Raw genomic sequence first — 113104 nt, 5'->3', positions numbered from 1 at the left:
GGGCTGGATGCTATTGTTCGTGGCCGCCTATTGCAGCTTGCTTGTGTTTCATCATCTTGGCGCCCAATCCTATTGCCCCATTTGCATCCAAGGATACGCCAATTATTTCGACTATCTCGGCGCACTGGCGGGCGGGCTGGCGCTCCAGGGCGTCCTCGAGCGCTTTTCCTTTACGCGGCGTGTGCGCGGGCTCGCTGCGGCAACGGTCCTCGTCGCCATTGTCACGGCGGCGGTGCAATCCTGGAGCTTGACGGGCGTCAACCGGTTGCCGTCGATCCGGCAGTGGGACGATCCGTTGCCGCGGGAGGTGAGGGACGTCAGCGCCGTGTTCGGGCAATCGCTGCCTCCACGTGCCTCGGTCGGTTTGGTCAGTCTCGATCCGCGGATTCCATTGGCGCTCGAGGAGGCCAATATCAGGGTTCCGCCGGTCAGCCTCAGCCTCACGTCGTTCTACAGGCAGCTCAAACCGGACCTGACACCCGAACAGCAGGCGCAGACCATCCGCGAGCTCGAAGATCTGTCGGCCTGGACCGACTCGACCGCCAGGCGCTGGATGACGAACGACTTTGACTGGCTGGTCGTGCAGCGGGCTCCCGAAAGATTTCCGCCTTGGCTTGTCTGGGCGCCTGGCGCGCCGCTGGTGAAGACCGGGCTTGCGGTCTGCTTTGAGCCGGCCGCAAAGCGCAGCTTCGATACGTTCACGCCGCCGCTTGCCTTCGAGATCTACAAGCGTGTTCGTCGTGGCAGTGAGTGCCTCGGCCAGTGATTTGCTTTAGCGGCGTGTGGCCGCACCGACGTCGCTGACGACCTGGCGATAGCGGGCTAGCGCAACATCCTCGCGGTATTTCTCGGCGATACCGGCGGCGCGAGCGCCTTTGTCCGTCGTGGCCTGCCGGTCACTCGCGGCCTCGCGAATTGCACGCGCGAGCTCGGCTGGATTTTCCGGCGGAACGACCCAACCGATCGCCTCTTCGCCGAGCACGAGTGCACCTTCCGAATTTCCTTCCGAGGTGACGACCACCGGCCGGCCCACTGCGAGGATGTTGTAGAGGCGGCTTGGGATCGAGACACCGGCGATATGCCGGCGATACGGAATGACCCAGAGATCGGCGGCCGACAGAAATTCGATTAGCTCGTCTTCGGGCACTGGCTGCAGGATCGTGACGTTATCGAGCCGGTCCCGGGCGTAGAGCTCGTTGAGTACATTCCAGCCGACGCCCCATCCGGACAGGATGAAATGGATGCCGGTTTCCTCGCGCAGCAAGCGCGCCGCTTCGTAGACCGTGACGGGGTCGTGCGTGAAGCCGAGATTGCCGGACAAACCGACGATGAATCGGGATGGGTCCGGCGCGCGGAAGCGGCTGGCAGGATCGATCTTGCGGTAGCCAATCGCGATCAGCGCCCAGTTCGGAATGAAGCGAAGCTGCTCCGCGACGACACCGCGATATTTCTCGATCAGCGGCGGCACGTCGCGTCCAATCACGATGATCGCATCGAGGCGCCGAAACAGCAACGTGTTGGCAAGACGGATGAGCCGGACTGCGAGCGAGTTGGAGCGCACCATGCCGGCCGCCTCGAGCGCTTCCGGATAGAGATCGTAGATCAGGAGCATGCTCTTTGCGCCGCGCAGCCTGGCAGCGAGGAGCACGGTGTAGGGCAGGGTGAACGGCGTCGTGACGCAGAACACGATATCTTCAGACCTTGCCCGCCGCAAGACCGAGAAGAACATCTGGGCCGCAAGCACGCAGATGGCGGCCGCCCGCTGGACGATTGCCGATTTGCGCGGATTCCAGCTCTTGAGTTCGACGATTTCCGGCTTGCCGGGTCCACCGGCCACGCGCGAACCTGGTGTTGCCGTGATCACGACAACCTGCCGATCCTTTGCAAGGTTCTCGGCGATCCTGCCGACATAGATCGCCGTCGTGGTCGGGTCGGGCGGATAGAACTGGGCCGCGATGATTAGTCTTGCCGGAGTATCCATGTGCGAGCGTGATCCTCGCCGGTCAAGCGTGAGGCTGTGAAAGCCCTTTGGCCCGGCTCTCCACGAGGTATGCCGCATAGGCGCGGCGCATGCCGTCTTCCAGCGAAGTCTTCGCGCGCCAGCCGAGCTTTGCGAGGCGGCTGACGTCGAGCAGCTTGCGGGGGTGCCGTCGGGGCGCGAGCTGTCGAAGGAGATCTGGCCGCTGTAACCGACGATTTCGGCCACGACACGCGCGAATTCTGCGATGGTGATGTCCTCGCCGGTGCCGATGTTGATCAGTTCCGCGCCGGAATACGTCTTCATCAGGTGCACGCAGGCGTCCGCCATGTCGTCGACATAGAGGAATTCGCGCCGCGGCGTGCCGGTGCCCCAGACCACGACGCTCCCGGCACCCGAAACCTTCGCCTCGTGGAAACGGCGGATCAGGGCCGCGACCACATGGCTGAGTTCAGGATGATAATTGTCGCCGGGGCCGTAGAGGTTGGTCGGCATCACACTGATGAAGTCACTGCCATACTGACTGCGATAGGCCTCCGCCATCTTGATGCCGGCGATCTTGGCGATCGCGTAAGGCTCGTTGGTCGGCTCCAGCGGACCAGTCAGCACCGAGTCCTCGCGCAGCGGCTGCGCCGCCAGCTTCGGATAGATGCAGGACGAGCCCAAAAACATCAGCTTCTCGGCGCCGCTCTGATGCGCGGCCTGGATCACGTTGGCCGCGATCGCGATGTTCTCGTAGATGAACTCGGCGCGCAGCGTGTTGTTGGCGACAATACCGCCGACCTTGGCGGCGGCGAGAAACACGACCTGCGGCCGCACTCTCGCAAACCAGTCGAACACGGCGGCCTGGTTGCAGAGATCGACCTCGCGGCGGTCCACCGTCACGAGCCTGACGTCCTCCTGCGCCAGCCGGCGCACCAGCGCGCTACCGACCATGCCGCGATGGCCGGCGACGTAGACGCTTCGGCCTTTCAGCTCAAACGGTGCGCTTGCCACTGGCCGCGTCCCGTTTTGCGTCCGCCAGATCGCTCGCCATCATCTCCTGGACGAGCTCGGCAAACGTCCGCTTCGGCTTCCAGCCGAGCACCTCGCGCGCCTTGCTGGCATCGCCGACGAGAAGATCGACCTCGGTGGGGCGGAAATAGGTCGGGTCGATCTTCACGACCGTCTTGCCGCTCTTCGTGTCGATGCCGGTCTCGTCGACGCCCTTGCCGCGCCATTCGATGCGGCGGCCGACCTGCGCGAACGACAGCTCGACCATCTCACGCACCGAGCGCGTCTCGCCGGTGGCGAGCACGAAATCGTCGGGCTTGTCGGCCTGCAGGATCATGTGCATGCCCTCGACATAATCCTTGGCATGGCCCCAGTCGCGCTTGGCTTCGAGATTGCCGAGATAGAGCGTGTTTTCCAGGCCGACCTCGATGCGGGCGACGCTGCGGGTGATCTTGCGGGTGACGAAGGTCTCGCCGCGGATCGGGCTCTCGTGGTTGAACAGGATGCCGTTGGCCGCGAACATGCCGTAGGCTTCGCGGTAGTTCACGGTGATCCAGTAGCCGTAGAGCTTCGCCACGCCATAGGGCGAGCGTGGATAGAACGGCGTGGTCTCCTTCTGCGGGATCTCCTGCACAAGGCCGTAGAGCTCGGAGGTCGAGGCCTGGTAGAACCGCGTCTCCTTCTCCATGCCGAGGATGCGGATCGCCTCCAAGAGCCTCAGCACGCCGATCGCGTCGGCATTGGCGGTGTATTCCGGGCTCTCGAAGCTGACGGCGACGTGGCTCTGGGCCGCGAGATTGTAGATCTCGGTCGGCCTGATCTGCTGCACCAAGCGGATCAGATTGGTCGAATCCGTCATGTCGCCGTAGTGCATCAGGAACGGCACGTCCCCGACATGCGGGTCCTGATAGAGATGATCGACCCGCGCGGTGTTGAACGAGGACGATCGCCGCTTGATGCCGTGCACGACATAGCCGAGCGCCAGCAGGTACTCGGCCAAATACGCGCCGTCCTGCCCGGTCACGCCGGTGATCAAAGCGACGCGCCTTTTGGAGTCTTGAGTATTCATAGCGTGTCCGGGCAACCTGCTTGGGATTGAGTGGGTTGCGTATCCTACTTTTCCCGTAGTGTCTTGTCTTCCAATGAAACTCAATCCTCAGAAAAATATCAACATTATTTCAATGAGTTAGATGGGCTTTGAGACGGAAAAGTGCCATAAGTCGATGCGCCAGACGAATCCGTCTGGTTCCCAAGGCTTGGCCAGAACCAAGGGTTTGGTCGCCTCAGCCGAGCTTCAGCGCCTCGCGCACGAACGTCGCGAGATTGCCTTCACGAAACAGCAGGCCGCGGATGCCTGCGGCGTGTGCCGCCTCCAGGTCGCGCGGTTGATCTCCAATCAGGATGCTCCGCTCGGCTGCGACGGGAAATCGCTTCATCAGGTCCAAGATCATACCGGGGCCGGGCTTGCGCCGGTCGCTGTCACGACGATAGCGCTCGATGACGGCCTCGGGATGATCAGGACAATATTCAAAAGCATCGATATGCGCGCCGATCGCGGCCAGCTCGTCGGCCATCCAGCAATGGAGGATGTGCACGTCGCTCTCCTCGTAGAATCCGCGCGCTACGCCCGACTGGTTGGTGACGACGAAGGCGAAGTAGCCAGCCTCGTTCACGAGCCTGACCGCCTCGCGCGCGCCGTCCATCCATTTGAACTTGCTGGCTTCGAAGAGGTAGCCCGCGTCGTGATTGAGGACGCCGTCGCGGTCGAAGAAGACGGCTGGGCGTGTCGTTGTCGTGGTCATGGGTCGCCGCAACAGGTGTTTACGGCCCTTGTTCGCCGTCCGGACGGCGGCTTGTCAAGGATCAGGACGGATTTGACGAGCGTCGGCGCTAAGTGGGCTCGGTTAGCATCATGGTGACGACCAACCTGCGGCCGTCGCGCACCATGCCGCCGCGGTGGATTCCGAAGGGGTCGAACAGGACAGCGTCGCCCTGGTCGCTGGTTACGCGCCATTCATTGTCGAGAATGGCGTCGGCATATTCGTTGCCGGCGGGCAGGTCGACACCGAACGCGGCCTTGCGCTGGAGGAATTTTGGCAGCGCGTTGAAAAGCCTGCGACTCTGCGGCTTGGTCGAGGACAGGCCGGCATAGTCGTTGGCGCGGCGGATCAGGCCGTCCCAGAACCTGCGGCTGGCACGATGCGTTCCCCGTGTATAGGTAAACGGACCATTGTCAGGCCCGACTTCGCTTACGTAGATGATGAACTTCAACAGATTGTAGGTCGCATCGACGTGGCAATAGTCGCACGGCGAGTCGGCGACGCCGACGTCGCGAAAATGATTTGCCCAGAAGGCGTCGGTCGGGTCGTTGATCTGTGGCACCACATGGGCGATCGCCACGGGACGGTCGAGATAAGCGCATGCGGCGTCAACAACACCAAGCTCGGACGCCAGTTGATTGAAATAGCCGTAGACCTCGGGGAAGATATCCTTATCGAGCCATAGCCGTGTTTCGTCGAAATGGCGCTGGTCGGGTGTCTTCTTGGCAAGTCGTTCCTCCAGCGTCTTGTAGTGCGGGGCGAGTAGTTCGCGGACGCGGCCGAGCTGTTCGGCCGACAGCTGGAAGCCGGCGATGCCGTCCCGGTTCAACGTGTTCAAGACATTCGTTCCGGCAGCGGTCGTTGGCTTCGCAGACCGAACCGTCAGTCGCCGAAGCCTCTGTGTCGCCACCAGTTGCAAATAGGTCGGCGAGCGACGCAGCAGCTCGGCGATCTTGCGCGACTTGTCCTTGGGGCGCGGCAGATGCTCGTAATCTGCCATCAGGCGGGCCGCGATGATCGCAAAGCCGGATGCGAATTTTGCCAGCGCTGCGGCGCGCTCACCAATGCCTGGTTTCGGGAAGGCCGTGCCGTAGGCAGGGTGATGCGGATAATCGATGACGGGCAGATGGTCGTAAGAATACGGGTGAGATTTCATGCCGCCGCCTCTCCGATAAGCGACCTCTTGTTCGGACGCTGGATGCGGCGTGTCATTGACGTCGATCAATGACGACGCGACCGGTTGACAGTCGCGATGGATTGACGGGAAGTCCGCGCTACCGCTCGTCCGCAATCACCTTGCCGTCGTTGGGGAGCGCGCCCGGGCTGACCAGCTCGACGCTGCCGCCGAGCTTGGTCACCGCGCGCAACGTGCCGGCGATCTCTTCACGCAAGGCGTCGCTTGCGGCCGCCGCTTCCGCCCTCAATGTCATCGCGTCACTCTCGCCCTGACGCGTGACGACCAGGCGCAGGCGTCCCAGCGCGGAGTGGCGCCTGCCGATCTCGGCGATCTGCTCGGGGCGGACGAACATTCCCTTCACCTTTGTGGTCTGATCGGCGCGGCCCATCCAGCCCCTGATGCGCATGTTGGTACGGCCGCATTGGCTTGGGCCCGGCAGTGCCGCGGTGAGGTCGCCGAGCGCAAGGCGAATCCAGGGATGATGCGGGTCGAGCGAGGTGACGACGATCTCGCCGACGTCGCCTTCCCCAACGGGATCGCCCGTGCCGGGCTTGACGATCTCCATGATCAGATCCTCGTTGACGACCATGCCGTCGCGCGCCGCGGTCTCGAAGGCGATGAGGCCGAGATCGGCGGTGCCGAAGGCCTGGTAGGCGTCGATGCCGCGCGCCTTGATCTCGGCCTGCAGCGAGGGCGGAAAAGCCGCCCCCGAGACCAGCGCGCGCTTGATCGAGGAGACGTCGCGGCCGGTGCTGGCGGCGGCATCGAGCAGGATCTTCAGGAAGTCGGGCGTGCCGCTATAGCCGACCGGACGGTAGGCCTCGATCAGCTCGAATTGCTGCTCGGTATTGCCGGGGCCGGCCGGGATCACCGCGCAGCCCAGCGCCCGCGCGGACGCGTCGAAGATGAAGCCGCCGGGGGTCAGGTGGTAGCTGAAGGTGTTGAGCACGACGTCGTCGGGACGGAACCCAGCCGCAAACAGCGCCCGCGCGCCGCGCCAGGGATCGGCCTGGCGCCCTTCCGGCTCGAAAATCGGGCCGGGGGAGGTGAACAGCCGGGCGAAAGACCCGGGGGCCGCCGCCACGAAGCCACCGAACGGTGTGGAGGCCTTGTGCAGGGCCGGCAGTTCCGACTTGCGCAGCACCGGCAGGCGCGCCAGCGCCGCCCTGGAGGTCACTGCGGCGGGATCGAGGCCCTTGAGCCGCTCCGCATAAGCCGGCGCGGCCATGGCGCTGCGCAGCACGTCCGGCAGGCGCGAAAACAGCTCGGCTTCACGCGCGGCCCGCTCGCGCGTCTCAAGGGCGTCGTAATGGGCTGTCATGGCTGGTCTTTCCGGGTTGGCATCCGTTGCACGCCGCCACCGGCATCGGTACAGACGGCCAGTGGCGGGGCTTGAAGAGGACGCGATGGCGGACGAAGGCATCATTGCGACGGATGAGGCGGCGGATGTCGTCGCACGCCTGAAACGCCGCATGATCGACGAGGCGCTGCCGCTGTGGTCGACCGCCGGCTGGGATCGTGAAGCGGGCGGCTTCGTCGACCGGTTGCGCCGCGACGGCACGGCCGATGCGGCCGCGCCGCGGCGCGTGTTCGTGCAGGCCCGCCAGATCTGGTGCTACGCCAAGGTGGCGCAGATGGGCTGGTACCCTGAGGGGCGCGGCATCGCGCTGAAGGGGCTGGAGCATCTGCTCAGCAAGGCGAAGGCGCCCGACGGCCGGCCGGGCTATGTGCACTGGTTGTCGCCGGAAGGTACGGTGCTGGATTCGCGGCGCGATGCCTATGACCACGCCTTCATCCTGTTCGCACTCGCGACGGTCTATACGCTCGACAAGGACGCGCAGGTTCGCGCCGAGATCGACGCCCTGCTTGCCTTCCTCGACGGCCATCTGCGCTCGCCGCATGGCGGCGTCCACGAAGGCCTGCCGGTGACGCTGCCGCGGCGGCAGAACCCGCATATGCATCTGTTCGAGGCGATGATCGCGTGCTTCGACGCGACTCACGATCTGTCGTTCCAGAACCGGGCGGGCGAATTCTTCGCGCTGTTCCTCGCCAATCTCTACGACAAGCAGAAACGCATCCTGACGGAGTATTTCGAGGAGGACTGGTCCAAGATCGAGCCGGTCAGTGTCGAGCCCGGCCATCAGGCAGAATGGGTCTGGCTTCTGAAGGGGTTTGAACGCATCACGGGTTGCCCGACCGGGCAACGCCGTGCCGAACTGCTGGCGACCGCGTTGCGCTATCGCGACGAGGCGACCGGCTGCCTCGTCGACGAGGGCGATGCTGCCGGCAACATCCGCCGCAGCACGCGCCGGCTTTGGCCGCAGACCGAGATGGCGAAGGCGTGGATCGCGCAGGCCGAATCCGGCGAGGCGGGCGCGGCGGACGAGGCGCGTGCGGCTTTGGTGCGGCTCGAACGGCATTATCTCAGCCATCCCGTCCGGGGCGGCTGGTACGACCAGTTCGATCGCGACGGTAAATCGCTGGTCGACACCATTCCTGCGTCGTCGTTCTATCATGTGCTCTGTGCAGTCACGGAAGCGGAGCAGGTACTGAGTTGAGTGTCACAGCCAGCGCTTGCGCCGCTTGAAGCTCTTGAGGTTCTTGAAACTTTTGCGCTGGTCACCGGCGCCGCCGAGATAGAATTCCTTGACGTCCTCGTTGTCGCGCAATTCGTCCGCGGTGCCGTCAAGCACGACCTTGCCTTGCTCCATGATGTAGCCGTGGCTCGCCACCGACAGTGCGGCGCGGGCGTTCTGCTCGACTAGCAGGATGGTGACGCCGAGGTCGCGGTTGATCTTCTGGATGATCGAGAACACCTCTTTCACCAGCAGCGGCGACAGGCCCATCGACGGCTCGTCCATCAGGATCATCTTCGGCCGCGCCATCAGCGCGCGGCCGATTGCGAGCATCTGCTGTTCGCCGCCGGAGAGATAGCCGGCAAGGCCGGTACGCTCCTTCAGACGCGGGAAATAGGAGAAGACCATGTCGAGATCGGAATCGACTTCGCGGTCCCGACGGGTGAAGGCGCCGAGCTTGAGGTTCTCCAACGACGTCATGTCGGAGACGATGCGCCGGCCCTCCATCACCTGGAAGATGCCGCGGCGGACGATCTTGTCGGGGTCGATGCCATTGATCCGCTCGCCTTCGAACACGATTTCGCCACGCGTGACCTCGCCATCCTCGGTCTTGAGCAGTCCCGAGATCGCCTTCAGCGTCGTCGATTTGCCGGCGCCGTTGGCCCCGAGCAGCGCCACGATCGCGCCCTTGGGCACATCGAGGCTGAGGCCACGCAGCACCAGGATGACGTCGTCATAGACGACCTCGATGTTGCGCACGGCGAGGAGAGGGGGCGCGGGGACGGCGGTGGGAGCGGCGCGAGCTGTTTCTGCGGTCTGAGTCATGTCTTACAAGTCTCCGCTGTCGTCGCCCGGCTTGACCGGGCGACCCAGTACTCCAGAGGCGCCTGGGATTCACGGAGAAGCCGCGGCGTACTGGATCCCCCGCCTTCGCGGGGGATGACATTTGCGCGTGAGGTGAGTGTTGCGCTCACCAACCCAGCAATTCCGCCTTGCGCGGCAGCTCGACCGTCTTGACCTTCTCCAGCTTGATCGCGCCCTTGGCCATGAGGTCGTTGAGGTCGCCGTCGGTCGCACCTGATATCTTGGTGCGATAGAGGTCGACCTTCAGCGTGCCGCGATGGTCCTTGTCGGTCCAGGTCGAGGGATTGCAGACGCCTTCCATGCCGGCCGGGACCCAATCCTTCTTCTGATAGAATCCCTTGCGGACGTTCTCGCCGGTGGCACCGCCGTTCTTGGCGGCCCAGTCGATCGCCTCCTTCATGTAGAGCGCCGAACAGACCGCCGCGATGTAGTGCACCGGGCGATAGACCTTGCCGGTGGGATCCGACATCTTGGAGATCTCCATCACCGTCTTCATGCCGGGTGCGTTGCCGCCCCAGCTGACCGCCGTGCGCAGCGGAAAGATCACGCCATTGGCTGCATCGCCTGCCGTCTTGGCGGCGTTCTCGTCCATGCCCCAGACATTGCCGAGGAACTGCACCTCGGCGCCGGCGGTCTTGCAGGCCTTCATCACCGAGATGTTGGAGGCCGCGGTGTTGCCGAGATAGGCATAGTTCGCGCCCGAGGATTTCAGGCTCAGGCACTGTGCGCTGTAGTCACCCGGCGCCAGTGCGAACACCAGCGGCGGCAGCACCTCGAAGCCGAGCTCGGTCGCCATGGCTTCGCCGGCAGCCTTCGGCGCGTTCGGATAGGGGTGGTTGGCACCCATGTGCACGAACTTCGGCTTGCCGGGCTTGCCCTTGGTTTTCCAGTCCTCGGCCGCCCAGATCAGCATCGCGCGCAGCGAGTCCGAGTAGCTCGGGCCGTAGAAGAAATTATAGGGAGCGGGCTTGGCCTTGCCGCTGATGCCTTCTGGATCGGTGAGGGCCGCGGCGTAGGAGCCGGAGATATCCGGGATCTTGTCCTGTGCGAGGAAGCCGGTCAGCGCCTCCGTGTCGGCGGTGCCCCAGCCCATGATCGCCGCGACCTTGGAGTCCGGCGCCGACCACTTCTTGTAGAGCGCGATCGCGCGCGGCACCTGATAGCCGTAGTCGTTGGTGTCGACATTGAGCTGCTTGCCGCCGACGCCGCCGTTCTTGTTGACCCAGGCGAAGGTGTCGGCGACGGCCTGCCCATAGGGGTGCCGACGTCGGATGTGCCGCCCGAGCGATCCTCGAGGTGGCCGATCGCGATCTGCGCTTGTGCCCCCGCCGAAAAAGCTGCGATGACGAGCGCGAGCGACGCGGTGCTCAAAAGGGACTTGGTCTTCATCGGTTCGTTCCTCCTTTTATGGTTTTTAAGTGAAGTTGCCGCACTCAGTGTGAGAACGGGTAGAGTTTCCAGTAAGCCTTGATCTGTCGCCAGCGATGCGCGAGCCCGTCGGGCTCGAACATCAGGAAGGCGATGATGATCACACCGATCGCGATTTCGCGCAGGAAGGTGAGGTTGTTGTTGAGCGACAGCGCCTTGTCGATCGCGCCGCCCTTCAGGTAGCCGCTGAGGAATTCCATCGTTTCCGGCAGCAGCACCACGAAGGCGGTGCCCATCAGCGTGCCCATGATCGAGCCGGTGCCACCGATGATGATCATGGCGAGGAACAGGATCGAGCGCTCGATGCCGAAACCTTCCTGCGACACCACCAACTGGTAGTGCGCATACAGAGCGCCGGCGATGCCGGCGAAGAAGGCGGCCAGCCCGAACGACAGCGTGCGATACTTGGTGAGGTTGATGCCCATGATCTCGGCGGAGAGATAGTGGTCGCGGATTGCCACCAGCGCGCGGCCGTCGCGGGTGCGCATCAGATTGGTGACGAGGATGTAGCTCGCGACCACATAGGCCAGCACGACGTAGAAATACTGCCGGTCGCCGCGCAGCGTGTAGCCGAAGATCGAGAACGGATTGGCGCTGGCCGGCACCGAGCCGCCGGTGAACCACTCCGCGCGCGAGAAGAAGTCGAGCAGGATATATTGCGCGGCGAGCGTTGCGATGACGAGATACAGCCCCTTCAGGCGCGCCGCCGGAATTCCGAAGATCAGCCCGACCAGCGCGGTGATGACGCCCGCGAGAGGGATCGCGAAGAACACCGGGATGTGTGCCTCGTTGGAAATGTAGGCCGAGGTGAAGGCGCCCAGCAGGAAGAAGGCGGCATGCCCGATCGAGATCTGGCCGGTGAAACCGACCAGGATGTTGAGCCCCAGCGCCGCGATCGAGAAGATGCCGATCTGAATCATGATGCTGAGCCAGTAGCCGCCGAGGAATTGCGGTACGAGGCACAGCGCCAGCACGCCGGCGATCGCAAAGTTGCGGCTGGTGGTGGTTGGGAAGATCGTGGTGTCGGCCGCATAGGAGGTGCGGAAATCACCAGCAGGGATGAGGGCAGGGCCGGCCATGGATCAGATCCGCTCGATGTCGTGGGTGCCGAACAGGCCGTAAGGCTTGATCATCAGCACGATGATGAGGACGTAGAACGGCGCGACCTCGTAGAGATTGCCCCAGTGCAGATACTCGCTGTCGACATATTGCGCGATGTTTTCCAGCAGCCCGATGATGATGCCGCCGAGCACTGCGCCGCCGACGGAGTCGAGCCCGCCGAGGATCGCCGCCGGAAACACCTTGATGCCGTAGGCGGCCAGGCCCGAGGACACGCCGTTCACCACGGCAACGACCACGCCTGCGACCGCCGACACCGTGGCCGAGATCGCCCAGGCCATCGCGAACACGCTTTTCACGGAAATGCCGAGTGATTGCGCCACCTGCTGGTTGAACGCGGTGGCGCGCATCGCGAGGCCGTACTTCGAGGCCCGGAAGAACCAGGCCATGCCGATCATCATCGCGACTGACACCACGAGGCTCATGACATAGACGGTCTGGATCTGGAGGCCGAACAGGCTGACCGACTGGCTCTCGAACACGCGCGGGAACGGCTGCGGGTTGACGCCGAACATCCATTTCAGCGTCGCCTGCAGTACGGTGGAGAGGCCGATCGTCACCATGATCACGGATATGATGGGCTCGCCGATCATCGGCCGCAGGATCAGTACCTGGATCGCGATGCCGAACACGAACATGAACACCAGCGTCATCGGCATGCCGATCCAGAACGGCACCTGGTATTTGGCAAGCAGCGCCCAGCACACCCAGGCGCCGACCAGCAGCAATTCACCTTGCGCGAAATTGACGACCTGCGTCGCCTTGTAGATCAGCACGAACGACATCGCGACCACGCCATAGAGCGTGCCGACCACGAGGCCGTTGACCAGGAGCTGGATGAGGAAGGCGGTGTTCATGAAGTGATGCTCGCTGAAAAATCAGGCGCGCTCTTCCCCTCTCCCCTTGTGGGAGAGGGTGGCTTCGCGAAGCGAAGACGGGTGAGGGGTTGTCTCGGCAGTAATGGTGCGGAGAGAGGACCCCTCACCCGAGTGAGTGTGTGGTTGATGGCGGAGATGCCCTCTCCCACAAGGGGAGAGGGCGCATCGACTCGCGGCGCTCTCTGCTGAAGCAAAGTCACTCCGCCGCCTCCGCCAAATGCCCGTGCCCACCCATATCAACCACCCGTAGCGTCGTGCGGACGCGCTGCGTGGTGCCGTCCTGGAAGCGGATCATTGTGTCGACGGGGATATCGGCATCGCCGCGATAGATCGCGTCGATGATGCCTTCGTATTTCTCGTTGATGACGCTGCGGCGCACCTTGCGTGTGCGGGTGAGCTCGCCGTCGTCGGCGTCCAGCTCCTTGTACAGCAGCAGGAAACGCGAGATGCGCTGCGCCGGCGGCAGGGTGGCGTTGACGGTCTCGACTTCCTTCCGGAGGACAGCATAGACCTCGGGGCGCGAGGCGAGGTCGCTGTAGGTGGTGAAGGAGAGGCGGTTCTTCTCCGCCCATTTCGAGATGATGGAGTAGCGGATGCAGATCATGGCGGCGAGCGCGTCGCGGCCGGCCCCGAGCACCACGGCTTCCGCGATATAGGGCGAGAATTTCAGCTTGTTTTCGATGAACTGCGGCGAGAATCGCTCGCCGCGCGAGGTTTCGGCGAGATCCTTGATGCGGTCGATGACGACGAGCTGGCGGTCGGCGTTGAAATAGCCGGCATCGCCCGACAGCATCCAGCCGTCCTTGATGTCGGCCACGCTGGCCTCGGGGTTCTTGTAATAGCCGAGGAACATGTTGGGGTGCCGCACCACGATCTCGCCGACGCCGTGGACGTCGGCATTGTCGATGCGGATCTCGACACTGTCGGCCATCGGCACGCCGGTCGTATCAGGATCGACCTTGCCCTCGGGATGCAGCGTGTAAGCGCCCAGCAACTCGGTCTGGCCGTAGAGCGTGCGCAGTGGCACGCCCATGGCCTGGAAGAACTTGAACGTCTCGGGCCCGAGCGCCGCACCGCCGGTCGCGGCCGAGCGCAGGCGGGTGAAGCCGAGGCGGTCGCGCAGCGCGCGGAACAGGATGGCGTCGGCAAAGCCCGAGCGCTTGCCCTCTGCGAGTGCGGCGAGGCCCGACTTCATGCCGATGTCGAACAGCCGCTGCTTGAAGGGCGTTGCGTCCATCACTCTGGCGCGGACGTCGGCGGCTATCGATTCCCAGACACGCGGGGCGAACAGCACGAACGTCGGCGCGATCTCGCGCAAATCGTTCATCATCGTCTCGGGCTCTTCGACGAAGTTGATCTTCATCCGGCAGAGCAGGCCTTTGCCGAGTACATAGACCTGCTCCATGATCCACGGCAGCGGCAGCACCGAGACATATTCGTCCTCCGGTCCCTTCGGATCGAAGGCGAGATAGGTCGCGCAATGGCCGAGCACGCGGCCGGCGGCGAGCATTGCGAGTTTTGGATGCGAGGTGGTGCCCGACGTCGTGCAGAGGATCGCGACGTCCTCGCCCTTGGTGGCATCCACGAGCTTGTCGTAGAGTTCAGGTTCGCGCGCGGCCCGCGCACGCCCGAGCTCGGCGAATGTCTCCGCCGACATCAGACGCGGATCGTCGTATTTCCGCATCCCGCGCGGGTCGGAATAAATGATGTGTTTGAGCCTTGGCACGCGCTCGGCCAGCGCCAGCAGCTTGTCGACCTGCTCCTCGTCCTCGGCAAAGACGAGCTGCGCTTCGCCATAGGTGAGGAGATAGGCGGCCTCCTCGTCGAGCACGTCGCGGTAGAGCCCGAGGCTGAGGCCGCCGATCGCATGGGTGGCGATTTCCGCAGCGACCCAGTCCGGCCGGTTGTCGCCGATGATGCCGATGACATCCCCGCGCCCCAGGCCCAGTTCGACGAGGCCCAGCGCAAAGTCGCGCACGCGTGTCTGATAGTCGTTCCAGGTGAACGGGCGCCACAGCCCGAGATCCTTCTCGCGCAATGCGATCTCGTTGCCGTGCTCTTTCGCATTGAGTCGGAGCATCTTCGGATAGGTGTCGGCCTGCGCGACGCGGCCCGCATAATCCATCATGCCGCGCTCTCCTGCGCCGGCGGAGCATCGTCGGGATCGACCAGCACCTCGTCCTCTTCGCCGAGATAGGCGCGCCTGACGTGGGGATCGGCGAGCACCGCGGCCGGATCGCCCTCGGCGATCTTGCGGCCGAAATCCAGCACCATGACGCGATGGGAGATGTCCATCACCACGCCCATGTCGTGCTCGATCATCACCACCGTCATCCCGAACTCCTCGTTGAGGTCGACGATGTAGCGCGCCATGTCCTCCTTCTCCTCGAAGTTCATGCCGGCCATCGGCTCGTCGAGGAGGATGAGGCGCGGTTCCAGCGCCATGGCGCGGGCCAGCTCCACGCGCTTGCGCAGGCCATAGGAGAGGGTGCCCGCGGGAGCCTTTCGCACGGACTGGAGATCGAGGAAGTCGATGATCTCCTCGACCTTGCGGCGATGTTCGAGCTCTTCCTTGCGCGCGCCGGTGAACCAGTACAGCGAGCCCGTGATGAAATTGTTCTTCAGGAGGTGATGGCGGCCGACCATGATGTTGTCGAGCACGCTCATGTGGTGGAACAGCGCCAGGTTCTGGAAGGTGCGGCCGATGCCGAGCGAGGCGCGGGCGTTCGGCGTCAGGCCGGTAATGTCGCGATCCCCGTAGAACAGCTTGCCTTCGGTTGGCTTGTAGCGACCGGAAATACAGTTCACGATCGAGGTCTTGCCGGCCCCGTTCGGACCGATGATCGAGAAAAGCTCGCCGTCCCTAATGGCGAAGCTGACGTCGGTCAGCGCCCGGACGCCGCCGAATCGCAAGGACACGCCGCGCACTTCAAGACTGGTAGCCACCAAACAAATCCCTCCCGGTGATGGCGCGTTCAGGGGCGCTCTTCGTCGGTTCCTCTCGGTGCGATCCTAGTACGGCCATGCCGGTGAGGCCATGCAGCAGATGGTCTCCACGGTAAGCCGTGCCTCTCTCATTCCCGCTTGGGATCAAAAGCCGCATCGCCCGAGGTGGCCCTCAATAGGGGAAAGCGCTATTTTGGAATGTCTCCCGGCTGACAATTCTGCGACAAAGTTTTTCGGGTGGCCCGGCCTTCGTCTTTCGTCGGATGGCTGTTGGATCGATCTGTTGCAATGCAGCAGAAGGCGTGGGGTGACGACAAGGTGCGGCTGGCTTCGGGATCATGATTTCAGAGGATCAACTGAAGCGCGTCGCCGCCTGGTCGCGCGAGCTCACGCCGGCCGAGATCGAGGTCGCTCGCGCAGGCATTACGGAGCGGTCCTATGGCACCGGAGAGACCGTTTTCATGCGCGGCGACACCTTCGATTATTGGGCCGGCATGGTCTTTGGCCTCGCCCGGATGGGCGGGGTCTCGCGCGACGGCAAGGAGACGAGCCTTGCCGGCCTCACGGCAGGGGCCTGGTTCGGCGAGGGCAGCGTTCTCAAGAACGAGCCGCGCCGCTACGACGTGGTCGCGCTGCGGAGCAGCCGCGTCGCGCTGATGGAACGCAGCGCCTTCATGTGGCTGTTCGAGAACAGCGTCGGCTTCAACCGCTTCCTGGTGCGCCAGCTCAACGAGCGGCTCGGCCAGTTCATCGGCATGCTCGAGGTCAACCGCACGCTGGATGCCACCGCGCGCCTGGCCCGCAGCATCGCCTCGCTGTTCAACCCGATCCTCTACCCGGAATCGACCGCGCATCTGGAGATCACCCAGGAAGAGATCGGTGCGCTCTCCGGCATGTCCCGCCAGAATGCCAACCGCGCGCTGAACCTGCTTGAGAAGGAGGGGCTGCTCCGGCTCGAATATGGCGGAGTCACCATCCTCGATGTCGAGAAGCTGCGCGGGTACGGGGATTAGCCAGTAGGATGGGTAAAGCGCCAGCGAAACCCATCAATCCGTTGCCGATGACGAAGCATGACGGGTTTCGCAAGGGCTCAACCCATCCTTACGTGTGCTGAACTACAAACGGAAATCAAACAGAAATGTCCAGTTACAATGGGCGTGCTTACATTGCACGTCGCGCAAGATGCGTCGCGAGGCAATGAGGAGTCCAACAGAATGGTGGAATGTTTTACGCGACGCGGAGTTTTTGCGATTTTTGCCGGCGCAGCAACTCTCGTCATGAGTCAGGCTGGCGCCGAGGCGCAGCCGTTTCCTCCGCCTCCACCCGGACCTCCTCCTCCGCCGGGCATGCGACGGCCGCTACCACCTCCGCCTCCTCCGCCGCGTCGACGATGGCGTCGTCGGTTGCCGCCTCCGCCCCCGTATCCACCGCCGCCTCCATTCCCGCCGCCGCTTCGGTGAGAGGCAAGGCAGGTCGGATCAACTCGCGGCTGCCGTGGATTCCGCTCCGCAAGCGCGGAAGCCATCGCCGAGATCGGCGCGTAGGATGGTAGAGCGCCAGCGAAACCCACCAGTCCGTTCGCCGCTGACGAAGCATGTCGCCGCTGACGAAGCATGATGGGTTTCGCAAGGGCTCAAACCATCCTACGCGTGCGAGGCCAACAATGAAGCCACGCACCTACCGCGCATTGGCAGGCGCATGCACCGGCCACAGATCCGCGCGCCATCGGATCGCGATCGCCAGCATCGCGATGAAGCCCGCGGCGGCATAGAGCGAACCCGTCGCAGAATAGCCGATGATGTCGATCAGGCTACCGGCCGCGAGTAATCCGGGCGGCAGGCCGTAGATCACCATCATGCGCACACCCATGACGCGGCCGCGCAGATGCGGGCTGGCCGTCTTCATCAGGATCACGGCCGCCGAGATCATCGACATGCTCTGGGCGATGCCGGCGAGCACGAGGCAGGCCATCGCAACAGGCATGGTCCTGATCTCGACGAACACCAGCAGCATGGCGTACCAGGCCAGCGTCGCGCCGATCAGGAGCCGGGCAATGCGCAGTCCGCCGACCAGGCTGAGCGTGATGGAGCCGATCAGCGAGCCGACGGCGAAGCTTGCCGAGAGATAGCCAAGGCCGGTCTGGTCGGTGTGAAAGATGTCGCGCGCGATGTAGGGCAATAGTCCGCTGGTGAACGGAAATGCGGTGAGATTGGCCAAGAAGGCGACAGACAGCGCGGCGCCCATGGCCGGGCCATTCCAGGCGTAGACCATCCCTTCCTTGAGTTCTTCAAGCAATCGCGAGACCGCGTGGCTGTTCGCCGGTAGATCGCTCGTCGTGACGGTCTTTTTCGGCCGGGTCAGGCAGACCATGAGAATCGCAGCCAACAGATAGAGGCAGGCGACCGCCGCATAGACCAGTCCAATGCCGAGCACGGCAAACAGCCCGGCTCCCGTCAGCGCTCCGGCAATACGGGCGCTGTCCTGGGTCGTGCGTGACAGGCTGATCGCGCCGACCAGCAGCTCGGCCGGCATGATGCCGGCGAGCAATGCGCTGCGAAGGCCGAGATCGGAGGAGCGGATCAGGCCCATGATCGTCACGATGATCATGACGTTGAGCGGCCCGAGATGGCCCGTCAGCGCAAGCACCATGATGGTCGAGGCGAGCACCGTATAAGTGAGGCGCAGCACGACCAGGAGATCGCGATGACCCATGCGGTCTCCGATCATGCCGAGCACCGGTGCGACGAGTGTCCCGACGTACTGAAGCGACCCCAGCACGGTGAGCAGCAGCACGGAGCCGGTCTGGACCAGGATGTACCAGCCGAGCACCAGCGTCTCGATTTCGAACGCCCAGGAGGTGAGCAGGTCGGACGGCCACTGGAAGCGATAGTTGCGGATGCGGAATGGCGCGAGCGCCGAAGGCCGTGCGGCTGCGCTCACAGCGCGATGACTCGTAACACGGCGATTCCTAGCCCTTGTGGTTTCTTGTGTCCGTCGGCAAATTATCGCCGGTGATGGTCGTGTCAATTGGAGCTGCCGCAGGCCGCCCTTGCGCTCCGCTTCTACCTCGCTGTGGGTCTCGGCTTGCGTTCCGCCAGCGCTGCTGCCATGGCCGAGATCAGCGGCCGCATGAAATAGGCGTCGTCCGCCGGCGAAACGTCGGTGCGCAGGCCATGCGCTGCGAGCTCGCCCGAGACCGCAGGCCCCACCGAGGCGATCAGCGTCCGCTCCAGGCCCGCGCGCAGCTTTGCCTCGCTGCCATGCGCCTTCGCGGCCTCGAGCAGACGGCGGACCTGCCCGAGATTGGTGAGCGCGATGGAATCGATCCGTCCCTGCGCCATCTCGTCGATGGCGGTGATGATGTTGGCATCGGCGGCCTTGGAATCGTAGACATACGGCAGCACGCTATCGACATCGGCGCCCTGTGCGGCCAGCGCGCCGGTCAGCGCGCCGTGGTCCTTGTCCGGATAGAGCTGGAGGCCGATGCGCCGACCCTTCAGGTCGAGCTTGCCCAGCATCGCGATCACGCCCTCGGTGGTCGGCTTCTCCGTGGTCTGCTGCGCCTCGAGGCCGACCTCGCGCAGTGCCTTGCCGGGCTTCGGCCCGCGGGTGAACTTTCGCGACTTGGCGAGGGCCGTCACCAGCGGCTGGTCGAGCCCGCGGGCGACGGCGAGCTTCATGATCCGCCGCAGGCCTTCGCCGGTCATCAGCACGAGGTCGTCCAGCGGTTGGTCGATGGCGCGGCGGATCCATGCCTCGACCGGGGCGGGGTCCGGTGCGTCCTCGATGGTGAACATCGGGCATTGCACTACCTCGGCGCCTTGCTCGGCCAGCAGCCTGGAAAACTGCGCTTCCTCACGCGTTTCCAGGATCAATATGCGGGTGCCGCTCAGGCGGTCGGACATGAAGATGCTCCGGTCAGTCAAGTCGCAATGGACCATTCATCCTGACTCCTCAGTCGGGATTGGCGCAAGGGCGGGGTCGGTGATAGAGCAGGGCGCAAATCGCGGCTTGTTCCGCGCATCGCCGCACAAACCCTGTTCAAGAGCCAGTTCCGAGCAGCCATGCCCGATCATCAATACGTCCTGACCCTGTCCTGTCCGGATCGCCCCGGCATCGTCTCGGCGGTGTCGACGTTCCTGGCCCATAACGGGCAGAACATCCTCGACGCCCAGCAGTTCGACGACACCGAGACCAAGAAATTCTTCATGCGCGTGGTGTTCACCGCGGCCGATCTCGCCGTGGAACTATCCGCGCTCCAGACCGGATTTGCCGCGATCGCCGAGCGCTTCGGCATGGAGTGGCAGATGCGCGACCGCGCCGCGCATCGCAAGGTGATGCTGCTGGTGTCGAAGTCCGACCATTGCCTGGTCGACATCCTCTATCGCTGGCGCACGGGCGAGTTGCCGATGACGCTGGCCGCGATCGTCTCCAACCATCCGCGCGAGGTTTATGAAGGGCTCGATTTCGGCAGCATCCCGTTCCACTATCTGCCTGTCACCAAGGAGACCAAACGCGAGCAGGAGGGGCAGATCCTCGATCTCGTCGCCAGGACCGGGACCGATCTGGTCGTGCTCGCCCGCTACATGCAGATCCTGTCGGACGATCTTTCGGCAAAACTCTCGGGGCGTTGCATCAACATCCATCACTCGTTCCTGCCGGGCTTCAAGGGTGCAAAGCCCTATCACCAGGCTCACGAGCGCGGCGTCAAGCTGATCGGCGCCACCGCGCATTACGTCACGCGCGATCTCGACGAGGGTCCGATCATCGACCAGGACGTCGAGCGCATCAGCCATCGCGATACGCCCGAGGACCTCGTGCGCAAGGGCCGCGACATCGAGCGCCGTGTGCTCGCCCGCGCGATCCGCTATCATCTGGACGACCGCGTCATTCTCAACGGCCGCAAGACGGTGGTGTTCATGGACTAGCGACTGGAGAGTGGCGGCAAGCGAACAAGAGCGGGGCGAGATTCGCCACTCACTGTTCGCAATTCGCCTTCTCAGCGCACCGCGCCGCCGGACGCCGATTCCGTCGCGCCTTTCTGGGCCTGTTCTTCCTTCTCGCGATCCGCCGCAGGCATAAGCCGCTTGCGCTCGCGCTCTTTCATGTAGGCATCGTACTGCGGCGTGCCCGCCCGCGGCGGTGCGTCGGCGGGCAGGCCACCGGCCCATTGCGGGACGTAGTCGCCCATGCCCGCAGAGAGCTTCTCGTTGACGGTGCCGCAGCCGCACAGCCCCGCGGCGAGCACTGCGAGAACGAGAAGGGGGCGGAAAGGCTTGGGCATTGTGTGAGCACGAATTCGGTCGTTGGACGCCAGTCGGTCCGGCGCCGGAAGAGTAGCCTTCAACAAGGTAAAATAGACTTATTCGAGATAGGTAATTAGTTACCTCATTTTTGCGCTCGACCACCACTCTGCCGATGTCCGAATCCTGCAAAAGAAAGGCGAAATCCTCCATCCACCCGGCCGGTCGCGTTTCTGGACTCCGGCCCGGCTCGCGATAAATTGGCTTGGTCGATGACCGGGCTTTTTCGTTGACAGGTCCATTTTATTTGTACAATCGTACAAATTGGGGCGGCCAGGATCGGGACTCGGGTTACTCCGGCGTAACCGCGACACTGCGCCCCGCCGTCGCGATCGGAACGCTCGGCTTGCGCCGAATGGTCGCCAAACGTCCGATTGACAACGAGGGCGCGGAAGACGCCATGTGGCGCGCGACATCACTCGCGCGTGAGCTAAGATAAGGCAAGGATCGGGCACTCGGTCCGGCGCGCAAGAGATCAGGAATTAAGGGGAGGGATCGTCTGATGTTCGAAGGCAAACAGTTTTCCTGGGCTGCGATGGCAGCCATCGCGGGCCTCGCGGCCGTCGCGCCGGCCAAGGCCGCGGATACCGTCAAGGTCGGCCTCATCCTGCCGATGACCGGCGGCCAGGCCTCGACCGGAAAGCAGATCGAGAACGCGATCAAGCTTTACATGCAGCAGAAGGGCGACACCGTCGCCGGCAAGAAGATCGAGATCATCCTCAAGGACGATGCGGCGATTCCCGACAAGACCAAGACCGCCGCGCAGGAGCTGATCGTCAACGACAAGGTCAATTTCATCGCCGGCTTCGGCGTGACGCCGGCTGCGCTTGCCGCCGCGCCGCTGGCAACGCAAGCCAAGATCCCGGAAGTCGTGATGGCGGCCGGCACCTCCATCATCACCGAGCGCTCGCCCTATATCGTGCGCACCAGCTTCACGCTGGCGCAGTCCTCGACCATTATCGGCGACTGGGCGGTCAAGAACGGCATCAAGAAGGTCGCGACCCTGACCTCGGACTACGCGCCGGGCAATGACGCGCTCAACTTCTTCAAGGAGCACTTCACTGCCGGCGGCGGCGAGGTGGTCGAAGAGGTGAAGACGCCGCTCGCCAATCCCGATTTCGCGCCGTTCCTCCAGCGCATGAAGGATGCCAAGCCCGACGCGATCTTCGTGTTCGTGCCGGCCGGCCAGGGCGGCAACTTCATGAAGCAATATGCCGAGCGCGGCCTCGACAAGGCCGGCATCAAGGTGATTGGCCCGGGCGACGTCACCGACGACGACCTGCTCAACAACATGGGTGACGCCGTGCTCGGCACGGTCACTGCGCATCTGTATTCTGCGGCGCATCCCTCGCAGATGAACAAGGATTTCGTCGCGGCCTACAAGAAGGCCTACGGCAACCGTCCGGGCTTCATGGCGGTGAGCGGCTATGATGGCATCCATTTGATCTACGAAGCGTTGAAGAAGACGGGCGGCGACACCGACGGCACCAAGCTGGTCGAAGCCATGAAGGGCCAGAAGTGGGAGAGCCCGCGCGGCCCGATCTCGATCGATCCCGAGACCCGCGACATCGTGCAGAACATCTACATCCGCAAGGTCGAGAAGGTCGACGGCGAGCTCTACAACGTCGAGTTCGCGACCTTCGAGGCCGTCAAGGATCTCGGCAAGACCAAGAAGTGACGCGCGATAGCGCATCTTCCCGGAGCGCGCTTAGCGCGCATCCGGGATCTCGCGAGCCACCCTCTGCGTCATGCCCGGGCTGGTCCCGGGCATCCACGCAAAGCCCAGACAAGAACGTGGATGGCCGGGACGAGCCCGGCCATGACGATAACTGCAAGCTGAGACGATGACCTCGATCCTCACCAACCTGTTCGATGGCGTAGCCTACGGCATGCTGCTGTTCGTACTCGCTTGCGGGCTTGCGGTCACGTTAGGCCTGATGAACTTCGTAAACCTTGCTCATGGCGCCTTCGCCATGGCCGGCGGCTATGTCTGCATGATTCTGGTCAACCGGATGGGCTGGCCGTTCTTCGCTGCGCTGCCGCTCGCCTTCGTATCTTCGGCGGCAATCGGGATCCTGCTCGAGCGCACGCTCTACCGCCACCTCTACGCGCGCAGCCATCTCGACCAGGTTCTGTTCACCATTGGCCTGACGTTCATGTCGGTCGCGGCGGTCGATTACATCCAGGGTTCCTCGCGGGTCTTCATCAATTTGCCGGCCGCGCTCCAGGGCCAGTTCGACGTGTTCGGTGTCGGCATCGGCCGCTACCGGCTGATGATTATCGTGATCTGCGGTCTGCTCACCATCGGTCTTCAGATGGTGCTGGCCAAGACCCGCTTCGGCAGCCGGCTGCGCGCCGCGGTCGACGATCCCCGCGCCGCGAGCGGCCTTGGCATCAACGTGCCGCAGGTGTTCGCCTTCACGTTCGCATTTGGCTGCGGGCTTGCCGGCCTGGGCGGCGCGCTGAGTGCCGAGATCCTCGGCCTCGATCCGTACTTCCCGCTGAAATTCATGATCTACTTCCTGATCGTGGTCACGGTCGGCGGCTCCTCCTCGATCACCGGCCCATTCCTGGCCTCGCTCCTGCTCGGCGTCGGCGACGTCGCCGGCAAATATTACGTGCCGAAGATGGGTCCCTTCGTGATCTACACCATGATGATCGTGATCCTGATCTGGCGCCCGAACGGTCTGTTCGGCCGCACGGCCGCGCGTTGAGTTCGCCGATGAGCGCATCGTCCGACGTCGGTTATCATGCCCAGCGCCAGGCGCGCTGGCACTATGGTGAGGCGGCCTTCTGGGTCGTCGTGCTGGCCTGCGGCTTCCTGTTTCCCACGCGCTATCTGATCATGACCGACATCCTGCGGCTGGCGCTGTTCGCGATGTCGCTTGATCTCATCCTCGGCTATGCCGGCATCGTCTCGCTCGGCCACGCCGCCTTTTTCGGCGTCGGCGCCTATGCCGCGGGGCTGCTCGCGCTTCACGGCATCATCAACGAGCCCGTGCTCGCGCTGATCGCCGCCGGCCTTGCCGCGATGGTGCTCGGCTTCGCCACCAGCTTCCTGGTGATCCGCGGCGTCGACCTGACGCGCCTGATGGTGACGCTCGGTATCGCGCTGCTGCTTGAAGCGCTCGCGGAGCGCTTCTCCAAGATCACCGGCGGCACCGACGGGCTGCAGGGCATCGAGATGCAGCCGATCTTCGGGCAGTTTCCGTTCGACATGTTCGGCAAGACCGGCTTCTTCTATTCGCTGGCCGTGCTGTTCCTGTTGTTCCTGTTCGCGCGCCGCGTCGTGCACTCGCCGTTCGGCCTGTCGCTGCGCGCGATCAAGAACAATCCGCTGCGCGCCGCCGCCATCGGCATTCCCGTCAATCGCCGCCTGATCGCGATCTACACGCTCGCGGCGTTCTATGCCGGCATCGCGGGGGCGCTGTTCACCCAGACCACGGCCATCGCCTCGCTCGATGTGTTCGCCTTCGAGCGCTCGGCCGATCTCATGCTGGTGCTCGTCATCGGCGGCACCGGCTATCTCTATGGCGGGCTGATCGGCGCGGTGATCTTCCGCATGCTCCAGGAATTTTTCTCCACCATCACCCCGCAATACTGGCAGTTCTGGATCGGCCTCGTGCTGGTCGTGATCGTGCTCATCGGCCGCCAGCGCCTGCATCGCTGGGTGCTGTATGTGCCCAACCTGATCATCAGGCAGTTTGCCGGGCGCAAGGCTGACGTCGCGCTGCCGGAGAGCGACGCATGACCATCGCGCTCGAAACCCGGAACCTCGAAAAGCAGTTCGGCGGCCTGCGCGTCACCCGCGATCTTTCCCTGAAGATCGAGCAGGGCGCCCGCCACGCGTTGATCGGCCCGAATGGCGCCGGCAAGACTACGGTCATCAACCAGCTCACCGGCGTGCTCAAGCCGAATTCCGGCCGCATCCTGCTCGAAGGCCAGGACATCACGGATCTGCCCGTGCACAAGCGCGTTCTGCGCGGCCTGTCGCGCACCTTCCAGATCAACCAGCTCTATCCCGACCTCACTCCGCTGGAGACCATCGGCCTGGCCGTCTCCGAGCGCCTCGGCCATGGCGGCGATTGGTGGCGGCGGATGGGCACGCGCAGCGACGTCAATGGCGAGATCGCCGATCTGCTGGCGCGCTTCCATCTGCTTGACGTCATGAACGAAGAGACCGTGACGCTGCCTTACGGCAAGCAACGTCTGCTCGAGATCGCGGTCGCGATCGCGGCCAGGCCGCGTGTGCTGCTGCTCGACGAGCCCGCCGCCGGCGTGCCCGAGAGCGAGCGCCACGACATTCTCGCCGTGGTCGGCAGCCTGCCGCGCGACGTCACCGTGCTGCTGATCGAGCACGACATGGACCTCGTGTTCTCCTTCGCCGACCGCATCTCGGTGCTGGTCTCCGGCGGACTGCTGACCGAGGGCCCGCCCGACCAGCTCGCGCGCGATCCGCAGGTGAAGGCTGTCTATCTCGGCGAGGAGGCGGTCAATGTCTGACCTGCTCGCGATCGATTCATTGCGCGCCGGCTATGGCGAGGCGGTGGTGCTGCCGAATATGTCGCTGCGGCTCGCCGAAGGGCAGGTGCTGGCGCTGCTGGGACGCAACGGCACCGGCAAGACCACGCTGATCAACTCCATCGTCGGCGTGACCCGTCGCTTCTCCGGCACCGTCGCGCTCGCCGGCATCGACGTCACCGGACTCCGAGCAGACCAGCGGGCCCGCGCGGGGATCGGCTGGGTGCCGCAGGAGCGCAATATCTTTCGCTCGCTCACGGTGGAAGAGAACATGACCGCGGTCGCGCAGCCCGGCCCCTGGACGGTCGGGAAGGTTTACGAGATGTTCCCGCGGCTGAAGGAGCGGCGGGGCAATTTTGGCAACCAGCTTTCCGGCGGTGAGCAGCAGATGCTGGCGATCGGCCGGGCGCTGACCCTCAATCCCAAGGTCCTGCTGCTGGACGAGCCGACCGAGGGGCTTGCTCCCATCATCGTCGAGGAGCTTCTGAAGGCGATCGGCACGATCACCCGGGCAGGGGGCATTTGCTCCATCATCGTCGAGCAGAATGCCCAAAAGATTCTGGGGCTCGCCGACCGTGTTGTGATATTGGAGCGCGGAACGATCGTCCACGACGCCCCGAGCGCTGCGCTGAAGGCCGACCCCTCGGTCCTGGAGCGCCACCTCGGCGTCGCAGGGGCAGCGGCCCACTAAAAACTCTCCGGGAGTCCAAGAATGCAGCGAACCAGAGCCCCCTTCCGCGCCGACGAGGTCGGCAGCCTCCTGCGCCCAGCCAAGATCAAGGAAGCCCGCAGCCGTCTGGAGAAGGGAGAGATCTCGGCCGACGATCTCCGCAAGATCGAGGACATGGAGATCGAGAAGGTCGTGCACAAGCAGGCCTCGCTCGGGCTGCAACTCGCGACCGACGGCGAATTCCGCCGCTCCTGGTGGCATTTCGACTTCCTGGCCAAGCTGACCGGCTGCGAACTATTCCATCCGGACTCCGGCATTCAGTTCGCGGGCGTCCAGACCCGGCACGACGCCGTGCGGGTGATCGGCAAGCTCGATTTTCCCGACGACCATCCGATGCTCGACCATTTCCGCTTCCTGAAGAAGTTTGCCGATCAGGCCCACGTGACCGCCAAGATGACGATCCCCTCGCCGGCGGTGCTGCATTTCCGCGGCGGCCGCAAGGCGATCTCCAAGGACGTCTATCCCGATCTCGACGCCTTCTACGAGGATCTCGGAAAGACCTATCGGAAGGCCGTGAAGGCGTTCTACGACGCCGGTTGCCGCTATCTCCAGTTCGACGACACCGTGTGGGCCTATCTCTGCTCGCCGGACGAATTGCAGAAGGCGCGCGAGCGCGGTGACAATCCCGACGGCCTCCAGCAGATCTACGCGCGCGTCATCAACTACGCGCTGGCCGAGAAGCCCGCGGACATGGTGGTGACGACGCATGTCTGCCGCGGCAATTTCCGCTCGACCTGGATTTCTTCGGGCGGCTACGAGCCCGTCGCCGAGACCATGCTCGCCGGCACCAATTACGACGGCTATTTCCTCGAATATGACAGCGACCGCGCTGGCGGCTTCGAGCCGCTGCGGTTCCTGCCCAAGGGCAACAAGATCGTCGTGGTCGGCGTCATCACCTCGAAGTTCGGTGAACTCGAGAAGAAGGACGACATCAAGCGCCGTCTCGAAGAAGCTTCGAAATTCGCGCCACTGGAGCAGCTCGCGCTCTCGCCGCAGTGCGGTTTTGCCTCGACGGAAGAGGGCAACGTCCTCTCGGAGGAAGAGCAGTGGGCCAAGCTCAGCCTCGCGGTGGAGATCGCGAAGGAAGTGTGGGGCAACTGAGTTTGCCGCGTGGCTGCTGTCATTCCCTGCGAAAGCGGGGAATCCAGTACGCCGCAGCTTTTCCGCACTTCACCGCCGTCTCTGGAACACTGGATCGCCCGGTCAAGGCCGGGCGATGACACCGAGTGCAGGGATAGCAGCGCCGCGCTCCTGACCTTTGCCGGCGCCCTCCGCCCTCACTTCGCCGCCAGATAAACCTCGCCCAGCAGCGACGAATTCGACCACGGCACCTGCTTGCTCTTCGTGCTCGAGACGACCTCCGCACGCACCCGCGTGAGCATCTGCTGCACTTCAAGTCCGGGCGTGCCGAGATGGCGTGAGAGGGCGGCGGAGAACGGCGAGTTGGCGCCTTCGCCGTCGAGCGCGACCTGGCCCGGCGCGGTGGCGAAGGCGATCAGCGTGCCCGCACCCAGCGTCGCGCCGGCGCCCAGGCTCTGCGGGGCCGCGAGGCCCGAGGCGCCCTCGATGGCGCGATTGCCGCCGGCGCTTGCTACCTGCTGCGCCATCGGATTGTTGCGGCAGGCATCGAAAATCAAAATGTTGGTGCGGACCTGGTCGTCGAGGCCGGCCATAATCGTGTCCATGTCGATCATCGCGTCTGTCATGCTGCTGCCGGCCTTTAGCTCGACATCGACCGGAATGAGATAGTTGCGGCCATCGACCTGCACGCCGTGACCGGCATAGTAGACGATGGCGATCTGCGCCCGCGCCGCCTCGCGCAGGAAGTCGCGCGTCACCTTCTGCATGGACGTGCGGTCGAGATCGATGCCCTCCGAGACCGTGAAGCCGATATCGCGCAAACTCCTGGCGACGGCGCGCGCGTCGTTGGCCGGATTGGGCAGCGCCTTCACGTGCACATAGGCGCCGTTGCCGATCACCAGCGCCATGCGCTTGAGAAGCATCGCCGGGGCAGGCGGGGCTGCCGGCGACGCGCCGGATTGCTGCGGGGCCTGCGTCGGCGGCATCGTCGAAGGCGGTGCATCGCGCGGAACGGGTGCGAGCGCATCCGTCACCAGCGACAGCCGCACCTTTGCGGTGGCCTGGTTGGCTTTGCTGCCGGCATCGGACGCCACGATCGCCAGCGTCGCCTTGTAGTCGTCGCGCGCATGCGCGTAGTCGCCCTTGGCCTCATAGGCCAGCGCGCGGTGGATGTAGCCGGAAATCAGCACGCTGTTCGGCGGCGTCATGATGTTGACGGGCGGCTTTTCCTTCGCAAGCCGGATCGCCTCGCTGCCGTCGGCGATGGCGCGATCGAGATCGCCGCGTATGCGCCAGATCGCGGTGCGATTGATCAGCGGCTGCGGCAGTGTCGGGTCGAGCCGAATCGCCTGGTTGATGTCGGCCAGAGCCCCGTCGAGCTCGCCGAGCGCCTCCTTCGCGATGCCGCGGTTCTGGAACGAGAACGCCGACTTCGGCTCCAGCTTGATCGTGGCGTCGTAGTCTGCGATCGCTCTGCTGAAGTCGCCCTTGCCGCGCCAGGCGTTGCCGCGGTTGTGGAAGATGGTGCCGCTCGGAGGTCCGAGCTTCAATGCATCGTCGAAATCGGCGATCGCGATCTCGTACTCGCCCTTGTCGTAGTAGGCCGATCCCCTGAGGTTGTAGGCCGCCTGGCTCGGCTGGAGCCGGATCGCTTCGGTGGCGTCAGCGATGACTTTCGAATAGTCGCCCTTCTTGTTCCAGCCGACCGCGCGCCAGAAATGGATCGTCGCGAGTTGCTCGCCTTTGAACACCTTCAGCGCGACGATCTTGCTGCAAGCGTCGATCATCTGGTCCGCCGGTGTGGTGTCGGTGGTGCAGAGCGGCCCGAGCTGGCTGCGCGCCTGCGCAACAGCGGGCGCCGACCACATGGTTGCGGCAAGCAGGCAGAGTGCGAGGAGCAGGCGACGCATTGCAGTGATCCCGTAGGAGGAGACGCGCTTGTTTGTTGTCCGGCGGCACGCCGGGGTTCACGCTCCCGTCATCGGAGCTGGGGTAAAGCACAGGAGGGGTATTCCATCAGTGGGCAGAGTTTGCTAAGTGGCGGGGCCCAACGCTTCTGCCCACCGAAATCCCACTAATGAAAAACGACGAAATCCTCAGCCAAATCACCGCGTTCTGCCGCGGGGCGGACATGGCTGAATCGACGTTTGGCCGGCGCGCGGTGAACGATGGGAAGCTGGTTCATCGGCTGCGCGAGGGAAAGCGCATCACGGTCGATACGCTGGAGCGGATCCAGGCCTACATCGCTGCATCGACCGGCGGCCTGCCGCCGCCGCGGGGGCTTCAGGTGCCGCCGGAAAAGCGCGATCCGCGCAGCAATTTCCGCTTCTTCGAGAACCGGCAGAAATACCTGTTGTTCGTCCACACCTGCAGCGAGAAGCGGGTGGTCGCGGAACGCGTGGCGCTCGAACTCGCCAGTATCCATCCCCGGCCGCCGGCGCTGCGTGTGTTCGACGCCGGCGTCGGCGACGGCTCGGTGCTCGCGCGCGTGCTGCGCTCGATGCATCAGCGCTTTCCTCACATGCCGTTCTACGTCGCCGGCAAGGAACTCAGCCTGGAAGACGTCCGGCTCACGCTGGACAAGGTCCCGGACCGGCTGTTCGAGCATCCGGCCTCGGTGTTCGTTTTCACCAATATGCACTATGCGGAAGCGCCCTGGCTGACGCCGAACTCACCTGCGGCCGCCGCCGCCACCGTGTGGCACGATGTGCCGCTCAGGGGAGCCTCGTCGGGCGACTTCGAGACGCAAATTGCCGAGCTGAAGCCGTTTCTGGAGCAGAACTGGCGCGCGGCCATCAGCCCGCGTACGGGCATGCCGCTGTACGAGCGGCCGGTCGTGCTGGTGCTCTACCGCGAGGACCAGCGGTTCCTGCTGGATTCGACCATTCCACGGCCGGGCCAGGCCGAGGCCAATTTCGACCTCGTCATCGCATCCCAGCCCTATCGCGCGTTGTCCTCGGTCAATTTCAGGGCAAAGCGGATCATTGCACCTCTGGCACGGGCGTTGCGGCCGGGTGGCCGGCTCATCGGAATTCACTCCCATGGCCAGGATCCGGGCATGGAAATGATCCAGGCAATCTGGCCAGGAGAAAATCCTTTCGCGGTGAGCCGCCATGAGCTATTGCGCGCCGTGAAATACGAACTCGGATCGTTGGGACGCGACCTGAATTTTAATGTTTACGCGGACAACCGCTCGATCTTCAGGTATGATATGGAGGCTCTGCCCAACGAGGTCACGGGAACGATCGGAACCTCGACGGCCTTTGCAGCATGGAACGCGGCAGTCTATGTCGCCCAGATTGAGGACGACCGGTTGGCAGATATGACTCAAAACGGCCGCGCTCTGGATGCTGCCAGGGACGTGCTGCGAAAGTACAACGGGCTCTGGTTTCTCGACGAATCCTACGTCATCTCGCGACGGCGTGATTGACGCAATCCAAAGCTAAACATCGCAAACGCCCGCCGGGTTAGCGGCGGAACAAGGGGTTACTGATGCGCGCGTCCTATCTCTTCACCAGCGAGTCCGTGTCCGAGGGGCATCCCGACAAGGTTTGTGACCGGATCTCCGATGAAATCGTCGATCTGTTCTATCGCGAAGGGCCGAAGGCCGGCATCGATCCCTGGGCCATCCGCGCCGCTTGCGAGACGCTCGCGACCACCAACAAGGTGGTGATCGCCGGCGAGACCCGCGGTCCCGCCTCCGTCACCAACGAGCAGATCGAAGGCGTCGTGCGCGCCGCGATCAAGGACATCGGCTACGAGCAGGAAGGCTTCCACTGGAAGACCGCCGACATCGAGATCCTGCTGCATCCCCAGTCGGCCGACATCGCGCAGGGCGTCGATGCGCTTCAGCCGGGCGAGGTCAAGGAAGAGGGCGCGGGCGATCAGGGCATCATGTTCGGCTACGCCACCAACGAGACGCCCGACCTGATGCCGGCGCCGATCTTCTACGCCCACAAGATCCTGCGCCTCATCTCGGAAGCGCGCCACTCCGGCCGCGAGAAGGTGCTGGGTCCGGACTCCAAGAGCCAGGTCACCGTGCAGTACGAGAACGGCAAGCCGGTCGCCGTGCGCGAGATCGTGGTGTCGCACCAGCATCTGGTCGAGGACATCTCGTCCAAGCAGATCCGCGACATCGTCGAGCCCTATGTGCGCGAGGCGCTGCCGAAGGACTGGATCACGCCGAAGACGATCTGGCACATCAACCCGACCGGCAAGTTCTACATCGGCGGACCCGACGGCGACACCGGCCTGACCGGCCGCAAGATCATCGTCGACACCTATGGTGGTGCGGCGCCGCATGGCGGCGGCGCGTTCTCCGGCAAGGATCCGACCAAGGTCGACCGTTCGGCGGCGTACGCTGCGCGCTACGTCGCCAAGAACATCGTCGCCGCCGGTCTTGCCGACCGCTGCACGCTCCAGCTCGCTTACGCCATCGGCGTGGCGCGTCCGCTGTCGATCTACATCGACACCCACGGCACCGGTAAGGTGTCGGAGGACCAGCTCGAGAAGGCGGCGGCGCAGGCGATGGATCTGACGCCCCGCGGCATCCGCAGCCATCTCGACCTCAACCGCCCGATCTACGCGCGCACCTCGGCCTATGGTCATTTCGGCCGCACCCCCGACAACGAGGGCGGCTTCTCCTGGGAGAAGACCGATTTGGTCGAGCCGCTCAAGCGCGCGCTCTAGTTTGTTCGTGTCATTCCGGGGCGCTCGCGCGAGCGAGCGGGCCCGGAAGCCTTATCCATCATGTCGAGATTCCGGGTTCGCCTGTCTGGCGAGCTCCGGAATGACCAATTCAACAACAGGATCTCCGCTATGAGCGCGAAGCCCGGCTTCACCGATTACATCGTCAAGGACATTTCGCTCGCCGATTTCGGCCGCAAGGAGCTCTCGCTCGCCGAGACCGAGATGCCAGGCCTGATGGCCACCCGCGAGGAGTACGGCCCGAAGCAGCCGCTGAAGGGCGCGCGCATCGCCGGCTCGCTCCACATGACGATCCAGACCGGGGTGCTGATCGAGACGCTGGCAGCGCTCGGCGCCGATATCCGCTGGGTCTCCTGCAACATCTATTCGACGCAGGACCACGCTGCAGCTGCGATCGCGGCCGCCGGCATTCCCGTCTTCGCCGTCAAGGGCGAGACGCTGACCGAGTACTGGGACTACACCGCCAAGCTGTTCGACTGGCACGGCGGCGGTCATCCGAACATGATCCTCGACGACGGTGGCGACGCCACCATGTACGTCCATCTCGGTCTGCGCGCCGAGAACGGTGACGCGGCGTTCCTGGACAAGCCCGGCTCGGAAGAAGAGGAAGTCTTCTTCGCGTTGCTCAAGAAGCAGCTCAAGGAAAAGCCGAAGGGGTATTTCGCCGCGATCGCCAAGAGCATCAAGGGCGTTTCCGAAGAGACCACCACGGGCGTGCATCGTCTCTATGACATGCAGAAGGCCGGCACGCTGCTGTGGCCGGCCATCAACGTCAACGACAGCGTCACCAAGTCGAAGTTCGACAACCTCTATGGCTGCCGCGAATCGCTGGTCGACGGCATCCGCCGCGGCACCGACGTGATGATGTCGGGCAAGGTCGCGATGGTCGCCGGCTTCGGCGACGTCGGCAAGGGGTCGGCCGCCTCGCTGCGCCAGGCCGGCTGCCGCGTCATGGTCTCCGAAATCGATCCGATCTGCGCGCTGCAGGCGGCGATGGAAGGCTACGAGGTCGTGACCATGGAAGACGCCGCCCCGCGCGCCGACATCTTCGTCACCGCGACCGGCAACAAGGACATCATCACGATCGAGCACATGCGCGCGATGAAGGATCGCGCCATCGTCTGCAACATCGGCCACTTCGACAACGAGATTCAGATCGCGGGTCTGCGTAACCTGAAGTGGACCAACATCAAGCCGCAGGTCGACGAGATCGAGTTCCCCGACAAGCACCGCATCATCATGCTCTCGGAAGGCCGCCTCGTGAACCTCGGCAACGCGATGGGCCATCCGTCCTTCGTGATGTCGGCCTCCTTCACCAACCAGACGCTGGCGCAGATCGAGTTGTTCGCCAACAACAAGGAAGGCAAGTACAAGAAGGAAGTCTACGTGCTGCCGAAATCGCTGGACGAGAAGGTGGCCCGGCTGCATCTCGCCAAGATCGGCGTCAAGCTCACCGAACTGCGCAAGGACCAGGCCGACTATATCGGCGTGAAGCAGGAAGGCCCGTTCAAGTCGGATCATTATCGGTACTGAGCCATTGGTTCGATCGACGATTGACGCGAAGCCCCGGAGTGATCCGGGGCTTCGTTGTTTCGGCGCATGGAATTCCACTCGCTTTGCAGTTGCTGCACGGCTGGTTGCCAATTGACGGCCAGTCGCGGCGGGCGGACAATCCTCGGTGGCGGAGGAAACCATGCAACGAGAACATTTCGACGTGCTGATCGTCGGCGCGGGCCTGTCCGGCATCGGCGCGGGCTACCACCTTCAGAGCAAGTGCCCGAGCAAGAGCTACGTCATCCTCGAGGGACGCGACTGCATCGGCGGCACCTGGGACCTGTTTCGCTACCCCGGCATCCGCTCCGACAGCGACATGTTCACGCTTGGCTATTCCTTCAAGCCGTGGACCGATCCGAAGGCGATCGCCGACGGGCCGCAGATCCTGAACTACGTGCGCGAGACAGCCACCGAGAACGGCATCGACAAGCACATCCGCTACCGTCATCGCGTCCAGCGCGCGGCGTGGTCGACGCCGGACGCACGCTGGACCGTCGAGGCCGAGCGCACCACGGGCGAAGGCGCAACCGAGCTCATAAGCTTCACCTGCAATTTCCTGTTCATGTGCCCGGGCTATTATAAATACGAGGCGGGCTATGCGCCGGAGTTCAAGGGCGCAGCGGATTTCTCCGGCCGGATCGTGCATCCGCAGAAATGGACCGAAGACATCGACTATGCGGGTAAGCGCGTCGTCGTGATCGGCTCGGGCGCGACCGCGGTGACGCTGGTGCCGGAGCTTGCCAAGACGGCGGCGCAGGTCACCATGCTGCAGCGCTCGCCGACCTACGTGGTGTCGCGTCCGGCGCTGGATCCCGTAGCCAACAAGCTGCGTCGTAGCCTGCCGACGCGGCTTGCCTATCATCTGATCCGCTGGCGCAACGTGATGTGGGGGATGTTCTTCTTCCAGCTCAGCAGGCGCCGGCCGGCGAAAGTCAAGGAGCTGGTCCTCAAGGGCGTGCAGATGGCACTCGGACCCGATTACGACGTCGCGACCCATTTCACGCCGCGCTACAATCCCTGGGACCAGCGGCTGTGCCTCGTGCCCGATGGCGATCTGTTCAAGGCGATCCGCGAGCAGCGCGCTTCGGTCGTCACCAACGAGATCGAGACCTTCACCCGTGACGGCATCCGCCTGAAGGATGGCAGCGAGCTCGCCGCCGACATCATCGTGACCGCGACCGGACTGGTACTCCAGGTCGTCGGCGGACTCGAGGTGAGCGTCGACGGCCGCGCCGTCGATTTCGCCAACACGCTGACCTACAAGGGCATGATGTATGCCGACGTGCCCAACATGGCTTCGGCGTTCGGCTACACCAACGCGTCGTGGACGCTGAAATGCGATCTCACCTGCGAATATGTCTGCCGTCTCATCAACTACATGGATCGGCACAATTTCCGCCAGTGCATGCCGCACAACGACGACCCGGAAATCACCGCGCAGCCGTCGCTCGACTTCACCTCGGGCTATGTGCAGCGCTCGGTTGCCAAGATGCCGAAGCAGGGCTCGAAGCAGCCGTGGCGGCTGTATCAGAACTACGCCCTCGACATCGTCTCCTTGCGCTTCGGCCGGATCGACGACGGCGTGATGCAGTATTCCTGATCACGCCCCCGCGGCTACACCTTGCGGTTGGTGAGAGCGAGGCCGAGGTCGATCGCGAGTGCGATCACTGCGGCCGCCCCTCCGAGTCCGAACAGAGCCAGATAGTCGCCGCCGGTCTGCGCGTAGATCCAGGAGAAACCGTAAGCCGCGGCCGCCTGGAACAGCGCAAAGCTCGTGGTGGCGTGGCTCCAGGTCGTCCGCTGCTGCTCTGCGGAGTGCGGCACGAGCTCATGGATGCGCCCGAGCACCAGCGGCACGATCCCCGGCGTGAAGCCGCCGACCACGATACTCGAGACGATCAGCGAAACCGGTGCAGTGCTGACGGTCGGCAGCAGCACGGCGGCCGCCTCGATCAGGAAGGCCGCGCGCAGTGCCGGTCCAAATCCGGATCTGTCACCGAGATGCCCGGTGACGAGCGGGCCGACGATCGCGCCGAGACCGTACAGCACCCAGTAGCGCGATCCCGCCGCAATGCCCTGGCCAAGGCCACGCGCCACGAAGTCGACGATGAAGACCATGTGCGGCACCAGGGTGACCGCGTTGAGACCGTACTGGACCAGCAGCGCGCGGGCGGCGGGCGAGGCTCGATGCGCCTTTGCCTGATGCGCGGGAGCCGCATCGCCCCTGGCGTCAGCGGGCCAGTTCCACCAGCTCGCCAGCGTAAGCACGGCCGAGAGCACGCCGAGGCCATACCAGCTCTGCTGCAGGCCCTGCTGCAGCAAGAGCGGCACCAGCGTGCCCGACGCTGCGACGCCGAGCCCGACGCCGGCAAAGATCACGCCGCCGACGACGCCGCGCCGCGCAGCCGGGGTGTGCGGCAGAATGACGGAGGCCGCCAGCACCATGATGATCCCGCCGGTGAGACCTGAGAGAAAGCGCCAGGCGAAGAACCAGGCGAACGATACCGGGGCCGAGCTGGCGAAGAAGGAGAGGGTTGCCAGCAGCATCATCGCGCGCAGTGCACTGACCGCGCCGATGCGGGAAGCGATAGCCCGCGCAGCGAGCGCGCCGGCGAGATAGCCGGCAAGGTTCGCCGCACCGAGATAGACGACGTCGGATGCGCTGAACCATTTTGCAGCGATCAGGGCCGGGATCAGCGGAGTATAGGAAAAGCGCGCGAGGCCAAGGCCGACCAGAGATGCTGACAATCCAGCTACGGCATATCGCCAGGTTCTTTGGGACGTTGACTTTGAGCCTGAGTCCGGCTGCGGGTGCCGCCGGGTTTCGACGTGCTGCTTCGTATCTGCGTTGCTCATCTCATCCTCCTGCGCACAATGGCGCGTGGATCATCCGGTCCGGGCGGCACGGCGGCGCCGGAATTCCGGCACGGGCAGGCCGCCCCAGCCCCAATTGTCCAGGTCGACTTCCTCGATCACGACGAAGGTCGAATCGAGCGGCTTGCCGAGGACGTCGAGCAGGAGCTGGCTCGATCCCTCGATCAGCGCGGCCTTTTCCTCCGCGGTGAGCGACGCCGTCCCCGGCGTCGTTCCTTCGCGGGTCACTTGAATGGTGACGATGGGCATCGTGTTTCTCCTCGGCTCAGTGGCCGGCGCTCTGGCCGCCGTCGACATGCAGGATCTCGCCGGTGACGAAGGAAGCACCTTCGAGATAGAGCACGGCATCGACGATGTCGGACATCTCGCCCATGTGGCCGACCGGGTGCAGCGCGCTGAGCTGGGCATGCGTTTCGGCCGGATGCATCGGCGACTTGATGACGCCGGGCGACACCGCATTCACGCGGATGCCGCGCCTGGCATATTCGATCGCGAGCGACTTGGTCGCGGCGCTCAGCCCGCCCTTGCTCAGCGAGGCCAGCACCGAGGGCACGTTTGAATTGGCCTGATCGACCAGGGTGGTGGTGATCTGGACGATGTGGCCAGAACCCTGCTTCTCCATCTCGGCGATGGCGAGCTGCGTAATATTGAAGAAACCTGCGACATTGGTTCCCATCACCACCGCATAGTCTTCCGCCGTGTACTGCGTGAACGGCTTTGCGACGAAGATGCCGGCATTGTTGACCAGCGTGTCGACCCGGCCGAAGCGGGCGACGGCTTGCGAAACGACGCGTTCGGCGGTGGCCCGATCCGAGATGTCGCCGGCAACGGCAAGGATATCATCGTCCCCCGACGGCTTGATGGAGCGCGCTGTTGCCACGACGCGGTAGTTGCGATCACGAAAACCCCGGACCAGGGCGGCGCCGATGCCCTGCGATGCACCGGTAATGATGGCGACCTTCTGTTCGATACCCATGACGGGCTCCTGTTGTTGGCTTTCAGAACCTGAGCCAGCATCCGCTGGCCTGGCGTCTGAGGTAGGCTCCAGCGGCCCGGCTGCGAATACACGTTGTCCGGCAGACACTGTTACGTGGCGCGAACGAATGCCGGATCTGGCTTTGACGGCGGTTGTCGCGGCGGAGACGAACGCCTAGCTTGTCACCGGTATTTGATGGGATGGCGGGCAGGCATGGACCGTCTGGATGCGATGAATGTGTTCGTCCTCGCGGTGGACGAGGGAAGCCTCGCGGCCGCGGGACGCAAGCTTGGCCGTTCACCGGCAGCGGTCAGCCGCGCCATCGCCTTCCTGGAAGAGCGGGTTGGCGCCGAGCTGCTGCACCGGACGACGCGATCGATCAAGCTGAGTGAAGAGGGCCAGCGCTATGTTGCGATCTGCCGCCGCGTACTCGCGGAGCTGGAGGAGGCTGACGACATTGCGGCTGGACCGCGCACGGCGCCGCGCGGCCTGCTCACGATCACCGCCCCTGTGGTGTCCGGCGAGATGGTGCTGCGGCCGATCCTCGATGCGTTTCTCGATGCCTATCCGACCGTGTCGGCAAAGCTTCTGCTGTTCGACCGTGCGGTCAATCTGATCGAGGAGGGCGTCGATGTCGCGCTCCGCATCGGGCCTCTCGCGGATTCAGCGATGGTGGCGATGCGGGTCGGCGAGATCAACCGCGTCGTCGTGGCGGCGCCGCGCTATCTGAAGCAGCACCCGCGCATCACCGAGCCCGGCGATCTTGCCAAGCACCAGATCGTGGCGATGGCGCATCTTCCGAACTCCTGGACCTTTGTGCCGCAGGCCGGCTCGTCGGCAGCCCGGACAGTGCAGTTCAGCCCGCGCCTCGTCGTCAACAGCACTTATGCGGCGGTGGCCTCCGCCGTGGCCGGGCGCGGGGTGGCGCGGATGTTTTCCTACCAGGTGGCAGAGCAGGTCGCGCGCGGCGAGCTCGAGATCGTACTGGCCGGTGATGAGGATCCGGAGATGCCCGCGCATTTGATCTGCCCGCAGGGCAGGCTCTCGGTGCCCAAGGTACGTGCCTTCACCGACTTCGCGGTACCGCGGCTGAAGAAGCAATTTGCGCAGCTCCGGAAGAGCATGGCAGCGCGATGAGCCGGTGCACGCCGGGCAATGCGTTGTTTTGCGTATACGGGCACCGGGCTGAATCAGCCATGCTGCCCGAACGGTTAACGCCGGATTAACCGGTGAGTCCTAGCCTGTCTCGGCCGGGGTTACTCGCAAGGCCGAGGTGAGCCCAATGGAAGCCCAGAAGATCGCGGTCGACGCCGTCGTCGCGTTGACCGATTGCGACCGCGACGCCGTCATCGCGTTCATCCGCCGGCTCTATCTGGCCGGCATCACGGATCCCAAGCGCCTCACCTTCAAGGGTCTGCAGGCGCTGTCGCGGGCCTGATTCGGCTCATTTCGGCCAGTTTCAGCCCAGGTTCCGTACCGCCGCTCTCCCCAGCGTGATTGCAACCCAGCGGTGAATATCTTGCCGGTTCGGACGGACCGGGGTAGATCACGTTCCCGGCTGGGTCAGTTGGGAACTTGGGGAAATGTTGAAACAGCTTTTTGCGCCGCAACTTGTCATTTTGTATGTGCTCGCGGCTTCGACGATCTACGTTCACTTCCGCGGCAAGCAGCGGCTGCGCTTTGCGCGCCAGCTCGGCGATCACTCGACCTATCTCGCCCCCTACAATGTGCTGATGTATGCAGGCTCGGCCGTGCCGAACAGGCCGGTGATCCCGGTCGAGGAATTTCCCGAGCTCAAGCCCCTCAGCGAGAACTGGGAGACCATCCGCGACGAGGCCGTGCGCCTGTTCGACGAAGGTTTCATTCGTGCCGCCGCCAAGAACAACGACTGGGGTTTCTATTCGTTCTTCAAGAGCGGCTGGAAGCGGTTTTACCTGAAATGGTACGACGACTTCCTGCCGTCGGCGAACACGCTTTGCCCGAAGACGGTGGAGCTGCTGAAGTCGATCCCCAGCGTGCACGGTGCGATGTTCGCGATGCTGCCGCCGGGCGGCAAGCTCGGCGCGCACCGCGATCCCTTCGCTGGCTCGCTGCGCTATCACCTCGGTCTCGTCACGCCGAACTCGAACAAGTGCCGCATCCTGGTCGATGGCGTCGAATGCGTCTGGCGCGACGGCGAAGCCTTCATGTTCGACGAGACCTTCATCCACAGCGCGGAGAATGCGACCGACGTCAACCGCATCATCCTGTTCTGCGACGTCGAGCGCCCGATGAAGTACGGCTTCATGACCGCGATCAACCGCTGGGTCAGCCATCACATCGTCAAGGCGTCGGCAACCCAGAACGTCGATGGCGAGCATGTCGGCGTACTCAACAAGGTGTTCGGCAAGCTCTACGAGATCCACCTCGGCAGCCGCAAGGTCAAGGAGTGGAACCGCAACGTCTACTACACGCTGAAGTATTCTCTGACGGCGCTGGTTCTTGGCCTCATCGTGTTTTCGGCGTTGAGATAGTCGGGGCACAATGGTTTCCTTGCCGCTTGCGAATGCCGAGATCGTGCAGTTCTTCCACCGGTGGCTGGAGACCTTCGCGGGCTATGTCCGCGAGGTCGACTACGCCTCGGCGCGGCCCCTGTTCCATCCTGACGTGCTGGCCTTCGGCACGCATAACGATGTCATCCCCGGCCTCGATCAATGGGTCACTTCGCAATGGGACAACGTCTGGCCGAAGACGAGCGACTTTCGTTTCGTGCTCGAGCAGACCTCGATCCTGGCATCCCCCGACGGCATGATGGCGACTGTGATCGCGCCGTGGACGAGCACGGGCTATCATCCGGACGGCAATCCGTTTCCGCGCCCCGGCCGGGCGACGATGGTGTTTTCGAGCGAAGGTGATGGCTGGCTGTGCGTGCATTCGCACATGTCACTCAATCGCGGTGTGCCGCAGGCAAGCCATGCCGATCGACCGGTGAAAGCCTGGTAGATGTGACCGGAATCAAAAAGGCCCCGGGCAGGTCCGGGGCCTTTGATGTCGGGATGTCGTGCAGCCTTATTCCGGCTGACCGATGCTCACCTTCAGCGTGCCGACGCCGTCGACGCCGCATTCGAGCTTGTCGCCGGGCTGGAGCTGCGACACACCTGCGGGCGTGCCGGTCATGATGATGTCGCCGGCGGCGAGCTTCACCTGCTGCGAGAGCTGCCAGATCGTCTCCGGCACGTTCCAGATCATCTGCTCGAGGTCGCCCGTCTGGGCTTCCTTGCCGTTCACCGTGAGCCAGATCCTGCCCTTGGTGGGATGGCCGATCTTCGAGGCCGGTTGCAGCGCGGAGGCGGGTGCGGAGCCGTCGAACGACTTGCCGATCTCCCAGGGACGCTCCTTCTTGCGCGAGGCGATCTGGAGGTCGCGGCGGGTGAGGTCGATGCCGACGGCGTAGCCGTAGACGTGGTCGAGCGCCTTGTCGGCGGGGATGTTGAGCCCGCCGCTCTTCAGCGCCACGATCAGCTCGACCTCGTGATGCAAATCCTTGGTCAGCGGCGGATAGGGAATGGTGGCGCCATCGGGCACCAGCATGTCGGCGTGCTTGGCGAAGAAGAACGGCGGCGCGCGCTCGTCATTGCCCATCTCGCGGATGTGCTCGAGATAGTTGCGGCCGACGCACCAGATGCGGCGCACCGGAAAACGGCCGCTTTCCCCGACGACGGGAAGCGAAGCCTGGGGCGGAAGCGGGATGACGTAGGAGGCGGCGTTCATGAAGCGGTCTCGCTGCTCTTGAGGTTGACGAGGAATTCTATGCGGTTGCGCTGATCGGCGCCAGAGCGCCGGCGTCGTGATGTTGCAGGCGGAAGAACGAGGCGTAGCGGCCGGAGCGGCGCAGCAGGTCGTCATGCCGGCCCTGCTCGACGATCTCGCCGCCCTCGACCACCAGGATGCTGTCTGCGTGCATGATGGTGTGCAGGCGGTGCGCGATCACGATGGTGGTGCGGTTCTGGCAGAGATGCTCGATCGCTTCCTGCACCTGCCGCTCGGACTCCGAATCGAGTGCGGCGGTGGCCTCGTCCAGCAGGATGATCGGCGCGTTCTTGAGCAGTGCGCGCGCCACCGCGATGCGCTGGCGCTGGCCGCCTGACACCTGGGTGCCGTGCTCGCCGACCGGTGTGTCGTAGCCGAGCGGGAAGCCCATGATGAAATCATGCGCGCAGGCCGCCTTGGCGGCGTCGATGATTTCGTCCTCGCTCGCGCCCGGTTTGCCGAAGGCGATGTTGTTGCGGATGGTGTCGCGGAACAGATAGACGTCCTGGCCGACATAGGCGGTCTGCGCCCGCAGCGACTTGCGCGAGACGGCGCCGATCGACTGGCCGTCGATCACGATGTCGCCTTGTGTCACCTCGTAGAAGCGCAGCAGCAGCGCCAGCACGGTCGACTTGCCGCCGCCGGACGGGCCGACCAGCGCGGTGACCTTGCCGGGCTCCGCTACGAAGCTCATGCGGTTGAGGACGGTCTCGCCGGTCCGGTAGGAGAAGCTGACGTCGCGCAACTCAATCCGCGCGTCCGACAGTTTCAGCGCGGGCTTGTCGTCGTCGGAATGCTCGCTGGCCGGGCTGTCGACGACTTCGAGCAGCATGCGTGCGCCGACAAGCTGGCTGTTCAAATCGATGTTGAGCCGCGCCAGCCGCTTGGCCGGCTCGGTCGCCATCAGGAACGCGGTCATGAAGGAGAAGAACGCGCCCGGGGTGGCGTTCAGCGCGACCACGCTGTAGCCGCCGTAGAGCAGGCAGCCGGCAACCGCGAAGCCGCCGAGCATCTCCATCAGTGGGTTGGAGCGGTTGGCGACGCGGGCCATCTTGTTGGCGTTGCGCTCGACGATCGCGATGTTCTCGTCGATGCGCTTCTGCATGGTCTCTTCGAGCGTGAACGCCTTGACGGTGCGGATGCCCTGCAGCGATTCCTGCATCGTCTCCATGATGTCGGCGGTGCCGGTGAACTGGTTGAAGGCGAGACCCTTGATGCGCTTGACCAGCTTGCGCAGCACCAGCATTGCCGGCGGCACCACAACGAGGCCGATGAACGACATCACGGGGTCCTGCCACACCATCACGCCGATCATGGCGAGCAGCATCATGAGGTCGCGCCCGATGGCGTTGACCAGCATGTTGAGGACGTCGGTGATCGATTTCGCGCCGGCCGTCAGCCGTGCCAGGAATTCGGAGGAATGCCGTTCGGAGAAGAAGCCGACGCTCTCGCGCATCAGCTTGGCGAAGAGCTGGCGCTGGTTGGTGGCCAGGATGGCGTTGGAGATCTTGGTCAGGATCACCATGTGACCGTAGGTCGCCACGCCCTTGATGAAGAGCAGGATCACCGTGATGCCCGAGAACATCGCGATGCCCGGGATGTTCTTGTCGACATAGGCCTGGTTGATGACCTGGCCGAGCACGTAGGTGGCGCCGGCGGTCGATCCGGCGGCAAGCGCCATCAGCGCGAAGGCGACGAGATAGCGCCGCCAGTAGATGACCCCCTGTTCCGTGACCAGGCGGCGAACGAGGACCATCGCCGCATAGGGATCGTCGGTGATTTTCTTTGGAAACTGGGCCATCCGCATTCCATTGACGGCGCAGCGGCAAAGCTGCCCGCGCGTCAGGGATCGAATGGCCTCTGTGCCCGCTCGAGCGGGGTTTTTCAAGCCCAATTAAGGGCTTGCGCCCGGATGGAATCTAGGCCGAGGCGGCGTGGCGGAGCTCGCCATGGCGCTCGCGGAACAGCTTTTCCTCCACGCCAGGGCGTGGGCGGCGATGGTCTCGAGATCGTCATATTGCGGCCGCCAGTCGAGCAGGCCGCGGATGCGGCTGGTGTCGGCGACCATGGTCATGATGTCGCCCGGCCGGCGCGGGGCGTATTGCACGGCGAAGCTGCGGCCCGAAACCCGGCGCACCGCGTCGATGGTCTCCAGCACAGAATAGCCGCGGCCATAGCCGCAATTCAGCGTCGTCGAGGCGCCGCCATTGCGCAAATAGGCCAGCGCCGAGCGATGCGCCTGCGACAGGTCCGTGACGTGGATGAAGTCGCGGATGCAGCTCCCGTCCGGGGTCGGATAGTCGGTGCCGAACACGTCGATCTTGGCGCGCTGGCCGGTTGCGGCCTCGACCGCGATCTTGAGCAGATGCGTGGCGCCGGCGGTGGCAAGCCCGATGCGGGCCTGCGGATCGGCGCCGGCGACGTTGAAGTAGCGCAGGGTCACGTACTGCATGCCGTAGGCGGCGGCGACGTCGTGCAGCATGATCTCGGTCATCAGCTTCGACGAGCCATACGGCGACAGCGGCCGTGTCGGCGCGTGCTCGGGCACCGGCACCTGGTCCGGATTGCCGTAGACGGCGGCGGTCGAGGAGAAGATGAAACGGTTGATGCCGCGCTTGACCGCGACGTTGAGCAGGTTGCGCGCGGTCATGAAGTTGTTGCGGTAATAGCCGAGCGGATCGCGCATCGAGTCCGGCACGACCACCGAGCCCGCGAAATGGATGATGCTGTCGATGTCGTGCTGGGCGATGACGCCTTCGAGCAGGTTCTCGTCGCCGGCGTCGCCAATGAACAGCGGCACGCCCTCCGGCAAGTACGCGGAGAAGCCGGTGGAGAGATCGTCGATCACGACCACGTCCTCGCCGGCTTCCGCCAGCGCGAGAACCGTGTGACTTCCGATATAGCCGGCGCCGCCGGTGACTAGCACGGTCATGATCTCACCCGTCTTCAATTCAAGCCGATGCTAACGTTTGTGCGGTGAAGACGGTGTTTCGGCGCGGCTGAACTGGTCACTATGCTTAATGTTGCGTATAGGGACTTTTCGAAACGGAGTGTGACGTGGCGAATTCCCCGGCGATCTGCAGGTGATCGTGCCAAATCTGCACAGGCGCTATTCCGGGGTCACGGCGACCAACCGGATGGTGGCGCCGCGGCTGGCAAGACTGTATCGCGCCGCGTGGTTCGGCTCCGACGCGCCGGAGGGGATTGCGCGGCTGAGCGGCGCTGATTTCCTGAAACTGTGGCGCCGCAAGACGCCACTGATCTGGCATGCGCGGCGCAACAACGAGATGATTGCGGGCGTCGTGCTGCGTGCGCTCGGCTGGCCGCTCAAGCTGGTGTTCACCTCGGCGGCGCAGCGGCATCACAGCTGGATCACGCGCTGGCTGATCCGGCAGATGGACGCGATCATCGCGACGTCGGATCTCTCGGCCTCCTTCCTGAAAGTGAAGGCGACTGTGATCCCGCATGGCGTCGACACCGATGTCTATGCGCCGCCGGCCGACCGTGCCGCGGCGTTCGCCGAAAGCGGGTTGCCGGGACGCTACGCGATCGGCTGCTTCGGTCGCGTGCGTGCGCAGAAGGGCACCGATGTGTTCGTCGATGCGATGTGCCGGTTGCTGCCGCGCTATCCGGATTTCACTGCGGTCATCGTCGGTCAGGTCACGCCGGAGCAAACTGCTTTTGCGAACGACCTGAGGAAGCGCATTGAAGCAGCCGCCCTGCAAGCGCGCATCGTCATCACCGGCGAGTTGCCGATCGGACAGGTGCAGCGATGGTACCAGCGGCTGACGATCTACGCCTTCACCTCGCGCAACGAGGGCTTCGGCCTGACGCTGATCGAGGCGATGGCGGCCGGCAGCGCGCTGGTCGCGGCACGTGCCGGGGCGGCAGAACTCGTGGTCGAGGATGGGGTGACAGGCGTGCTGGTCCCGACAGGCGATGCCGAGGCGCTCGCTGCGGCGCTGGAGCCGCTGATGCGCGACGTCACCGCGGCGACCGCGATGGGCGAGCGTGGGCGGGCGCGGGTGTTGACGCAGTTCAGCCTCGAGGCGGAGGCCGCACGGATTGGTGAGGTCTATCGGCCGTTGCTCTGAGCAGCGTTTTCAGGCACCGAAAACGAAGATCGCGAAAACAACCCCATGCACAGTAGCCGGTCATAGCGGAATCAACGACTTGCGGACCGGGAGCGAAATTTTTCTGATTATGCGAAAATTGATTGACCTGTCGGGCAAAACAGCTCTATGATGTCATCATCGCAAAAATCGTCAGCCCCGGCGAAACAAGTTACGTCACTGGCCGAACTCCGCCACGATCAGGGCGGCGACGACGATCATCGTGAGCGGCTGGCGAAGCACGCGGTACCACGGCGGGACCAAGCCTTGACGCGTGAACCGGATATCCAGCAGCAGGTTCGCGGCGAAGCCGACTGCCAATAGGGCGAGGCCATATCGGGCATCGATCAGCAGCGACGCCCAGCCGACGAGCGAGGGAATGACACTGATGCCGAGCCGGACAGAATCGATACCGTGATCCGTCCGCGAGATCGACTGGATCATCGCGGCGCCCCAATGGATGCCGCCGAGGAACGACAGGATCACGGCGCCGTAGGCCAGCAGTCCGTGCAGCGCGGCCGCCTTCAAGTCGCCCTCGATGGCCAGGGAGGCGATCGAGAGCCCGACGAACGGCACCAGGCCCAATCCGCCGAGCCATACTGCCGCGGTGGGAACCAGTGCGCGCCGCGGCCTGCCGTCGTGATCGTCAGTCAGAGATGTCGACATGCTGCCTCGCGCCTGGGATCTCGATTGTCACGATCTCACGCCTCCCGCGCCGACAGCATCGTCGAGCAGAGCAGGCCGATCAGCGCGATCAAGGCTGCCACGCTCATGCCGTTCAGAGCGATGAGCCTCGCGTAGTCCGACGTCACCATCACCGGTTGGCCGAGATGGGCGTCGACGAGGAGATAGACGATGAAGGGAAGCGCGGCGACGATCGCAGACTTCAGGCGCTCGTCAGGTCGGAACAAGACGGTGCCGAGCAGCGCGCAGGGAAGCAGAAACAGCTCGACACCCGACGAGGCGCCGAACAGCTTGACGCAAAAGACGGTGTTGCCGACACCGGCCAATACAAGCAGCGCGCGACCTGCGAACGAATGTCTTTTCGCCAGGGCCGGGACGGCGAGGAAGAAAGGCGTCGACAGCAGGCTGAACCAGGCCGGCCAGGCGGCCGTCCCCACGATCCAATGCAGATAGAGCGGATAGAACGGCTGGTTGGAGGCCACCACGAGCGCGACCTTGCCGGCCAGCGCAGAACGAGGGTCCGGATGATCCGCATAACTGCCGATCCAGGCTGCAATGGTTCTGATCATCTGCGCTGGATCATCTGCACTGGATCATCTGCCTTGGGCGCGCCGGTTGATCTGATCGTCCTGCACGATCGCGTGACTACCGGCAGGAAACGATCACAAGCCGAATTTGGATCACAAGCAGCCAGGAATCATGATCCAAAATCCGTCCAGGCTCGTTCAGGAAGAGAAAGGTTCGATCTGTCCGGGCAAACTGCGCAGACAGGTTTTTTCTCGCTGGGCAATTCTGCCATGCCGAAGATGCGACGCAAATCGGACCTTCCGGCCAAAATATGCGCCGCTTGCAGGCGGCCGTTCGTTTGGCGGCGAAAATGGGCCCGGGATTGGCCAAGCGTGAAATTCTGTTCCGAACGGTGCCGTAGCGACGGGCGCCGAGCTGCTCGCCAGGAAGGCTGAACATGCTGCGCAAGGACTTGAAGACCGGCCTCGCGCCGAGCGTCGATCCCGACGAGATCGCGCGGTTCGAGGCTCTCGCCGAGGATTGGTGGAATCCCGACGGTCGCATGAAGCTGGTTCATAGTTTCAATGCGGCGCGTGTCGCGCACCTTCAGAACCGGCTTCCTGCGCTGATGGTGCGTGACGCGAGGCTGGAGCGGCCCCTCGACGGATTGACGCTGCTCGATGTCGGTTGCGGCGCCGGTCTGGTGACGGAGCCGATGGCGCGTCTCGGCGCGCTTGCGCTCGGCATCGACGCCGCCGAGCGCAATGTCCGCGTGGCGACCCTCCATGCGGACCGGGCCGGTTTGTCCATCTGCTACCGGCAGGCCGTTCCCGAGGAACTGGTTGCCGAACGGCGGCAGTTCGACATCGTGCTGTCGCTCGAGGTCGTCGAGCACGTGGCCGACACTGATCGCTTTCTGGCTGCGACCGGCAGCCTGGTTGCGCCCGGCGGGTTGCTGGTCATCGGCACGCTGAACCGCACGCTGGTGTCGTTCGTGAAGGCGATCATTGGCGCGGAATATGTTCTGGGCTGGCTGCCCCGCGGCACGCACGACTGGCGGCGCTTCATGCGGCCGGACGAGATCGCGAGCACGCTTGCTCCGCTCGGCTTCTCCGTCATCGAGACCTGCGGCCTGGAGCTCGCTCCGATCACCATGCGCTGGCATACGACCCGCTCGTGCAACACCAACTATCTCCAGATCCACAGGCGGCGCGGCGAGCCGACGGCGGCATGATGCGGCGTGCCGCTTGTGTCTCGTGTGGCTCGAGAAAACCGCGAGTCCAGCAAGAAAGGAACGACAATTTCAAGCCGGCGCACTAAGCGGATATGGGGAAAGATTTTGATCCATCCCGGGTCGTGAGCATCCGGAGTTGTCGAATTTCGAGTCCCGGAGAGGCGGCAGTTTTCTACGCAAACCCGACATTCGGCTGGAGCCAAGAGTACGGGGAGGTCTAGGAACAGACACCCGTTTTGACGCTATTTCCTTGGCCGTGCGCGTCCGCTGCTGGCGGTCATGCTGGCACTCAGTCAGCGGATATGCCGTAGCGGCTGAGCACCGGATCGATCTCAAGTTCGTTGGCCAGGAAGTCGATCATTGCTCGCACCTTGAGCGGGACGAAGCGGCGTGACGGGTACACGGCATTGAGCGGCAGAGGCTTGGGCTCGTATGACCTGAGCAGAACTTGCACCTGCTTGTTCTCCACCTCATTCGAGAACGCGAATGCCGGGATGACGGCGATGCCGAGACCGGCAAGCACGCCTTCACGCACGGCTTCCGAGTTATCGACGCGATAGCGGCCAGAGACGTCTACCACCAGCGGCCCATCCTTGCTCTCAAAGTGCCATCGATTGCCCGTGGCGAGGCGCGTGTAGACGATACACTGATGGCGTGCGAGGTCGGCAGGCGCACGTGGTGTGTCATGCGCCTTGAGATAGGCCGGTGAGGCGACCGTAACCCGGCGGACCATGCCGATCTTGCGCGCAACCAGGCTCTGGTCGGTGATCTCGCCAACACGTAACGCAAGGTCGATGCCCTGCTCGACGAGATCGACGAAACTATCGCTCATCGTCACGTCGATCGACAGATCCGGGTAGCGCGAGAGGAAGCTGGCGAGCCGTGGCACGATATGTCGACGGCCGAGTACAACAGGCACGGCGAGGCGCAACGTCCCGGTGGGCTTCGCCTGTCGCCGGCCGACCGCGTTTTCCGCTTCGCCGATTGCCTCCAAAGCGCGCAGCGCATGCTCGTAGAATGCGCGACCGTCGTCGGTCAGTGTCAACGCACGTGTCGTACGGGTGAGAAGGCGCGAACCGAGATGCTCCTCAAGCGCTGCGATCTGCCGGCTGATCGTCGGCTGCGTCGAGTTCTGTTCGGTGGCGACTGCGGTGAAGCTGCCGGCCTCGACCACGCGGACGAACGTCTTCATCGGGCCCAGTAGATCCATATCATTCATACGCCTTTCGTATCAATGATATGAAATCTGTAGGCGTTCCGCAAGTTCCAGGCATGGTTCATGGATGCATTGCAGGCGACGGCAGCGCCGCCGGTACGCAACGCTACGGAGACGATCATGAGCGCCGAGACCAACTCAGCACCGGCCTATTTCAGCCGCTACGCCCACCTCCGCATGAGCCGGGGCGCAGACGGCATATTGCTGGTCGAGATGCATACAGACGGCGGCCCGATCAAATTTGATGCGCGGGACCATGAGGGATTCACGGACGCCTTTTACGAGATCAGCCGCGACCGCGGAAACAAGGTCGTCATCTTGACCGGCGTCGGCGACTATATGGCCGAAATCGACTTCGGCAGCTTCGGCAATGTCGGCGATGCCAATGTCTGGTCGAAAGTGCACGACGAAGGCACTCAGATCCTCGAGAACATCGCCAATATTCGCGTACCGATGATCGCTGCCATCGAGGGCAGGGCGCACATCCACACCGAGTATGCGCTGCTCGCCAACGTCATTGTTGCTGCCAGGACGGCGACTTTCCACGATCTGCCGCACTTCGCCGGCGGGATCGTTCCAGGCGATGGCGTGTACACGACGTGGGCGTATCGCGCTGGAGCGGGCCGGACCGAGGCATTCCTCCTCAGCCCGCGTCCGGTCACGGCTGAGGAAGCGGCAGCATGGGGCGTCGTGAATTATCTTGCGGATGCCGGCAGTGCCGTGGCGGTCGCCCGTAATTTGGCGCAGCAATACCTCAAGCAACCCGAAGTGACGCGCCGCAATACGCGCATCCACTTTATCCAACCGCTGAAAGAGCGGATCGTTCGCGAAGTCGGCTACGGACTCGCGCTTGAAGGCGCCAGCGCGAACGCACTCGTTCAACAGATGATGGTCGCGTCAAAGACCTGAGCACATCGTCAATGGCCGGCTTCAATCTTTACCACGAACATTCCAGAGAGCGATCATGTCCCTGCAAACCGAACTCGACACCTTCAAGACATCCTGGCGCGAGCGCGTCGGCGCTGAAACCGCGAAGCTCGTCGATGACGACAATGCGGCGCTGCGGTCGCTGGCCGATCGCGCGCTCCAGGTCGGTGCACAGTTTCCGGAAAGGGAATTGCCGAACCAGACCGGTGGCACGTCCGATCTCGGCGCTCTGATTGCGGCCGGCCCACTCGTTGTGACCTTCTATCGCGGCGGCTGGTGCCCCTACTGCAATCTCGAACTGCGCGCCTACCAGAAAGCGCTGCCCGCGATCACGGCACTTGGCGCCCGCCTCGTTGCCATCTCGCCGGAGACGCCGGACAATACGCTGACGACCGCGGAGAAGAACACGCTCAGCTTCGACGTGTTGAGCGATACAGACGGTGCGCTGGCAGATGCGCTCGGCATCCGCTTCCAACTCTCGCCAGCCATCAAGGCACTTTACCAGAAATTCGGCCACGACCTGCCGACCCACAACGGGGACGGACAGTGGTCGCTGCCAATGCCGGCGAGCTACGTGATCGAGAAGGGCGGCCGTATCGCACTCGCGAGCGTCGATCCCGACTACCGCAACAGGATGGATCCGGCCGTAGCGCTCTCGGCGCTGCGCAAGCTCTCCATCGCGTCCTGATCTCAGATCTCAAGAGCAAGAATTGTCATGAGCATGCCCCTTTGCACGACCGCTGTACCCACCGTGCCTTCGCGGATAGCTCTGCGCGATCGCCCGGAGGTGCGCGGCCTTGCGCTCGGCTTGCTGGCCGCGAGCATCTGGGGCTCCTATCTGGCCATGGCGCGCGCCGGTGTATCGGCGGGTCTCCACGCCACCGACATCGCAGCGATCCGGTACGGCGTCGCGGGATTGATCATGCTGCCGTGGTTATTGAGACATGGCATCAAGGACATGGCCGGCATGGGCATGATGAAGGGCGCGGCCCTGACACTGCTGGTCGGGCCGCTCTTCGTCATAACCGGTGTGTCAGGCTATTCATTCGCGCCGCTGGCCCATGGTGCCGTCATCCAGCCGGCAGCGCTGACGCTGGGGTCAATCGGACTGGCATTTCTGGTGCTGGGTGATCGGCCGACGATTGCACGCGTTGTAGGTGTCGCCATAATCATCGCCGGGCTCGCTGTGATTGCCGGGCCTGGTTTGATGACCGGGACGGCATCAACGCCGATCGGCGACCTGCTATTCGCGACTGCCGGCCTGATGTGGGCAATGTTTACGGTCGTCAGCCGCCACTGGAGCGTGTCGCCGGTCGCAGGAACCGCCGTGGTCTCGGTGCTCTCAGCAGTTGCCTACGTTCCCGGCTATGTCCTGGTAATCGGAGCGGATCGTCTCCTGGCGGCTCCGGTGCCGATGCTCGCAGCGCAGATCCTGGTGCAAGGCGTTCTCTCAGGCGTCGTTGCTGTCATCGCTTTCTCGAAGACTGTTCAAATTATAGGTGCCGGGCGCGCCGCAGTCTTTCCAGCCCTCGTCCCAGCCGTCGCCATCCTGATCGGCCTGCCGATCACAGGCGAGGTTCCGAACAGTCTCCAACTCGCAGGCCTGGCTCTGGTCAGCACCGGCTTGCTGGTGGCGATCGGCGTGATCGCTCTGCGCAAGCCTCGGAGTCACTGAAAGACCTCAGGCAAAAAGAGTTCGAACCTCAGCCAAATGGGCATCAACGGACGCTGCCGCTGCGCCTGTCAGCGGCAGCGCCGCGAGCGATGGTCGGCAGCGCGACGATCTGCCGACCCCTATCGGACTAAAGCCGGCTCGGCTTTGCGCTGAAGGCATCTCTCGTTCAGAATCGCTCCGGCCGCACCACCTCGACGTCACTGACCGAGACCAGTCCCACCTGCCGGGAGACGATGGCGAAGACGGCCTGCAGCAGGCCGTCGAGGCGGCCGGGATCGACGATGCACCACAGCGCGTACATGCCGGCGGCGTCTCCGATCTGGCCGTCCGAATCCCATTGCCCGGCGTGGCCGCGTCCCGCGGCGAGGGGGACCACGGAAAAGCCGCTGACGCCGGTCGACACCAATTCTTCCGTCAGTCGCTTCAGGAGAGCCCGCTCGATCAGGATTTCGACGCGCTTCTTGGCAAACATCTGCATGCTGTCCTCATTCTGCGATCATCTGTGCGGCGGCGATGTAGAGGGGGATGCCGACCGTGAGATTGAAAGGAAACGTCAGGCCGAGCGACAGCGTGAGCGCGATCGCGGGATTGGCCGCAGGCAGCGCCAGCCGCATCGCGGCCGGCACCGCGATGTAGGAGGCGGAGGCGCCAAGCGTCATCAACACCGCCGTGCTGCCGGCCTGCAATCCGATCAGCCACGCCAGGGCCGCCGCCAACGCGGCGCCGACGAGCGGCATGACCCAGGCAAAGGCGGCGACGGGGACGGACAGCGATCTCCAGCCGTCCCGCAGCCCTCGGCCGGCGATCAGGCCCATGTCCAGCAGGAAGATGCACAGGAAGCCTGCGAACGCGTCGAGCAGGAACGGCTTGAGCGAGATCATGCCGCGTTCGCCCGTGATGCAGCCGACCGCGAACGCGCCGAGCAAGGCCACGATCGAGCCGTTCAGTGCGATCTCCCGCAGGAAATCCTTCGGCATCTCTCCTTCGGTCCTGCCTCGCCCCGTCCGTGCGATGAACAGCGCGGAGAAGATCGCCGGCGTCTCCATCGCGGCCGCAACGGCGATCATGTAGCCGTCAAAGGGCAGCCCGAGCTGGGTCAGCGCGCCCGTGACCGCGACGAAGGTCACGGCCGAGATCGAGCCGTAGTGTCCGGCCACCGCTGCGGCGTCGACGTGGTCGAGGCCTGCGACGGTGCGCAGGAAGGCGTAGGCGAGGAACGGCATGCCGCCGGACAAGGCAATGCCTGCCGCGATCGTGGCGACCAGCGTCAGCGTCAAGCCCTGATGGGCGACCTCGGCGCCGCCCCGGAAGCCGATCGAGATCAGGAGGTAGAGCGAGAGAAAACGCGCGATTGCCTCGGGCACCGACAGGTCCGAGCGGCCAAGCGAAGCTCCAAGGCCCATCCCGAAGAAGAGCACCGGGGGAGAAACGATATTCTGAACAGCAAGCGCCAGCACGGGACCTCCAGGCAGGTTTCGACGGATGGCGGTTGAGATAGCGTTCGGTTGGCCTTTGGCGAAATTGAGTGTATTGAGGATCATCATTGAGAAAGGTAATGATGATGCCGCGCGCGCGCGTCAATCTGGACATCGACCTGGTCAGGTCCTTCGTCACCATCGTGTCGCTCGGAAATTTCACGCGGGCCGCGCAGGCGCTCGGCGTCCAGCAGTCCACGATCTCGCTGCAGATCCGCCGGCTGGAGGAGCAGGTCGGCGGCAAGCTGCTGGAGCGCTCACCGCAATCGGTTGCCCTTACCGCCGAGGGCGAGACGTTCTTCGACTATGCGCGGCGCATGCTGGATCTGAACGACGAGATGGTCTCGCGCATCCAGGAGCCTGCGATGCGCGGGCTGGTTCGGCTCGGGGCTCCCGAGGATTTCGCAACCCGTCATCTTCCCGACGTGCTTGCGCGCTTCGCGCAGGCCTATCCGCAGGTCGACCTCGAGGTCACCTGCGATCTGACGATGAATCTGATCGAGCGCTTCAGGAAGGGCGCTTTCGACCTCGCCTTGATCAAGCGTGAGCGATCCATCGAGATCCCCGGCATCCGTGTCTGGCGGGAGCCGCTGGTCTGGGTGACGGGCGGGCTCGATCTCAGGCAGGGCGTCCTGCCCCTGGCGGTATCGCCCAAGCCCTGTGTCTACAGGAAGCGCGCCACCGAGGCGCTCGATCGCGCCAAGCGGTCCTGGCGCGTCGCCTACACCTGCGGTTCGCTGGCGGGGACGCTGGCGGCCGTGCGCGCCCGGCTTGGCGTGACGGTGCTTCCGAAGGACATGGTCCCCCCGGACCTGCATGTCGTGGACGGCAAGCCGATGCCTGACCTGAAGGACACCGAGATCGCGATCCTGGAGCGCGACCGGCTCCCCCGGCCGGCGCAACGCCTCAAGGACTTCGTGATCAAGACCCTGAGCTGACGCGTCCCGCGCGGCGGGCGGTGATCCAAGAGCGCGCGCCGCTCGTTATCCGTTGTCGTTCGTCATGGAGGCAGATGCCTCGTGGAGGCGGATAACGCGAAAGGCTGAATGGCGTGACTGTGGATACCGGACTTGCCCCCAATCGGCTGCAGCGGCCGAGCCGTGAAGAAGCAGAAGCCGCATTTCGGACCATCATCCGGTGGGCGGGTGATGATCCGGACAGGCCCGGGCTGCTGGACACGCCGGCGCGGGCCGCGCGTGCATTCGAGGAATATTTCGCAGGCTACGAGCAGGATCCGATTCAGATCCTCGACAGGACCTTCGACGAGACCGGCAGCTACGAGGAGATGGTCATCCTGCGCGGCATCTCGTTCGAAAGCCATTGCGAGCATCATATTGCGCCCATCATCGGCCGCGCCTGGGTCGCCTATGTGCCGAACGGCCGTGTCGTCGGCATCTCCAAGCTCGCGCGCGTGGTGCAGGCCTACGCGAAGCGATTCCAGATCCAGGAACGCATGACGTCCGAAATCGCCTCCGCCATTCAGAATGCATTGAGGCCGAAAGGCGTGGGCGTCATCCTCAAGGCCAATCACCACTGCATGTCGAGCCGCGGGGTGCAGAAAATCGGTTCCGACATGGTCACGAGCTGCATGCTTGGTTGTTTTCGCGACAATCCGATCTCGCGTCAGGAGTTCATGGCCATGGTCGAGGATTGAGCGCGGCACTGCGCCGCAGGATTTTCGAACAGGCCGGTGATCCACCCGTCGCGAGGCTCCGTTTCGTCAATGTCGATCGCATCTGATCGCACGGTGGATGCGCGTTCTCTGCGCAACCATCACATCAGTCGAGACTCAATCACGGCAACTCGGAGAAAAAGATGACGCCTGCAATACGTTCATTCGCGGCCGGAGCCGCCATGCTGGCTGGATTGCTCGGTCCCTCCATGGCGCGAGCCGCCGACATCGTGGACACCGCCGTTGCTGCGGGATCGTTCACCACGCTGGTCACCGCAGTGAAGGCCGCAGGCCTCGTTCATACGCTGAAGGGCAAGGGCCCGTTCACGGTGTTCGCGCCGAACGATGCGGCTTTCGCCAAGCTGCCGCCGGGAACGGTCGAGTCGCTGCTCAAGAACAAGACCAAGCTCGCGGCCATTCTCAAATATCACGTCATCCCCGGCCGCGTGAAGGCCGCCGATGTGGCGGGCAAGTCGCTCAAGGTCGCGACCGTCCAGGGTCAGCCGGTGAGCGTCGATGGCAGCTTCGGCGTGACGGTCAACGATGCGCATGTCATTCAGCCGGATATCGAGGCGTCGAACGGCGTGATCCACGTCATCGACACCGTGCTGTTGCCTCCGGCGCGCAAGAAGACTCATCACTGAGGATCGACCGGAAACCACCCGGGCCTGACGCAGGGTGGTTTCCGGCGAGCTTGTGACTAGGGCTGCCCGCGCTCGACGTCTTGGGTCGTCACGCGTAGCCGAGATTCCCCCAGCACCCGCTCCGCAATCCCCACCACCTCCTCGGCCGCGATATCCCGCATGCAGCGGTGGTCGTTCATCTTGCAGATCGTGCTCTGGCAGGGCTGGCAGGACAGCACGCTCTTGTCCTGCACCACGGTCGCGGCGAGGCCGTTGAGGGGGCCCCAGAGGTAGGGGCTGGTCGGGCCGAAGATGCCCATGGTGGGCGTGTCCAGCGCAGCGGCGATGTGCATCAGGCCGGAATCGTTGCAGATGGCGACGCCGGCCGCGGCCATGGCGAGGACGCCGTTGCGCAAATCGTTGCCGGTGAGGTCCCGGACCCCAGGGCCGCCGGCGGTCCCAGGCCCGCCCGCGGCGACGATCTCCTGAGCCAGGCCCTTCTCGCCGGGGCCGCCGACCACCCAGACCTCCAGCCCGCGCTCGACCAGCAGGCGGGCGGCCTCCGGATAATAGGTCCAACGCTTTGACACCCCGACGGAGCCCGGGCCGAGCGCCACGGCGGCGCCGGCGCTGAGGCCGTTGGCTTGCCGCCAGCGGGCGATATCCTCGGGCGGAACTCGCAATTGCGGCACCGGCCATTCCGGGGGCAGGGGCGCGCCGTCGGGCTGCGCCAGGGCGGCGTTCTTGTCGATGAAGCGGGGCAGCTTCTTCTCGCCCCAGCGCCAGCGGTTGAGCAGGCCGAACCGGAACTCGCCGACGAAGCCGACCCGCTCGGGGATGCCGGCCAGGGCCGGCGCGATGGCGGCTTTCCAGGTCCGCGGCAGCACCAGGGCGGTGCCGTAGTTCCGTTCGCGCAGGAGCCTGGCCAGGCCGAACTGGCGGCCGACGGCCAGCCGTCCGCGCGGCAGGTCCCAGACGATCCCTTGGCGCACACCGGGCATGTAATCGACCAGCGGGGCGCACAGGGAGGTGGTCAACATATCCACCGGCCGGTTGGGCCAGCGCTCATTCAGGACTCGCACCACAGTGTGATTCCGGACGAAATCGCCGATCCACATATAGGGGACGATCAGGATCGGGCGGGTGTCGCTCGGATCTGCGCTACCGCTAAATTGCGAATCACTGTTCATTGATTAATGGGGCCGGGATATACTGGGATGTGCCGGTTCGGTTAGCCGCTCCGGGCCGGCAGGTAAAGCCGGCCGCAGCCCAATCCCAAAACCGCTTACACTTTGCCGGATCATGCGCTAGGGCAGGACCGGATCGCATCAATCGGGCAGGGGACGTTGGAATGTTGCTGGTGACCGGCGGGGCCGGTTTTATCGGATCGAATGTCGTCGCCGCGCTGAACGAGGCCGGGCGCAGCGACGTCGTGGTCTGCGACCTGCTCGGCACCGAGGGCAAATGGCGCAACCTCGCCAAGCGCCAGCTTGTGGATATCGTCCCGCCGGCCGAACTGTTCGACTGGGTGAAGGGCCGCAAGCTCGACGCCGTGATCCATCTCGGGGCGATTTCCGAGACCACCGCGACCGACGGTGATCTCGTGATCGAGACCAATTTCCGCCTCTCGATGCGCCTGCTGGATTGGTGCACGGCGAATGTGGTGCCGTTGATCTACGCCTCGTCGGCGGCAACCTATGGCGACGGCGAGGCCGGCTTTGACGACGACGCCTCGCTGCCCGCCCTGAAGCAACTGCGGCCAATGAATCTCTACGGCTGGAGCAAGCATCTGTTCGATCTCGCGGTCGCCGGGCGCATAGCGAACGGCGATCCGCTGCCGCCGCAATGGGCGGGCCTGAAATTCTTCAACGTGTTCGGTCCCAACGAGTACCACAAGGGTACGATGATGAGCGTGCTCGCGCGTCGCTTCGACGACGTCAAAGCGGGCCGCGTCGTGCAATTGTTCAAGTCGCATCGCGAGGGCATCGCCGACGGCGATCAGCGCCGCGATTTCATCTATGTCGACGACGTCGTGCGCGTGATGATGTGGCTGCTGGCGACGCCCTCGGTGTCCGGCCTGTTCAATGTCGGCACCGGCAAGGCGCGCAGCTTCAAAGACCTGATGCTGGCCGCCTATGCGGCACTGGGCACCAGGCCGAACATCGAATATGTCGACATGCCCGAGAGCATCCGCGGCAGCTATCAATACTTCACCCAGAGCAAGGTCGATCGCCTCCACCGCGCCGGCTATAATGGCGGCTTCACGACGCTCGAGGATGCTGTGAAAGCCTATGTCGGGGATTATCTCGACCGGCCCGACCGCTTCCGCTGAGGCTCCAGGATCTAAGGCTCAAGGATCATGCCGACGCCCATTCTCGATTTCGATGCCCTCGCGCAGGCCATCTCGGCGCGCACCGTGCTCTGCATCGGCGACATCATGCTGGACGAATTCGTCTATGGCGAGGTGTCCAGGATTTCGCCGGAAGCGCCGACGCCGGTCATCGTGGCCCGGCGCAGCGAGATCCATATCGGCGGCGCCGGCAACGTCGCGCGCAATATCGCCGCTCTCGGGGCGCGCTGCATCTTCGTCGGCCTCGTCGGCGAGGACGATGCCGGCAGGCAGCTCAAGGACGCGCTGGGTGAGCAGGACGGTATCGAAAGCGTGCTGGTGTGCGATCCGTCGCGGCCGACCACGCGCAAGGTCCGTTTCGTGTCCGAGCATTTCTCCACGCACATGCTGCGCGCGGATTGGGAGCAGGCCGCGCCTGCCTCCGACGACGTCGAGACGAAGCTGATCGAGGCGATCCTGCCCCAGATCGCCCGTGCCGACATCGTGCTGCTCTCCGACTACGCCAAGGGCGTGCTGACCGCGCGGGTGATCCGCCACACGATCGATGCCGCGCGAAAATCCGGCAAGTCCGTGATCGTCGATCCCAAGAGCCTGAACTGGGCGATCTATCGCGGTGCCACGCTGCTCACGCCCAACCGCAAGGAATTTTCGGAGGCGACGCGCAGCCGCGCCGACACGGTGCAGAGCATCGTCGATGCCAGCGAGGACGTGATGCGGCTGGCCGATTGCGAGGCGATCCTGGTCACGCAAGGCGAGCAGGGCATGACGCTGGTGCCGCGCAACGGCGATGCCGTTCATGTTCCGGCCTTCCCCGTCAAGGTGCGGGACGTCTCCGGCGCCGGCGACACCGTCGCCGCCGCGCTCGCGGTCTCGCTTGCTGCGAATGCGGACTGGGATACGGCGCTGCGCATGGCGAGTGCCGCAGCCGCCGTTGCGGTCGGCAAGCAGGGCACCGCCAGCGTGAGCGCGGCCGAGTTGCGGCGAAAGATCCTGCCGCATGCTTATCTCGCGGCCGAGGAGAAGATCGTGCTGGAGCCGGGCGCACTCGACGCGCAGCTCGCCGAATGGAGGCGCCAAGGCCAGCGCGTCGGCTTCACCAACGGCTGTTTCGACATCCTGCATCCCGGCCACGTCAAGGTGCTGACCGCGGCGCGCGGCGCCTGCGATCGCCTGATCGTCGGCCTCAACAGCGACGCCTCGGTGCGGCGGCTGAAGGGCGAGGAGCGTCCGGTCCAGGACGAGCGCGCGCGCGCGGAAGTGCTGGCGGCGTTAGAGGCCGTCGATCTCGTCGTCATCTTCGAGGAGGACACGCCGATCGAGCTGATCACCCGGATCAAGCCGAGCGCGCTGGTGAAGGGCGGCGACTACACGCGCGAGCAGGTGGTCGGCCACGAGGTCGTCGAGGCCGCTGGCGGAACGGTGGTTCTGGTCGACATCCTCCAGGGCTTCAGCACCACCGCGCTGGTCCGTCGCGCGCGGGGCGGCGGCAAGTGACGGACCAAGTGACGCTTGCCAGCGAGACCACCGCCCAGATGCTGCTGCGGCGCCTGCGCAGTCCGGCGGCCTGGAGCGAGACGGTCGATCTGTTCGCGATCCTCACCGTGGCTTCGCTGCCCTGGTCGACCTCGCTCGTGGCGATCTTCAACGCTGCGTTCCTGGTCTGCATGGTGCCGTTTCTCGACGTCAGGGCATTCCTGCAATCGCTGAAGCGCCCGATCTGCGCGGCGCCGATCGCGCTGTTCCTGCTGGCATTGCTGGGGACGCTGTGGTCGGACGCGGCCTGGGGCGCGCGCCTCTATGCCGTCGGTCCGACCGTCAAGCTGCTCGTGCTACCCGTCCTGCTCTATCACTTCGAACGTTCGACGCGCGGCAACTGGATGTTCATCGCCTTCCTGGTGTCATGCGCGCTGATGTCCGTGATGTCATGGCTGGTCGCCTTCTACCCGGGACTGTCGCTGAGACCCTATGACCCCCTCGAACGCGGCATCTTCGTCAAGAACTACATCGACCAGAGTCAGGAATTCACGTTGTGCGCGGTCGCGCTCGCGTATCCCGTGTTGCTGCTGCTGCGCGAGAAGCGCTACTGGCTCGCAGGCTTGCTCGTGGCGCTGGCGCTGAGCTTCCTGGTCAACATGGCCTTCGTGGTGGTCTCGCGCACCGCGCTCGTCACCGTACCCATCATGCTTGCCGTGTTCGCGCTGCTTCATTTGAGGTGGCGCAGCATCGCCATCATCTCCGCACTTTTGATCGCCGGCGCCGTCACCGCCTGGCAGGCCTCACCGCAATTGCGCAAGACAGCCGACACGTTTTCGCGGGACTACCGGCTCTACATGCAGGAGAACGTCCCGACGTCGATGGGGGAACGTCTCGAATACTGGCGGCACTCCATCAAGTTCTTCGTGCAGGCTCCGCTTATGGGCCACGGGACCGGCTCCTCGCAGGGACTGTTCGAGCGAGCCTCCAAGGAGCCGTCGTGGGTTCCTGGCGTCAGGGTCTTTCCGAATCCTCATAACCAGACGCTGCACGTCGCCGTGCAGTGGGGAGTCATCGGCGTCGTCATTCTCTACGCGATCTGGATCAGTCATTTCCTGCTGTTTCGCGGCGACGGCTTTGCCAAGTGGATCGGCCTGCTGGTCGTGGTGCAGAACGTGTTCACTTCGCTGTTCAACTCCCATCTGTTCGATTTCCACGAGGGCTGGATGTATGTCATCGGCGTCGGCGTCGCCGGGGGCATGGTGATCCGGGCGCAGCGGGCTCCTGGAAAGGCAGCTGAAACCGGGTCCTGAGGGAGCGTGTGCCAGCAAACCCATGCTGGCGTCTTGTGCTGGCAACTCCGGCCGAGATGGGCTATCAGCGCGGTCAGGTTGCACCCAGCTGGATTTTCATCGGTCGTCGGATGACGCGTCTCTCTCATCTCACCTTGCGCAATTTCCTGATCGCGCTCCACGACCTGCTGGCGACCACGGCGGCGCTGTTTGCCGCCTTCTACATCCGCTTCGAGGGCGGCGATGGCTTCTACGACCGCCTGCCGCTGCTGTTCCAGATCCTGCCCTACTTCCTCGCGTTCAGCGTGGTCGTGTTCTTCGTCTTCAACCTGACCACGACGAAGTGGCGCTTCATCTCGCTGCCGGACGCGCTGAACATCATCCGCGTCGCGAGCGTGCTGACGGTCGCGCTGCTCGTGCTCGATTACGTCTTCGTCGCCCCCAACGTTCGCGGCGCCTTCTTCCTCGGCAAGGTGACCATCGTCCTCTACTGGTTCCTCGAGATCACCCTGCTCAGCGCGCTGCGCATGACCTACCGCTACTTCCGCTATACGCGGGTGCGGCGTCATGCACGGACCGAGGATGCCGCGCCGACGCTGCTGATCGGCCGTGCCGCGGACGCCGAGGTGCTGCTCCGCGGCATCGAGAGCGGTGCGATCAAGCGCATCTGGCCGGTCGGCGTGCTGTCGCCGTCGAGCTCGGATCGCGGCCAGCTCATCCGCAACGTGCCGGTGCTGGGCGACATCGATGATATCGAAGACGTCGTCGCCGACTTCGCCAAGCGCAACAAGCCGATCGCGCGCCTCGTCATGACGCCGTCGGCGTTCGAGCCGGACGCGCGTCCGGAATCGATCCTGATGCGGGCGCGCAAGCTCGGGGTGATCGTCAACCGCATGCCCTCGCTCGAGAGCGGCGACACGCCGCGCCTTACGGCCGTCGCGGTCGAGGACCTCCTGCTGCGGCCGAGCGAAAAGATCGACTATGCGCGCCTCGAAGCCCTGATCAGGGGCAAGGCCGTGATCGTCACCGGCGGAGGCGGCTCGATCGGCTCCGAGATCTGCGAACGCGTCGTCGCGTTCGGCGCCGCGCGCCTGCTGATCGTGGAGAATTCCGAGCCGGCGCTCTACGCCGTCACGGAGGCGCTCGCAGCGTACGGCGCCGTCGCCGCGATCGAAGGGCGGATTGCCGACATCCGTGACCGCGACCGCATCATGCGCCTGATGGCCGAGTTCAAGCCGGACATCGTGTTCCATGCCGCAGCCCTCAAGCACGTGCCGATCCTCGAGCGCGACTGGAGCGAGGGCGTCAAGACCAACATCTTCGGCTCGATCAACGTGGCCGATGCGGCGCACAGCGCCGGCGCCGAAGCCATGGTGATGATCTCGACCGACAAGGCGATCGAGCCGGTGTCGATGCTCGGCCTCACCAAGCGTTTCGCCGAGATGTACTGCCAGGCGCTCGATCATGATCTCGCGGCAGGGAGCGGCGGCGCCAGGCCGGCGATGCGGCTGATCTCGGTGCGATTCGGCAATGTGCTGGCGTCGAACGGTTCGGTGGTGCCGAAGTTCAAGGCCCAGATCGAGGCCGGCGGCCCCGTGACGGTGACGCATCCCGACATGGTCCGCTACTTCATGACGATCCGCGAGGCCTGCGACCTCGTCATCACGGCGGCGACGCACGCGCTCGGGACGCAGCGTCCGGACGTCTCGGTCTACGTGCTCAACATGGGCCAGCCTGTGAAGATCGTCGACCTTGCCGAGCGCATGATCCGCCTCTCGGGCCTGCAGCCCGGCTACGACATCGAGATCGTGTTCACGGGCATGCGGCCGGGCGAGCGCCTGCACGAGATCCTGTTCGCCTCCGAGGAGCCGACCCGCGAGATCGGCGTCGCCGGAATCATGGCCGCGCAACCGAACGAGCCGCCGATGCAGACTCCTGCGCAAGTGGATCGTCGCACTGGAGCAGGCGATCGCGCGCGACGATCGGGCCACGATCAGGACCATCCTGAAGGACGCGGTTCCGGAATTCGGGTCGACTGCGGCCTGACCATGCAGTCCCAAGACAAGACTGTCGGCAAGATCGTCGTCGCGAGCCAGCATTATCCGCCGGATACGAGCACGACCGCCGCGATCATGGCCGAGATCGCCTGTCGTCTTGCCGAGCGGCACGAGGTCGTCGTGCTGTCGGGCTGGCCCGGTGCGCTGCCGGCTTCGCACACCGGTCCGGGCAAGCCGCGCGTCGTTGCGATCAGGAACCGGATGGCGGGAAAGGCGGCGCTGGTGCGGCGCGGCGCCTCCGAGCTGCTGTTCGCGGCGCGCACGTTCGCAGCCCTGGTCCGGGAGCTCAAGGCGGGGGACGTCGTGCTCACCGTCACCGCGCCGTTCATGCTGCCTTATGCCGTTGCCGCGGCGGCAAGGCTCAAGGGCGCGCGCTCGGCGCTGATCCTGCACGACCTTTTTCCCGACGTGCTGGTGATGGCGGGCCTCCTGAAGCCGGGTTCGGTTGTGACGAGGACGATGCGTGCCGCCAACAGCCTGATGTTCCGCGCGCTCGACGCCGTCGTCACCATCGGCCGCGATGCCGAGGGGCCGCTGCTGAGCTATTCGGGCATGACGCGCAACAAGATCCGCTTCATTCCGAACTGGGCGACGATCGTGCCCGGTCCGCGTCCGCTGTCAGCGGACAATCCGTTCCGCAAAGCCATCCCTGCGCGTTTCGTCGTCGGCCTGTCGGGCAATCTCGGCTTCACCCATGATCCGGAGATCGTGTTCGAGGCGGCGCGCCTGCTCGAGGACGAGCCGGACATCCACTTCCTGCTGTCGGGCTGGGGCATCGGCTTCGAGCGGCTGAAGCAGTTGCAGGCCGCAGCAAACCTCTCCAAGGTCTCCTTCGTGCCGCGCGTCGCGGATGCCGAGCTCGAGGCGTTCCTGGCGGCGGCCAATCTCTGGATCATTCCGTATCGGAAGGACGTGGCGGGGGTGTCGGTGCCGAGCCGGTTCTACAATCTGCTGGCGGTCGGACGTCCCGTGCTGCTGGTCTCCGAGCCGGAGGCCGAGGCGGCCTTGACCGTGGTGGAGAACGGGCTCGGTTGGGTCGTGACGCCGGGCCGCGCCGATCAGCTCGCTGACGCGATCCGTTCGGCGGCCCGTTCCGACGATGGTGCGATTGCGGCGCGCGCGGTGAAGGCGGCCGCGCGATACGACCGGACCGTGGCGATGGACGCCTATGCCGGCCTGATCGACGAATTGTTGCGCAACCCGGACCTTTCGGAGCAGCGATGAGCGAGCGCAAACCGGTCGTGCTGTTGACGGGAGCGAGCGGCTTCGTCGGCCGTCACGTCGCGCCTGCGCTGGCGCGCGAGGGATGGTCGGTCCGCCGGGCGGTTCGCAGTCCTGAAGGCCTCGACGACGAGGTCGTGATCGAATCGATCGGCCCGGAGACGGATTGGAGCGCCGCGGCTCGAGGAGTCGACGCCGTTGTCCATCTCGCCGCGCGGGTGCATCACAAGCACGAGGAGCACGCGGTCCAGCTGTACCGCAACGTCAACATCGCCGGCACGCTGCATCTGGCGCGTTCCGCGGCGACGGCCGGCGCGCGCCAGTTCATCTTCGTGAGCACCGTTCTCGTGCACGGCCGCAGCAATGAGGGCCGCGCGCCGTTCAGCGAGGACGACATCCTGACGCCGCGCGGCCTCTACGGCATGTCCAAGGCGGCGGCCGAGGCGGGACTGAAGACGCTGGCGCGCGACAGCGACATGAAGATCTCGGTGATCCGGCCGCCGCTGGTCTACGGTGCGGGCGCCAAGGGCAATTTTGCGCTGCTGACGCGCGCGGTGAGCCTCGGGCTGCCGCTGCCCTTTGGCGCGATCCGCAATCAGCGGGCCTTCCTCGCCGTGCAGAACCTCTCCTCGTTCATCGCGCGCCGGCTCGCCCATCCCGACACGGAAAGCAATTTCGAGATCTTTCTGGTGGCCGACAGGGAGCAGGTCTCGACGCCTGAATTCATCGATCGGCTGGCGAAGGCGGCCGGCAAGAACTCGCGGCTATTCGGCATGCCGCCGAACCTGCTCTCAACACTGCTGAGCGTGATGGGCCGGCAGGACACGCATGACAGCCTGATCGGCTCTCTGGAGCTCAATATCTCCAAGGCGATTGCGACGGGATGGCAACCGCAGGTCTCTCTCGACGAAGGCCTGCGGCTCGCGCTGTCGGTTCAGAAGGCCTGAGGGCACGAGAACCGTCGCAGCACGAAGCCGATCGCGGACGCACCGGCGAGCACCGCGACGATCGTGATCGCCGTCGAGCCTGCGCGAACGGTGACGATGGCAAGCATCGCCAGCCACAGATTGAGCGCGAACACTTCGCCGATCACGCGCGTCACCGTGAAGCCGTTGTCGGTGGCGCGCTGATAGAAATGCGAGCGGTGCGCCGACCAGAACTGCTCGCGCCTGATGATGCGGCGAAACAGCGTGATGGTGGCATCCGCGAGATAATAACCGGGCAGCAGCAGCGCCGCGGCGGGCTGTCCGTGCCAGGCGAGCTCTAGCAGGCACCAGCCGAGCAGGAGGCCGATCGGCAGGCTGCCGACATCGCCCAAGAAAACCTTCGCGACCGGCTTGTTGAACGGCGCAAAGCCGAGCATGGCGCCGCACAGCGCCGTGGCGATCAGCACCGCCGGCCATGACAAGTCTCCGAGCCACCCGAGCAGCAGCAGCGCCGCGGTGACCGGCACCACTTCGGCCACCGTCATCAGGTCGAGCCCGTCCATGAAGTTGACGAGGTTCACGAACCAGATGCCGGCGAGCAGGATGAGGCCGCGCTCCAGCACCAGCGGCAGCGCCGGCACGATGCGCGCGGTCTCGGGCGCGGCAAACACGACCGCGCCGACGCAGGCTGCTTGCAGCAGGAGCCGCACCAGCACCGGCAGCGACACGATGTCGTCGGCGAATCCGACCAGCGCGATCACGATCGTCGCGATGACCAGCGCCGGAGGGATCGCGGCGTTGGCCCACGCCCCCCAGATGGATGCGACCAGCAGCGTCGCTGATACCACCGCGATGCCGGCCCCCTGCGGGGTCGGGACGCGATGCGAGGATCGCGCGTTGGGCCGCGCCAGCGCGTAACGCTGGAGCAGGGGACGGCTCGTCCAGGTGACGACGGCCGAGATCAGCGCGGCGATCGCAACGGCAAGCAGCGACGGCACGATGGCGACCGCTTCGCTGGCCGGGTTCACTCCGGCACTCCGAGCGGCGCCGAGCCCTGCGCCGCTTTCTCCGCGCTGAGGATCCAGACCAGGCCGCCGACCGCGCCGACGATGAACGAGACCGCGCCGAATAGCAGCGAGATGTTGACCCCTTCGTTGGATGCGAGCCCCGCGAAGCCGAAGGCCAGGCCCATGGTCGCCTCGCGCACGCCCCAGCCGGCGATCGAGATCGGCATCATGGTGATCAGCATGACCGGCGGAAGCAGCTGGAAGATCTGGCCAAAGCTGACCGGCGCCGCGATCGACTGCACCACGCACCAGCCGATGACGACGGCGAGCACGTGAACAAGGAACGACAGGATCGCGATGACGGGGCCGCGCCTTGCGTCGAAGATCACGCGGTTGGCGATCACGGCGCAGGCGTGGATGTGATGGGTGGCCCACCAGGTCTTCAGCCACGGCCATTTCAGCGCGCCGAAGACCAGGAAGCCGACGCCGCCTGCGAGCGCGGCGAAGTCGACGAGCAGCAGCGCCGAGCGTCCGTGCGGATCGGCGATCAGCTCGTAGCTCCAGGGCAGGCTCGCGACGATGAGAATCGCGAGCGCGACGAGGCCGATCGCGCGATCGACGAAGATGGAGTAGGTGGCTGCGCGCCATCCCGCCCCGGCGCGCGCGACCAGCCAGAGCCGGACCGCATCGCCGCCGATCGCGGATGGGAGGGTCTGGTTGAAGAAGGCTCCGATCACGTTGTAGCGCATGGCCTGGGCGAGCCCGAGCGGCGCGCCGCATGCGGCGCTGATCTCGCGCCAGCGCAGCACGCCGACGAAGATCTGCAGGAACGTGATCGCGATCGCCATGGCGATCCAGAACAGGCTGGTCGCGGTGAAGCGCGAGAACAGCTCGGACAGATCGACCTTGCGCAGCGCCAGATACAGCAGCGCTCCGGAAATCAGGATTTTGGCCGTCGACAGCAGGATTCGGCGCATCTCGCCCGCACGATCAGGGTTTGCGAAGATTTGAGGCAACCCGACGCGAGGCGCCGAATTAGGCCGCTTTGGTATGGTTTTGGCGTCGATCTTGCAATAGCGGTGACGAGGAGCGGTTATGAACCGCCAATATGACTGGCGGCGGGGCTATTGTGCCCCCTCGATGCGGCGGCTAAACAGGCGCCGCGGGCGCAGGATCGGATTTAGGGGCCCTCGGGAACAGGATGACGGATCAGGCGATTTTGGTCACGGGTGCGGCCGGCTTCATCGGCTTTCACGTCGCCCGGCAGCTGCTCGCCGAAGGCCGGACCGTCGTCGGGCTCGACAATCTCAACAGCTATTACGATCCCGCGCTGAAACGGGCCCGGCTGGAACTGTTACGCGACGATTCCCGCTTTTCGTTCGTCAACGCCGATCTCGCCGACCGCGAGGCGATCGCCGCGCTGTTCGCGCGGCACGGATTCGCTGAGGTCGTGCATCTCGCGGCCCAGGCCGGTGTGCGCTACTCGATCGAGCAGCCGCAGGCTTATGCCGATTCCAATCTCCAGGGCTTTCTCAACGTGCTGGAGGGATGCCGCCACAATGACTGTCGTCATCTCGTCTACGCCTCGTCATCCTCCGTTTATGGCGCCAACACTAAACTGCCATTTGCCGTGCAGGACCGGACCGACCATCCCGTGAGTTTCTATGCCGCGACCAAGAAGGCGAACGAGGTGATGGCGCAGTCCTACAGCCATCTCTACCGGCTGCCGGTCACGGGTTTGCGGTTCTTCACCATTTACGGCCCGTGGGGACGGCCCGACATGGCCCTGTTTCTGTTCGCGAATGCCATCATGGCGGGCAAGCCGATCCGGCTGTTCAACCATGGCCGGATGCGCCGCGACTTCACCTATATTGACGACGTCACCCGCGTCGTGTCCAAGCTGGTCGATCGGGCGCCCGCCGGCGACCCGGCTGCCGCAAATGCGCCTTCTAAGCTCTACAATGTCGGCAACCACCATCCGGAAGAGTTGATGCACGTCGTCGGACTTCTGGAGCAGGAGCTGGGTCGGACGGCGATCAAAGAATTGCTGCCGATGCAGCCGGGAGACGTCTTGGAAACGTTCGCGGATGTCGAGGATCTGATGCGCGACACCGGCTTTGCGCCGTCAACGCCGATCGCGCACGGGGTTCGTAATTTTGTCACCTGGTATCGGGACTACTTCAAGGTTTGAAATGACGATGGACAAACGCATTATCCCCCTGATCATGTGCGGCGGTGCCGGAACGCGGTTGTGGCCGGCTTCGCGCGAGGTGCGCCCCAAGCAATTCCTGCCGCTGTTCGGCGCGCGCTCGACCTTTCAGGACACGCTGCTGCGCGTCTCGGATGCCTCGCTGTTCGATCGTCCTGTTATCATCACCAATGCGTCCTACCGCTTCATGGTGCTGGAGCAACTCGCTGAGATCGGCGTCGAGGCCGACGTGATCCTCGAGCCGATGCGGCGCGATTCCGGCCCCGCGATCGCGGCCGGCGCAGTGTTCGCGCAGAATCGCGCCAGTGACGCGATCGTGCTGGCGCTCGCCGCTGACCACGTGGTGCAGGACAATCCCGCCTTTGTCGCGGCGTGCCGCGAGGGCCTCACCGCAGCGAACGCGGGGTGCATCGTCACCTTCGGCGTCAAGCCGGAACGGCCGGCGACCGAATACGGCTATATCAGCCCGGGCGAGATGATCTCCGGTGAGGTGCGCGCGGTCGCGCGCTTCGTCGAGAAGCCGGACGCGGTGAAGGCTGCCGACTACGTCAATTCGGGTTATCTCTGGAACAGCGGGAACTTCATGTTCCCGGCCACTCTTCTGCTGGACGAATACCGCAAGGTTGATGCGGCGAGCGTGGAGGCGGTCACCAATGCGGTCGCCAACGCCGGCCGCGATCTCGGCTTCGTCACGCTCGAGCCGCAGGCGTTTGGCGCGGCAAAGGCGATCTCGATCGACTACGCGGTGATGGAGAAGACCTCGCGCGCGGCCGTCGTGCCGGTGTCCTGCGGCTGGTCCGATGTCGGCTCCTGGCACGCGGTGTGGGAGCTGTCGGACAAGGACGCGCAAGGCAACGCCTCCCATGGCGCCGCGGTGTTCGAAGACTCCCGCAACTGCAACGTCACGACCGATGCTGCGCTGGTCGCGCTCGAAGGCGTCGACGATCTCATCGTGGTTGCGACCGCCGATGCCGTGCTGGTCTCGCGCCAGAAGGATGCCAACGGCCTCAAGCGTCTCGTGACCAAGCTCAAGACGGTCGCACCGAAGGTCACTGAAGAGCATCTGAAAGTGCACCGGCCCTGGGGCAGCTACCAGTCCGTCGACAATGGCGAACGCCATCAGGTCAAGCGCATCGTGGTGAAGCCCGGTGGGCGGCTGTCGCTGCAGAAGCACCATCATCGTGCCGAGCACTGGATCGTGGTCCGCGGTGCGGCGCGCGTCACGGTCAACGAGACCGTCAAGACCGTGCATGAGAACGAGTCGATCTACATCCCGATGGGCGCGGTCCACCGGATGGAGAACCCCGGCAAGATCATGCTGGAACTCATCGAGGTCCAGACTGGAAGCTATCTCGGGGAAGACGACATCATCCGGATTGAAGACGACTATCAAAGGTCGTAACCAGCACACTCCGAATCACGCGACCTGGGCCGAAACAGCGGTATCTTTCAGCCACTTACGGCCTGGGGAACGTGTAACTTTTTGAATCAAATCGTGTCCGGGTAGTTTGCCCGGCGTTCGCCACAAATGTGGCGCCCGTGCTAGAAGCGGCCCGGGGATTTGCGTTGAATCGGGGTTTGCTCAGATGAGTTCCAAAGTGTCTGCACCGGCAAAGGCCGGCTTGCGCGTCGGCGTCATTGGCGCGGGCGTGATGGGCAGCAACCACGCGCGCGTGCTCGCGGGTCTTCCGGGCGTCAACCTCGTTGGCGTGGTCGATCCCTCGCCGGCGCACCTGACGCGCACCACCGAGCTTGCCAACTGCCAGGGCTTCGAGACGCTCGACCAGCTCCTCGCCGCCGGGGTCGATGCCGTCACCATTGCCGCGCCGACCCATCTGCATCACGAGGTCGCGCTCGCCTGCATCGCCAGGAACATCCACGTGCTGGTCGAGAAGCCGATCGCCTCCACGGTCGCGGAAGGCCGCGAGATCGTCACCGCTGCGCAAAAGGCCGGCGTGACGCTGATGGTCGGCCATGTCGAGCGCTTCAATCCGGCCGTCGCCGCAGTCAAGCAGGCGATCGCGGGCGAGGACATCCTGTCGATCGCGATCACGCGCGTCGGCCCGTTCCCGCCGCGCATGTCCAATGTCGGCGTCGTCATCGACCTTGCCGTGCACGACATCGATCTGATCCGCTGGTTCACCGAATCCGACATCGTCGAGGTGCAGCCGCAATTGTCGAGTGCGATCGCCGAACGCGAGGACATCGCGCTGCTGCAGTTCCGCACCGCCAACGGCGTGCTCGCCCATATCAACACCAACTGGCTGACGCCGTTCAAGGCGCGCAGCGTCACGGTCGCGACCCGCGGCAAATACGTGATGGGCGATCTGCTGACGCGCCAGGTCACCGAGTGCTTCGGCTTCAAGCCGGACGGCAGCTATTCGATGCGGCATCTGCCGGTCGGCCATGACGAGCCGCTGCGTGCCGAGTTGATCGCGTTCCTCAGGGCCGTACGCCATGGCGAGATTCCGGCGGTGACCGGCGACGAGGGCGTCGCCAGCCTCGAGATCGCCACGCAGTGCCTGGAAACGCCCTCACGTCCCGCCGCCACTTCGTCCGCCCTCAAGGGCCCGCGCCGCGTTGCCGGCTGATCCCTTGCCATGTCGACCAATCAAGAAGGCGCCAAGAACCAGACCATGAACCAGCATCTGCGTTCCGAACCGATTCCCTTCATCGACGTGGCCTCGCAGCGCCGCCGGCTCGGCGCCTCGCTCGATGCCGCCGTCAAGCGCGTGCTCGACCATTGCCAGTTCGTCAACGGCCCTGAAGTCGCCGCGGCTCGAGAAGCAGCTCGCGGCCTATTGCGGCGCCAAGCACGTCATCGCCTGCGCCAGCGGCACGGATGCGCTTCTGATGGTGCTGATGGCCAAGAATGTCGGCCCCGGCGATGCCGTGCTGTGTCCGTCCTTCACCTTCATCGCGACCGCCTCGCCGGCGGCCCGGACCGGAGCGACGCCCGTCTACGTCGACGTCGACGAAGCCACCTTCAACATGAGCCCGGAGTCGCTGAAGCGCGGCATCGCGACCGCCCGGAAGGCCGGCTTGCGGCCTGTCGCGGTCATCCCCGTGGACCTGTTCGGACAGCCGGCCGATCACGATGCCATCGCCGAGATTGCCAGGGCCGAGGGCCTGTTCGTGCTCGACGACGCCGCGCAGGGTTTTGGCGCCAGCTACAAGGGCCGCAAGCTCGGCACCTTCGGGCTCGCCACCACGACCAGCTTCTTCCCCGCAAAGCCGCTCGGCTGCTTCGGCGACGGCGGCGCGATCTTCACCGACGACGACGAGCTCGCAGCTACGCTGCGCAGCATCCGCGTGCATGGGCAGGGCGTCGACAAATACGACAACGTCCGTCTCGGCCTGACCGGCCGGCTCGACACCATGCAGGCCGCGATCCTGCTCGAGAAGCTGACGATTTTCGACGACGAGATCGCCGCCCGCAACAAGGTCGCGGAGCGCTATGCGCGGGGGCTGTCGAATGTGGTCGCCGTGCCGCGCCTCAGCCCCGGCAACACTTCGGTGTGGGCGCAATATACCATTCGCCTGCCCAAAGGGACCGACCGCGACGGCTTCGCCGCCGCGCTGAAGGCCCAGGGCGTGCCGACTGCGATCTATTACGGCAAGTCGATGCATCAGCAGACCGCCTACAAGCAATATCCGGTCGCCGACGGCGGCCTGCCTGCTTGCGAGAGCCTGTCGCAGGACGTCATCAGCCTGCCGATGCACGCCTATTTGACCGAAGCTGATCAGGAGCGAATCATCGCCGCCGTGCGCGGCGCGCTCGCGGGCTGATTTTTTACCCTCTCCCCTTGCGGGAGAGGGTGGCTCGCCGCAAAGCGGCGAGACGGGTGAGGGGTATCTCTCCACGGATTCCGTGCGGAGAGATACCCCTCACCCGATTGAGTTTGCGTCTACCTGCGGTGCTGCCCTCTCCCGCAAGGGGAGAGGGCGCAGCAATGCGCATCGCAAGATGCAATCGACCTCTGATCGATTCATCTCTAAAACATCCGCATGCTCGGACGCATCTTCACGGTTGGTGGTTACACGCTGCTCTCGCGGCTGACGGGATCTCGCCCGCGACATCATGCTCGCGGCAATCCTCGGCGCCGGCCCGGTGGCCGACGCCTTTTTCGTGGCGCTGCGGCTGCCCAATCATTTCCGCGCGATCTTCGCCGAAGGCGCCTTCAACGCCGCCTGGGTGCCGGCCTATGCGCATGTCCATGGCGAGAAGGGCGAGGGGGCGGCAAAACTGTTCGCCGACCGCATCTTCACGCTGCTGCTGGCCTCGCAGGTGGTCCTGCTGATCGTCGCCTGGCTGTTCATGCCACAGGCGATGAGCTTGCTTGCGCCCGGCTTCAGTGAGGATGCCGAGCAGCGCAAGCTCGCGATCGAGCTGACGCGGATCACCTTTCCCTATCTGCTGCTGATCACCCTGGTGACGCTGTACGGCGGCATGCTCAACGTGATGCAGCGCTTTGCCAGCGCAGCCGCCGCCTCGATCTTCCTCAACGTCGCGATGATGATGACGCTGGCGCTCGCCGCCTGGTTTCCGACCGCGGGCCACGCCGCGGCCTGGGGCGTTCTCATTTCCGGCTTCCTGCAATATTTCCTGCTGGCGGGTGATCTTGCCCGCCATGGCGGCCTGCCGCGCTTTGCGCCGCTCAGGCTCGACGAAGACATCCGCGGCTTCTTCAAAGCGCTGGGACCTGCCACGCTGGGCTCGATGGGCACACAGGTCGCGCTGTTCGCCGATACCATCATCGCGACCTTCCTGCCCGCGGGCGCGCTGTCGGCGCTCTACTATGCCGACCGCCTCAACCAACTGCCGATCGGTGTCATCGGCATCGCTATCGGCACGGTGCTGCTGCCGGAGATGTCGCGGCGGATCACGGCCAACGACCATGACGGCGCGATGAAGGCGCAGCGCCGCGCCTTCGATTTCACCCTGCTGTTCTCGATCCCGTTCGTTGCGGCGTTCCTGACCGTACCCGACGAGATCATGCGCGCGCTGTTCGCCCGCGGCGCATTCTCCAAGGCCGACGCGGCTGCCGCAGGCGCGACGCTTGCGGCCTATGCCATCGGCCTGATCCCCTTCGTGTTGATCCGCAGCGCGGTCGCGACCTTCTATGCCCGCAAGGACACCGCAACACCGGTCCGGGCGTCGCTGACCGGCATCGCCGTCAACGTCGCGCTGAAGGTCGTCCTGATGGGATCGCTCGCCCAGATCGGCCTTGCGCTGGCAACCGCCGTCGGTGTCTGGACCAACCTGCTGCTAGTGCTGTTCTTCGCCGTGCGGCGCGGCTTTCTGGTGCTGGACCGTGCGTGGACGATGTCGCTGGCCAAATTCCATGTGACTGGTGTCATCCTCGCCGCCGCCTTCTGGCTGATCGCGCGGTTCGGCGGGTCTTGGCTGGGCGCGATGCACTTCCGGGATGAATTGATGTTGGCTCTCTTGGCCGTCGGGGGCACGATCGTCTATGCGCTCGTGATCCTCATCCTGTTCGGCCGTCGTTGGCTGGTCTCATTGGTGCGAAACTAGGGCGAGGCGGCAGCTCGCCTCCAGGCTGCAACCAACCTTCGCACATCCCTTGATTTTGCGCGATTGCCGTGCTATGAGCTGCGCATGATCAAATGCTCGCGCAAACTCAACCGCAACCACATGACCCGCTTCGGCTGGGCCGTGGAAGGAGTCGTGCGCTAGCAATTCGACGACGACATCTTTTCCACCAGGCCCCGCCGGCATCGGACGGGGCCTTTTGTTTGGCCACGCTTCCCTGCCGGCACACCAGCAGGAGCATGCGATGCTACCTCAATTGACGAACATTTCATCTGAAATCGAGCGCGAAGGTGCGAGGCTTCGCCTCGACCTCTCCATCGTCTTGAGCCCGCTCAAGCGATATTGGCGTGCGTTTCAGGAGCGGCGGCAGAGCCCACGCGTCGACTTGCGGGACCTGAACGACAGGGATTTGATGGATATCGGCCTGACGCGTGGCGAGATCGACTACATCACGCCTGAACACGCGGTCCGCGCCATCAGAGATCGCGCCGCGGATCTTTGGAGCCGTGGGGGGATGTAATTGAGCCTGGCGGGGTGTTTCGTCGCGGCCGGATCTTCGAGACGCCCGCCTTTGGCGGGCTGCTCAGGATGAGGTCTTGTTTGCGGCGCAATTCTGTATCCACAAGAGAAGGGACGCGGCGCGTTCCCCGGCCTGCGACCCATGTGCATGGCTAAACCCGTTTGCCTTGCTACTTTTTCCACGGCAATATGCCGGCAAAACAACCATAGGACGGGACAATAACATGGCAGCTCCCATCAAGTTCGGCGTTGGCCAAAGCGTGCTGCGCAAGGAGGATGACGCGCTCATCCGCGGCAAGGGCCGCTATACCGACGATTACGCGCCGCAGGCTGCGCTGCGCGCCCTGATGCTGCGCTCGCCGCATGCCCATGCCAAATTCACCATCGATGCGAGCCGCGCCCGCGGGCTTCCCGGCGTCGCGCTGATCCTGACCGCCGCCGAGGTCGCTGATCTCGGCGATCTGCCCTGCCTGTTCAATCTCGAAACCGAGCCGTTCAAGGGAACGCCCTATCCGATTCTCGCCAAGGACGAGGTGCGCCATGTCGGCGATTCCGTCGCGTTCGTCGTCGCCGAGACCATCGACCAGGCCCGCGACGCGATCGAGGCGATCGAGGTCAAGTGGACGCCGCTGCCTTCAGTGACCGGCCTCGTCAACGCGATCAAGAAGGGCGCGCCGCAGGTCTGGCCGGACAAGCCGGGCAATGTGCTGTTCGACGTCTCGATCGGCGACAAGAAGGCGACCGAAGCCGCCTTCGCCAAGGCGCATACGGTTGCCGAAATCGCCATCGTCAATCCGCGCGTGGTCGCGAGCTTCATGGAGGCGCGCGCGGCCGTCGCCGAGTACGATTCCAAGAACGATCATTTGACCCTGACGATCGGCAGCCAGGGCAGCCATCGCCTGCGCGACATCCTGTGCCAGAACGTTCTCAAGCTCCCGACCGACAAGATGCGGGTGATCTGCCCCGATGTCGGCGGCGGTTTCGGCACTAAGCTGTTTCCCTATCGCGAATACGCTTTGCTCGCGGTCGCGGCAAAGCAACTGAAGAAGTCGGTGAAATGGGCGGCCGACCGCACCGAGCATTTCATGGGCGACGCGCAGGGCCGCGACAACGTCACCACCGCGAAGATGGCGCTGACCGAGGACGGCAAGTTCCTCGCGATGGATTGCGACCTGATGGGCGACATGGGCGCTTACCTCTCGACCTTCGGACCCTACATCCCGCATGGCGGCGCCGGCATGCTGCCGGGCCTGTACGACATCCAGGCCTTCCACTGCCGGGTGCGGACCGTCTTCACCAACAGCGTGCCGGTCGATGCCTATCGCGGTGCGGGCCGCCCAGAGGCGGCCTATGTGATCGAGCGGCTTGTCGACGCATGCGCGCGCAAACTCGACATGACGCCGGACGCCATCCGCCGCAAGAATTTCATTCCGCCGAAGGCGCTGCCGTACAAGACCGCGACCGGCAAGGTCTACGATTCCGGCGACTTCGCCGCGCACCTCAAGCGCGCGATGGATATCGCCGAGTGGAAGGAGTTTCCCAAGCGCGCCAAGGCGGCCAAGAAGCACGGCCTGATCCGCGGCATCGGTCTTGCGAGCTATGTCGAGGTCTGCGGCACCATGGGCGAGGAGACCGCCAATGTGCGGATGGATCCGAACGGCGATATCACCGTCCTGATCGGCACGCAGTCGAGCGGGCAGGGGCATCAGACCGCCTATGCGCAGATCGTCGCGGAGCAGTTCGGTGTTGCGCCCGAGCGCGTGCACGTCCATCAGGGCGATACCGCCGAGATCGCCACGGGCCTCGGCACCGGCGGCTCGGCCTCGATTCCCTCCGGCGGCGTCAGTGTCGAGCGCGCGACGCGCGAGCTTGGACAAAAGCTGAAAGAGATCGCGGCGCAGGCGCTGGAAGCCAGCGCCGGCGACCTCGAGATCACCGACGGCATCGTGCGCATCGCCGGCACCGACCGTTCGATCTCGTTCGCCGATCTCGCCAAGCGTCCCGGCGCGGACCCGTCGAAGCTGAACGCGAGCGCGACCTTTGCCAGCGCCGACGGCACCTATCCCAACGGCACCCACGTCGCGGAGGTCGAGATCGATCCGGCCACCGGTATCATCAAGATCGTCAACTACGTGATCGTCGACGATTTCGGCAAGACGCTCAATCCGCTGCTGCTGGCGGGGCAGGTGCATGGCGGCGCCATGCAGGGCATCGGCCAGGCCTTGATGGAGCAGGTGGTCTATGGCGCAGGCGACGGCCAGCTCATCACCGCGACCTACATGGACTACGCGCTGCCGCGCGCGGCGGATGGTCCGGACTTCGTGTTCGAGACCAACAACATCCCCTGCACGACCAACCCGATGGGCGTGAAGGGGGCGGGCGAAGCCGGTGCGATCGGCTCCTGTCCGGCCATCGTCAATGCCATTGTCGACGGCCTCTGGCGCGAATACAAGATCGACCACATCGACATGCCGGCAACGCCCGAGCGGGTCTGGATCGCCATCAACGAGCACCATCGCCGTCACAGCCTGTGAGCGCAAGCTCGACCTGATAGCCCCAAGTGCGACGATTTTTCGTCGCGCTTGGGATGGAATGAAATCTGCCGAACGGTGTTGGCCCAATGTGGGGTCAGCACGATCCTGTCAAGGAAAAGGATTCTGCGAATGAAGCGAGTTTTGGTTGTTGCGGGCGCGATGCTGCTTGGCATGGGAGCGGTCTGGGCGCAGCAGGACTCCGTCAAGGAAGTCCAGACCCTGATGAAGGGCAACGGCAAGAACGCCGGCGCAGTGTCGGCGATGGTCAAGGGCGAGAAGCCCTACGACCAGGCAACAGTGGACAGCGCGCTGGCGCAGTTCGAGGATACCGCCAAGAAGCTGCCGAACCTGTTTCCGGCCAGCGCCAAGGGTGTGAAGCTCGACGGCGATTACAGCACCTCGACGAAGGTCTGGGAGGACAAGGCCGGCTTCGACGCCAAGATCGCCAGCTTCGCCAAGGTCGTCAGCGAGGCCAAGGGCAAGATCAAGGACCTGGATCTGCTCAAGGCGAACTTCCCCGCGATCGGCAAGGAATGCGGCGGCTGCCACGAGACCTTCCGCGTGAAGAACGGCTGACGGAAAGTTCTTAAACCCGTATGGAGCGGAATCGAAAAAGGGCGGTTGCGAAAGCAGCCGCCCTTTCTGTTGCGCTGTATGCGCAGTTACTTCGTCACCTGGCCGCGGATCTCGCCGCCCGGATTGGCCGCGGTGTGGATGTTGACATAGAGCTTTCCGGCGAGGAGATCGGCGGCCTGCGCGTCGGTCAGCGTCGCCGAGCCTTCGACCGGGCTGGACGTCGCATTCGGGATTGCGACCGCGACGCCGGCGTTCTTGCCGGCCTCGGCGGGGCCATGGAAATGGGCGGCGGTGGCGGGGCCAGACAGGCCCGAATAGTTCAGCTTCCAGGACAGCTTCTTGCTGGCGGCGTCATAGTCGAGATCGGCGGTTCCGGTGCCGTTGCTGGTGGTCGCGGGCACCTCGGACTTGCCGTCGAGCGTTGCTTTCAGCTTTTCGGCGCTGGCGGCCCCTGCGAAAGCAATGCTGCCGAGTGCTACCACGGCGATGAAGGTCTTGTTCATGACGTTCTCCCTGCTGAAGCCGGTGGGGTTGGCAAACTTCCAACAGCCCGTTTTTCAGTTTATTCCCATTTCGGGGCCGGACGGGCTAAATTCTTCGTGGCTGGAGCCACGCGGGCATCGCTCGTAAGTTCGTCCTAACGCGTGGATGACCCAAATGTTGCAACGAACAATCCTTGTGGCGCTGCTCGCCGCAGTCGCCGCAGCAGGCGTCTATTGGTGGCTCAGCGCGCCGCTGGTGGTGGCCGCCCGCTCCCTACCTGCCCACCAGCCGAACCTTGCCAACGGCGAGGCAATGTTCAACGCTGGTGGTTGCGCCTCCTGCCACGCCGTTCCTGATCAACCCGACCGCACACGGCTCGGTGGTGGGGTCGCGATCAAGTCGCCGTTCGGAACGTTCTACGCCCCGAACATCTCCTCCGATCCGACTGACGGCATCGGCAAATGGACCGACGCCGAGTTCGTCAGCGCGGTGATGCACGGCGTCTCGCCGGACGGACAGCATTACTTTCCGGCCTTTCCCTACACCTCCTATCAGCACGCCAGGCGCGAGGACGTTCTCGATCTCTTCGCCTATCTGAAAACGTTGCCGGCCGTTGCAGGCAAAGTGCGTGACCACGATGTAAGCTTTCCGTTCAACATCCGTCGCAATATAGGCATCTGGAAATTCCTGTTCATGGACGGCAAGCCGTTCGTCGCCGACGGCAGCAAGTCGCCGCAATGGAATCGCGGCGCCTATCTCGTGAACGGTTTTGGCCATTGCGCCGAATGCCATAGCCCGCGCAACGCGCTGGGCGGCATCATCTCCAATCAGCGTTTTGCCGGCGGCCCGAATCCCGAAGGCGAGGGTTGGGTGCCCAACATCACGCAGAAGCGCCTGGGCGAATGGAGCGCGAAGGATATTGCCTATTTCCTGAAGACAGGCGAATTACCCGATGGCGACAGCGTCGGCGGCGCGATGACGCGCGTGATCAAGAACACGTCGCAATTGCCGGACCAGGATCTCGCCGCGATGGCGGATTACCTCAAGTCGCTGCCGCCGGTCGACGGTCCCACGCCGCCCAAACGCAAGGCGGGTGGCGGCTGAGGCATGCCCTTTCCAATTGACACGCGGCGGGGGCGACCTCATCGTCGGCGCTGCCAGTTTGGAAGTGGAAGTGCGTTACGATGGAGTGTCGGGTTTTCGCGCGGTTACGGTCGATCGTTTTGGCGCCTGATTTTGCGGGGCTGAACCAACCGAGCTCCTGTCACCTCAACCGTTCGGTTGAGATGACATCGAAGCTGCCCGACGCGCTGAAGCCGCGCTTTCTGATGCTGTTCCGGGCTGCGCTCGGGCAGGGCCAGACCGCAATCGACGCCTATCAGGCCTGGCGCGCGTCAGAGCCGCTCGATGCGGCCGACGAGGTCGTCTACCGGACCATGCCGCTGCTGGTTGCCACCGCCGACAAGGCCGGAATTACGGACGCCGACACCAGGCGGATGCGCGGCGTCGTCAAGCATGTCTGGCTGTCGAACGCGACGCGGGTCCGCGACGTCGTTGCGGCCGGTGCTGCGCTGAAGCAAGCCGGCATCACCTCGTTGCTGATCAAGGGCGGCGCCTTGTTCGCGCGCGACGAGAGCTACATGGCCAAGCGCATGACCGGAGACTACGATCTCCTGGTCCGGCGCACCGAGGCGAAACGTGCTATCGAGGTGCTGCGGCACGCCTCGTTCCGCAGCCACGGCATGAAGGTCGAACTGTTCTCGGAGTCCGATTTCGACCGTGACATCCACGCGGTTGCGATGTCCCGGGCAGCTCTCAGCCGGGCCATCGACCTGCATTGGCGTGCGCTGTTCTGGCTCGATGACGAGAGCTTTACCGAGGAGCTGTTCGACACCGCCGAGACGGCGACGCTGCTGACGCACGAGGTGCTGATCCCCGGGCTCGCCGAGCATCTGGCGATCGCGGCGATGCGGCCGGAGCCGGCCGATCAGAGCGAGATGGTCTCCCGGGCGCTCGAGGTCGTGCATGTTCTGGAGAGCGCCGGCGGCAAGGTCGATTGGGACCGTTTCCGTTCGATCGTGACGCGCTACAATGGCAGCCTGTTCGCGGCGCAATTGCTCGACGTCGTCGCGCGCGAGATGCCGGAGCTCGTGCCGGATGTTCTGGTCGATGAGTTGTGGCGCTACAGCCCGCCCGGGAAATCCATCGAGATCGCCATTCGCGTGGTCCCGTGGGTGCAGCGCTCGCAATGGCAGCACTTCTGGGTCGCCTTTTCGCGGCCCTGCGCGCGCAGTTCAAGGGCCCGTTTCATGGCGGGGATTGGCTGAGGCTGCCGGGCGCTGCGACCGCCGCGTTCGATGCCAGCGCCGTGCATTTTCCCCTGTTTCGGGACGCGATCCTGAAGCGGGTCTGGCAGCAGGCGGCGCGCGCGTCATATCCGCTGCGAGGCAAGGACGTCTGGTTCGGGCAGGGATTCTCGATTCCGGAGGACGAGGGACGCTGGACCGATCAGCAATTCGCGGTCATCGACGTGCCGGTCGACGGACAGTCGCAGACGCTCGCCGACGTCGAGCTCGCGGTGATCCCGTTCCTGCCGCCGGGCACGGAGCGCTTTCGCTTCGCCGCCTGTGCCGGCACCGGCGGGGTGCTGCAGATCACCGCCGGGCGCAAGGATCCCATGCCGTTCAGGGTCGCGCTGAAGGCGAGGATCATCGGCCAGGACAAGCGGAAAATCGTCGTCGCGCTGCGGATGCTGGACATGCGTCGCCCGATGGACATCGGCCATTCGATCGACCACCGCCTGCTCGGATTGTTCGTGAAATCGGTGTCGGTCAACGGCTTGCCGGTATTTACTCCGGCGGCCGCTGCGCCTTGATGGCCTTGCGCAGCGCCATCAGCGTCTGGAGGTTTTGAGCGTCCGTATGGAGGCGGCCGCCATTGCCGGGGTGCAGCCGGCGGCGGACGACGATGTCGTCGACATGCGCGGTTTTGAGCCCGCTCTGCTTGGCGCGGCCGAGCCAGGCGATGAAGAAGGTCGCGGGCAGCGTCTCGTCAAAGGCGCCGATGCGGTCGAGGGCGGTGCGCCGGATCAGCATGCATTGCTTCAGCTCGCCCGGCATGATCTCGACGGCCGGAGTGAGGCGCGCGCGCTGCTGCTCCGGCACGTCGGGACTGACGAATTGCTGCACCTTGCCGAAGACGGCGTCGAGCGCGCCGTCGCGTTCGAGCCGCGCCAATTGGAGCTCCTGCTTGCGCGTCGTCCAGAGATCGTCCGCATCGCAGAAGCCGATCAGTTCGCCGCGCGCCAGTGCGAGGCCCTTGTTGACGGCGACGGCCTGGCCGCTGTTTCCTTGCGTGAGCGCGACGATGCGGCCGCCGAAGCGCTCGAGAACGCTGCGCGTGCCGTCGGTGGATCCATCGTCGATGACGATGACCTCGTCGGGCGGGACCGTCTGGCCGAGCACGCTCTCGATCGCCTCGGCGATGTAGCCTTGCGCGTTGTAGGCTGCGATGACGACGGAGACGCGCATGCGGCCTCAGAGCTGGTCGAGCTGGCGGGCGAACGCCGGGGAATCTCCATCGGCGCGGTACCGGTGTCGGCGAAGAACACCGGCGCAAGGCCAGCGATCTTCGCGACCTTGTCGGCAATTTCGTTCGGCCATCCCGGCAGTTCATAGGCCGTGGTCGGCAGCAGCGCACGAAACGCATCCGAGGGCCTGGCCGGGGTGAATTCGGGCGTCGCTGCGCCGCGCCGGCAGGGGATGAAGGTCGCGCGCAATTGGCCGCCGCCGATGCGGTCGCCGAGATCGGCGAGGCTGAGCTCATGGCGCGGCTCGCCGTTGAAGTCGGAGACCGCCGTGGTCTTGCCGATGAAATCTTGAAACGTATCGATCAGGGCAGGGCGCAGCCGCGCCGAGCAGAACAGCGGCTCGATTTGTCCGGTTGCGCTGTTGACCGCAACGAAGTCGTCGCCCGCGTAAAGCCAGCCGGCCTTGGCGCAGGCCAGCGCCGCGGTGGTCTTGCCGCTGTGGCCTTCGCCGGCGAGAAGCGCGAATCCTGCGTCGCCGCCCACGGCCGCGGCATGGACCGCGCACCATGGCGTCTCGTGCATCATGGCATGGATCAGCGAGATCGCGGGACGGCTGCGGATCCAGGGCGGCGCCTCGCCCTTCGGCAGCCAGGCGATGCCGCGCCTTGCTGCAAGGTCGACCGCGTACAGCACGGGAATGACGGCGGGCTGCCACACCGAATAGATGCCGTCCTCGATCAGAAGGCGCGGCTTCTCGGCGGCGTCCGGCACCAGCGCGGAGAGATCGTGATGATCTGCGGCGATGAAGCGCAGCTCGAGATCGATATGGCCCGGCGTGCCCTGAATATAGGCCGGCAGGAACATGCCGGCCAATTCCCGTGATGCAAATCCGAGGCTCAAGCCGAACGGGCCGCAGCGCGCATGCGCCTCGATCGGCTCCGATTCCCTGGCGAAGATCTTCGCGATCTCCTGCCGGATGAAGCCGCTCGCTTTCATCTAGTTTTCTTGGGTCTCGCGCAGCGGCCAGCCTTGCTCGCCGGCATCGTGGACGGGATCCATCAGCAACAGCTCCCGCAGATTGTCGAAGCGCTGGAATTCCGGGGCGACGAATGCGCCCGCCAGCACCGGCGACCAGGTCTCCATGGAGGTCTCGCCGCGCGCCTCGGGGGGCCCTCGGCGATGAGGCCTTCCGCCAGCATGCTGTCGACGAAGGCCTGCACCTGTTGTGTGATGGTGGGCACCTCGCCGCCGGCCGCGGCGGCGATGGCGCCGGCAATTTCCTCAACCGTTCGGTTGACCTTCAGGCCGAGCCAGATTTGCGCGGCGCTGCCCTCGAGGTTGTAATAGACGCCGTTCTGATAGTTGGCGAGCACTACTTCACTATCAAATTGCTGGCTGATCAGCAGCGGCACCGACGTGGTGAGAGCCATGACTTGCTCGTTACTCGGTTCATTTGTGACGGCTGGACGCTAGCACAGGCGAGCGGCGGCGCAACCGGCGGCTCGCGCCAATTCCGGGCCGTCAGCTGGCGCCAAAAGCCTTGAAGGTGATGATGGTGAGCGTGTCCTGGATGCCCGGCAGCACCTGCACCTTCTCGTTGATGAAGTGGCCGATGTCGGTGTCGTTGTCGACGTAGAACTTCACCAGCAGGTCGTAATGGCCGGCCGTGGAGTAGATTTCGGAGGCGATCTCGGCTTCGGCGAGCGCATTGGCGACCGTATAGGACTGGCCGAGCTTGCATTTGATCTGGACGAAGAAAGGAACCATTGCAGTCACTCCGAAGGCGTATCAGGCCGCTAATAGGCCAAAACCGGCCGGATTTAGCAAGCGAACTTGCCAGCCGCCTTGTCGCCCCTGGGCCGGCGCGCTAGGACGGATCATGGCCCCGAAGATCCGGAAAATCCCCTCATGACGACGCCCGTGGCGCTCACCATCGCCGGCTCCGATTCGAGCGGCGGCGCCGGCATCCAGGCCGACCTGAAGACCTTTGCCGCGCTCGGCGTCTATGGCGCCTCCGCCATCACGGCGCTGACGGCGCAGAATACGCGGGGCGTGACCGGCATTCACGCCGTGCCGGCGGAGTTCGTCACCGCGCAGATCGACGCGGTGTTCTCCGATCTCGAGGTCGGCGCGGTGAAGATCGGCATGGTGGCGCAGGCCACCAGCATCGACGCGATCGCGGCCGCGCTGACGCGCTGGACGCCCCGCCACATCGTGCTCGATCCCGTGATGGTCGCAACCTCCGGCGACCGCCTGCTGGCGCCCGAGGCCGTGGAGGCGCTACGCACGAAGCTGATGCCGCTGGCCTCGGTGATCACGCCCAATTTGCCGGAAGCGGCCGCCCTGCTCGACGAACCGATCGCGGCCAGCGAGGCCGAAATCGAGAGCCAGGGGCGCCGCCTGCTCGCGCTCGGCTGCCGTGCGGTGCTGATCAAGGGCGGGCACGGCGAGGGCGCCGAGAGCATCGACTATCTCGTCGATGCGGAGAAAACGATCGCGCTTGCCGCGCCGCGCATCGTAACCCGAAACACCCATGGCACGGGGTGTTCACTGTCCTCGGCCGTCGCCGCGGGGCTTGCCAAAGGCGAGGATATCGAGCACGCCGTGCGGGGCGCCAAGGCCTGGATCAGCGCGGCGATTGCGGCCGCCGATCGTTTCAGCGTCGGTCACGGCCACGGGCCGGTCCATCATTTCCACAAGTTTTACTGACTTTCGATTTCTACTGACGCCCGCTTCGCGCGGTGCTGCGGGTACCGCCGTTAACCAACAAGGCCGTGGCTCCCGGGCTCTTGCGGACAATCATTGCCGCTTCATGTCGCCTGATTGTCGCATGCGACTGATATTCGCAGGACGGGCGAGGCGAGGTTTGATTCGTATTCGAGGGTGCCTCAGAGGTTCAATGGTCATCCCCCTGTCACGGGATATTGTTACAGGCATGTCGCATGGGAAGTTACGATATGAGTGACGAGAGCCCTGAAAGGCGCTTTCGCACCTTGTTCATCTCCGACGTTCATCTCGGAGCCCGCGGTTCTCAGGCCGACCTTCTGCTGGACTTCCTGCGCTACCACGACGCCGATACGATCTATCTCGTTGGCGATATCGTCGATGGCTGGGCGTTGAAATCGAGCTGGCACTGGCCGCAGTCCCATAACGACCTCGTCCAGAAGCTGCTGCGCAAGGCGCGCAAGGGCGCCAAGATCGTCTACATACCCGGCAATCACGACGAATTCCTGCGCAATTATTACGGCACGCATTTCGGCGGCATCGACGTCGTCGAGAACACCGTCCACACCGGCCCGGACGGCAAGCGCTACCTCGTCATTCACGGCGACATCTTCGACCTCGTGGTGCAGAACGCGCGCTGGCTCGCCCATCTCGGCGACAAGGCCTACGACTTCGCGATCCAGATGAATCGCTTCGTCAATTTCTTCCGGCGCATGTTCAAGGTGCCCTATTGGTCGCTGTCGCAATGGGCCAAGCAGAAGGTCAAGAACGCCGTCAACTATATCGGCGCGTTCGAGCAGGCGCTCGCGGCCGAAGCGCGCCGCCATGACGCAGACGGAGTGATCTGCGGCCACATCCACTACGCCGTCATCCGCGACGAGGCCGGCATCCGCTACATGAATTGCGGCGACTGGGTCGAGAGCTGCACCGCGCTGGTCGAGCACGACGACGGCCGTTTCGAGATCATCACCTGGGCGGATCACGCGCAAAAGCCTGCGGCCGTTCCGCAGGTGGCAGCCAGAGCTGCATGACAGAGGCCGCCTGATGCGCATCCTGGTCGCGACCGACGCCTGGCACCCGCAAGTCAACGGTGTGGTTCGGACGCTGACCAAGCTTGCTGATGCGGCCGAGACTCTCGGTGTCGAATTCACGTTCCTGACGCCGCAATCGTTCCGCACCTTCGCGATGCCGAGCTATCGCGACGTGCGGCTCGCGATGCCGCGGCCGGCCAGGATCGTAGAGCTGATCGAGGAAGCGCGCCCCGACAGCATCCATATCGCGACCGAAGGGCCGATCGGGCTGATGGTCCGCCGCTACTGCCGCCAGCGCAAGCTGCCGTTCACGACCAGCTTCCATACGCGTTTTCCCGAATATATCCGCGCCCGGGTGCCGGTTCCGGAATCCCTGATCTGGCGCGCGCTGCGCCGATTCCATGCGCCCAGCCGCGCTGTGATGGCGGCCACGCCGGCGCTCGCCCGCGAGCTTGGCGAGCGCGGCTTTGCCAACGTCGTGCTGTGGCCGCGCGGCGTCGACACTCGTTTGTTCCATCCTCGCGCCATCGATCTCTGCTTGCCGGCGCCGGTGTTCCTCTCGGTCGGCCGCGTCGCGGTGGAGAAGAATCTCGAGGCGTTCCTCGATCTCGACCTGCCCGGCACCAAGGTGGTCGTCGGCGACGGCCCGGCGCGCGTCGCGCTGGAGGAAGCCTATCCGGACGCGATCTTCCTCGGGCAAAAGCATGGCGAGGAGCTGGCGGACATCTATGCTGCGGCGGACGTGTTCGTGTTCCCGAGCAAGACCGACACTTTCGGCCTGGTTCTGCTGGAAGCGCTCGCGAGCGGCCTGCCGGTGGCTGCCTTCCCGGTGAAGGGCCCCCGCGACGTGATCGGCGATGCGCCGGTCGGGGCGCTGGATCACGATCTGCGCAACGCCTGCTTCGCCGCGCTCGACATCTCCCGCCAGGACTGCGTGGAGTTCGCCGCCGACTACACCTGGGAGGCCTCGGCGAGGGCCTTTGTCGACAGCATCAAGGCGGTCGGCGCGGTGCTGCCCGGCCGAAACGGCGCGGAACAGCCACGCTTCGTCGCCTGAGGGACCAATTCCTCTCGCGGAGGTGTCTTCCCAGCCGTCATTGGTCGAGATACAAATTGCTGATGACAGAACAGCCCCTTCCGGTCAGCTCTGCTGACATCGATGCCGCAGCGCGCGTGATTGCGCCTTTTGCCATCCGCACCCCGCTGCTGTCCTTTCCCGTGCTCAACGAGCGCGTCGGCGCCAAGGTCTTCCTGAAGCCGGAGATGCTCCAGCGCACCGGCTCCTTCAAGTTCCGCGGCGCCTTCAACAAGGTCGCCTCGATCCCGCAGGACAAGCGCGCCGGCGGTGTCGTCGCGTTCTCCTCCGGCAACCACGCCCAGGGTGTGGCGGCGGCGGCGAAGATCCTCGACATGCAGGCTACCATCGTGATGCCGGCGGACGCGCCGCTGTCCAAGCGCGAGCGGACCAAGTCCTATGGCGCCGAGGTCGTGCTGTACGACCGCTATAACGACGATCGCGAGGCGATCTCGCGCGGCATCGCCGAGAAGCGCGGCGCGACGCTGGTCAGGCCTTATGACGATCCCTTCGTGATCGCGGGGCAGGGCACCGCCGGCCGCGAGATCGCGGAGGACATGGCGGCGCTCGGCCTCAGCCCCGACATCGTAGTGGCGCCGGCCTCCGGCGGCGGCCTGATCGCAGGCGTCGCAACCGCGGTGAAGGCGCGCTATCCGCTCGCCGAGATCGTGGTGGCCGAGCCCGAGGCGTTCGACGATCACGGACTGTCGCTGACCGCAGGGCATCGCGAGCCGCATGCGCCCGCGGGCCGCACCATCTGCGATGCGCTGATGGCCCTGATCCCCGGGGAGATGACATTTGCGATCAACAGCAAGCTGCTTGCGCGCGGCGTGACCGCCTCCGACAAGGAAGTCGGCGCGGCGGTGGCGTTCGCCTATCGCGAGTTGAAGCTCGTGGTCGAGCCCGGCGGCGCGGTGGGCCTTGCCGCGCTGCTTGCGGGACGTCCTCGACGTCGCCGGCAAGAACGTCGTCATCGTGCTGTCCGGCGGCAATGTCGATGCGGATCTGTTTTCCGAGCTGGTGGCTTAAGTTTCGAATTTTGACATGGAGAAGGGGCAGAGCGTCGCCGCTCTGCCCCTTTGTCGTGCGCCTTCGAGCGATCAGCGCAAGAAGCCGCGATGGTTGTTGCCGCCGCTGTTGCCCTGCGACTGGTTCATCGACTGGCGGAAGTTGTTGCCGCCGTTGTTGACGAACCGATTGGTCGTGTTGAGCTGCGGGCGGGTGTTCTGCTGGTTGTTCTGAACCTGCACCTTGCTCACCGGGGTGTTGTTGATCCTCGCGCCGTTGTTGATGCGGATCGGGTTGTTGTGCGTCTGAACGACCGGCTTCGTGCCGCCGTTCTGGTTACCCTTGCCGATATTCACCGGCATGCTCACGATCTTGCCGGGATTGCCGTTGCTGGTGCCGGCATTGTTGCCGCCGCCATTCTGCGTGGTGTTGGTCGCAGGCAGCGTCACGATCTTGCCGATGCCGCCATTGGTGTTGGTCGTGTTGGTCGGCGCAGGCAGGGTGACGATCTTGCCCGGGGTCTGCGATGGCGTGCCGTTCTGCTGGTTGTTGCCGGAGGGCAGGTTGACGATCTGGCCACCATTGCCGAACTTGCCGATGCCGTTGGCGTCGCCGGGTTTCTGCACGACCGGCAGGTTGCCGTTAATCTGGCCGCCACCATTACCCTGCTGCAGCGGCATGTACTTCGGTTGGCCGAGATTACCGATCTTGAAGGTCGGGTTGATGCTCTGCGGCGCCAGGAATTTGGTCGCCTGCATCAACGGGATCTCCTTCGGCTGGGCTTCGAGCTTCAACGCGACCTGCGCATAGGGAGTGTTGCCGTAGCTGTTGTAGAAGCTCTTGTAGCCGAGCGGCGAGTTGGCGAGCACCGCCTTGTGCCAGGCCTGCGTGAGCCGGAGGTTGTTGAGCAGCCAGCGGACGTGGTCGCACAGCGGGTCGTGCGGATACATCTGGATGAACTCCTGATAGTATTCGGGGCGGCCCTCGGACACGACGTAGTCATAGGCCTGCCGCGTCGAGCGGCTCGGCAGGTTGGAGGCCATCTGCACGACAGGCGCATTCACCGGCGCGCGGGTGGCGGCAACGGCGGTGTCGCCGAAGAAGGTGAAGTCGGACGTCAGCGACGAGCTTTCCCACGGGATCTGCGCGCCGAGCGTGGTCTGGTTCACCTGGAGGCGCACGCGCTTGAACAGCTGCTCGATCGGCACGTTGGGCTCGCGCGCGACGTTCAGGAAGGCCTGCGTATAGGGGCTGTGGCCGCCGGTGCCGTCCTGCGCCTCGGCGCCCGGCGCGGTCGAATAGCCGACGATGGAGCCGTTCGGCGCATCGACGATAGCAAGGCCGCGGCCGGCGTCGTTGACGTCAGGGAACGGGTTGTTGCGGCAGGCATCGAGGATGACGATGCGCATCCGGCTCGGGATCGTCTCCAGCGTCGACATCACGTCGACCAAGCGCACCGAATTGTTGACGAGCTCGGTCGGGTTCGAGACCTTGGCGTCGACGGGAACGAGGTAGTTCTCGCCGGCGAGCTGTACGCCGTGACCGGCGTAATAGACCATCGCCACCGTGTTCGGACCGCGCGCGGCCACTTTGGCCGAAAAATCCTGCACCACGCGAAGCATGTCGTTCTGGCCGAGATCGGTCGCGGCGACCACTTCGAAGCCGGCGGAGTTCAGGAACTGCGCCATCGACTCCGCGTCATTGTCGGGGTTGGCGAGTTGCGGCGCGTTCTGGTAGTTGGAGTTGCCGATCACCAAGGCGACCCGCTGTTCGGGGCTCTGTTGCGCGACCGGAATGGCGGGGGCGACAGGGGCGGTCTGCGCAGCCAGCGGGCCGCAGGTCAGGCCGAGCAGGCTCACGAGCAGGGTGGCGGACATCAGGAAAGGCTTTAGGCGGAACATGGCGTGCTCCTCTGGCACTGATCTCGATGCGAGATTGGTTGCGAGCAAGCCTGGCCGCGTTCGAGCCTTTGGTCCGTGATCGCGATCACCAAGGGCGGCGACGTGATCTAGATCACGCCTGGAACCTGCTATGGTGAACGGCCGGTGTCGTCGGCCAACGAAACGCCCTCGAGGGAATGCCGTCAGATGCTGAAATCGATCGATCCGATTCTCACGCCCGACCTGCTCTGGTTGCTGGCTTCAATGGGCCATGGCGACGATCTCGTTTTCGTCGACGCCAATCACCCGGCGACCCGCATCGCGCACAGCACTACGTCGCAGCGGCTGATCCGGCTGCCGGGCATGAGCATGGAGACCGCGATCCGCGCCATCATGTCGGTCTACCCGCTCGACGATTTCGATCCCGATCCGGTGCGCGTGATGATGCCGGTCGACGATCCCGAACGCGTCCCCGACGTGCAGCGCGCGGTGCTGGCGGAGATCGAGCGTGCAGTCGGCCGCCCGGTCGCTGCGGGCAAGCTCTCGCGTCCGGATTTTTATCGCGCGGCGGCGGTCGGCTTTGGCGTCGTGCAAGTCGGCGACAGCAGGGGCTATGGCTGTTTCCTGATCAGGAAGGGCGTGATCAGCTAACGGACGTCATCAGCTCCGACGGCCAGCCGATCCGGACGAGGAGACCTTCAGGTCCGTTGATGCCTACCTCATACATCCCCCATTCGCGATGGCGCAGCACGCCGCCCGGGCGGATGATCAGATCGTCCACGCGCGCGGCGATGGCTTCGACATCGGGCGTGCGGATGAAGACGCCGAAGGGATTGTGTTCCGGCACCCGCCACGGGCCGTCGCCGGCTTGTGTGAGATGCACCTCGCATCCCCAACCTCTCATGATGATGTAGCCAGCGTCACCGCCCGAACGCGTGAAGCCGAGACGCTCCCAGAACGGAATCGCGGCAGCAAGATCGTTGCTGGGAACTATGGCGAATGCGCCAACGCGCGGGGATCCAGGCATTCGTTCTCTCCTTAATATGCTGGTGCCTGTCCAGTCTATCGAGATGAGCTGACAGGGGCTAGTTGGTGCAGCGTCGCGGAACACGAGGGACTGATTTTGCATGAAGAGGCGAAAGACCTGGCACTCGAATTTGAATGGCCATCTCGCATCCGCCTGTCTATGGTCTCTCCATGTCGCGCCTCATGTGTCTATTCGTTGCCATCGTCCTGTCGCTGCTGCCGGCCGTCGCGCCCGCTGCGTCAATCCAGAAACGCCCCAAGCAGGCCTTTCATGGCTACGGCTTCCTGCCGGGCTATCGCCAGCCGCTGAGCAACAGCATTCCGCTCTACAAGCAGAAGGAAGCCATGCGGCGCATGTCGCGCAGCGAGCGCCGCCACTGGTACATCGATCCGGTTCCGCAATATTACGGCTGGGACGGAGAGTGGCGCTATTTCGGCCGGCCCGGCTTCGGCGGCGGCCGCTACAATGGCGGCAGCTTCGGCCCGTGCTGGACGCGGACGCCGATCGGCGCGGTGTGGAATTGCGGGTGATCGGCTGAAGGCGCCGTCATTGCCAGCAGTCTAAGCAGATCACCAACCCATCACCGTCACCCCCGCGCAACGGCATAGCCGTTGTCGCTGGAGGTGCTCGCCTCTTGCGAGCCTCGAAGGATGACGGTTGTGCAAGAGTCCCCCCTCACGAGAAGAACGCGATCTTCTCGGCCTGGGTCATGCGGCGGATCGGCGCGAGCGGATCGTTGGCCGCGCGGGGCTTCTGCAACATGCCGCTGGCGAGGATGCTGGCGCCGAGCGAGGGCTCGGGCAAGGATTCGGACAAGGGCGAGGGCATCGGCAGCGTCGCGCCCAGCGATGCTCCGAATGTCGCCGAGGCTGCCATCGGCATGGCCGGCTGCTCCATCACTTCGGCCGCGGCCTCCGCGATGGCGTTGGTGAGGCGCGCCAGCGATTCCATCGCGATCGGCGCTTCCTCTACGGGCTCCTCCATGATCGGCGTGGCAAAGGGCTCCGGCGCGATCGGCTCTGCAAGCTCCGCTGCGATCGGCGTAGCAACTTCCGCAACCACGGGCTCCGGAGAGACCGCTGCCATTTCGACTGGTTCGATGATCTCGATCTCGACTGGTTCGATGATCTCGTCGAACTCGGGATCGGGCGCGGCCATCTCCAGCGCGATGGCCTCGAGCACGGCCTCGTCCTCGGCCTCCGCGGCGGCATCGAGCGAGAACTCTTCGGCGGCTGGCGCAAAGGTGGCGGGTTCGGAGGCCGGCTCCTCGAACGCGGCGTTGTCGAATGCAAGCTCGCTTTCGGCGACGATCGCCGACGCCACGGCGGCGTCCAAAGGGGCGTCAATGGCCTGCTCGGCCGCGAACGATTGAGTGGCGCCCGCTGCTTCCGGTTCCGACGCCTCGTCGATCGGCTGCGACATCTCCGTAAGAACCACGGCTGCTTCGCTCGCCATCGCAGCAGGTGCGGCCTCGGCCGCCGCAGCCGGAGTCACAGGCGCTTCCTGCACCGGCGCGGGACGTGCTGCGGCCGCTTGCGGCGCTGTGTCGCCGTCCGCATCAAGCTGCCCGACCCGATCCCTCAGCAGATCGAATGCGGCCTTGAGCTCGACGCGGGGGTCTATGGTCGAAACCTGCGCGCAGGCGGCCTCGATGGAGGCGAGTTGCGAATCGATGAGGTCGCAGATTCGCCCGTCGGCGCCGATCTCGCGCCAGCGCCAGGAGATCTCCTTGATGATGCGTACGCCGCGCGGGATCGCGGCGAGACTCGCCTCCATCGCCGTGGGATCGTACGCCGCGATCGCGATCGTCTCGGCCTCGTGGACCGCGCGGCGGATCTCGACCAAAGCCTCGGGCAGGCGATCCTCGACGACGGGTTGTCGCTGTGCCGCAAGGGTTTCTTCAATTTTCGCGACCGCATCGAGCACCATGCGGGTGTCCGCATTGCGGTTGCGCTTGGCGTATTCGCCGAGGAACCAGCGGCCGCGCGCCGTCTCCAGGAAGGCTTCGCGGATCGCGTCGTAATCCTGCTCGTTCGGCTCGGCCGCGCGGGCAGACATAGGCGAGAGGGCGAATGCTTCGTTGGCCATGTCAATCTCGTCGCGCAAATCACTGCGCGTTACTGTAACGATCACCACGATATCGACCGAATCGCAATTGGTTTGATGCCGCCCGAATCACAAATCCCCATCGCTGCATCCGCGAAGCGGCGATTCGCCGTGAGCCTCGCCCTGTTCTACTCGGCCGTGTTCGCGGTGTCGGGCACGCATCTGCCGTTCTTCCCGGTCTGGCTCAAGGCGATCGGCATCGACGCGTCCTGGATCGGCCTCATCAACGCGCTGCCCGCGATCACGCGCTTCACCACGCTGCCGCAGGTCACTGCCTTTGCCGAAAAGCGACAAGCGATTCGCAGCGCCATGATGCTGTCGGTGCTGGCGACGGCGATCGGGTTTACGGCCGTCGGCTTGCAGCAGCAGCCATTGGCGCTGTTCCTGATCTATGCGCTGACCTGCATGATGTGGACGCCCACGATGCCGCTCACCGACGCCTACGCGCTGCGCGGTGTCGCTCGTTACGGGCTCGATTACGGACCCTTGCGGCTGTGGGGTTCCGCGGCGTTCGCCGCCGGCTCGCTCGCCTGCGGCTATCTCGTCGACCACATCGCGGCGCGCGATCTGATCTGGGTCATCGTGGCATGGGCCGTCGTCGCGGTCGTGGCCAGTCTGCTGCTTCAGCCGCTCGACGATACCAGGCGCAGGACGACGGAGATGCCGGCCGGCAAGACGCTGCTGCGCGATACCGGTTTCTGGGCGGTGATCGCCTCGGCGGCGCTGATCCAGGGCAGCCACGTCGCCTACTACACGTTCTCGGCCATCAACTGGCAGCAGCATGGGATCAGTGGGCTGACCGTCGCGGGACTGTGGACGCTGGGCGTGATCGCCGAGATCGTCGTGTTCGCGCTGTCGCCGCGCTTCTCGCTGCATCCGTCCACGCTGATCGCGATCGGGGGCTTGAGCGCCGTGCTGCGCTGGATAGTGACCGCCAACGAGCCGCCGCTCGCGCTGCTCGCGATCGTGCAGCTCGGCCATGGCCTCACCTTCGGCATGACCATCGTCGGCACCATGAGCCTGCTGGTACAGCGCGTGCCGTCGCATCAGATCGCGCGGGGGCAGGGCTACTACGCCGCATGCAACGGGCTGCTCGGCGCGACGACGTCGATCGCCTCAGGCGCGATCTACGCCCGCATCGGCGATGGCCTCTATTACGTCATGGCCGCGATGGCCGCTTCCGGCGCGCTCGTCATCTGGTCGGCGCGGCATCGGCTCAAGTCTCAAGCCGAGTAGCGCTCTCGCAGACGGAAGGCAACGCGGGCAGCGGCAACGCCGCCCGTGATGCTCGCAGACAGCAGCCAAGCGAGGTAGAGAAGGACCGCGAACGTGGACTGGAGCGTTGGCCCGATCCCCATCACTAACGTCGCGGCCAGGACGGCAAGAGCGCCGGAGAGGATCGCTCCGCCAACGAAGGCGAGAGCCAACCCGAGCGCCATTCGGGCGGAATACCTAAAGAGCAGAATACAGAACAGGATTGCGACGAGCGTTCCCGCACCGAGGGACACGAAGACAATGGTGACGGCTGGCCCCATGGTTCCTCAAGCTCAACGATCTCATCCCCACAGCGAAGCATCGGGCGGGTAGACCAGGCTGTCGTCGTAGCGCAACGCGTGCTCGCGATCGCGCGCCAGCAGGAGCGGGCCGTCGAGGTCGACGAAGCGCGCCTGCGGCGTCACCAGCATGGCGGGGGCCATCGACAACGATGTCGCGACCATGCAGCCGATCATGATCTCGAAACCGAGCGCCTGCGCCGCATCGGCCATTGCGAGCGCTTCGGTGAGGCCGCCGGTCTTGTCGAGCTTGATGTTCACGGCGTCGTAGCGCTCGCGCAAGGGTGCAAGCGAGTGGCGGTCGTGCACGCTCTCGTCGGCACAGACCATGAGCGGCCGCCTGATCCGCGCCAGCGCGTCGTCCTTGCCTGCCGGCAGCGGCTGCTCCACCAGGGTGACGCCCACGGCGTCGCAGGCGGCAAGGTTCTGCTCCAGATTCGCCTCGGTCCAGGCCTCGTTGGCGTCCACGATCAGCTCGGATTCGGGGGCGGCCTTGCGGACCGCCGCGATCCGCTCCGGATCGCCGTCGCCGCCGAGCTTGATCTTGAGCAGCGGCCGGTGCGCCGCCTTGGCGGTCGCCGCCGCCATGGCCTCGGGCGTACCCAGCGAGATCGTGTAGGCGGTGGTGCGCTCGCCCGGGATCGGGCGGTCCAGCAGGTTCCAGGCCCTCAGGCCGGCCGCCTTGGCCTTGAGGTCGATCAGGGCGCAGTCCAGCGCGTTGCGGGCCGCGCCTGGCGGCATGGTGGCTTGCAGGGCCTGCCGGGTGATTCCGCCGGCCACGGCCGCCTGCATGGCCTCGATGGCCGCAAGCGTGGCCTCGGGCGTCTCGCCATAGCGGGGGTAGGGCACGCATTCGCCGCGGCCGGTCAGGCCATTGCGGCTGATTTCGGCCACGACCGTGACGGCTTCGGTCTTGGCGCCCCGGCTGATGGTGAAACTGCCGGCGATGGGAAAGCGCTCGATTCGCGCCCGGAGTGCCGGAACTTTGCTGGAAGTCATTTTGAACTCTGGCGAAATCTGAACCTGCTAGTTACCTGTAGCAACTAACATTAACCAGTTGGGGATAGCTTCTCTGGGTAAGGGCGTGTGTGCAACCATCTGATTTCCTCCGCGCCGGCACGGGAGCGGACATCTTGACTGGCGATCCGAAGCTGGAACGGATTGCGAAAGGCAACGCGCTGGCCCTCTGCGCCACCGGAACCTGGACCGCGAGTTTCGCGCCGGTCCTGGAGCGGATGGTGGCCGACGCGGAGAAGCTTGCCGGCGGTTCGCAGAATATCTTCATCGACGTCTCCGAAGTCGCAAAGCTCGACACGTTCGGCGCCTGGCTGATCGAGCGGCTGCGCCGCAGCCTCACCCAGGGCGCCGTCGAGGCGCAGATCGCGGGTCTCTCCGCCAATTATTCGAGCCTGGTCGACGAGGTGCGCCGGGTCCGGGCGACGCCCGTCATCGACCGCAGCGCCGTCACGATCACCGGCATGCTCGAGCAGATCGGCCGCGCCGTGGCCGGCGTCGGCGGGACCGTGGCGGGCCTGATCGACATGCTCGGCGCGGTGCTGGCCGCCGGTGCGCGGACCCTGATCCACCCCCGTTCGTTCCGCCTGACCTCGACGGTTCACCACCTCGAGCAGGTCTGCTGGCGCGCCGTGCCGATCGTGGTGCTGATCACCTTCCTGATCGGTTGCATCATCGCGCAACAGGGCATCTTCCATTTCCGCCGCTTCGGCGCCGATCTCTTCGTCGTCGACATGCTCGGCGTGCTGGTGCTGCGCGAGATCGGCGTGCTGCTTGTGGCCATCATGGTCGCGGGACGCTCGGGCAGCGCCTACACCGCCGAACTCGGCTCGATGAAGATGCGCGAGGAGATCGACGCGCTGCGCACCATGGGTTTCGACCCGATCGAGGTGCTGGTGCTGCCGCGCATGCTGGCCCTGGTGCTGGCGTTGCCGATCCTGGCATTCCTCGGCGCGATGGCCGCGCTCTATGGCGGCGGGCTCGTCGCCTGGCTCTACGGCGGCGTTCAGCCCGAGGCATTCCTGCTGCGGCTCCGCGACGCCATCTCGATCGATCATTTCATCGTCGGCATCGTCAAGGCGCCGGTCATGGCCGCCGTGATCGGCATCGTTGCCTGCGTCGAGGGGCTGGCCGTGCAGGGCAGCGCGGAATCGCTCGGGCAGCACACGACGTCGTCGGTCGTGAAAGGCATCTTCTTCGTCATCGTCATGGACGGCGTTTTCGCCATCTTCTTCGCCGCGATCGGGATGTAGCGATGCCTCCCGAGAACCCCATCATCCGCGTCCGCGACATCACCGTGCAGTTCGGCGCGACGCGCGTGCTCGACGGCCTCAACCTCGACGTCAGGCGCGGCGAGATCCTCGGTTTCGTCGGCCCATCCGGTGCGGGCAAGTCGGTGCTGACGCGCACCATCATCGGCCTCGTGCCGAAGATTGCCGGCAGCATCGAGGTGTTCGGCGTCGACCTCGATTCCTCCAACACGTCGCAGCGCCGCAACGTCGAGCGTCGCTGGGGCGTGCTGTTCCAGCAAGGCGCGCTGTTCTCTTCGCTGACCGTGCGGCAGAACATCCAGTTTCCGATGCGCGAATATCTGCGTGTCTCGCAGCGGCTGATGGACGAGATCACCATGGCCAAGCTGACCATGGTCGGCCTCAAGCCCGAGGTCGCCGACCGTTTTCCGTCGGAACTGTCCGGCGGCATGATCAAGCGCGTCGCACTCGCCCGCGCACTGTCGCTCGATCCGGACCTCGTGTTCCTCGACGAGCCGACCTCGGGGCTCGATCCGATCGGCGCCGGCGATTTCGACGAGCTGGTCCGAACGCTCCAGCGCACTTTGGGGCTGACGGTTTTCATGGTAACGCACGATCTCGACAGCCTTTACACAGCATGTGACCGCATCGCCGTTTTAGGGAACGGTAAGATCATTGCGGCAGGGTCGATCGCCGACATGCAGGCCTCGCAGCATCCCTGGCTGAGGCAATATTTCCATGGCAAGCGCGCTCGCGCGGTGATGGGCTGAGGGTGCCGGAGTAGCTGATGGAAACGCGGGCGAATTACGTACTGATCGGATCGTTCACGCTGGCGGTGATCGCCGCGGCGATCGGCTTCGTGCTGTGGTTCCAGTCGCTGCATACCACCAAGCAGCGCAGCCCCTGCGCGTTGTGTTCGAAGGCCCGGCAGCGGGCCTGCGCAACGGCGGCAGCGTCAACTTCAACGGTATCCGGGTGGGAGAGGTGGTCTCGGTGAAGCTGGACAACCCGCGGCGGGTTGTCGCACTCGCCATGATCGAGAACAACGCTCCGATCCGCAAGGACACCCTGGTCGGCCTCGAATTCCAGGGCCTGACCGGCGTCGCGGCGATCTCGCTCAAGGGCGGTGAGGAGGCGGCTCCGGCGCCGCCGCTCGACCAGGACGGCATCCCGACGCTGACGGCCGACCCCAACAAGCTCCAGGACGTCACCGAGGCGATCCGCGGCACGCTGCAGAACATCAACAAGATCGTCGCCGACAACCAGGAATCGGTGAAGAACTCGCTGAAGAACCTCGAGACCTTCACCAATTCGTTGGCGCGCAACTCCGAGAAGATCGACGGCGTGATGGCCAAGGTCGACGGCGTGGTGCTCAAGGCCGACAGCCTCATGCTCGGCCTCAACACGCTGGCCGGCGGCAAGGACGGCGGCGAGCTGTTCCAGGCGGTGAAGTCGATCCGCGAGCTCGCCGATGATTTCGACAAGCGCTCCGGTGCCTTGATGACCGACGGCCGCCGCACCCTCGGTGACATCAGCCGTGCCGTGAACAATTTCGACCGCAACCCGACCCGCGTGCTGTTCGGCGCCAGCAACAGCGCACCGGCCGCCGCCCCGCCGCCACCCCCCGAGCCGCCGAGGCCGGCGGCACCAGAGCGCAGGCGGCAGTAGGCGCTACTGAAAGCTACACAGGATAGTGACGCGATATGGGCCCCGGCTCTGCAGCGCACCGCTGAAGGAGCGCTGCGCTGCGTCCGGGGCACGAGACTTCGTAGCCTGGATGGAGCGAAGCGCAATCCGGGATTCTTGGCTTGGCACCCCGCATTACGCTGCGCTCCATGCGGGCTACGATCTCTCCTCGCAATGAAGAGCTCAAACAAAAACGGAGGCCGTGAGACCTCCGTTTTCATTTGCTATTCGTTGTGGCTGCTCGCTTACCCCAGCCGGCCCGCCGCATGCGCCAGCAGCGTGTACACCAGACCCGTCTCCGAGGTCAGGTGATTGCGCAGCTCCTGTGGGCCGCGGCCGTCGCGGGCGACTTCGTCGAGCAGGCGCTCGAACTCGGCGACGTAGCGATCGACCGTGCCCTTGAAGTTGCGGTCGGCGCGGTACTTGCGGGCGACCTCGTCGAAGGCCTTCTGGCCGGCCGGCGTGTACAGGCGCTTGGTGAAGGCCTTGTTCTCGCCGCGCTGGTAGCGGTCCCACATCTCGGCCGCGAGGTTGCGGTCCATCAGCCGGCCGATGTCGAGCGACAGCGATTCCAGCGGATTGCCGCTGCTCTGCGCAGCCTGCGGCTGCGGCGCAGGTGCAGCCTGGCGGCCGCGCGGAGCTTCACGACCCGCGGGCGCACCCTGGTTGGCGTCGGTGCGGTTCAGCAGGTCCGACAGCCAGCCGTCGCGGCCCTGGTCGTTGCCGGCGGGCGCGACCGGCGGCGCTTCTGTGCGGCGCGAGGAGGCGGGCATGCCGAGGTCCGGCGGCGGCAGCGTCGAGGCGCTGCCGGTGTCGCGCACGCGCGTCTCGGCACCACGACCGCCCGCCGTTGCCATCATCGGCTCTTCCTGGCGCTGGACGGCGACGGACGCACGGCCCGTCGTGGAGACGTCGAGGCCGCGGCCATGCTGGGCGACGATGCGGTTGAGCTCGGCGAGGGCCTCGATCTGGTCGACGATCACCTTGCGCATCTGCGCGGTGCTCTCGGCGGCCTCCTGCGGCATCTCGAGCACGCCGCGGCGCAGCTCGTTGCGGGTGGCTTCGAGCTCGTTGTGCATCTCGTGCGCCATCAGCTTCATGCTGGAGACGAGGTTGCCGAACTTCTCGGCCGACTGCTTGAACATCGCATCCGCCTCGTCGGTGGTCTGGCGGTAGATGTCGTGCATGGACTCGATGGTCTGGCGGTGCTCTTCCTCGGACGCCGCGCGCACCGCCTCGAACTGGCGGGTGATCGCGGCCGAACCTGCGCCGGCGGTCTCGGCGACGACGCGGGCGATGTCGCGAGCGCGCTCTTCGGCGGCCGCCAGAGATTCATCGAGCAGGCCGGTGAAGCGCGACAGCCGCTGGTCGAGGTCGGTCGTGCGCAGATCGATCGTGGTGACGAGCGATTCCAGCGCCGCCTTGCGTTCGGCGAGCGAGGCGGTGGTGTTCTTGTTGCTCTGCTCCACGACCTGGGCGGCTTCGACAAGCGCCTTGCCGTGCGCGTCGAACTGGGTCGAGAGCTCGCCGAGGTCCTGGAGCGCCCGCGTGGTTTTCGTATTGAAGACGTTGAGCTGGTCTTCCAGGTTCTGCGTCGCGGCCCCGTTGCGCGAGGTGACGTCGTTCATCGCCGAGACGAAGTCGGCGACACGCGTCACCAGCGCCCGCTCGAGCGAGTTGAGGTTGTCGTGCGCACCGGTCAGCACCTCCTGGAGGAGGATGTTGCCTTCGCGCAGACGCTCGAACAGGGCGACCGTGTCGGTGCGCAGGATCTTGCTGGTCTCCTGCATCTCGGTGACCGCCGCGATCGAGACCTGGCGGGACTGGTCGATCGCCGAGCGCGAGGCCTGCTCGAGGTCCTTGAGCGACTTGCTGACCGCGCCGGTGGCCATCTCGCTCGCCGCGTTGATGGTGCGGGCGACTTCCGAGCCGTTGCCCATCATGGTCTGCGAGAACGCGTGGCCGCGGATCTCGATCGACTTCAGCGCGTCGGAAGTGACGCGGTCGATGTCGAGCGTGAGCTGGCTGGTCTTCGAGCCGATCGCGTCCACGAGCGAGCCGCGCTTGGCGTCGATCATGTTCGACAGGCGGTCGGCCTGCTGCTGCACGTAGGTGACGATCTCGTCGGTCTTGCCGGTCATGGCCTGGCCGAAGCTGCTGCTGGCGGCGAGCACCGAGCGCTCGACGTCGGCCGAGCTCGACTTGACGCGCGAGCTCGCCTCGTTGGAGGCGTTGATCAGCGCATTCTGGGCGTTGAGCGCGCTGGTCTGGATGTCGTTGGTCGCATTCGTCGTCGCCGTGCTGAGCGCGCGCTCGATCTCGGTCGAGATCGTGCGGATCTGGCTCGCGGCATCGGCCGACGTCGAGGTCAGCGAGGTCTGCGCCTCACGCGCGCTGTTGAGGATCGTCGAAGCGGTGTCGGCGCCGACCGCGGTCAGCGTCCGCTCGATGTCCGTCGTCAGCGACTTGATCTGGCTCGCAGCGTCCGTCGAGGCGGAGATCAGCGTGCCCTGGGCCTCGCGCACGCCGCTGGTGAGGGCCTCGATGGTGGCGCCGCCGGCCGTCGCCAGCGCGCGCTGCATCTCGGCCGCCAGCGAACGGACCTGGCCGGTCTGTTCGGCCGAGACGGCAAGAAGGGTGCTCTGGGCGTCGCGGGCGCTGGTGGTGATCGTCTCGGCGGTCGACTGGCCGACCTGCGAGAGCGAACGGTGCACTTCGGCCGCGAGCGACTTGACCTGGCTCGCCGCATCCGAGGATGCCGTGACCAGCGTGTTCTGGGCTTCGCGGGCGCCGGTCGTGATGGTCTCGGCGGTCGCGGTGCCCGCCATCGAGAGCGAGCGCTGCACGTCGGAGGAGAGCGCCTTGATCTGGTTGGCGGTCTCGCTCGAGGCCGCGATCAGCGCGCTCTGCGCATCGCGGGCGCCGGCGGTGATCGATTCCGCCGTGGTGGTGCCGGCCAGCGACAGCGAGCGCTGCACGTCGGCGGTGAGCGTCTTGACGTGGTTGGCCGCGTCCGAGGACGCCGTGACGAGCGTGGTCTGCACCTCGCGGGCGCCGGCCAGGATCGAGGCGGCGGTCGCCGAGCCCGCTGCCGACAGCGTGCGTTCGACGTCGGCCGACAGCGATTTGATCTGGTTCGAGGCATCGCCGGAGGCGGCGACCAGCGTCGACTGCGCTTCGCGGGCGCTGGTCAGGATCGAGTTCGCGGCACCGGTGCCGACCGCGGTCAGCGCGCGCTCGACCTCCGAGGAGGTCATCTTGAGCTGGGCGTTGACGTCGGAGGAGACCGTCATCAGCGACTGCTGCGCCGTGCGCGCACCGGTCTGGATCGTCTCGCTGGTATTGACGACGAGGTTGGTGAGCGAGCGCTCGGCGTCCTCGACATGCGAGCGGATCGCGGTCGAGATCATCTCGGCGCGGGACATCATGTCCTCGCTGGCCTGGCGGCCGCTGCTTTCGATGCGGCCGGCGACGGCCTCGACGCGCGAGCCGAGCAGGTCTTCGAACTGCGCCACGCGCACGTCGATGTCGTTGGCGACCGAGCCGACCTTGGTCTCGATGGCCTGGTGGATGTCCTGGAAACGCGCCGTGACCGTGTCGGTCAGGTGCATGCTGCGGCCATCGATGATCTCGGTGACGCCGGTGATGCGGCGGTCGACCGCCTCGATCGCCTGCGCGGTGCCGTCCGTGAGCGTCGAGGTCAGCAGCGTCAGCCGCGTGTCGATCGACTGCACGGCTTGAGAGGCGCCGTTGGTCACCGCGGTCGTCAGGTAGGTGAGGCGAGAGTCGATGGATTCCAGCGCCTGCGACGCACCGCCGGTGAGGGTGGTCGTCAGGTGCGTCAGCCGCGTATCGATCGACTGGATGGTCTGCGAGGCGCCATCGGTCAGCGTCGTCGTCAGGTTGGTGAGACGGGAGTCGATCGACTGGATCGCCTGCGTGGCTCCGTCGGTCAGCGTCGTCGCGAGCGTGTTGAGACGCCCGTCGATGGTCTCGGTGACGGACTTCGCACGGGTGTCGAACGATTCTTCGAGCGCGGTGACGCGGCCGCCGAGCTGCTCGTCGAAGGTCCTGATGTGGCCTTCGATCGTGCCGTCGAGGCTGGCGATCTTGCCGTTCAGCGAGGAGTCGAGGTTGGTGACGCGTTCGCCGATCGTGGTCTCGAACTGCACCAGGCGCTGGTCGAGCACGGCGGTGATCGCGCCGCCATTCGCGGTGAATCGGCTGTCGAAATTGTCGACATAGGTCTTCAGCGACTCATGGATGTCCTGCGTGCGCTGGCCCATCCGGTCGACGATCTCGCCGCCGAACGTCTTCACGGTGCGGTCGAACTCGGAGATGTGGCGCGTGATCAGGGCGCCCAGCGTGCCGCTGTCGCGGGCGAACTTCTCGACCAGCTCGGTGCCCTGGTTCCTCACCAGCTCGTCGAACGCGCTCATCTGGAGCGACAGCGAGTCGTGTGCGGTCTCGGTCTGGCTGACGACCTTGGCGACGAGAGTGTTGACGGTGGCGTCGAGCGCCTCGCTCGCCTTGTCGCCGGAGGTCATGATGTGGCCGGCGAGGCGGTTGCCGGCGTCGTCGATCTTGGCGGAGAGGTCGTTGGAGCGCAGCTCGAGCTCGAGCAGCAGCGAGTCCGACGAGTTCTTCAGGCTGTCGTGCACCTGCTCGGTGCGCTCGGAGATGCCGTCGACGATCGCGGCGGAGCGCTGCTCGAACTCGCCCGTGATGCGGTCGATGCGCTCGTTCAGCATCTCGTGGACGCGGTCGGCGAGGTCGACGAACTCGTCGTGGACGTGGCCGGTCTTGAAGTTGAGGCTGGTGGTCAGCCGCTCGCTGGCGTCGAGCACGGCGCGCGTGGTCTCGTTGCTGGCTTCCTCGAGGCGGTCGAGCAGGTCGCCGCCGCGCTCGCCGAGCGCCAGGATCATGTTGTCGCCGGCGTTGCTCAAAGCGCCGGTGATGTGGGCGCCGCGCTCTTCCAGCGCGCCGGTGATGGACTTGGCGACCTCGTCGACGCGCGAGGCGATCGCGTCCGAGATCAGCGCGATGTCGTGGCGCAGATCGATCTGCACGCCGGAAATGGCGCTGCGGACCTGCTCGGCCTGGCCGACCAGGTTGTCGCGCTGGTGCGCGATATCCTGGAGCAGGGCGCGGATGCGGACTTCGTTGTCGGAATAGGCGCGCTCCAGCGCCGCGACCTCGTTGGCGACCAGCGTCTCGAGCTCGCCGGCGCGCGCAATGGCGCGCTCGATGCCGTCACCCATCGCCGCGACCTCGCGGCGGATGGCCTGGCCGACGGTGACCATGGAATCGGAGGCCGAGCCTTCCGGCTCGGAGAAGCGGATCGCGACCTGCGCCATCGCCTGCGCCACGGCACTCATTTGCTGGCCGCGCCAGACGAGGCTCGCCAGGAAGAAGAACAGCATGATCGGCGCGAAGAACATCGTGACGAGGCCGGCAATGGCCAGCACGCCGCCGCTCTGGCCCATCGCGGCCTGGATCGAGGGCAGGAAGCCGACTGTCAGCGCGGCGCATGCCGCGAGCCAGATGACGGTGAAGATCGTCGCGCCCGTGTAAATGTTGCGGGACGGGCGCCCCGTCTGCAGCGTCTGCAGGAGCTGGCCGATGGTCGCGCGATCATCGTTGGCGGCGCGGCGCGACGAACGCGGTTCTTCGATCGGATCGAACACGGCACGCTCGTTGGCGGCGGGGCGCGGTTCGAAGGTCGGCTCGTCGAACATCGGGGGAGACGGGGGCGCCATGGATGGCGCCGTTTCGTTGCGCATCGATGCGCTGCGGCTGGTATCGGCCGCCGTGTCGCTGATGTTGAGGGCTTCCTGGATCGCAGAAAGCGCAACTTCTGTGGGGTCCTTGGCCTTTTTCGGAGTGTTTGCCATGTTCAGTCCGAGCCCTCGTTACTTGTACGCGTCCCCCGCGAGCCCCGCGCTACGCAAGCCCACAGACCGGATCATGCCGCTTTTGCGGATTTCCGAGCCGTCCCCACCCGGACGGCTTGTCCGCCAATTTCCGCAACATCCTATTGGCAGAGCGTCGCGAATGAAATGCCTGCGATTAAGACAATCTTAATCATCGTTAACAGGATCGCGCCGTAACACCTTAGCAATAAATGCAATTCTCCACCGGACTCGTGGGATTGCGGCAACTTTTCGTCAATAAGCCGGCAGAATTACGTAAAACGACCCAAACATTTCGTTAACCATTTTCGTGCTTGGGTGGAGGGAACCTGACCGCCGAACCGGCGGATCACCGCGTGATGCCGGGGCCTGCGCCATGACGCCTGAACTGCAACGGATGGACTGGATGCCTTCGCCGCCGCTTGCACCCATCGACAGCCCGCTCGACCTCGACCACCTCTCCCGCATGACGCTCGGCGATGTCGAGCTGGAGCAGGAAGTGCTCGCGATGTTCGCCGAGCAGGCGGTCCGCCTGATCGCGGCCATGGCGGCATTGCCGGCCGAGGCCGGCGCACTCGCGCACAAGCTCAAGGGATCCGCGCGCGGAATCGGTGCCTTTGCCGTGGCGGATGCCGCCGCGAGCCTGGAGACGGCGATCCGGACCGGCCACAACCGGCCCGATGCCTTCGCCGCGCTGAAAGAGGCGGTGGCCGAGGTCCGCGCCGCCATCGAGGTGATCCTGAAGCACTAGGCGGGCACCCCACACATGCGGGTGCCACTAGTCTTTTGTTTTGACGCGTTTTCTCCACGCAGAACGGTATTCACTTCGCTCGAAAACGCTATGGCGCCGCCCTGATCGACCCGTTATAGGACAGCCCGGACCCTCAATTCTCCCAGATCGCGGCAGCACGAGCACACATGGCCAAAATTCACTTTGTCGACCACAAGGGCGAAACCCGTACGGTGGAAATCGAGAACGGCGCAACCGTGATGGAAGCCGCCATCCGCAACAGCATCCCCGGCATCGAGGCCGAATGCGGCGGCGCCTGTGCCTGCGCCACCTGCCATGTCTATGTCGACGAAGCCTGGCGCGAGAAGGTCGGCAGCCCGACGCCAATGGAAGAGGACATGCTCGACTTCGGCTTCGACGTGCGCCCGAACTCGCGCCTGTCCTGCCAGATCAAGGTCTCCGACGAGCTCGACGGGCTCGTCGTGGCGACGCCGGAACGCCAGGCCTGAGCTTCTTGCTCTCTACGTGCCCGGCGGCGCGACCTCGATGCCGCGCTTGTGCCAGGGTCTGAGCTTCTCGAGCACTTCCGCAGTCAGCGCCGCGGGCCGGCGCGTCACCTCGTCGAGCAGGACGCCGACCGACGTCGCCGACGCGATGCACTTTCCGTTCGAGAACACGACCTGTTCGAAGGTCACTGACGTCCGTCCCAGCTTCACCACGCCGAGCCCAAGCTCGATCGTGTTGGGCCAATGCAGTTCGGCGCGAAAATGCATGTCGAGCCGCACCATGATCCAGGCAAGGCCCGGCGGGGTCAGCCCGTATTCGGGAAGCTTCATCAGCGTGACACGGCCGGTCTCGAAATAGGTGGCGTAGACCGCGTTGTTGACGTGCTGGTTCGGATCAAGATCGCCGAAGCGGACATTGTCACCGAGGCGAAAAGGGAAGTCCTCGAGGCGCGGCGTCGTATCGAGGCGGCTTGGTGCGTTCACCGATTGATCTCCATCATATCGCATCCCGTTACAGCCCAGTTATCCTGACCCGGCAAGTGGGGGCGGCTGCGGGGCGCTACCGCTTTTATGCCTTCCCTGATCCATCCCCGTTGGCTAGACAGGCAGGGTCACCTCTGCCCGCCGGGCGCCGTCCAACCGATGAAGAGACGACATGAGCGACGTGATCAAAACCGATGTGCTGATTATTGGCGCCGGCCCCTGCGGTCTGTTCGCCGCCTTCGAGCTTGGCCTTCTCGACATGAAGGCACATTTCGTCGACATCCTCGACAAGGTCGGCGGCCAGTGCGCCGAGCTGTATCCGGAAAAGCCGATCTACGACATTCCCGGCATTCCCCAGGTTTCGGGCCAGGGTCTCACCGATGCGCTGATGGAACAGATCAAGCCGTTCCATCCGACCTTCCACCTCGGCGAGATGATCGAGACGGTGGAGAAGATCGGCGATCCCGGATTCCGCTGCACCACCGACGCCGGCAAGGTGTTCGAATGCAAGGTGCTGGTGATCGCGGCCGGCGGCGGCTCGTTCCAGCCGAAGCGTCCGCCGGTGCCGGGGATCGAGGCCTATGAAGGCACCTCGGTGCACTACGCCGTTCGCAAGATGGAAAATTTCCGCGACAAGAACGTGCTGGTCGTCGGTGGCGGCGATTCCGCGCTCGACTGGACGCTCAATCTGCATCCGATCGCCAAGCGCATCACGCTGCTGCATCGTCGCGACGATTTTCGTGCCGCGCCCCACAGCGTCGAACAGATGCGCGCGCTGGTCGCGGGTGGCAAGATGGACCTGCGGCTCGGCCAGGTCACCGCGCTCTCGGGCGCCGAGGGCAAGCTGACCGGCGCCACCGTCAAGGGCAACGACAACAGCGTGACCGAGATTTCCTGCGATACCATGCTGCCATTCTTCGGGCTGACCATGAAGCTTGGTCCGGTCGCGAACTGGGGCATTGCGGCTCGAGAACAATCTCGTGCCGGTCGAGACCTCCGCGTTCGAGACCAACGTGCCGGGCATCTTCGCCATCGGCGACATCAACACCTATCCGGGCAAGATCAAGCTGATCCTGTGCGGCTTCCACGAGGGCGCGCTGATGTCGCAAAAAGCCCATCGCTACGTCTATCCGGAGAAGCGGCTCGTGTTCCAATACACGACTTCGTCCTCCAGCCTGCAAAAAAGCTCGGTGTCAACTGACGGCACCGGGAACGAGATGCGGTGCCCCATGTTTCTGGTGCTGGAACCGTTCGCGAAATCGCCGTAGTCTGCGGCCATTGCAGTGGCGGCTCAGCAAGGTGATCATAATGCGAAATCTCTTTTTCAGCTTTCGGCTGCTCTCGCTCCTCGCGCTCGCGCTGTCGCTCAGTGCGGTGGGGCCTGCCGCCGCGCAGGCACAGCAGCCGACGGCTGCGGGGCTGTGGCAGAAGGTCGAAGACGGCAAGACGGTGGGATGGTTTCTCTTCATCGACCACAACGGCATCTTCGAAGGCGTGATCGCAAAGACCTTCCCGCGCCCGGGCGACGATCCGAACGAGATCTGCTCCAAATGCACCGACGATCGCAAGAACGCGCCGGTGCTCGGCCTCTCCTTCATCCGCGACATGAAGCGTGACGGCTTGAAGTATGAGGGCGGCAACGTGGTCAATCCGCGCGACGGTAACATCTGGAAGGCCAAGATGACGGTGAGCCCCGATGGCCAGACGCTGACCATGCGCGGCTTCCTCGGCATTTCGCTGTTCGGCAAGGACGAAACCTGGACGCGCCTGCCTGACGCCAACATCGCTCAGGTCGATCCCGCCATCGTCGCCAAATATCTTCCGGCACAGGCGACCACCGCCGCGACGACCAAGCCTGCGCCCGCCGCCAAGAAGGGCGGCGCGATGATGGCGCCGGCGCCGAAACAGTAGGCTGCGTCAGTTTTGGGAAACGTCAGTACGTCCGCGCCTTCTTGCACGGCGCATAGAACGTGCCGTTGCCGGCGACAACCTTCTCCAGGCACTGCCGGGGATCGGTGATCTCGCCGTCGACCTGGAAATAGTAGGCTTGCGTGCCGAGGCTCAGGACGTAATATCCCGGCGCAAGCTCGAGCCCGGAATCGCCGGTGTGAAGCTCGTACATTTCGGGGGTCCCTGAGACCGGTGACACCCGGAGCGGATAGGAGACGTTGCGGATGACGGCAACATCGTCTCCGCCACCCGGTGTCTTGCCTGCCGCGTCGGTCGAAAACTCTCTGGCGATCCTCGCCACCATCCGAATCTCGACGCGAGCCGGGATCGAATTGACTGCTTCGCGGCGGAATACGATGAACTTGACGCGGCCGTTTGGCAGATGGGGCCGATCGGGCCTCTTGAATGCGGCCGAAATTCCGATCCGCATGTCGGGCGCCGCAATGCCTGTCGGATTCAACTCCGCCAGCGACTTGTCGTCGATCAGGGCGTAGATGCCGTAGTCGGTCGGCAGCACGCGCGTTGGGGGAGGCGGGACGGCGGGCACCATTTCCGGCTTGGCGACGGTGACCGTCGTCTCCGGCTTGGGCGCGACCAATGCGATCTCCGGGGCCTGCGACGAGATCTGCCGGCGCAGCGCGGCGATATTGTCTCGCTGCGAGACGATCAGGACGACTGCGCCGACGACAAGCAGGATGGCCGCTGTCCGCTTGATCATCGGCAGCAGCGGGCCCGCGTTCACGGGCAGCTCTCTGCGGGACATGCCGATCCCGGGTCGCATAACGGTGGCCTCGCCGGATACCAGAAGACCGCCGGTCTCCTTTGACGATGTGAGTTGCTGCGACGGCAGGCGCTCCAGCGGCGCCTCGTCACGCGAGAACTTCTCGACCTCCTCGATCGCAACCTCGAGGGCCCGCTTCATCTGGTCGATGTTCTTCGCGTCGGCGTAGGTGAACTGCTCCTGGAGCTTGTAGCGGGCAAGATCGTAGACCATCTGCCGCCTGGCCTCCGCGTCGCCCTTCACCGTTTCGAGCATGCGCGAGATCACCAGCGCAAACTGCACCTGGTTTGCGGGCAAATCGGTCGGGTCCTGGCTGGGAAGCAGGTCTTTCGAACCACTCATCGCGCCGACGGTCCGATGCCAGTCACGCCAACACCCAATTCTTCCATTCAAAACAGTCGGTTAAACGATGCCATCCGCGCCCGCCGCAGCTTCGTACACGTCCTGACGCAACAAGGAAAGCCTCTGAAACATTGCCCAAATCGCCGGCCTGTCACACATGCGGCGTGCGCGTCACCGCTGAGGCGTCGCGCCAGTAGTTCCCCGGAATGCGCGTTGGCGCCCGATTTGCATAGCTGTGGCAAAGCAACTGGGGGAGCGAGTCGTCGGCGCCGCGCATCTCCAACCGCGCGCAGCGTGAGCGGCATTGCGCGCCCCCGCGATGACCTCGATCCGCGGGAACACGACATGAGACCTGCAAGTATGAGACTTGGAAGAGTGTCTGCGGCGACGCTGCTTGGGCTGACGGCGCTTCTGGCGACATCGGCGCTTGCGCGCGACGATGGACGTTATGCCAACTCGCCTCTAAAGCCCTGGTTCGAGAGCCTGCACAGCGAATTCGGGCAATGTTGCTCGGATGCCGACGGCTACGTGGTCGCCGATGTCGACTGGGAGTCCGACAAGGGCCGCTACCGCGTGCATCTTGACGACGAATGGGTCGTCGTGCCCGACGGTGCCGTGATCACAGAGCCGAACAAGATCGGCCGCACCATGGTGTGGAAACACTACATCGACGGTCACCCGCGCGTGCGCTGCTTCATGCCCGGCAGCATGACGTAGAGGTTGCTCCGGGGCGGCGCGCCCCGGAATTGACAAGCGGCATTCAGCGCGCTGCGCTCTCCGAAGCCGCGCTGGCGAGTCGCTTGACGCGCGGCGACAGCACCGAAATTTGCGCGGGTGAGGCGGGCATGCCGGCGACGATCATCGCGGGCGCAGGCGACTGTTCCTCGACTCCGGCGCCACCGAGGACCTGCACTTGCGTCGCCGAGATCGGAAACGACTGGATTTCGTAAGCGGGAAGTTCGCCGGCGAAGGCACCGGCCGAGCTCGCAATCATGGCGCCGGCAACGGCAATCAGTGAGAGAACACGCATTGGAAAATCTCCGTTGAAGATATCAATCGGAGGTTTGGTCGCGGCAATGCCGCACCGGGTTCGCCCGTGTGCGAACATTGGGCCGCCGCCTGCGGATCTATTTGATTGCATGATGCGATGGGATGAAACAGGCAGGACGTTTTTTGCGCCAATGTTTCCGCACGGTTTCATGCGAGGGGCAGTCAGTTCGCCTGCAGATCGAGTTGAGGAGACCCGGTGGTTGCACCGGCCTCGGGAAAGCGCAGGCTCATCGTCGTGCCGCGGCCGGATACGGAGGAGATGACGAGCTCGCCGCGGTGGGCAGCCATGATCTCGCGAACGATCGACAGGCCGAGGCCGGCGCCATCGCCCGCGCCGTTGCCGGTCTGGAACGGCTCGAGCAGCCTGTGCTCGGCGCCATCGGGCAGGCCCGCGCCGTCATCATCGATCGAGATACTGCCGCGGCTGAGCGTGGCTGCGATGCGCCGCGCGCCATGGGCGTGGATGAGTGCGTTGCCGACGAGATTGGCGAGCGCGCTGCGGATGGCCGCGTCCACGCCTTGCACCATGAACGGACCTTCGTGTGCCCGCTCCAGCACGAGCTCGATGCCGGCGTCGAGCGCCGAGGGGCCGAAATCGGCCAGCACGTCCAGCGCGATCGCGGCAAGATCAATCGGGCGCTTCTCGATCGCATGATTTTGCAGCCGCGCCAGATCGAGCATCGCCGAGACCAGCGAGGTGAGGCGGCGGACGTCCCGCACCAGTTCGACCTTCAGCTCCGGGTCGGGCACGTCCTCGATCTTCGCGCGCAGCAGCGTCAGCGGCGTGCGGAGCTGATGGGCGGCGTTGCCGAGAAAGCGGCGCTGCATCCGGATATAGGCGTCGATCTCGCCAAAGGCGCGGTTCAGCGCCTCGACCAGCGGCTTCAGCTCGTGGGGGACTTCGGACAGGGATATCAGGCCTTGCGGCGCCGATGGGTCGATCGCGAGCGCGCGACGCGCGACACGTTCGATGCCCCGTGAGACAAAACGAGCGGCCAGCGCCGAGCCGATCGCGACGGTCGCCGCAAAGGCCAGTGCCAGCAGGAAGATCGAAAATACACTGCGGGCAAGGAAGCTCCTGGCGATCCGCCCAAAGCGAACCTGAGGCTCGCCGACCATCATCGCGAGCTGCAGCGGGCCTCGTTGCATGACGGCGAGACAGAAGGTGCTCTTCTGATCGAGCGTGTTGAAGACTGAAGAGCCGATGGGGCCGTGATAGGGAAATGCGAACGGAAGGGCCGGACGGCGTTCGCTGCCGTACTCGCTGATCATGTCGCCCGCGGACACGACGTACCAGAGGTTCGGACTGTCCGCTTCGAGCTCCTCCAGCCCGGGAGTCTGACGTATCGTCAGGTGTTTCTCTTCGATCACCGTCGCACGATCGAGAATGGCCGCGACCACCCGGCAAGCCCTGAACTCGCGCTCCTCCATCGGATAGCGCGAGATGAAGATACCGAGCATGATCAGGAAGATCGTCGTCGCTGCGATACCGAGCGACAGCGCGAACGTCCGGGCGATTGACGTCATCGCGGTTTTGCCAGCCGCAGGATGTAACCGATGCCTCGCATGCTGCGGATCTCGACATCGCCGCCGAGCTCGGTCAGCTTCTTTCTCAAGCGCGAGACCTGCGCTTCGAGCGTGTTGGATTCGATCTCGTCGTCGAAGCCGTAGATCTCCTCGATCAAGGCGGTGCGTGTGATGACGCGGTCGCGGCGCATCAGCAGCGCGCCGAGGATCAGCGCCTCGCGCCGCCGCAGCAGGATCCTCGTGCCGGCGACCACAGCCTCGTTGCTGCCGAGGTGCAGCTCGACATTGCCGAGCGACAGCACCGAGGGGGCGAGCAGCCGGGGCCGTCGCAGTACCGCGCGCACCCGCGCGATCAATTCCTGAGGCTCGAACGGCTTGCCGAGATAGTCGTCGGCACCGCTGTTGAGGCCATCGACGACGTCTTCCTTGGCGTCCTTGGACGTCAGCATGATGATCGCCGGGCGGTCAGGCGACTGGCTCAGCGCCGTGACGACCTGGAGCGCATCTCCGTCGGGCAGCATCCGGTCGACGATCGCTAGATCGTATTTGAAATTGTCCAGCGCCTGACGGGCGTCGGCGATCGAGCCGACCAGGTCGACGACACCGTGCAATTGCCCGAGCAGGCGACTGACATAGGCGCCGATCTGCGGTTCGTCTTCGATCACGAGGGAGCGCACGCGGGTCGTCCTTGACTCTGCTGGGGCAATCGAACCCTGACCGTGACGCTCCCTGGCCGAAGTCTGGCGTTTCGGCTCGTGCGCAGGGTTCCCCATTAAGGCAGCGAGCGAGGCGAATAAAAGGCAGGAACGAGGGGGCTGAAAGGCGCCGGCGGCCGAAGTTTCGGAGCGGAGTGGCGGTCGTGCAATGTTCGGGCAATGTTGATCCGGCGGTGCGTGCGTCGGGAGCGGAATAGGGCCGGTGGTTCCGCCCTGCAATCTTGGGGCAATTTTGCCGGATCACATGCTGTGGCTCCAATCACACCAGTCGATCAGGCCAGCAAGGCCGGTCCGGGGCCCCGTAATGAAGCATCTTGACGAAGCCGCCTTCCGCCTTGCGGCCACTGCGCGGCGAACAACCGCCTTCCTCGCCGCACTCGGCGCGGTCACGGCGATCCCTCCGTCGGCTTCGGCGCAAACCGCGTTCACGCTGCCGGCCCCGCCGTTCGACGTGCCGATGCTGCCTTCGCCTTCCGGCAACTGGACCGTCATGGTCGGCATCGGCGGAGAGTACGCGCCGGATTTCGTCGGATCGAACAACGGGAAGGCTCTTCCGGTCCCGATCTTCTCCATTCGCCGTGCCGGATCGGTCGACCAGTTTCGCGGGCCGCGAGACAGCGCCAGCATTGCGCTGCTCGACGTCGGCAATTTTCGCGCAGGGCCTGCGTTCAAATACGTCTCATCGCGCAAGAGCGACAAATATGCCGAGCTGACCGGCCTCGGCGACGTCAAGGCCGCATACGAGCTCGGCGGCTTCGTCGAATATTTTCCGGTCGACTGGCTGCGCCTGCGCAGCGAATTGCGCCAAGGCATGGGCGGCCATACCGGCACGGTGGCGGATGTGTCCGCCGACGTCATCGTGCCGCTGATCCAACGGCTGACGATTTCGGCCGGCCCGCGTTTCACCTGGAAAAGCACCAAGGCGACCGCGCCGTATTTCGGCGTCGATGCGGTGCAGGCGGCAGCATCGGGATTGCCGAACTACGATGCCAGGGGCGGCGCACATTCGGTCGGCTTCGGCAGCCAGATCTCCTATCGCTTCAATCCGCAGTGGGAGGTCCATGCCTATGTCGAGTACCAGAAGCTGCTCGGCGATGCCGCCGACAGCCCGCTGGTGAAGCTGCGGGGATCGTCGAACCAGACCACCGTCGGCCTCGGCGCGTCCTATTCGTTCGACTTCAGGATTCGATAGGTCGCCATGCGCCGCATTGTTGCTCTGTGGATTGGCCTCGCGGTCGCGTCCGTCGCTCTCAGCGCCGCCGCGGCGTTCGAGACGCGCGCGACGAAACTTCAGGCGATCAAGACCGTCGGCATCGTCTCGGCCATCGGCGAGGAGATGAGCCTGACGCAGGCCGGCCTGACCGGCATCGCCAACGCCGGGCAAAGTGCCTCGATCGGCGCATGGGGCCTGGACGAGCTGATCGTCCAGCAGGTGACCAGGCTGCTAAGCAATCGCTATCGTGTGCAGCCGGTGAGCTACCGGCGTGCGGCATTCGCCGCGATTCGGGATTCGGCGGTCGCGCCCGTCAATCTGCTGCGCAGCGATCCCTTCAAGGAGCTGGTTCGCACCGATGTCGCTCCGCAG

Annotated in this window: 97 protein-coding genes and 9 pseudogenes (2 of these 106 only partly in view); 61 read left to right on the top strand and 45 right to left on the bottom strand. The window is 64.8% G+C overall.

The genetic code is table 11. The features are described from left to right. A protein-coding gene (locus ACQ86E_RS03420) for a hypothetical protein (RefSeq protein WP_431204190.1) crosses the window boundary here: on the top strand, positions 1–766 show its 3' portion. Its footprint begins 944 nt before the window's first position; the window shows 766 of its 1710 coding nt (coding positions 945–1710); its start codon lies beyond the left edge, outside the window; it ends in the stop codon at positions 764–766. Positions 767–772: 6 nt separating this feature from the next. Here ACQ86E_RS03420 and ACQ86E_RS03415 read toward each other — a convergent pair whose 3' ends face one another. From ACQ86E_RS03415 to ACQ86E_RS03390, 6 genes and pseudogenes are all read right to left on the bottom strand, one after another. After that, positions 773–1564, bottom strand: coding sequence for a glycosyltransferase family 4 protein (locus ACQ86E_RS03415; RefSeq protein WP_431206385.1), 792 nt, complete (start codon positions 1562–1564; stop codon positions 773–775). Positions 1565–2003: 439 nt separating this feature from the next. Beyond that, a pseudogene (fcl, locus tag ACQ86E_RS03410) lies at positions 2004–2974 on the bottom strand (GDP-L-fucose synthase). Beyond that, on the bottom strand, positions 2955–4040 hold the full coding sequence (gene gmd / locus ACQ86E_RS03405; RefSeq protein WP_431204189.1) for a GDP-mannose 4,6-dehydratase: 1086 nt from the start codon (positions 4038–4040) through the stop codon (positions 2955–2957). The pseudogene fcl and the gene gmd overlap by 20 nt, the downstream one beginning before the upstream one ends. A 214-nt stretch (positions 4041–4254) precedes the next feature. Next, positions 4255–4788 (bottom strand): D-glycero-alpha-D-manno-heptose-1,7-bisphosphate 7-phosphatase, encoded by a 534-nt coding sequence (locus ACQ86E_RS03400; protein WP_431206384.1) that lies wholly within the window; start codon positions 4786–4788, stop codon positions 4255–4257. Between the two features lie 73 nt (positions 4789–4861). Next, positions 4862–5947 (bottom strand): hypothetical protein, encoded by a 1086-nt coding sequence (locus tag ACQ86E_RS03395; RefSeq protein WP_431204188.1) that lies wholly within the window; start codon positions 5945–5947, stop codon positions 4862–4864. Between the two features lie 118 nt (positions 5948–6065). Continuing rightward, positions 6066–7289, bottom strand: a complete 1224-nt coding sequence (locus tag ACQ86E_RS03390; RefSeq protein ID WP_431204187.1) for a phenylacetate--CoA ligase family protein — start codon at positions 7287–7289, stop codon at positions 6066–6068. A gap of 85 nt (positions 7290–7374) precedes the next feature. Between ACQ86E_RS03390 and ACQ86E_RS03385 the strand changes: the two genes are divergently transcribed. Next, complete coding sequence (locus ACQ86E_RS03385; protein ID WP_431204186.1) at positions 7375–8526, top strand: AGE family epimerase/isomerase; 1152 nt, start codon at positions 7375–7377, stop codon at positions 8524–8526. 3 nt (positions 8527–8529) lie between these two features. Here the strand turns inward: ACQ86E_RS03385 and ACQ86E_RS03380 are convergent, their stop codons facing one another. The 6 genes and pseudogenes from ACQ86E_RS03380 to ACQ86E_RS03355 form a co-directional block, all read right to left on the bottom strand. Further along, the gene (locus ACQ86E_RS03380) at positions 8530–9369 is read right to left on the bottom strand and encodes an ABC transporter ATP-binding protein (protein WP_431204185.1); all 840 of its coding nucleotides are present in this window, start codon (positions 9367–9369) and stop codon (positions 8530–8532) included. Positions 9370–9514: 145 nt separating this feature from the next. Beyond that, positions 9515–10797 (bottom strand): annotated as a pseudogene (locus ACQ86E_RS03375) (ABC transporter substrate-binding protein). A gap of 44 nt (positions 10798–10841) precedes the next feature. Then, a complete protein-coding gene (locus ACQ86E_RS03370; RefSeq protein ID WP_431204184.1) occupies positions 10842–11915 on the bottom strand; it encodes a branched-chain amino acid ABC transporter permease in 1074 nt (357 codons plus the stop codon). Between the two features lie 3 nt (positions 11916–11918). After that, the gene (locus tag ACQ86E_RS03365; protein ID WP_015684822.1) at positions 11919–12812 is read right to left on the bottom strand and encodes a branched-chain amino acid ABC transporter permease; all 894 of its coding nucleotides are present in this window, start codon (positions 12810–12812) and stop codon (positions 11919–11921) included. Positions 12813–13029: 217 nt separating this feature from the next. Continuing rightward, positions 13030–14961 (bottom strand): long-chain fatty acid--CoA ligase, encoded by a 1932-nt coding sequence (locus tag ACQ86E_RS03360; RefSeq protein WP_431204183.1) that lies wholly within the window; start codon positions 14959–14961, stop codon positions 13030–13032. Continuing rightward, positions 14958–15779: an ABC transporter ATP-binding protein gene (locus ACQ86E_RS03355; RefSeq protein WP_431204182.1), complete on the bottom strand. Its 822-nt coding sequence runs from the start codon at positions 15777–15779 to the stop codon at positions 14958–14960. The genes ACQ86E_RS03360 and ACQ86E_RS03355 overlap by 4 nt, the downstream gene beginning before the upstream one ends. 338 nt (positions 15780–16117) lie before the next feature. Between ACQ86E_RS03355 and ACQ86E_RS03350 the strand changes: the two genes are divergently transcribed. Continuing rightward, positions 16118–16792 (top strand): Crp/Fnr family transcriptional regulator, encoded by a 675-nt coding sequence (locus tag ACQ86E_RS03350; protein WP_431204181.1) that lies wholly within the window; start codon positions 16118–16120, stop codon positions 16790–16792. 664 nt (positions 16793–17456) lie between these two features. On the opposite strand, the gene ACQ86E_RS03345 is transcribed toward ACQ86E_RS03350, so the two are convergent. Both ACQ86E_RS03345 and ACQ86E_RS03340 read right to left on the bottom strand, forming a co-directional pair. After that, positions 17457–18719 (bottom strand): MFS transporter, encoded by a 1263-nt coding sequence (locus ACQ86E_RS03345; RefSeq protein ID WP_431204180.1) that lies wholly within the window; start codon positions 18717–18719, stop codon positions 17457–17459. A gap of 122 nt (positions 18720–18841) precedes the next feature. Then, the gene (locus tag ACQ86E_RS03340; protein ID WP_431204179.1) at positions 18842–19684 is read right to left on the bottom strand and encodes a uroporphyrinogen-III synthase; all 843 of its coding nucleotides are present in this window, start codon (positions 19682–19684) and stop codon (positions 18842–18844) included. A 159-nt stretch (positions 19685–19843) separates the two neighbouring features. Here ACQ86E_RS03340 and purU point away from each other — a divergent pair, with 159 nt between their 5' ends. Continuing rightward, positions 19844–20707, top strand: a complete 864-nt coding sequence (gene purU, locus ACQ86E_RS03335) for a formyltetrahydrofolate deformylase (RefSeq protein ID WP_431204178.1) — start codon at positions 19844–19846, stop codon at positions 20705–20707. A gap of 71 nt (positions 20708–20778) precedes the next feature. On the opposite strand, the gene ACQ86E_RS03330 is transcribed toward purU, so the two are convergent. Next, positions 20779–21063 (bottom strand): hypothetical protein, encoded by a 285-nt coding sequence (locus ACQ86E_RS03330; RefSeq protein ID WP_431204177.1) that lies wholly within the window; start codon positions 21061–21063, stop codon positions 20779–20781. Positions 21064–21584: 521 nt separating this feature from the next. Between ACQ86E_RS03330 and ACQ86E_RS03325 the strand changes: the two genes are divergently transcribed. From ACQ86E_RS03325 to ACQ86E_RS03300, 6 genes are all read left to right on the top strand, one after another. Next, positions 21585–22760: an ABC transporter substrate-binding protein gene (locus ACQ86E_RS03325; RefSeq protein ID WP_431204176.1), complete on the top strand. Its 1176-nt coding sequence runs from the start codon at positions 21585–21587 to the stop codon at positions 22758–22760. 166 nt (positions 22761–22926) lie between these two features. Further along, complete coding sequence (locus tag ACQ86E_RS03320) at positions 22927–23796, top strand: branched-chain amino acid ABC transporter permease (RefSeq protein ID WP_431204175.1); 870 nt, start codon at positions 22927–22929, stop codon at positions 23794–23796. A gap of 8 nt (positions 23797–23804) precedes the next feature. Further along, complete coding sequence (locus tag ACQ86E_RS03315) at positions 23805–24833, top strand: branched-chain amino acid ABC transporter permease (protein WP_431204174.1); 1029 nt, start codon at positions 23805–23807, stop codon at positions 24831–24833. Further along, entirely contained in the window at positions 24830–25585 is a 756-nt protein-coding gene (locus tag ACQ86E_RS03310) for an ABC transporter ATP-binding protein (RefSeq protein WP_431204173.1), read from the top strand. Before ACQ86E_RS03315 ends, ACQ86E_RS03310 begins: the two co-directional genes overlap by 4 nt. Beyond that, positions 25578–26294, top strand: a complete 717-nt coding sequence (locus ACQ86E_RS03305) for an ABC transporter ATP-binding protein (RefSeq protein ID WP_431204172.1) — start codon at positions 25578–25580, stop codon at positions 26292–26294. The genes ACQ86E_RS03310 and ACQ86E_RS03305 overlap by 8 nt, the downstream gene beginning before the upstream one ends. A 21-nt stretch (positions 26295–26315) precedes the next feature. Continuing rightward, positions 26316–27434, top strand: a complete 1119-nt coding sequence (locus tag ACQ86E_RS03300) for a cobalamin-independent methionine synthase II family protein (RefSeq protein ID WP_431204171.1) — start codon at positions 26316–26318, stop codon at positions 27432–27434. 176 nt (positions 27435–27610) lie between these two features. On the opposite strand, the gene ACQ86E_RS03295 is transcribed toward ACQ86E_RS03300, so the two are convergent. Beyond that, positions 27611–29323 (bottom strand): caspase family protein, encoded by a 1713-nt coding sequence (locus ACQ86E_RS03295; protein WP_431204170.1) that lies wholly within the window; start codon positions 29321–29323, stop codon positions 27611–27613. A 167-nt stretch (positions 29324–29490) separates the two neighbouring features. Here ACQ86E_RS03295 and ACQ86E_RS03290 point away from each other — a divergent pair, with 167 nt between their 5' ends. The 4 genes from ACQ86E_RS03290 to ACQ86E_RS03275 all read left to right on the top strand — a co-directional run bounded on the left by ACQ86E_RS03290 (position 29491) and on the right by ACQ86E_RS03275 (position 35274). Further along, positions 29491–30843 carry a hypothetical protein gene (locus ACQ86E_RS03290; protein ID WP_431204169.1) on the top strand — a complete coding sequence of 451 codons (1353 nt, stop codon included), beginning with the start codon at positions 29491–29493 and terminating at the stop codon, positions 30841–30843. 62 nt (positions 30844–30905) lie between these two features. Beyond that, positions 30906–32102 (top strand): methionine adenosyltransferase, encoded by a 1197-nt coding sequence (metK, locus tag ACQ86E_RS03285; protein WP_431204168.1) that lies wholly within the window; start codon positions 30906–30908, stop codon positions 32100–32102. 129 nt (positions 32103–32231) lie between these two features. Then, on the top strand, positions 32232–33653 hold the full coding sequence (gene ahcY, locus ACQ86E_RS03280; protein WP_431204167.1) for an adenosylhomocysteinase: 1422 nt from the start codon (positions 32232–32234) through the stop codon (positions 33651–33653). A 160-nt stretch (positions 33654–33813) separates the two neighbouring features. Continuing rightward, entirely contained in the window at positions 33814–35274 is a 1461-nt protein-coding gene (locus ACQ86E_RS03275; protein WP_431204166.1) for a flavin-containing monooxygenase, read from the top strand. Positions 35275–35288: 14 nt separating this feature from the next. Here ACQ86E_RS03275 and ACQ86E_RS03270 read toward each other — a convergent pair whose 3' ends face one another. From ACQ86E_RS03270 to ACQ86E_RS03260, 3 genes are read right to left on the bottom strand one after another with little or no spacing between them, the layout of a single operon-like run. Beyond that, positions 35289–36530 (bottom strand): MFS transporter, encoded by a 1242-nt coding sequence (locus tag ACQ86E_RS03270; protein WP_431204165.1) that lies wholly within the window; start codon positions 36528–36530, stop codon positions 35289–35291. 30 nt (positions 36531–36560) lie between these two features. Further along, positions 36561–36797 carry a tautomerase family protein gene (locus ACQ86E_RS03265; protein WP_431204164.1) on the bottom strand — a complete coding sequence of 79 codons (237 nt, stop codon included), beginning with the start codon at positions 36795–36797 and terminating at the stop codon, positions 36561–36563. Positions 36798–36813: 16 nt separating this feature from the next. Beyond that, positions 36814–37524, bottom strand: a complete 711-nt coding sequence (locus ACQ86E_RS03260; protein WP_431204163.1) for an SDR family NAD(P)-dependent oxidoreductase — start codon at positions 37522–37524, stop codon at positions 36814–36816. 213 nt (positions 37525–37737) lie between these two features. Here ACQ86E_RS03260 and ACQ86E_RS03255 point away from each other — a divergent pair, with 213 nt between their 5' ends. From ACQ86E_RS03255 to ACQ86E_RS03240, 4 genes are all read left to right on the top strand, one after another. After that, positions 37738–38661, top strand: coding sequence for a LysR family transcriptional regulator (locus ACQ86E_RS03255; protein ID WP_431204162.1), 924 nt, complete (start codon positions 37738–37740; stop codon positions 38659–38661). Between the two features lie 145 nt (positions 38662–38806). Beyond that, positions 38807–38962, top strand: a complete 156-nt coding sequence (locus ACQ86E_RS03250; RefSeq protein ID WP_188098452.1) for a hypothetical protein — start codon at positions 38807–38809, stop codon at positions 38960–38962. 145 nt (positions 38963–39107) lie between these two features. Further along, a complete protein-coding gene (locus tag ACQ86E_RS03245; protein WP_431204161.1) occupies positions 39108–40037 on the top strand; it encodes an aspartyl/asparaginyl beta-hydroxylase domain-containing protein in 930 nt (309 codons plus the stop codon). 10 nt (positions 40038–40047) lie between these two features. Then, positions 40048–40506, top strand: a complete 459-nt coding sequence (locus tag ACQ86E_RS03240; RefSeq protein WP_431204160.1) for a YybH family protein — start codon at positions 40048–40050, stop codon at positions 40504–40506. 66 nt (positions 40507–40572) lie between these two features. Here the strand turns inward: ACQ86E_RS03240 and ACQ86E_RS03235 are convergent, their stop codons facing one another. The 3 genes and pseudogenes from ACQ86E_RS03235 to galE all read right to left on the bottom strand — a co-directional run bounded on the left by ACQ86E_RS03235 (position 40573) and on the right by galE (position 44245). Then, complete coding sequence (locus tag ACQ86E_RS03235; protein ID WP_431204159.1) at positions 40573–41274, bottom strand: fumarylacetoacetate hydrolase family protein; 702 nt, start codon at positions 41272–41274, stop codon at positions 40573–40575. A 37-nt stretch (positions 41275–41311) separates the two neighbouring features. After that, positions 41312–43114 (bottom strand): ABC transporter ATP-binding protein, encoded by a 1803-nt coding sequence (locus ACQ86E_RS03230; RefSeq protein WP_431204158.1) that lies wholly within the window; start codon positions 43112–43114, stop codon positions 41312–41314. A gap of 118 nt (positions 43115–43232) precedes the next feature. Then, positions 43233–44245, bottom strand: a pseudogene (galE, locus tag ACQ86E_RS03225) (UDP-glucose 4-epimerase GalE). Positions 44246–44390: 145 nt separating this feature from the next. Here galE and ACQ86E_RS03220 point away from each other — a divergent pair. Next, positions 44391–45407: a glycosyltransferase family 4 protein gene (locus ACQ86E_RS03220; RefSeq protein WP_431206383.1), complete on the top strand. Its 1017-nt coding sequence runs from the start codon at positions 44391–44393 to the stop codon at positions 45405–45407. A 195-nt stretch (positions 45408–45602) separates the two neighbouring features. Here ACQ86E_RS03220 and ACQ86E_RS03215 read toward each other — a convergent pair whose 3' ends face one another. After that, positions 45603–46091, bottom strand: coding sequence for a DUF3429 domain-containing protein (locus ACQ86E_RS03215; protein WP_431204157.1), 489 nt, complete (start codon positions 46089–46091; stop codon positions 45603–45605). Between the two features lie 35 nt (positions 46092–46126). Beyond that, positions 46127–46678: a hypothetical protein gene (locus tag ACQ86E_RS03210; RefSeq protein WP_431204156.1), complete on the bottom strand. Its 552-nt coding sequence runs from the start codon at positions 46676–46678 to the stop codon at positions 46127–46129. Here ACQ86E_RS03210 and ACQ86E_RS03205 point away from each other — a divergent pair. Further along, on the top strand, positions 46634–47071 hold the full coding sequence (locus tag ACQ86E_RS03205; protein WP_431204155.1) for a DUF2256 domain-containing protein: 438 nt from the start codon (positions 46634–46636) through the stop codon (positions 47069–47071). The genes ACQ86E_RS03210 and ACQ86E_RS03205 overlap by 45 nt on opposite strands. 2 nt (positions 47072–47073) lie before the next feature. Continuing rightward, positions 47074–47850 (top strand): bifunctional 2-polyprenyl-6-hydroxyphenol methylase/3-demethylubiquinol 3-O-methyltransferase UbiG, encoded by a 777-nt coding sequence (gene ubiG / locus ACQ86E_RS03200; RefSeq protein ID WP_431204154.1) that lies wholly within the window; start codon positions 47074–47076, stop codon positions 47848–47850. A 289-nt stretch (positions 47851–48139) separates the two neighbouring features. On the opposite strand, the gene ACQ86E_RS03195 is transcribed toward ubiG, so the two are convergent. After that, positions 48140–49042 carry a LysR family transcriptional regulator gene (locus tag ACQ86E_RS03195; protein WP_431204153.1) on the bottom strand — a complete coding sequence of 301 codons (903 nt, stop codon included), beginning with the start codon at positions 49040–49042 and terminating at the stop codon, positions 48140–48142. A gap of 87 nt (positions 49043–49129) precedes the next feature. Between ACQ86E_RS03195 and ACQ86E_RS03190 the strand changes: the two genes are divergently transcribed. The 3 genes from ACQ86E_RS03190 (at position 49130) to ACQ86E_RS03180 (ending at position 51668) form a co-directional block, all read left to right on the top strand. Next, on the top strand, positions 49130–49975 hold the full coding sequence (locus tag ACQ86E_RS03190; protein WP_431204152.1) for an enoyl-CoA hydratase/isomerase family protein: 846 nt from the start codon (positions 49130–49132) through the stop codon (positions 49973–49975). 55 nt (positions 49976–50030) lie between these two features. Then, entirely contained in the window at positions 50031–50681 is a 651-nt protein-coding gene (locus tag ACQ86E_RS03185) for a peroxiredoxin-like family protein (RefSeq protein WP_431204151.1), read from the top strand. A gap of 99 nt (positions 50682–50780) precedes the next feature. After that, positions 50781–51668 carry a DMT family transporter gene (locus tag ACQ86E_RS03180; protein ID WP_431204150.1) on the top strand — a complete coding sequence of 296 codons (888 nt, stop codon included), beginning with the start codon at positions 50781–50783 and terminating at the stop codon, positions 51666–51668. Between the two features lie 166 nt (positions 51669–51834). Here the strand turns inward: ACQ86E_RS03180 and ACQ86E_RS03175 are convergent, their stop codons facing one another. Together ACQ86E_RS03175 and ACQ86E_RS03170 are read right to left on the bottom strand one after the other, a co-directional pair. Next, positions 51835–52146, bottom strand: coding sequence for a P-II family nitrogen regulator (locus ACQ86E_RS03175; protein ID WP_431204149.1), 312 nt, complete (start codon positions 52144–52146; stop codon positions 51835–51837). A gap of 7 nt (positions 52147–52153) precedes the next feature. Next, entirely contained in the window at positions 52154–53125 is a 972-nt protein-coding gene (locus tag ACQ86E_RS03170) for a sodium-dependent bicarbonate transport family permease (protein WP_431204148.1), read from the bottom strand. A gap of 98 nt (positions 53126–53223) precedes the next feature. Between ACQ86E_RS03170 and ACQ86E_RS03165 the strand changes: the two genes are divergently transcribed. The 3 genes from ACQ86E_RS03165 to ACQ86E_RS03155 all read left to right on the top strand — a co-directional run bounded on the left by ACQ86E_RS03165 (position 53224) and on the right by ACQ86E_RS03155 (position 55459). Next, entirely contained in the window at positions 53224–54081 is an 858-nt protein-coding gene (locus tag ACQ86E_RS03165; protein WP_431204147.1) for a LysR family transcriptional regulator, read from the top strand. Positions 54082–54194: 113 nt separating this feature from the next. Next, positions 54195–54797, top strand: a complete 603-nt coding sequence (gene folE / locus ACQ86E_RS03160; protein ID WP_431204146.1) for a GTP cyclohydrolase I FolE — start codon at positions 54195–54197, stop codon at positions 54795–54797. Positions 54798–54997: 200 nt separating this feature from the next. Then, the gene (locus ACQ86E_RS03155; RefSeq protein WP_431204145.1) at positions 54998–55459 is read left to right on the top strand and encodes a fasciclin domain-containing protein; all 462 of its coding nucleotides are present in this window, start codon (positions 54998–55000) and stop codon (positions 55457–55459) included. Positions 55460–55515: 56 nt separating this feature from the next. On the opposite strand, the gene waaF is transcribed toward ACQ86E_RS03155, so the two are convergent. Further along, complete coding sequence (gene waaF, locus ACQ86E_RS03150) at positions 55516–56628, bottom strand: lipopolysaccharide heptosyltransferase II (protein ID WP_431204144.1); 1113 nt, start codon at positions 56626–56628, stop codon at positions 55516–55518. Between the two features lie 161 nt (positions 56629–56789). On the opposite strand from waaF, the gene rfaD reads away from it, so the two are divergent. The 6 genes and pseudogenes from rfaD to ACQ86E_RS03120 all read left to right on the top strand — a co-directional run bounded on the left by rfaD (position 56790) and on the right by ACQ86E_RS03120 (position 64778). Beyond that, positions 56790–57770 carry an ADP-glyceromanno-heptose 6-epimerase gene (gene rfaD, locus ACQ86E_RS03145; RefSeq protein ID WP_431204143.1) on the top strand — a complete coding sequence of 327 codons (981 nt, stop codon included), beginning with the start codon at positions 56790–56792 and terminating at the stop codon, positions 57768–57770. A gap of 27 nt (positions 57771–57797) precedes the next feature. Then, on the top strand, positions 57798–59282 hold the full coding sequence (gene rfaE1 / locus ACQ86E_RS03140) for a D-glycero-beta-D-manno-heptose-7-phosphate kinase (RefSeq protein WP_431204142.1): 1485 nt from the start codon (positions 57798–57800) through the stop codon (positions 59280–59282). Next, positions 59279–60574, top strand: coding sequence for an O-antigen ligase family protein (locus tag ACQ86E_RS03135; protein ID WP_431204141.1), 1296 nt, complete (start codon positions 59279–59281; stop codon positions 60572–60574). Before rfaE1 ends, ACQ86E_RS03135 begins: the two co-directional genes overlap by 4 nt. A 110-nt stretch (positions 60575–60684) precedes the next feature. Next, positions 60685–62599: pseudogene (locus ACQ86E_RS03130) on the top strand (SDR family NAD(P)-dependent oxidoreductase). Positions 62600–62601: 2 nt separating this feature from the next. After that, positions 62602–63834, top strand: coding sequence for a glycosyltransferase family 4 protein (locus ACQ86E_RS03125; RefSeq protein ID WP_431204140.1), 1233 nt, complete (start codon positions 62602–62604; stop codon positions 63832–63834). After that, on the top strand, positions 63831–64778 hold the full coding sequence (locus ACQ86E_RS03120) for an NAD-dependent epimerase/dehydratase family protein (protein WP_431204139.1): 948 nt from the start codon (positions 63831–63833) through the stop codon (positions 64776–64778). Before ACQ86E_RS03125 ends, ACQ86E_RS03120 begins: the two co-directional genes overlap by 4 nt. Here ACQ86E_RS03120 and ACQ86E_RS03115 read toward each other — a convergent pair. Together ACQ86E_RS03115 and ACQ86E_RS03110 are read right to left on the bottom strand one after the other, a co-directional pair. Beyond that, positions 64766–65785 carry an MraY family glycosyltransferase gene (locus ACQ86E_RS03115; RefSeq protein WP_431204138.1) on the bottom strand — a complete coding sequence of 340 codons (1020 nt, stop codon included), beginning with the start codon at positions 65783–65785 and terminating at the stop codon, positions 64766–64768. The two genes, ACQ86E_RS03120 and ACQ86E_RS03115, sit on opposite strands and share 13 nt — an antisense overlap. After that, positions 65782–66741: a lysylphosphatidylglycerol synthase transmembrane domain-containing protein gene (locus ACQ86E_RS03110; RefSeq protein ID WP_431204137.1), complete on the bottom strand. Its 960-nt coding sequence runs from the start codon at positions 66739–66741 to the stop codon at positions 65782–65784. Before ACQ86E_RS03110 ends, ACQ86E_RS03115 begins: the two co-directional genes overlap by 4 nt. Positions 66742–66965: 224 nt before the next feature. On the opposite strand from ACQ86E_RS03110, the gene ACQ86E_RS03105 reads away from it, so the two are divergent. The 8 genes and pseudogenes from ACQ86E_RS03105 to ACQ86E_RS03070 all read left to right on the top strand — a co-directional run bounded on the left by ACQ86E_RS03105 (position 66966) and on the right by ACQ86E_RS03070 (position 77156). Continuing rightward, positions 66966–67955, top strand: coding sequence for an NAD-dependent epimerase (locus tag ACQ86E_RS03105; protein WP_431204136.1), 990 nt, complete (start codon positions 66966–66968; stop codon positions 67953–67955). Positions 67956–67962: 7 nt separating this feature from the next. Then, positions 67963–69375 carry a mannose-1-phosphate guanylyltransferase/mannose-6-phosphate isomerase gene (locus ACQ86E_RS03100; protein ID WP_431204135.1) on the top strand — a complete coding sequence of 471 codons (1413 nt, stop codon included), beginning with the start codon at positions 67963–67965 and terminating at the stop codon, positions 69373–69375. 184 nt (positions 69376–69559) lie between these two features. Further along, complete coding sequence (locus tag ACQ86E_RS03095) at positions 69560–70564, top strand: Gfo/Idh/MocA family oxidoreductase (RefSeq protein ID WP_431204134.1); 1005 nt, start codon at positions 69560–69562, stop codon at positions 70562–70564. 45 nt (positions 70565–70609) lie between these two features. Beyond that, positions 70610–71762 (top strand): annotated as a pseudogene (locus tag ACQ86E_RS03090) (DegT/DnrJ/EryC1/StrS family aminotransferase). Positions 71763–71981: 219 nt separating this feature from the next. Continuing rightward, positions 71982–73509, top strand: a pseudogene (murJ, locus tag ACQ86E_RS03085) (murein biosynthesis integral membrane protein MurJ). 262 nt (positions 73510–73771) lie between these two features. Continuing rightward, positions 73772–74047: a DUF1127 domain-containing protein gene (locus ACQ86E_RS03080; protein WP_431204133.1), complete on the top strand. Its 276-nt coding sequence runs from the start codon at positions 73772–73774 to the stop codon at positions 74045–74047. A 223-nt stretch (positions 74048–74270) separates the two neighbouring features. Next, on the top strand, positions 74271–76580 hold the full coding sequence (locus ACQ86E_RS03075) for a xanthine dehydrogenase family protein molybdopterin-binding subunit (RefSeq protein ID WP_431204132.1): 2310 nt from the start codon (positions 74271–74273) through the stop codon (positions 76578–76580). A gap of 129 nt (positions 76581–76709) precedes the next feature. Continuing rightward, the gene (locus ACQ86E_RS03070; RefSeq protein WP_431204131.1) at positions 76710–77156 is read left to right on the top strand and encodes a c-type cytochrome; all 447 of its coding nucleotides are present in this window, start codon (positions 76710–76712) and stop codon (positions 77154–77156) included. Positions 77157–77242: 86 nt separating this feature from the next. On the opposite strand, the gene ACQ86E_RS03065 is transcribed toward ACQ86E_RS03070, so the two are convergent. Continuing rightward, complete coding sequence (locus ACQ86E_RS03065; protein ID WP_431204130.1) at positions 77243–77659, bottom strand: CHRD domain-containing protein; 417 nt, start codon at positions 77657–77659, stop codon at positions 77243–77245. Positions 77660–77813: 154 nt separating this feature from the next. Here ACQ86E_RS03065 and ACQ86E_RS03060 point away from each other — a divergent pair, with 154 nt between their 5' ends. The 3 genes from ACQ86E_RS03060 to ACQ86E_RS03050 all read left to right on the top strand — a co-directional run bounded on the left by ACQ86E_RS03060 (position 77814) and on the right by ACQ86E_RS03050 (position 80514). Further along, the gene (locus ACQ86E_RS03060; RefSeq protein ID WP_431204129.1) at positions 77814–78743 is read left to right on the top strand and encodes a c-type cytochrome; all 930 of its coding nucleotides are present in this window, start codon (positions 77814–77816) and stop codon (positions 78741–78743) included. A 182-nt stretch (positions 78744–78925) separates the two neighbouring features. Further along, complete coding sequence (locus ACQ86E_RS03055) at positions 78926–79966, top strand: nucleotidyltransferase family protein (RefSeq protein WP_431204128.1); 1041 nt, start codon at positions 78926–78928, stop codon at positions 79964–79966. Then, positions 79888–80514 carry a hypothetical protein gene (locus ACQ86E_RS03050; RefSeq protein ID WP_431204127.1) on the top strand — a complete coding sequence of 209 codons (627 nt, stop codon included), beginning with the start codon at positions 79888–79890 and terminating at the stop codon, positions 80512–80514. Before ACQ86E_RS03055 ends, ACQ86E_RS03050 begins: the two co-directional genes overlap by 79 nt. On the opposite strand, the gene ACQ86E_RS03045 is transcribed toward ACQ86E_RS03050, so the two are convergent. From ACQ86E_RS03045 to ACQ86E_RS03035, 3 genes are all read right to left on the bottom strand, one after another. Further along, entirely contained in the window at positions 80489–81169 is a 681-nt protein-coding gene (locus ACQ86E_RS03045; RefSeq protein WP_431204126.1) for a glycosyltransferase family 2 protein, read from the bottom strand. The two genes, ACQ86E_RS03050 and ACQ86E_RS03045, sit on opposite strands and share 26 nt — an antisense overlap. Positions 81170–82226: 1057 nt before the next feature. Beyond that, a complete protein-coding gene (locus ACQ86E_RS03040; protein WP_431204125.1) occupies positions 82227–82598 on the bottom strand; it encodes a PqqD family peptide modification chaperone in 372 nt (123 codons plus the stop codon). Between the two features lie 91 nt (positions 82599–82689). Beyond that, entirely contained in the window at positions 82690–82935 is a 246-nt protein-coding gene (locus ACQ86E_RS03035) for an Lrp/AsnC ligand binding domain-containing protein (RefSeq protein ID WP_045008738.1), read from the bottom strand. A gap of 141 nt (positions 82936–83076) precedes the next feature. Here ACQ86E_RS03035 and thiD point away from each other — a divergent pair, with 141 nt between their 5' ends. From thiD to ACQ86E_RS03015, 4 genes and pseudogenes are all read left to right on the top strand, one after another. Continuing rightward, positions 83077–83877 (top strand): bifunctional hydroxymethylpyrimidine kinase/phosphomethylpyrimidine kinase, encoded by an 801-nt coding sequence (gene thiD / locus ACQ86E_RS03030; protein ID WP_431204124.1) that lies wholly within the window; start codon positions 83077–83079, stop codon positions 83875–83877. 233 nt (positions 83878–84110) lie between these two features. After that, positions 84111–84923, top strand: a complete 813-nt coding sequence (locus ACQ86E_RS03025) for a UDP-2,3-diacylglucosamine diphosphatase (RefSeq protein WP_431204123.1) — start codon at positions 84111–84113, stop codon at positions 84921–84923. Between the two features lie 13 nt (positions 84924–84936). Beyond that, positions 84937–85980: a glycosyltransferase family 4 protein gene (locus tag ACQ86E_RS03020; RefSeq protein ID WP_431204122.1), complete on the top strand. Its 1044-nt coding sequence runs from the start codon at positions 84937–84939 to the stop codon at positions 85978–85980. A 62-nt stretch (positions 85981–86042) separates the two neighbouring features. After that, positions 86043–87027 (top strand): annotated as a pseudogene (locus tag ACQ86E_RS03015) (threonine/serine dehydratase). A 71-nt stretch (positions 87028–87098) separates the two neighbouring features. On the opposite strand, the gene ACQ86E_RS03010 reads toward ACQ86E_RS03015, so the two are convergent. Beyond that, entirely contained in the window at positions 87099–88907 is a 1809-nt protein-coding gene (locus tag ACQ86E_RS03010; protein WP_431204121.1) for a caspase family protein, read from the bottom strand. A gap of 186 nt (positions 88908–89093) precedes the next feature. Here ACQ86E_RS03010 and ACQ86E_RS03005 point away from each other — a divergent pair, with 186 nt between their 5' ends. Continuing rightward, positions 89094–89537: an RbsD/FucU family protein gene (locus ACQ86E_RS03005; protein WP_431204120.1), complete on the top strand. Its 444-nt coding sequence runs from the start codon at positions 89094–89096 to the stop codon at positions 89535–89537. On the opposite strand, the gene ACQ86E_RS03000 is transcribed toward ACQ86E_RS03005, so the two are convergent. Continuing rightward, complete coding sequence (locus tag ACQ86E_RS03000; RefSeq protein ID WP_431204119.1) at positions 89530–89913, bottom strand: glyoxalase; 384 nt, start codon at positions 89911–89913, stop codon at positions 89530–89532. The two genes, ACQ86E_RS03005 and ACQ86E_RS03000, sit on opposite strands and share 8 nt — an antisense overlap. Before the next feature lie 170 nt (positions 89914–90083). On the opposite strand from ACQ86E_RS03000, the gene ACQ86E_RS02995 reads away from it, so the two are divergent. Further along, positions 90084–90443 (top strand): hypothetical protein, encoded by a 360-nt coding sequence (locus ACQ86E_RS02995; protein WP_431204118.1) that lies wholly within the window; start codon positions 90084–90086, stop codon positions 90441–90443. Between the two features lie 145 nt (positions 90444–90588). Here the strand turns inward: ACQ86E_RS02995 and ACQ86E_RS02990 are convergent, their stop codons facing one another. After that, a complete protein-coding gene (locus ACQ86E_RS02990; RefSeq protein ID WP_431204117.1) occupies positions 90589–92001 on the bottom strand; it encodes a hypothetical protein in 1413 nt (470 codons plus the stop codon). 75 nt (positions 92002–92076) lie between these two features. On the opposite strand from ACQ86E_RS02990, the gene ACQ86E_RS02985 reads away from it, so the two are divergent. Then, on the top strand, positions 92077–93255 hold the full coding sequence (locus tag ACQ86E_RS02985; protein WP_431204116.1) for an MFS transporter: 1179 nt from the start codon (positions 92077–92079) through the stop codon (positions 93253–93255). On the opposite strand, the gene ACQ86E_RS02980 is transcribed toward ACQ86E_RS02985, so the two are convergent. Beyond that, positions 93243–93554 (bottom strand): hypothetical protein, encoded by a 312-nt coding sequence (locus ACQ86E_RS02980; protein ID WP_431204115.1) that lies wholly within the window; start codon positions 93552–93554, stop codon positions 93243–93245. The two genes, ACQ86E_RS02985 and ACQ86E_RS02980, sit on opposite strands and share 13 nt — an antisense overlap. A 21-nt stretch (positions 93555–93575) precedes the next feature. Beyond that, positions 93576–94571 (bottom strand): N-acetyl-D-Glu racemase DgcA, encoded by a 996-nt coding sequence (dgcA, locus tag ACQ86E_RS02975; RefSeq protein ID WP_431204114.1) that lies wholly within the window; start codon positions 94569–94571, stop codon positions 93576–93578. Positions 94572–94705: 134 nt separating this feature from the next. On the opposite strand from dgcA, the gene ACQ86E_RS02970 reads away from it, so the two are divergent. The 3 genes and pseudogenes from ACQ86E_RS02970 (at position 94706) to ACQ86E_RS02960 (ending at position 97504) form a co-directional block, all read left to right on the top strand. Further along, the gene (locus tag ACQ86E_RS02970; RefSeq protein ID WP_431204113.1) at positions 94706–95839 is read left to right on the top strand and encodes an MlaE family ABC transporter permease; all 1134 of its coding nucleotides are present in this window, start codon (positions 94706–94708) and stop codon (positions 95837–95839) included. A gap of 2 nt (positions 95840–95841) precedes the next feature. Then, positions 95842–96606, top strand: a complete 765-nt coding sequence (locus tag ACQ86E_RS02965) for an ABC transporter ATP-binding protein (protein ID WP_431204112.1) — start codon at positions 95842–95844, stop codon at positions 96604–96606. A gap of 17 nt (positions 96607–96623) precedes the next feature. Next, positions 96624–97504: pseudogene (locus ACQ86E_RS02960) on the top strand (MlaD family protein). Positions 97505–97767: 263 nt separating this feature from the next. Here the strand turns inward: ACQ86E_RS02960 and ACQ86E_RS02955 are convergent. After that, a complete protein-coding gene (locus ACQ86E_RS02955) occupies positions 97768–103416 on the bottom strand; it encodes a negative regulator of septation ring formation (RefSeq protein ID WP_431204111.1) in 5649 nt (1882 codons plus the stop codon). Positions 103417–103810: 394 nt separating this feature from the next. Here ACQ86E_RS02955 and ACQ86E_RS02950 point away from each other — a divergent pair, with 394 nt between their 5' ends. Both ACQ86E_RS02950 and ACQ86E_RS02945 read left to right on the top strand, forming a co-directional pair. Next, positions 103811–104185, top strand: coding sequence for an Hpt domain-containing protein (locus ACQ86E_RS02950; protein WP_431204110.1), 375 nt, complete (start codon positions 103811–103813; stop codon positions 104183–104185). Between the two features lie 167 nt (positions 104186–104352). Then, positions 104353–104673 carry a 2Fe-2S iron-sulfur cluster-binding protein gene (locus ACQ86E_RS02945; RefSeq protein WP_008143731.1) on the top strand — a complete coding sequence of 107 codons (321 nt, stop codon included), beginning with the start codon at positions 104353–104355 and terminating at the stop codon, positions 104671–104673. Positions 104674–104685: 12 nt separating this feature from the next. Here the strand turns inward: ACQ86E_RS02945 and ACQ86E_RS02940 are convergent, their stop codons facing one another. Further along, entirely contained in the window at positions 104686–105153 is a 468-nt protein-coding gene (locus ACQ86E_RS02940) for an acyl-CoA thioesterase (protein WP_431204109.1), read from the bottom strand. A 172-nt stretch (positions 105154–105325) separates the two neighbouring features. Here ACQ86E_RS02940 and ACQ86E_RS02935 point away from each other — a divergent pair. After that, positions 105326–106354, top strand: a pseudogene (locus ACQ86E_RS02935) (NAD(P)/FAD-dependent oxidoreductase). Between the two features lie 107 nt (positions 106355–106461). Further along, positions 106462–107064 carry a DUF2147 domain-containing protein gene (locus tag ACQ86E_RS02930; protein WP_431204108.1) on the top strand — a complete coding sequence of 201 codons (603 nt, stop codon included), beginning with the start codon at positions 106462–106464 and terminating at the stop codon, positions 107062–107064. Between the two features lie 22 nt (positions 107065–107086). Here the strand turns inward: ACQ86E_RS02930 and ACQ86E_RS02925 are convergent, their stop codons facing one another. Then, on the bottom strand, positions 107087–108226 hold the full coding sequence (locus ACQ86E_RS02925; protein WP_431204107.1) for a hypothetical protein: 1140 nt from the start codon (positions 108224–108226) through the stop codon (positions 107087–107089). Positions 108227–108586: 360 nt separating this feature from the next. On the opposite strand from ACQ86E_RS02925, the gene ACQ86E_RS02920 reads away from it, so the two are divergent. Further along, on the top strand, positions 108587–108943 hold the full coding sequence (locus tag ACQ86E_RS02920) for a hypothetical protein (RefSeq protein WP_431204106.1): 357 nt from the start codon (positions 108587–108589) through the stop codon (positions 108941–108943). Between the two features lie 43 nt (positions 108944–108986). On the opposite strand, the gene ACQ86E_RS02915 is transcribed toward ACQ86E_RS02920, so the two are convergent. From ACQ86E_RS02915 to ACQ86E_RS02905, 3 genes are all read right to left on the bottom strand, one after another. Continuing rightward, the gene (locus ACQ86E_RS02915; RefSeq protein ID WP_431204105.1) at positions 108987–109256 is read right to left on the bottom strand and encodes a hypothetical protein; all 270 of its coding nucleotides are present in this window, start codon (positions 109254–109256) and stop codon (positions 108987–108989) included. Between the two features lie 182 nt (positions 109257–109438). Next, positions 109439–110803, bottom strand: coding sequence for a sensor histidine kinase (locus tag ACQ86E_RS02910; protein WP_431204104.1), 1365 nt, complete (start codon positions 110801–110803; stop codon positions 109439–109441). Then, positions 110800–111480 carry a response regulator transcription factor gene (locus tag ACQ86E_RS02905; protein WP_431204103.1) on the bottom strand — a complete coding sequence of 227 codons (681 nt, stop codon included), beginning with the start codon at positions 111478–111480 and terminating at the stop codon, positions 110800–110802. Before ACQ86E_RS02905 ends, ACQ86E_RS02910 begins: the two co-directional genes overlap by 4 nt. Before the next feature lie 343 nt (positions 111481–111823). On the opposite strand from ACQ86E_RS02905, the gene ACQ86E_RS02900 reads away from it, so the two are divergent. Continuing rightward, complete coding sequence (locus tag ACQ86E_RS02900; RefSeq protein ID WP_431204102.1) at positions 111824–112711, top strand: MipA/OmpV family protein; 888 nt, start codon at positions 111824–111826, stop codon at positions 112709–112711. A gap of 6 nt (positions 112712–112717) precedes the next feature. Next, a protein-coding gene (locus tag ACQ86E_RS02895; RefSeq protein ID WP_431204101.1) for a hypothetical protein crosses the window boundary here: on the top strand, positions 112718–113104 show its 5' portion. Its footprint extends 354 nt past the window's final position; the window shows 387 of its 741 coding nt (coding positions 1–387); its start codon is at positions 112718–112720; its stop codon lies off the right edge, out of view.

This window comes from Bradyrhizobium betae (assembly GCF_050632175.1).
Taxonomy (GTDB): Bacteria; Pseudomonadota; Alphaproteobacteria; order Rhizobiales; family Xanthobacteraceae; genus Bradyrhizobium; species Bradyrhizobium betae_B.
This window is presented reverse-complemented; position numbering and strand designations above follow the sequence as displayed.

What these genes read in the sequence shown, in the direction of transcription:
- ACQ86E_RS03415 (WP_431206385.1), bottom strand. Translation starts at nt 1,564, where the DNA reads ATGGTGCGCTCCAACTCGCTCGCAGTCCGGCTCATCCGTCTTGCCAAC.
- gmd (WP_431204189.1), bottom strand. Translation starts at nt 4,040, where the DNA reads ATGAATACTCAAGACTCCAAAAGGCGCGTCGCTTTGATCACCGGCGTG.
- ACQ86E_RS03395 (WP_431204188.1), bottom strand. Translation starts at nt 5,947, where the DNA reads ATGAAATCTCACCCGTATTCTTACGACCATCTGCCCGTCATCGATTAT.
- ACQ86E_RS03390 (WP_431204187.1), bottom strand. Translation starts at nt 7,289, where the DNA reads ATGACAGCCCATTACGACGCCCTTGAGACGCGCGAGCGGGCCGCGCGT.
- ACQ86E_RS03385 (WP_431204186.1), top strand. Translation starts at nt 7,375, where the DNA reads ATGGCGGACGAAGGCATCATTGCGACGGATGAGGCGGCGGATGTCGTC.
- ACQ86E_RS03380 (WP_431204185.1), bottom strand. Translation starts at nt 9,369, where the DNA reads ATGACTCAGACCGCAGAAACAGCTCGCGCCGCTCCCACCGCCGTCCCC.
- ACQ86E_RS03370 (WP_431204184.1), bottom strand. Translation starts at nt 11,915, where the DNA reads ATGGCCGGCCCTGCCCTCATCCCTGCTGGTGATTTCCGCACCTCCTAT.
- ACQ86E_RS03365 (WP_015684822.1), bottom strand. Translation starts at nt 12,812, where the DNA reads ATGAACACCGCCTTCCTCATCCAGCTCCTGGTCAACGGCCTCGTGGTC.
- ACQ86E_RS03360 (WP_431204183.1), bottom strand. Translation starts at nt 14,961, where the DNA reads ATGATGGATTATGCGGGCCGCGTCGCGCAGGCCGACACCTATCCGAAG.
- ACQ86E_RS03350 (WP_431204181.1), top strand. Translation starts at nt 16,118, where the DNA reads ATGATTTCAGAGGATCAACTGAAGCGCGTCGCCGCCTGGTCGCGCGAG.
- ACQ86E_RS03340 (WP_431204179.1), bottom strand. Translation starts at nt 19,684, where the DNA reads ATGTCCGACCGCCTGAGCGGCACCCGCATATTGATCCTGGAAACGCGT.
- purU (WP_431204178.1), top strand. Translation starts at nt 19,844, where the DNA reads ATGCCCGATCATCAATACGTCCTGACCCTGTCCTGTCCGGATCGCCCC.
- ACQ86E_RS03330 (WP_431204177.1), bottom strand. Translation starts at nt 21,063, where the DNA reads ATGCCCAAGCCTTTCCGCCCCCTTCTCGTTCTCGCAGTGCTCGCCGCG.
- ACQ86E_RS03325 (WP_431204176.1), top strand. Translation starts at nt 21,585, where the DNA reads ATGTTCGAAGGCAAACAGTTTTCCTGGGCTGCGATGGCAGCCATCGCG.
- ACQ86E_RS03320 (WP_431204175.1), top strand. Translation starts at nt 22,927, where the DNA reads ATGACCTCGATCCTCACCAACCTGTTCGATGGCGTAGCCTACGGCATG.
- ACQ86E_RS03315 (WP_431204174.1), top strand. Translation starts at nt 23,805, where the DNA reads ATGAGCGCATCGTCCGACGTCGGTTATCATGCCCAGCGCCAGGCGCGC.
- ACQ86E_RS03310 (WP_431204173.1), top strand. Translation starts at nt 24,830, where the DNA reads ATGACCATCGCGCTCGAAACCCGGAACCTCGAAAAGCAGTTCGGCGGC.
- ACQ86E_RS03305 (WP_431204172.1), top strand. Translation starts at nt 25,578, where the DNA reads ATGTCTGACCTGCTCGCGATCGATTCATTGCGCGCCGGCTATGGCGAG.
- ACQ86E_RS03300 (WP_431204171.1), top strand. Translation starts at nt 26,316, where the DNA reads ATGCAGCGAACCAGAGCCCCCTTCCGCGCCGACGAGGTCGGCAGCCTC.
- ACQ86E_RS03295 (WP_431204170.1), bottom strand. Translation starts at nt 29,323, where the DNA reads ATGCGTCGCCTGCTCCTCGCACTCTGCCTGCTTGCCGCAACCATGTGG.
- ACQ86E_RS03290 (WP_431204169.1), top strand. Translation starts at nt 29,491, where the DNA reads ATGAAAAACGACGAAATCCTCAGCCAAATCACCGCGTTCTGCCGCGGG.
- metK (WP_431204168.1), top strand. Translation starts at nt 30,906, where the DNA reads ATGCGCGCGTCCTATCTCTTCACCAGCGAGTCCGTGTCCGAGGGGCAT.
- ahcY (WP_431204167.1), top strand. Translation starts at nt 32,232, where the DNA reads ATGAGCGCGAAGCCCGGCTTCACCGATTACATCGTCAAGGACATTTCG.
- ACQ86E_RS03275 (WP_431204166.1), top strand. Translation starts at nt 33,814, where the DNA reads ATGCAACGAGAACATTTCGACGTGCTGATCGTCGGCGCGGGCCTGTCC.
- ACQ86E_RS03270 (WP_431204165.1), bottom strand. Translation starts at nt 36,530, where the DNA reads ATGAGCAACGCAGATACGAAGCAGCACGTCGAAACCCGGCGGCACCCG.
- ACQ86E_RS03265 (WP_431204164.1), bottom strand. Translation starts at nt 36,797, where the DNA reads ATGCCCATCGTCACCATTCAAGTGACCCGCGAAGGAACGACGCCGGGG.
- ACQ86E_RS03260 (WP_431204163.1), bottom strand. Translation starts at nt 37,524, where the DNA reads ATGGGTATCGAACAGAAGGTCGCCATCATTACCGGTGCATCGCAGGGC.
- ACQ86E_RS03255 (WP_431204162.1), top strand. Translation starts at nt 37,738, where the DNA reads ATGGACCGTCTGGATGCGATGAATGTGTTCGTCCTCGCGGTGGACGAG.
- ACQ86E_RS03250 (WP_188098452.1), top strand. Translation starts at nt 38,807, where the DNA reads ATGGAAGCCCAGAAGATCGCGGTCGACGCCGTCGTCGCGTTGACCGAT.
- ACQ86E_RS03245 (WP_431204161.1), top strand. Translation starts at nt 39,108, where the DNA reads ATGTTGAAACAGCTTTTTGCGCCGCAACTTGTCATTTTGTATGTGCTC.
- ACQ86E_RS03240 (WP_431204160.1), top strand. Translation starts at nt 40,048, where the DNA reads ATGGTTTCCTTGCCGCTTGCGAATGCCGAGATCGTGCAGTTCTTCCAC.
- ACQ86E_RS03235 (WP_431204159.1), bottom strand. Translation starts at nt 41,274, where the DNA reads ATGAACGCCGCCTCCTACGTCATCCCGCTTCCGCCCCAGGCTTCGCTT.
- ACQ86E_RS03230 (WP_431204158.1), bottom strand. Translation starts at nt 43,114, where the DNA reads ATGGCCCAGTTTCCAAAGAAAATCACCGACGATCCCTATGCGGCGATG.
- ACQ86E_RS03215 (WP_431204157.1), bottom strand. Translation starts at nt 46,091, where the DNA reads ATGTCGACATCTCTGACTGACGATCACGACGGCAGGCCGCGGCGCGCA.
- ACQ86E_RS03205 (WP_431204155.1), top strand. Translation starts at nt 46,634, where the DNA reads ATGATCCGCATAACTGCCGATCCAGGCTGCAATGGTTCTGATCATCTG.
- ACQ86E_RS03210 (WP_431204156.1), bottom strand. Translation starts at nt 46,678, where the DNA reads ATGATCAGAACCATTGCAGCCTGGATCGGCAGTTATGCGGATCATCCG.
- ubiG (WP_431204154.1), top strand. Translation starts at nt 47,074, where the DNA reads ATGCTGCGCAAGGACTTGAAGACCGGCCTCGCGCCGAGCGTCGATCCC.
- ACQ86E_RS03195 (WP_431204153.1), bottom strand. Translation starts at nt 49,042, where the DNA reads ATGAAGACGTTCGTCCGCGTGGTCGAGGCCGGCAGCTTCACCGCAGTC.
- ACQ86E_RS03190 (WP_431204152.1), top strand. Translation starts at nt 49,130, where the DNA reads ATGGATGCATTGCAGGCGACGGCAGCGCCGCCGGTACGCAACGCTACG.
- ACQ86E_RS03185 (WP_431204151.1), top strand. Translation starts at nt 50,031, where the DNA reads ATGTCCCTGCAAACCGAACTCGACACCTTCAAGACATCCTGGCGCGAG.
- ACQ86E_RS03175 (WP_431204149.1), bottom strand. Translation starts at nt 52,146, where the DNA reads ATGCAGATGTTTGCCAAGAAGCGCGTCGAAATCCTGATCGAGCGGGCT.
- ACQ86E_RS03165 (WP_431204147.1), top strand. Translation starts at nt 53,224, where the DNA reads ATGATGATGCCGCGCGCGCGCGTCAATCTGGACATCGACCTGGTCAGG.
- ACQ86E_RS03155 (WP_431204145.1), top strand. Translation starts at nt 54,998, where the DNA reads ATGCTGGCTGGATTGCTCGGTCCCTCCATGGCGCGAGCCGCCGACATC.
- waaF (WP_431204144.1), bottom strand. Translation starts at nt 56,628, where the DNA reads ATGAACAGTGATTCGCAATTTAGCGGTAGCGCAGATCCGAGCGACACC.
- rfaD (WP_431204143.1), top strand. Translation starts at nt 56,790, where the DNA reads ATGTTGCTGGTGACCGGCGGGGCCGGTTTTATCGGATCGAATGTCGTC.
- rfaE1 (WP_431204142.1), top strand. Translation starts at nt 57,798, where the DNA reads ATGCCGACGCCCATTCTCGATTTCGATGCCCTCGCGCAGGCCATCTCG.
- ACQ86E_RS03125 (WP_431204140.1), top strand. Translation starts at nt 62,602, where the DNA reads ATGCAGTCCCAAGACAAGACTGTCGGCAAGATCGTCGTCGCGAGCCAG.
- ACQ86E_RS03120 (WP_431204139.1), top strand. Translation starts at nt 63,831, where the DNA reads ATGAGCGAGCGCAAACCGGTCGTGCTGTTGACGGGAGCGAGCGGCTTC.
- ACQ86E_RS03110 (WP_431204137.1), bottom strand. Translation starts at nt 66,741, where the DNA reads ATGCGCCGAATCCTGCTGTCGACGGCCAAAATCCTGATTTCCGGAGCG.
- ACQ86E_RS03105 (WP_431204136.1), top strand. Translation starts at nt 66,966, where the DNA reads ATGACGGATCAGGCGATTTTGGTCACGGGTGCGGCCGGCTTCATCGGC.
- ACQ86E_RS03100 (WP_431204135.1), top strand. Translation starts at nt 67,963, where the DNA reads ATGGACAAACGCATTATCCCCCTGATCATGTGCGGCGGTGCCGGAACG.
- ACQ86E_RS03095 (WP_431204134.1), top strand. Translation starts at nt 69,560, where the DNA reads ATGAGTTCCAAAGTGTCTGCACCGGCAAAGGCCGGCTTGCGCGTCGGC.
- ACQ86E_RS03080 (WP_431204133.1), top strand. Translation starts at nt 73,772, where the DNA reads ATGCTACCTCAATTGACGAACATTTCATCTGAAATCGAGCGCGAAGGT.
- ACQ86E_RS03075 (WP_431204132.1), top strand. Translation starts at nt 74,271, where the DNA reads ATGGCAGCTCCCATCAAGTTCGGCGTTGGCCAAAGCGTGCTGCGCAAG.
- ACQ86E_RS03070 (WP_431204131.1), top strand. Translation starts at nt 76,710, where the DNA reads ATGAAGCGAGTTTTGGTTGTTGCGGGCGCGATGCTGCTTGGCATGGGA.
- ACQ86E_RS03065 (WP_431204130.1), bottom strand. Translation starts at nt 77,659, where the DNA reads ATGAACAAGACCTTCATCGCCGTGGTAGCACTCGGCAGCATTGCTTTC.
- ACQ86E_RS03060 (WP_431204129.1), top strand. Translation starts at nt 77,814, where the DNA reads ATGTTGCAACGAACAATCCTTGTGGCGCTGCTCGCCGCAGTCGCCGCA.
- ACQ86E_RS03055 (WP_431204128.1), top strand. Translation starts at nt 78,926, where the DNA reads ATGACATCGAAGCTGCCCGACGCGCTGAAGCCGCGCTTTCTGATGCTG.
- ACQ86E_RS03050 (WP_431204127.1), top strand. Translation starts at nt 79,888, where the DNA reads ATGGCAGCACTTCTGGGTCGCCTTTTCGCGGCCCTGCGCGCGCAGTTC.
- ACQ86E_RS03045 (WP_431204126.1), bottom strand. Translation starts at nt 81,169, where the DNA reads ATGCGCGTCTCCGTCGTCATCGCAGCCTACAACGCGCAAGGCTACATC.
- ACQ86E_RS03040 (WP_431204125.1), bottom strand. Translation starts at nt 82,598, where the DNA reads ATGGCTCTCACCACGTCGGTGCCGCTGCTGATCAGCCAGCAATTTGAT.
- ACQ86E_RS03035 (WP_045008738.1), bottom strand. Translation starts at nt 82,935, where the DNA reads ATGGTTCCTTTCTTCGTCCAGATCAAATGCAAGCTCGGCCAGTCCTAT.
- thiD (WP_431204124.1), top strand. Translation starts at nt 83,077, where the DNA reads ATGACGACGCCCGTGGCGCTCACCATCGCCGGCTCCGATTCGAGCGGC.
- ACQ86E_RS03025 (WP_431204123.1), top strand. Translation starts at nt 84,111, where the DNA reads ATGGGAAGTTACGATATGAGTGACGAGAGCCCTGAAAGGCGCTTTCGC.
- ACQ86E_RS03020 (WP_431204122.1), top strand. Translation starts at nt 84,937, where the DNA reads ATGCGCATCCTGGTCGCGACCGACGCCTGGCACCCGCAAGTCAACGGT.
- ACQ86E_RS03010 (WP_431204121.1), bottom strand. Translation starts at nt 88,907, where the DNA reads ATGTTCCGCCTAAAGCCTTTCCTGATGTCCGCCACCCTGCTCGTGAGC.
- ACQ86E_RS03005 (WP_431204120.1), top strand. Translation starts at nt 89,094, where the DNA reads ATGCTGAAATCGATCGATCCGATTCTCACGCCCGACCTGCTCTGGTTG.
- ACQ86E_RS03000 (WP_431204119.1), bottom strand. Translation starts at nt 89,913, where the DNA reads ATGCCTGGATCCCCGCGCGTTGGCGCATTCGCCATAGTTCCCAGCAAC.
- ACQ86E_RS02995 (WP_431204118.1), top strand. Translation starts at nt 90,084, where the DNA reads ATGTCGCGCCTCATGTGTCTATTCGTTGCCATCGTCCTGTCGCTGCTG.
- ACQ86E_RS02990 (WP_431204117.1), bottom strand. Translation starts at nt 92,001, where the DNA reads ATGGCCAACGAAGCATTCGCCCTCTCGCCTATGTCTGCCCGCGCGGCC.
- ACQ86E_RS02985 (WP_431204116.1), top strand. Translation starts at nt 92,077, where the DNA reads ATGCCGCCCGAATCACAAATCCCCATCGCTGCATCCGCGAAGCGGCGA.
- ACQ86E_RS02980 (WP_431204115.1), bottom strand. Translation starts at nt 93,554, where the DNA reads ATGGGGCCAGCCGTCACCATTGTCTTCGTGTCCCTCGGTGCGGGAACG.
- dgcA (WP_431204114.1), bottom strand. Translation starts at nt 94,571, where the DNA reads ATGACTTCCAGCAAAGTTCCGGCACTCCGGGCGCGAATCGAGCGCTTT.
- ACQ86E_RS02965 (WP_431204112.1), top strand. Translation starts at nt 95,842, where the DNA reads ATGCCTCCCGAGAACCCCATCATCCGCGTCCGCGACATCACCGTGCAG.
- ACQ86E_RS02955 (WP_431204111.1), bottom strand. Translation starts at nt 103,416, where the DNA reads ATGGCAAACACTCCGAAAAAGGCCAAGGACCCCACAGAAGTTGCGCTT.
- ACQ86E_RS02950 (WP_431204110.1), top strand. Translation starts at nt 103,811, where the DNA reads ATGACGCCTGAACTGCAACGGATGGACTGGATGCCTTCGCCGCCGCTT.
- ACQ86E_RS02945 (WP_008143731.1), top strand. Translation starts at nt 104,353, where the DNA reads ATGGCCAAAATTCACTTTGTCGACCACAAGGGCGAAACCCGTACGGTG.
- ACQ86E_RS02930 (WP_431204108.1), top strand. Translation starts at nt 106,462, where the DNA reads ATGCGAAATCTCTTTTTCAGCTTTCGGCTGCTCTCGCTCCTCGCGCTC.
- ACQ86E_RS02925 (WP_431204107.1), bottom strand. Translation starts at nt 108,226, where the DNA reads ATGAGTGGTTCGAAAGACCTGCTTCCCAGCCAGGACCCGACCGATTTG.
- ACQ86E_RS02920 (WP_431204106.1), top strand. Translation starts at nt 108,587, where the DNA reads ATGAGACTTGGAAGAGTGTCTGCGGCGACGCTGCTTGGGCTGACGGCG.
- ACQ86E_RS02915 (WP_431204105.1), bottom strand. Translation starts at nt 109,256, where the DNA reads ATGCGTGTTCTCTCACTGATTGCCGTTGCCGGCGCCATGATTGCGAGC.
- ACQ86E_RS02910 (WP_431204104.1), bottom strand. Translation starts at nt 110,803, where the DNA reads ATGACGTCAATCGCCCGGACGTTCGCGCTGTCGCTCGGTATCGCAGCG.
- ACQ86E_RS02900 (WP_431204102.1), top strand. Translation starts at nt 111,824, where the DNA reads ATGAAGCATCTTGACGAAGCCGCCTTCCGCCTTGCGGCCACTGCGCGG.